Consider the following 115,343-nt stretch of genomic DNA (forward strand, 5'->3'; position numbering starts at 1 on the left):
CCATGGCGCCGGTCATTTCGGAAAAGCGGCGCGGATGCAGGATCAGGCGCGGCGCATCGCCCGCCAGTTCGGGCCATGCGGCGGGATTATTGTGAACGGCTTCGATCGCGGTGGGGTCACGATCGAAGCCGTGCACGATTGCGCCTGCATCAAGCAGGGCGCGGGTGTAACCACCGGCGCCGAAAGTGGCATCGATGATCACATCGCCGGGCCGAGGGGAGAGCGCGGCGAGAACTTCGTCCAGCAGAACGGGAATGTGGGGGGCGTTGGGATCAGCAGGGCCGGTCACTTGCGCCCCCTTCCCTTGGAAGGCTTGGCGGCATCGGCCATCATCGCCTTGCAGGCAGCCTTGGCGGCCTCCCATTCGGGGCCCATCGCCATCAGGCGTTCGGGGTTCCAGATGGTGAAGAAAGCGCCGCCGCCCTGAAAGAACAGCTGGTCGTCCAACCCGCCCAGATCGACCATGAAATCGGGCAGGATGAAGCGGCCCGAATCGTCGAAGGGCACTTCCTGAAAACCGAAAAGCTGGGCCGAGCGCGTATCGCGGTCGAATTCGCGGCCAGCCTGATAGGCACGGCCTTCCTCGCGATCCAGCTCTTCCTCAAGCCGGTCGAGGCGCGACAGGCCAAAGCCGGTCAGGCAGTCGAAACGGTCATGCTTGGCAACGCACAGCACGCGCTGGTCTTCGGAACTTTCGCGGATCACCTTGCGGAAGCTGGGCGGCAGGACGAACCGGCCCTTTTCGCCGCGAAGCGAAAAGCCCTGCCCCCTGTAGATGAATGGCCTTGAAGCCACTTGCACCACCCCTGCCTAAACCTGATCCGCCAGATCCCGAAACGCCCCCGAAAGCCCGTCATGCGCAGCCGTCCCCGCGCCGGGGCGCACGATCCCGTGGCCCGGCGCACCCCCGGCGGGTGCGACAAACGAAACATCCGATTGATGGAATCGGTCTTACATTGGGATGATCGGGGATGAAAGGGGAAATTACGGGAAATTGCGTTCACAAGCGACGAAACGGTGGAAATCCGCCATCTTGCACCGCTTGCCAAACCGTTTCGCAAAGCCCGCAAACGGCCATAAAAGCCGCAGAATCGCTAGGATTCCGGCGCTCTCCCGTCAATTCCCCGATATGGGCTTGTGGATTTCCCGTCATTTCCCCGATTTGCACCGGAACGGGCGTGTTTCCCTATGCGTCGGGTGCCCCGAACGCGCTGTCCAACAGCTTTTCCAGCGCCGCGCGTGCCGACTCGTCGGGATGATCCCCGTCCTCTACCAAGGCGGCATCGGCCAGCAGTAGCGCCGTTCCCGCACCGATCTGACAATGCGCCACCAGTGCATTTTCGCTGAGTTTACAGCGGCTTTCATGGCCGCCGCCGGTCAACCGCCAGCGTCCCGCCATCCTGACCGGAATGGCAAGCGGCCCGTCCGAAACGCCATCATTCGGGGACGACGCGGGATCGAAGGTCAGTTCCAAACCCCAGCGCGCCAATATCGGGGACAATAGCGCGACCGGCTGCGGCGCGCGCGCATCGCCAAGCCCGTATTCGCTATGCGCCGTCAGCATCGGATCGGCGAGGAGCAGCACATGACCGCCGCCGCGCACCCAATCGTCGAGCGCCACATTCTCGTCCCCCGCAAGCGCGCGCGGCTGCGCCAGCAGCAGAAAGCCCCGATCCCCGATCTGCGTCAGCCGGTCGACCGGCACGGGGCGGAAACGCGCCTCCAGCGCCTGTTTCACCCAATGTCCCGCATGATCCCCGGACAACATGGCGCCCACATCGCCCTCGGCCCAGAAAATCGGCAGGCTGGTCATCACCGCCAGTTCCGGACGATCGGCGGGCGCGGGCGCGGCCTGCTGCGCATCGCAGCCCGCCAGCGCGAGCGCGACACCGGCGCAAGCGCCAATCAACCTATTGATCGATCGCCTCGGCATCGGCGGGCGTGTTCGCGGGGGGATTTTCGGACACCATCTGTTCGGCGGGAAGATCGGGAACGATGATCTGTTCCGAAGGCAATTCGGGCACCACACCGGCATCGACCAGCGGATCGCCGGTTTTCGATTGCGGCTCCGCCGCCGCCTCGGGCTTGGCCGGATCGTCGGCCTGCCGCGCCTGTTGCATGATCGTGCTGGCCAGCCCGACCACCAGCACCATGGCCGCCAGCCCGCCGATCCCCACTTGCAGTCGCTGCATCGCCTGCGTGCGCGTGCCGCGCAGATCGGGCGGTGTCATCTCGGTCAGCGGGGACTTGGTATCAGCCATGGAACGGTATCAGTCTTCCAGCCACGGAAACACGGGCAGACCCTTTTCGCGCAGCCACGCCGCATTATACAGCGTGGAGAGATAGCGGAAACCCGTATCGCACAGGATCGTCGCCACCCGCGCCGGACGGCCCAGCCTTGCGGTCAGTTCCTGCCCCAGCCGTACGGCGCCCGCGACATTGATGCCCGACGACAGGCCCAGCGCCAGCCCTTCCTCTGCCAGCAGGCGGCGAACCCATTCCAGCCCTTCCTCGTCCGAAATGCGATATTGCAGGTCGACCGGCGCATCTTCCAGATTGGCGGTAATCCGCCCCTGCCCGATGCCTTCGGCCACCGAATTACCTTCGGCTTTCAGCTCGCCATGGGCGTAATATTCATACAGCGCCGCGCCATGCGGGTCCGACAGGGCGATGGCGACATTCTCGTCAAACGCCTTTAGCCCCATGCCGACGCCAGCCAGCGTGCCGCCGGTGCCGACCGCGCAGGTAAAACCGTCGATCTTGCCGCCCATCTGTTCCCAGATTTCAGGCGCGGTGCTTTCGATATGGGCGCGGCGGTTGGCGATATTGTCGAACTGGTTGGCCCAGACCGCGCCCGGCGTTTCCCCTGCCAGGCGGCGCGAGGTGTGGACGAAATGGGCCGGATTGGCGAATTTCGTGGGCGGCACGGTGACGAGTTCCGCCCCCAACGCCCGCAGCGTCGCCATTTTCTCCTGGCTCTGGTTGTCGGGCATGACGATGATCGTCTTGTACCCGCGCGCATTGGCGACCAGCGCGATGCCGATGCCGGTATTGCCCGCCGTCCCCTCCACAACGGTGCCGCCCGGCTTCAGCTCGCCGCGTTCTTCCGCGTCGCGAATGATGCCAAGCGCCGCGCGGTCCTTGACCGAGGCGCCCGGGTTCGCGAATTCGCATTTGCCAAAGATGTCGCAGCCAGCCGCTTCGCTGGGGCCCTTCAGGCGGACGAGCGGCGTGTTGCCGATAAGAGAGACGGTGTCAGGGATCGTGTTCATTATGCGTCTTCAGGTAAGGTCGCACCGTCGCAAGGGCAAACAAGAATTGCTTTCACGCCGCCCAAGCCACGCGTTTCGCCGCTATTCCCGCGCGGCACGGATCGCGGCGCCCGCGGCAAAGGGCGCGATGGCCAGCAGCACAAGGCTGACCGCGCCCGCCAGCGCGATGCCGCCCGCGCCCTGTTCCTGCAATCCGCCCGCGCCGAAGATCAGCACCGGCACCGCAAGCGGCAACAGCAACAATCCTGCCAGAGCGGCCCCGCCGCGCAATCCCGCCGTGATCGCGGCGATCATCACGCCCAGCGCCGCCAGCCCCGGCGTACCCGCCAGAAGGCCCAGTTCCACGCGCCACAACTGATCGCCCGGCAGGTTGAACAATGCAGCGGCAGGCAGGGCCGCCAGCATCAGCAGCGGCGCAAAGGTCAGCCAGTGTGCCGCAATCCGCGCGGCCATGGTCCATTCCTCGGCCATGCCGCGCAGCGCCCATTGGTCGAAGAATCCCTGATCCAGATCGGGTTCGACCAGCCGGTCGAGCGGCAATATGCTGGCCAGCAATGCCGCGACCCAGATGATGCCCCCGCCCGTCCGCGCCAGCATCGCGGCATCGGGGCCGATGGCAAAAGGCAGCAGGATCGCTACCGACAGGAAGAACAGCACCGGCAGCATCGCCCCGCCGCGGCGCCCTCCGCCCGTCAGCAACAGTGCCAGATCGCGGCGCAATATCGCCAGCCACATGCGCATCATGCCGCGAAATCCGCGACATTCAGCACGCGCCCGCCCGGCAGGGCGATCGGCTGGTGCGAGGCGGCAATGCAGATACCGCCCGATGCGCAATGGCGGGCGGCCAATGCTTCGACCATGGCCACCGAAGCATTGTCGAGACCGTTCAGCGGCTCGTCCAGCAGCCACACCGGCGCCTGGCCTGCGATCGTGCGCGCAAGGGCGGCGCGCTTGCGCTGACCGGTGGACAGGAAACGCACCGGCACATCGAGCAGTCCGGTAATCGCAGTGGCCTGCGCCACTTCGTCAAGCCGCGATGCCGGCACGCCGTCGCAACGCGCCCAGAATTGCAGCGCGCGGCCCAGCGGCAGATGCGCGTCGAGAGCAGGCCGTTCGTCGAGCAGAGCGATCGATCCCTTGCCGGTCACCGTGCCCGCAAAGGGCCGCAAGAGCCCTGCCAATATGCGCATCAGGCTGGATTTGCCGCTGCCGTTCGGACCGGTCAGGTGCAGCGCCCCGCCCGCCGTGACATCCAGCGAAAGGCCGGCGAACAGCATCCGGTCGCCGCGCACGCAGGCAAGGCCGGTGGCAGCGATCGAACAAAGATCCGTCGGCAGGTCTGTCGGGGCGGCGGCTTCCATCGCTTCGGCCTCTATGCCACAGCACCGGTTTCGCCAAGCATGTTGGAGTTTGCACTATGGTCGCCCGTCTGACCGAGACCGAAATCGCCGCCGCCCTTGACGATCTGACCGGCTGGACCCTGCGCGGGGACGGGCTGGCGATCACCCGCACGCTGACATTCAAGGATTTCGCCGAAGCGTTCGGTTTCATGAGCCATATCGCCATACTGGCCGAAAAGGCGGACCATCACCCCGAATGGTTCAATGTCTATAACCGCGTCGACATTACGCTAACCACGCATGATGCCGGCGGCCTGTCGGCCCGCGATGTCGCATTGGCGCGCCAGATCGACGCCGCCGCCTGACCGGATCAAAGCGTGGCGCTGTTATAGGTGTGCCATGCGAAAATCGCTGCCGCGCCGCGATGGGGGCGAAACGCCTCTCCCATCGCGCGGGTCTGCTTTTCGCTTGGCCGCTCGTCCATATCGGCCAGCCGCCCCACCGCGATCTGCACCGCCAGATCGCCCGCGGGCCAGATATCCGGCCGCCCCTCGGCAAACAGCAGATAGATTTCGGCCGACCATCGCCCGATGCCCTTGATCCGCACCAGCTGCGCGATCGCGTCCTCGTCGTCATCGGGCAGCGAGTTCAGGTCGAGCTCGCCGCTTTCCACCAGCTCGCACAGGGAACGCGCATAACCCTGTTTCTGGCGCGACAAGCCGCAGGCGCGCAAATCGTCGAAACTGGCCTGCAACAGTGCGGCAGGCGCGATGTCCTCTCCCAGATGGCCGGTCAGCTTGCGCCACACCGAATCGGCTGCCGCCACCGACACCTGCTGCCCGACAATGGTGCGCAGCAATGTGCGATAGCCGGTGGGCCGGATTCGTTCCTCAGGGTATCCGTGCTGCGCCAGCGCCGCGGCCCAGCGCGGGTCGCGCGCCGCAATCGCGTCCAGCCCCGTGCGGATATTGGCGCTTTTCAAGCCCATCGGCGGTTCCGATCCTGTTTCGCGATGCTGCGTATCACCGGCGCAAAAAACGAGCACCCTTGCCTTTTCATGCGGCAGCCTTTAGCGAGCCGCGACGAAAACTTGCCCGTCCCTAACCGGCGGCGCATCAATCGAACAGGGAATTCCGCTTTATATGCCCAGCATCATCGTAGTGAACCGCGAAGGTGAAGAACGTAGCGTAGAGGCGGATGTCGGCCTGAGCGTTATGGAAGTCATCCGCGACAATGGCTTCGACGAATTGCTGGCCCTGTGCGGCGGCTGCTGCTCTTGCGCGACTTGCCACGTCTATGTCGACGAAGGGTTCAAGGCCAAGCTGCCCGCCGTGTCCGAGGACGAGGACGACCTGCTCGACAGTTCGGACCACCGCAACGATAATTCGCGCCTGTCCTGCCAGATCCCCGTGACGGCAGAGCTGGACGGCATGCGCGTAGAAATCGCACCGGAAGACTGATCCGGCATTTCATTCGGCCCGACGGCGCTTGCGGTCGCGGCCCTCCGTCTGGAGAGGAAGCCCCGGCACATTTCAAATGTGTCGGGGCGGATTTTTGGTTGAGTGTCGCCTGCGATTGCGCGCGATATCAGTCGCGATAGGGCGGCGCGTCCAGACCTTGGGGGCTGAGCGTAAATATCTCGCACCCGTCCTCGGTAATGCCGATCGAATGTTCGAACTGCGCCGACAGGGACCGGTCGCGCGTCACCGCCGTCCACCCGTCGTCCAGCAGCTTGACCGCAGGCTTGCCCAGATTGATCATCGGCTCGATCGTGAAGAACATGCCGGGTTTCAGCTCGGGGCCGGTATTGGGGCGGCCCGCGTGCACCACTTCGGGTGCGTCATGAAACAGGCGGCCCAGACCATGGCCGCAGAAATCGCGCACCACGCCATAACGCTGGCGTTCGGCATGGCGCTGGATCGCCGCGCCAATGTCGCCCAGCCGCGCGCCCGGCTTGGCAAGGTCGATGCCGATCTGCAGGCATTCATAGGTAACCTGCACCAGCTTTTTCGCCTTCAGCGAAACGTCGCCCGCCAGATACATGCGGCTGGTATCGCCGTGCCAGCCGTCGAGCAGCGGGGTCACGTCGATGTTCAGAATATCGCCGTCCTTGACCTGCCGGTCGCCGGGAATGCCGTGGCACACGACGTGATTGATCGAAATGCAGCAGCTGTGCGTATAGCCGCGATAGCCAAGCGTCGCCGGAACCGCGCCGCCATCCAGCGTCATTTCGCGAACCTTGCGGTCGATTTCCGCCGTGGTCACACCGGGCTGCACCAGATCGACCATGGCATCCAGTATCTGCGCGGCCAGCCGTCCGGCCTTGCGCATGCCTTCAAAGCCTGCGGGGCCGTGCAGCTTGATCGTGCCGTCACGCGGCAGCATGTCGGTTTCGTCAACAGTCATATATTCGGTCATGCGGGCCTATGTAACGATCCCGCCCCGGTTTTGCGAGGGCTGTTATTGCGGTGAAGTCTGCTCCGCCCGGCCGCGAATCAGCCGCCGGGGGTAAAGAAGCGCTGGTATTCCGGTTTGACCGCATCGATCAGCGCGGCATCCACCGCCAGCGTCACTTCGTAACTCCCCTCGGCATAAGGGCCCGCATTATAGGGCGGAACCAGAAAGCCGACGCGGTCGAAGCCCTGCCCCGATGCCGACCCCAGAATGACCGTGCTGTTCGCCACCGGAGCGATGCAGTCGGAAAAGCTGTCGTCGCTGCGCTTCACCGGTGCGCCGCGTTTCTTCGCGCGCTGACGGTCGAGTTCGGCGCAGAAACGCGTCTGGACCGCGCGGTCGAGCGACCCTTCGGACAGGAACATGTCCACCGGCTTGATCGCCGCGGCCGCCTGCCGGTCCCAGACCAGCGCATCGGAATAGCTCATCCCGTGGGCCCCGCCGCTATAGGTGTAAATGCCTGCCGACAGCGACAGGAATCGCGGCAGATCGGTCACCACCTCCCATTCCTTGGAAAACGCATAGGGCGGCGCATTGAACCCTTCCTGCGCCGCCTGTTTCTGCCAGTCCTCGGCCTCTTGCTTCAATTCGGCGCGCTGCTTGTTACGCTCTTGCGCCAGCCGTTCGGCCAGCGGCGCGATCGCGCCCGCAGGGGCGGGCCAGCTATAGGCAAATTCATAGGCGTCGGTCTTTTCCTCGACCGCCTCCGCCTCGCCCGCAACCGGTTCGGGCACTTCGGGGGGCGCGGGCGGCTGTGTCGTATCGGCGGCATTTTCGACTGCCCCCGGCGCTTCGTCGGGTTGACATGCGGCCAGCAAGGCAGTGGGCACAAGCATCATAAGGGTCGCTGCGGTTCCGGACCAAAGGCGCATTCGATCTCCTCTCGCCATGATCGGCACTTTGTTCTCGCCATGCATGCAGGGCACGCGCTACAGGGCCTAGCATGACCGAAAAGACTGCGCTGATCCAGCCCGATCGCGGACAGGACGCGATCCCCATCCATCTTGTGAACAAGGACGGTTTCGACGACTGGGCCAAGACCCTGTCGGGACCGCAACGCGCCGCGCTGAAGGCGCAGGGTTTTAGCGGCAAGGGGTATGAAACCGCCATCGTGCCCGACAGCTCTGACGCGGGCTGGTTCGCGGTAGGCGGCGTGGCCGACCCCGATGCGCTGTCAAGCTGGTGCATGGCCAAGCTGGCCGAGAAACTGCCCGCGGGCACCTATCGCCGCGCGGGCGGTGAGCCGGGTCCGGCCCTATACGGCTGGCAGACCGCGCAATACAGCTTTACCCGATACCGCGAGGACAAGGACGCCGAAGGGCCGCGCATATTGCTGACGGGCGAAGTCGCGCTGATCGACGAAGCCATGGCCGAGGCCGCGGCCGCCAGCCTTGTGCGCGATATGGTGAACACCCCTGCCGAGGATATGGGCCCCGAAGCGATCGAAGCCGAGGTCGCGCAGATCGCCAAGGCATTCGATGCCGATATCACCGTTACCCGCGGCGACGCGCTGGAAAGCGGATATCCGATGGTCCACGCCGTGGGCCGCGCCGCCGCCCGTGCCCATGCCCCCCGCCTGATCGAGATGGAATGGGGCCCGAAAGACGCACCCCGCATCGCGATCGTGGGCAAGGGCGTCAGCTTTGATTCGGGCGGGCTGGACGTGAAGAGCAGCGCAGGCATGCTGCTGATGAAAAAGGACATGGGCGGTTCGGCCCATGCGCTGGCGCTGGCGAAGCTGGTGATGGAACGCGGGCTGAAGGTGCGGCTGCATCTGATCATTCCGACCGTCGAAAACGCCATTTCGGGCAATGCGTTTCGCCCGGGCGACGTGCTGAAATCGCGCAAGGGCCTGACTGTCGAGATTACCAATACCGACGCCGAGGGTCGCCTGATACTGGGCGACGCGCTGACCCGCGCAAGCGAGGAAGCGCCCGAGCTGATCGTCGATTTCGCCACGCTGACCGGCGCGGCGCGTGTGGCGCTGGGGCCGGACCTGCCGGGCCTGTTCACCCGCCGCGACGAAACGGCGGATGAAATGCTGGCCGCAGGTAAGGCGCATGACGACGCGGTCTGGCGCCTGCCACTGGAGGAAACCTATCGCGACATGCTGAAAAGCGGCATCGCCGATATCGCCAATTCGGCCAGTGGCGGTTTCGCGGGCGCGACCACGGCGGCGCTGTTCCTTGACCGCTTTGTCGGCAAGGACATCGACTGGGTGCATTTAGATACATTCGCATGGCGCCCCGCGGCCAAGCCCGGCAGGCCCAAGGGCGGCGCGGCACTGGGATTGCGCGCAGCGTGGCACATGTTGAAGGCGCGCTACGGGCGGCCCTGAATGACGGGTCGCCAAGACGCGTTACCAACAGGGGGCGCCGACGGGTCCGATCGGCCACAGTTCTGGCCCGACATGTGACGGGCGGGGCGCGAAACTTGCCCTTGCGCCCCTGCCGGTCTAAGCGCGCAGCCATAATCCGTTCCGCCCAAAACCGTTCAGCAAGAACCCAAGAACAGAACCACGCCCTTGACCGACCATGCCGCCAGCACACTAGCCGGACAATCGTTCGCGCTTTCGGGGATCAGCACCCGTTTCGATCCGGCCCATACGCCGGTACGCGGCGATCTTGCGCATGTGGCATTGGCGGGCAAGGTGTTCGTGCCGCATTATGCCGTGCCCATGCCGCACAGCGCCATACAGGCGACGCCCGTCTTTCTGAAGCCATCGAAAGAGGCCGATCCGGTCGGCGCCCTGACCGAAGGCGGCGTTTTCGACGTGCTGGATATGGCGGGCGGCTGGGCGTGGGGTGTGATCTCGGGCGGCGATAATGGCGATCCGCTCGAATTCGGGCCGGTGGGCTATGTGCCGCTTTCCCTGCTGAAGGCCTGCGCGTGACCAGCGTTTTCATCGACGGGGCGGCGGGAACGACTGGCCTTGAGATCGCCGAGCGGCTGGCGGGTCGCAGCGAATTGTCGCTGGTGATCCTGTCCGACGACAAACGCAAGGACGATGCCGCAAGGGCCGAGGCGCTGAACGATTGCGACATTGCCGTGCTGTGCCTGCCCGACGATGCGGCGCGCGCGGCGGTGGCGATGATCCGGAACGATACCACCCGCGTGATCGATGCCTCTACCGCGCATCGCGTGGCGGCGGGCTGGACATACGGCTTTCCCGAACTGGTCGGGCGCGACGCGGTTGCCAGTGCGCGCTTCGTCGCCAATCCGGGATGCTATCCGACCGGCTTTCTCGCTCTGGTCGCGCCGCTGGTGCGCGCCGGTCTGCTGCCTGCCGACTGGCCTTATACGATCAACGCTGTGTCGGGCTATTCGGGCGGCGGCAAGGCGCTGATCGACCATTTCGAAAGCGCGAAATCGCAGGGCAAGGGTATCGCCTTTCGCGCCTATGGCCTCGCCATGGGGCACAAGCACGTGCCCGAAATGAAGACGCTGGCCGGAGTCTCGCACGATCCGCTGTTCGCGCCTGCCGTGGTCGATGCCTATCGCGGCATGGTGGTCGAAGTGCCGCTGCCGCTGTCGGCGATGAAGGGCGCGGCGTCGCCCGATGCGATGCGCGATGCCCTGGCCGAATTCTATGCGGATAGCCCGCTCGTCAGCGTTTCGCGCGAAGCGCACAGCGAGCTTTTACTGCACAGCGACACGCCCGCCAGCGACTGTCTTGAGCTCTTCGTTTTTGGAGCAGCCGACGGGTCGCAGGCGCGTCTGGCTGCGCGGCTCGACAATCTGGGCAAAGGCGCGGGCGGTGCTGCGGTGCAAAATCTCAATCTGATGTCCGGCCTGCCCGAAACTCAGGGGCTGCGCATCGCGCCGTTGGGGTAAAACCCCGCTTAAACCGAAAGCACTGCCCGTTTTTTAGGCAGAGGTTGCACAAGCGTTAAACACGCACTCACCCCTCTCGCAACGATGTTGCGTGTGCAGGCGCAAAAACCCGCACGAATCGTTAATCGGCCCCTTTCGCGCCTCTTTTTCAGCGCCTAGTCTCCGCTTTCGACTTCGGCGCGATTCTTGTGGCGCCGATCTGAAAGAGACGAACATGCGGGGGCTCAGGCACAAAGCGTGAAAAAGGTTGAGGCGATCATCAAGCCGTTCAAGCTGGACGAGGTGAAGGAAGCACTGCACGAGGTCGGTGTCTCGGGCATTACCGTGACCGAGGCGAAAGGCTTCGGACGGCAGAAGGGCCACACCGAACTGTATCGCGGCGCCGAATATGTCGTCGATTTCCTTCCCAAGGTAAAACTGGAAGTGGTCGTCCCCAGCGAAACGGTGGACCGCGTGATCGAGGCGATCGTGGGCGCTGCGCAGACGGGGCGTATCGGTGACGGCAAGATCTTCGTCTCGCCCATTGAAACCGCGATCCGCATCCGCACCGGCGAACTGAACGCCGACGCGATCTGATTTCCCCTGCCTCCGCGATCCGCCACAGCGGTGAAACGGCGGCATCCCATAACGCAAATACCCCGGTGAGAGACACCGGGCACCATGAAAGGGATCAAAATGGCCTCTGCAAAGGACATCCTGAAAAGGATCAAGGACGAAGAGATCGAGTGGGTCGATCTGCGCTTCACCGACCCAAAGGGCAAGTGGCAGCACCTGCAGATGCTGGCCGCCCCGCTGGGCGAGGACGAGCTTGAGCAGGGCCTGATGTTCGACGGTTCGTCGATCGAAGGCTGGAAGGCCATCAACGAATCGGACATGATCCTCAAGCCCGATCTGGATGCCGCCTATATCGATCCGTTCTCGGCGACGCCGATGATGGTGCTGTTCTGCGACATCGTCGAACCGTCGACCGGCGAGCTTTACGCCCGCGACCCGCGTTCGACCGCCAAGCGCGCCGAAGCTTTTCTCAAGACCACCGGTCTTGGCGACACGGTCTATGTCGGCCCCGAACCAGAATTCTTCATGTTCGACGATGTGAAGTTCTATGACGGCTATGACGGTTCGGGCTATAAGATCGACGATATCGAACTGCCGACCAATACCGGCAAGGATTACGAAGCCGGCAACCTCGGCCACCGTCCGCGCGCCAAGGGCGGTTACTTCCCCGTGCCGCCGGTCGACAGCTGCATGGACATCCGCGCCGAAATGGTCTCGACCATGGTGGAAATGGGCCTGCCCATGGACAAGCACCACCACGAAGTGGCCTCGGCACAGCACGAGCTGGGCATCACTTTCGGCACGCTGACCACCACGGCCGACCGCGTGCAGATCTATAAGTATGTCGTGCAGATGGTTGCGCAGGCCTATGGCAAGACCGCGACCTTCATGCCTAAGCCGATCAAGGAAGATAACGGCAGCGGCATGCACACCCACATGTCGATCTGGGACGGCGGCAAGCCGACCTTCGCGGGCAATGGCTATGCCGGCCTGTCGGACAACTGCCTGTATTTCATCGGCGGCGTGATCAAGCATGCCAAGGCGCTGAATGCCTTCACCAACCCGACCACCAACAGCTACAAGCGTCTGGTGCCGGGCTTCGAAGCACCTGTGCTGCTCGCCTATTCGGCGCGCAACCGTTCGGCTTCGTGCCGTATTCCCTATGGTGCGGGCGAAAAAGCAAAGCGTGTCGAGTTCCGCTTCCCCGACCCGCTGGCGAACCCCTATCTGTCGTTCGCGGCCCTGCTGATGGCCGGTATCGACGGGATCAAGAACAAGATCCACCCGGGCGACGCCATGGACAAGAACCTCTATGACCTGCCCCCGGCAGAGCTGGCCGAGGTTCCGACCGTGTGCGGTTCGCTGCGCGAAGCACTGACCTCGCTGGAAGCCGACCATGAATTCCTGCTGGAAGGCGGCGTGTTCACCAAGGACCAGATCGACGCCTATGCCGAGCTGAAGTGGGAAGACGTGCTGCGCTTCGAGACCACGCCGAGCCCGGTCGAATACGACATGTATTACAGCTCGTAATCACGGGACCGATGGCCGGTGCGAACCGGCCAAAGGGGCGCGGAAGGCTTTGGCTTTCCGCGCCCCTTTTCGTTGCGCACAAAGCTATGACTTGCCCTGTCCCGTCCTGCGACAGGGCGGGCGCGAGGGCCGACCGGCCGAGACAAGATGCGACGACCAGTGGAACGCCTTTTGCGGCAGGGCGTTCGTGCGGAAAGGAGTGTAAAGGTCCGATATCGATGCCCCATTTCCCAAAGCCAGTATCCCCCGCCCTCCCGATAGCAGCACGAGCAATGGTCGCCGGCATCGCTGCCATGGCCCTCTGCGCGGGCAGCGCGCTGGCTCAGCCGAACGGCAACGGAAAGGGACAGGGTAACGGGAATGGCGGGGGGCACGGCCAGTCGGCCGCACAATCCAAAGGCGGAGGCAATGGCAACGGACCGAAAGCGGATCGCGGCAATGGCAATAATAGCAAAGCTGTCCAGCCTGCGAAGGGCAATGGCAATGGAAACAAGCCCGCGCAGGCCAAGTACGATGCCCGCGACCTGCAGCGCCAGCCCGCCAAGGCGCACGCCAATGCCGCCAAACCGCGTAACAACGGGAATGGCAACGGTAATGCAAAGTTCTACAAAGACGCGCGTAGCAATGGACGGGGCAATGGGCAGGGCAATGGACAAGGCGACACCACCCTGCGCGATATTCAGCGCGCCACCGCAATTTACGCCGGAAACGACCGGCTTATCCGCGAGCGGGGCCTGCTGAACGGCTGTCCGCCGGGTCTTGCCAAAAAGCACAATGGTTGCACCCCGCCCGGCCTCGACCGGCGGGATTACCGCTACGACCGAGCCGGATGGTGGGGCTTGCCGGGGCTAAACGACGGGCAATACCGTTATTACGGAGGCAATCTGGTGCGCCTGTCCGATGCGGGGTCGATCCTTGGCTATTACCCGCTGTTGGGCGGCGCGCTGTCGGTCGGCAATGTCTGGCCCAGCTGGTACGATGCGCAGCCGCTGCCCCGCTATACGCAGGATTATTACAGCCTCGGCCCCAGCTATCGCTATGCCGACAATGTCGTCTATCGCACCGATCCCGACACGTCCGCCATCACTTCCATCGCGGCCCTGCTAACAGGGAGCGATTTCCAGATCGGGCAGCCGATGCCTTCGGGCTATGACATCTATAATGTCCCCTATGGCTATCGCGACCGGTATCGCGACGGGCCCGACGCGCGCTATCGCTATAGCGACGGCTATATCTACGAAGTCGATCCGACGACCCAGCTGATCACGGCAGCGATCGAACTGCTGGCTTAGGGAGAGAGACATGACGAAGACGCTGGCACTGACTTGCGCATTGGCCATCGGTCTGGGCAGCACGCTGACTGCCTGTTCGAACGATGGCGGCGATGCGCGCGAACCCTCGGTCGGGAACGAAACGCTGGCCGCCGCGCTGGCCGATGGCGATTCCGTGCGCGAGATGAGCGACGCGCTTAAAGATACCGGTCTAGCACAAGTGTTCGACGGCAGTGCGGCCTATACCGTTCTGGCCCCCAGTAACGAGGCTTTGTCTGCGCTGGAGGATCAGAACGATCTGTCCACCGACGAAGGACGCGCGGTGCTGGCCGCCGTATTGCGCGAACATGTGTTGCCCGGCGCGCTGACACCTGACGACATCGAAAATGCGATCGCCGTCCAGAAGGGCTCGGTATGGATCCGCACCATGGGCGAAGGCACGATGCGTTTTGCGATGGACGGCAGCATGCTGACCGTCACCGACGAGAGCGGCAAGACTGCTCAGGTAAGCGGAGATGCGATCCTTGCCAGCAATGGCGTGGTCATCCCCATCGACGGCGTATTGAAACAGCCCTGATATTACCTCCGGCGTTTTAATGCCCGGCGATCAGTAATCCTTGCTGATCTCTGCCGATACGGCGTTATAGCCCAGCGACGACACCGTTCCCAACAGCGACAGCCAGCTTGTCACGCGGAATTCCAGCTCGGTCGCGCTGTACCCCTTGCCGTCGGTCACCAGCTCAACATAGAAATCGCGTCCGATATATTCGCCCACCGCGACGCTGGTGCCGCGGCCCAATGCCTCGTCCGCGCCGATCACGCGCAGCCGGTCAACCCCGATGGCGCTGCGCAATTCGTTGATCGGGTCCATGCCCCCGCCTCCGCTTTGGAACGCGGCCAGCGCGGCGCCCAGTTGCAGTGCTTCGGGTGCCGAAATATTGGCGACCGAATCCCCGAACAACAGGCGCGACAAAACTTCCTCTTCCGGCAGGGCGGGCACAGAGGAAAAGCTGATTTCGGGTGCATAGGCCGTGCCCTGAATCAGGATGGTGGCATTGATGTCGTTGATATCGGCCTCTGCCTCTACATCAAGGCGCGGATCGGGCGGATTCTCGCCCGAGAAGCTGATCCGTCCGCGCGTCAGGTCGAACCTCTTGCCCGCGAACTGGTAACCGCCGCGCACAAGATCGGCTTGTCCGAAAATCACCGGCGCATCGGTATTGCCGCGCAGCCGCACATCGACGCCCCATTCGCTGTCCAGCCCCATGCCGGTGACGGTAAAGCGATTATTGGCCTGCACATCGATCAGATATCTCCACGGCGCGCTCGACGCCTTGCGGGTCTGGCGGTCGGCCGGCAGGTTGATCTCGCGGCGCGGAATGCTGGGCAGGTTTTCGACCGCCGTCGTATTGCCCAGCTTCCAGCGGCCCGAAATCATCTCAAGCCGTCCCGCCACCGTGCCGACATTATCGGTTGCCACCACGCGGATCGGCCCGCTGACCACGGCGGCCATGTCGTCGCGGTTCAACAGGCGCGCATTTTTGGCCGCAAGCCGCAGGTCCATGCTGACGCCATCGGTAAACAGGCGCGACAGGTCGACCGATCCGCTGCCCGAAACCGTGCCATTGCCTGATACGCCGCTGAAACGCGGCAGGCGCAGCACCGAACCGTCGAAAGTGCCAAGGATCGCGATATCTGTGACATCAGTGCCCGTCAGCGTGCTTTGCAGGCGCAGCCCTTCCCCGCGCAGGGTGCCGCGTATCCGGGGCTGGTCGAAACTGCCGCGAATATCGCCCGCGATCCGCACATCGCCGGTCACATCGAACAGTTCCACCGCCGCCAGCCGCCACAGCGCATCGGCAGGCCCGCCATAGCGCAATTGCGCGAACAATGTTCCGGCGCGCAGCCGTTCGATCAGCGTCCCGTCGGCAGGCAGGTTCGACAGGCGCATCTGCAGACGGCCATGGCGGGTCGCATCCTCGCGGATAATGGTGCGCGTTTCGAAATCGTCCGCCGTCAGCTCGGCCACCATGGCCAGATCGACGGGGCGCGAAGTCAACACCAGACCCGAACGCGTCAGATCGTCGAACAACAGCCGCGCACGCACCGTGGGCGCAGCGCCTGCCGTCCGCCGGTAATCGACCACGCCCGATGCCTTACCGCCGATGTCCAGATCATCGACGAACAGGTTCGCGACATCCAGCGGCATGTCGACCACGCGCACGCTTGCCGCGGTCTCTTCGCCAAAGCGCCCTTCGGCCTGTATGGTCCCGCCCGCGAAATCGATCTGGCTGCGCTGCAGGTTCCAGCCGCTTTCATCGCGCAGCACGACCAGCGCGCGGGGCATGGAAATGCGCCGTCCGGCATAGCGTCCGCGCGCTGCCACCTCGACCCGATCGTTTGACACTTCGCCCGCCATGCGGAGGAAAAAGCGGCTGCCGCGCCGGCCCGCGACCATGGCATTGAATGTGCCTTCGCCGTCTTCCAGCCTGCCTTCTGCCGCGAAACGGCCCAGGAACAAATCGCCGCGCCCGATACCCTGTGCATTGATCGCCGCGTCCAGTGTGGTCGCATCGCCCAGCACGCCATTGGCCTTGATATGCGCCAGTCGCACGGTGATCGGCGGTTGACCCTGAAAACTGGCGTCGCGCAGGATGATATCGGCGTCGATCCCCTGCCCTTCCGATTGCGGGGCCAACGCGACAGAGCCCTCCACCCCGCCACCCGTCAGCACAAGATTGCCCGCGACGCCGCCTTCCTCGACCGTCAGATCGCCCGACATGGTCGTATCGCTCAAGGTGAGGCGGTTGACTGCGATGCGCACCGGCTCGTCAGCGGCAGAGACGATGCCGATATTGCCCGTGAACGGCCCCAACATCGACTGCCCCTCGGCGTCGATCAGAAAGCCGTCCTCGTCGGGTGCCAGCGCGATGCGGACATCTTTAACTCCGGCCGCGGGCAATGGCTCGGCAAAGACCAGTTCGGCGTGCGGTCCCTCGCCATCCATCGTGCCATCGACGGTAAAGGGTCCGAAATCCGCATGCCGCCCTTCACCTGCCAGCCGCACCGTGCCGTCCACCGCGCGCTCGCCCGATAAAGAGAGGTCGAGCCTGGGCGCGTCCAGCCGTGCGCTGCGGATCAGTATCGGGGCATTGGCTGCCATCGACACATCGGCATTGAACGCGACCGGCGCGCCGACATAGTTCTCCAGCGTGGCATTGGTCACGCGGCTCATCCGCCCGTCGACTTTCGCCGCCAGCGTCCAGCCTGCATTCCCGCCCAGCACCGCGTCGATCTGCGCCCGCGCATTGGCGCTGCCCAGCCCCTCCAGCACGACGCCATTGGCGATCACCGGTCCCGTCAGGCGATATCGCCCCTGCGCCACATCGCCGTCGAGCGCCAGCCGCGCACCAAGGCCCGAGGAATCGAACACGATATCGGGGGCGACCAGCCGGTCCCCGCTATAGGTAATGGTCGCGTCCAGCTTTGCACCGCGCAGCCGCGGATCGACCATGGCACTGCCCGTGGCGATGCTGTCCGCCGTGGCGGCAAGCGGCAGTTGCAGTCGCGACCCGTTCCAATTGCCATTGCCCGTCGCCACGACACGCGTGGCATGGGCATCGCCCGCGCCGATGCGCGCCGCCTCCACCGTATAGGCGATGGCCAGATCCTCGCGGAAATTGCCGTCCAGACCCAGCCGTGCCTGCAAGCCATCGGCGCGTAGGTCGGGACCCGCCAGTGCCGGATCGGTCACCCGCGCCAGCACGCCAAACCGGGCAAGGCGGTTGGCGTTCAGGTCCACGCCGCCGCGCGCCAGCACCTCGACCCCTGCGCCTACCAGCACATAACGCCCGTCGATCACGCTATCCTTGAAAGTGCCTTGGGCATTGATGCTGACCACTTCGCCCACGGCTTCGGCGGCTATGCCCGACAAATAGCCGTCGGACCGTATCTGGCCGAGCAGCCCGTAAATCTCGCCCTGCTTGGTCAGGGTCATCGCGGCCAGATTGCCATTCCCCTGCCGCACGCGGGCATAGCCTTTCCAAGCGGTCCACTTGCCCTTGCCGCCCATGGCGATCTGCAAGTCCTCGCTCGCCCCTGCCATGCCTGCCAGCAAGCCGCCAGCGGGCGCGTTATAATCGACCAGAAGATCGATCACATCGCCGCTCTGGTCCGCATCCAGGCGCGCCAGCAGCCGGTCCTCGCCGCCCAGATCGCCCAGCATTTCTATCCTGGCGCGCCCGTCGGTGATGTCCGCCGTGGCCCAGAAATCCACGGTGCGTTCCATACCCGCGATGGCCTTGTCGACGCGCAGATCCTCGATCGCCAGCCGGTCGATCCGTATGTCGAAATCGGGCAGGATCGGCGCGTCGGGATCGCCGGGGTTCAGTTCGGGCATGCGCATAAGATGCCCGCGCCGCGCGACCAGCCTGCGCACGTCGAGCCCGCGCGTGAACCAGTGCAACGGTCGCCAGTCCAGCTCTACCTCGGGCACCCGCAGGAATTCGCCCTTGGGGTCGGACAGCACGACATCGGTCAGTTCCGCCTCGCCCAATATCGAACCCTCGATCCGGCCGATCTTGACCCGCAGGCCCGATGCGGGGGCATAGCTGGCAAGGCTGTTGGCGATAAAGCGATGGCCGATAGGGCTGTCGATCAACACCGCGCCCAGCCCGATCACACCGAGCAGAGCGATAAGCCCCGCCAGCAACCGCGTGCGCCAGTAACGGCCCCAGTCGCGTCCCTGTTTCACGGACTGCGCCGGTGCGGGCGTGCCGTCAGGCGGCAGATCGCCGGTCTCGCCCGCCATCAGAACGCCTGCCCCAAAGAGATATAGACCGCGATATTGCTGTCACCCGGCCGCGGGTTCAGCGGCGTTGCCAGATCGACGCGCAGCGGACCGAAATTGGTGTGATAGCGAACGCCGATCCCGGCACCATATTGCATGTCGGACAGGCCCGGCGTGCTGTCGTTTTCCACCGTGCCCGCATCGATAAAGGGCACCACCGAGATAGCGCCGCCAAGCAAGCCGGTGCGATAGCGCGCCTCCAGCGAAAACTCGCTGAGCGAAAGGCCGCCGGTCGGATCGCCCAGACTATCCTGCGGTCCGATCTCCTGATAGCCATAGCCGCGCACCGAACCGCCGCCGCCCGCGAACAGCCTGCGCGATGGAGCGATATTTTCGATATCGGTGCCGGTGATCGTGCCGAATTTCGCGCGCCCCGCGACGACCAGCTTTTCGTTGACCGGCTGGTAATAGCGACCCTCCAGCCAGCTTCGCAGATAGGTCGACCGCGAACCGCCCGTGTGCGAGATTTCGGGCGATGCGAACAGCGATATGCGCCAGCCCCGTGTCGGATCGAGCAGATCGTCGCTCTTGTCGTAAATCACCTCGCCCGGAAGCGCGGCCACGAAATAGGTTTCGCGCGGGCCGATAGCCTTGCCGCCCAGCGTGCCTTCGCGCTCTTGCGTGGCGACCAGTTCGAGGCCGACCGACCACGACAGCACCTTTTGGTACAGCAGCGTCGACACGCGTTCGAACTTGGCCACGCCCGAAATCGTGCGCGCCTCGTAAGCGTCGCGGTCGATGGTGTTGGCGAATACGTCCAGCGTCAGCACGCGGTCGCGCCCGTGCCAGTTGTTGCGGCGGAAAGTCGCGCCGACCAGCTGTTCCTGCGTGCCCGCGATCGCATGCAATTGCAGCATGCCTTCGGGCGGGAAGAGGTTGCGATGCTCCCAGTTCACCTCGGTCCGAATGCCGCGGCCCGTGTCATAGCCGATGGCCCCTGCAATGGTGCGCAGGGGCGCCTGCTCGAATGCAACATCGACATCGACGACGCCCGGTTCGCCATCGGCAGGCGCGACCACTTCGCGCGGTTTGACGGCCAGAGACGAAACGAGGCCGGTGCCCAGCATCGCCTTGCGCAAATCCTCGACCTCGCTCGCCTTGTAGATATCGCCCGTGTCGAATTGCGAGATTTCAAGAAGGTGCCTGTCCGACAGGAATGCCGGATCGCTGCTGTGCACTTGCCCGAAACGATATTTGCCGCCCGTGGTAACGGGCTGGGTCAGATCGCCCTCGTCGCGGGCATGGTCGATCAGCAGATCGGGCTTGCCCATTTCGACAAAGGGATAGCCGGTCTCGCCCAGAGCGACTTCGAGATCGATCCCTTCATAGACGATCCGGTCTTCCTGAATGAAATCGCCCGATGCGATCTCGAACGCGGCGCGTATCTCGGCATAGTCGTCGCCCGCCGCTTCCAGACCCGGCAGCTCGACCGCGCCATATGTGTAACGCTCACCCGGATCGATGGTGAAGATAAAGCGCGCATCGTCGGCAACCACCGTGCCGCCCTCGCCCGAACCCTCGCCTTCTGCCGGTGTTTCGACGCGCTGCCGCACATCGGCATCGTAAAAGCCATAAGCCGCCAGCATGTCGGACAGCAGCGCGGTATCTTCCTCGGCCCGATTGGCAAGTTGCGCGAAATTATCGTCCCCGTCGCGCAGGTTTTCGATATCCGAAAGTCCTTCGAAGCGGGTTTTGAAATCGTCGAACTGGCCGAATTCGGCAAAGGACGCCGGATGGCTGAGGGTAATGCGCTTGGACAGGCGCGTCTCGATCGCCTCTTCCTCTTCGCTCTCGTCCTCCCCGCCGCGCTGCGCCATGCCGGGTAGCGCCAGATCGGCGGCAGGTCGTCCATTCTCGCGGCTGAGGAGTTGCGCAAGATCGGGATCGATCGCGATGTCTTCCAGATCGACCCTGAAATCATCGTCCTCGGGCCAGGCGAGCGAGAAGCCGTCCTCTTCCATGGGCGAATCGATGTCGTCCTCGGCCGGCACCGGCGTCGCGGCGGCGTCGGTCTCCATCGCCCAGCTTTCGGCATCGTCCAGCGCGCTGTCGGGGATTAGCGCCTCAAGCTCGGCATCGGCATCGCGGCTTTGCGCGTGCGCAGGTCCGGCCATGCCCAACAGCATGCCACCGGCCAGAACCATGGCCAGCGCATGACACGCCGTTTGCGATAGGGGGATCAGGCGGGTTTCAGCCTTCGAGGATGCGGTACTGATCTTGGGCGCAGGGGATATTGTCCTTGCTGCCACCCACGCGCGCGTCTTCGCCTTCGGTGCGCGGCTGCGACACCGTTGCGGCAATAAGCGCATCCTGCCTGCCCGCATCAAAACGTTCCCAGCCTTCGCGACCCAGCCGCTCCAGTGGCCGGTAACGGATCTTGTACTGCATGCGCGAAGACCCCTCGATCCAATAGCCCAGATAAACATAGGGCAGACCGGCCTTCGCAGCGCGGTCAATGTGGTCGAGTATGATGTAATTGCCAAGTCCGGATCGGTCGGGATGATGCGGGTCATAGAACGAATAGATCATTGAAAGACCGTCGTTCTGCCGGTCGGTCAGGCACGCGCCCACCAGACGCCCCGGGCGTCCGTCCACATCCGGTTCGCGATATTCGACGACATAAGAGGTGACCGGCGTCTGCTCGATCATGTCTGCGTAATCCATCGAATCCATCGCGGACATGCCGCCACCGGGATGGCGTGCCTTCAGATAGTGTTGCAGCAGATCATATTGCTCCACCGTCGACCACGGGCGGCAGGCGGTGGCGACCAGATCGGCATTCTTCTGCATGGTGCGGGTCTGCGTGCGCGACGGCACGAATTCCTCTGCCACCACGCGCACCGAAACGCAGGCGTTACATCCCGCGCAACTGGGCCGATAGGCAACGGTCTGGCTGCGGCGGAACCCGATGCGGCCAAGCGCATCGTTGAGGGCGTCGGAATCGGGTCCGGCAAGTTCCGTGAATACCTTCCGCTCCTGACGACCCGGCAAATATGGGCACGGAGCCGGGGCAGTCACATAGAAGCGGGGGAACCTCACGGGTGCGGACACGAACTTGGGCCTGTACCTCTCAACCGTCGATCCGGTGGTCGACCGATGTTCCGGACTGCCCGGCCGGTGAAAGCCATGATGGGCACCGCGCGGCAGGCGGCGACCAGGAAAAGCCAGCCATGCCGCGCGTAGGACCTATATGCCCGCGATCGTTCAAATATTAAAGGCCGTTAACTACGATTCGAGCAAAAATGGCCATTTTGTTCGTTTTTAGCGCTACCGCTGCCCCTTTGGGGTGGCATTTCAGGCCAGTTCGACCGTGCTGACCTGATAGCCTTTGGACCGCAGATCCGCAATCAGACCGTCAATCTGCGCCCCGTCGCGCGCTTCGCATTCGATATCGGTGATCAGCCCCTTGGCAGGCAATGTGGTAAAGATGCGCTGGTGATAGATCTCGATAATGTTCACATTATGCGCATCGAACGCATGCATGACGCGGAACAAGGCGCCTGGCCGGTCCTGCAATGTGATGCGCAGACGCGCCAGACGGCCCGACCGCGCCAGATCGCGCAGCAGCACATTGGCCAGCAGCCGCGTATCGATATTGCCGCCGCACAGCACCAGGCCGATTTTCTTGCCCGCGAATTTCTCGCGATTCGTCAGCACCGCGGCCAACCCCGCCGCGCCCGCGCCTTCGACCACGGTCTTTTCGATCTGCAACAATAGAGAGACGGCGTTTTCCAGCGCGCCTTCGTCGACCAGCAATATATCGTCGACCAGCTTCGCCACGACCTTCGCGGTCAGTTCGCCCGGTGCCTTGACCGCGATCCCCTCGGCCAGAGTATCGCCGCCGCACTGGTGCTCCTCGCCCCTGATCCGCGCGAACATCGAAGGGTAAAGCGCCGATTGCACGCCCACGATCTCGATATCGGGGTTCATGTCGCGCGCGATGGTCGCGATGCCCGAAATCAGGCCGCCGCCGCCGATCGGCACAACCAGCGTGTCGAGGTCGGGCTGATCCTCCAGCATCTCGAGCCCGACCGTACCTTGCCCCGCCGCGACGAAAGGATCGTCGAACGGATGCACGAAGGTCAGCCCCAGCTCTTTCTCAAGCTTGCGGGCGTGAGCCGATGCATCGTCGAAAGTCTCGCCTTCCAGCACGACTTTGCCACCGACGCTTTCGGTCTGCATGATCTTTACCGTCGGCGTGGTGCGCGGCATCACAATGGTGACGGGCACGCCAAGGCGGGTGCCGTGATAGGACAGACCCTGCGAATGGTTCCCCGCGCTGGCCGCGATCACCCCGCGTTCGCGCTGCTCCTGCGTCAGTTGCAACAGCGCGTTCAGCGCGCCGCGTTCCTTATAGGCAGCGGTGAATTGCTGGTTTTCGAACTTCAGCCAGATTTCCGCGCCCGAAATCTGCGACAGGGTCAGCGATTTCAGCATGGGCGTGCGCACGACCTGTCCGGCAATGCGGCGGGCGGCGGCCCGGACATCGTCGGCATTGAACGGCAGTGCGGCTTGCGCCGTGTTGGCGGTATCGGTCTGAAGATCGGACATAGGGCAAAGCCCCTATCGGATATGGCGCGACTTGCAAATGCGGTTTAGACCCCGTCGCCATGACTGCACCCGCTATGTCCGCGAAACGCCTGTTCGCAACCGTCACCGCCCTTATTACCGCCACCCTGCCCGCCGCCGCGCTGGCCGATACTCTGATCGAGAATGTGGACGGCATCCGTGTCGAGCGTGACGGCACGGTCGAACGCTTTACCGCCATGCTGATCGACGACGACGGCAGGGTCGCGAAGCTTTATCAACGGCGCGACAAGCTGCCCAAGGAAGTCGATTACAAGCTCGACGGCGACGGGCGGGTCCTGATTCCGTCTTTTATCGATTCGCACCTGCACCTGACCGATACGGGGCTGGCGGCGATGATTCTCGACCTGTCAGACACCGCATCTTTGGCCGAGGCGCAGGAGAAAATCGCAGATTATGCCGCCCGCTATCCCAATCGCGGCTGGATCATCGGGCGCGGCTGGAATCAGGAGAAATGGGGACTTGGCCGCTTTCCCACGGCCAGCGATCTGGACGCGGCCGTCAGCGACCGGCCCGTCTGGCTGATGCGCGCCGACGGCCATGCGGGCTGGGCGAACAGCGCGGCCATGGCAGCGGCAGGGGTCACCGCAAAGACTGTCGATCCCGAAGGCGGGCGGATCATCCGCGATGCCGCCAAGGCACCATCGGGCGTGTTCGTCGATAATGCAATGGGCGCGATCGCCGCACTCGTCCCCGAACCGCGCCCCGAAGAGCGCGACATTGCGCTGGACAAGGCACAGCAATTGCTGCTCGCCCACGGGATTACCGCTGTGGCGGACATGGGAACCACGATCGACGACTGGCAGGCCTTGCGCCGGTCGGGCGATGCGGGGCGGCTGCGCATCCGCGTGATGGGCTATGCCGGCGGGATTGAGCAGATGGTGACGATCGCGGGCGCCGAACCGACGCCGTGGCTCTATGGCGACCGGCTCTTTCTGGGCGGGGTGAAGCTTTACCTCGACGGCGCATTGGGATCGCGCGGCGCATGGCTGCTGGCCGATTATGCCGATGCGCCGGGCGAACGCGGGCTGCCGCTGAAAAACGGCACCCAATTGCGCAATATGATGAGCCGCGCTGCCATGGCCGGTTTCCAGCCCGCCGTGCATGCCATCGGCGATGCGGCGAATCGCGAAGTGCTCGATTCGATCCTCGAACTCAACGAAACCTATACCGGCGACCGGCGCTGGCGGGTCGAACATGCGCAGATCGTCGATCCGATTGACCTGCCCCGATTCGCGCAGCTGGGCGCAGTGGCATCGGTACAGCCGGTGCACCAGACATCGGACCGCCAGATGGCGGAGGCGCGGCTGGGGCCAGACAGGCTGCAAGGTGCCTATGCGTGGCGAACGCTGATCGACAGCGGCGGCGCCGTGGCATTCGGCTCCGATTCGCCGGTCGAGCCGGTTGATGTCTGGGCCGGAATCGCCGCTGCGGTTACGCGGCAGGACGCAGATAGCCAACCGTTCGGCGGATGGATGCCGCAGGAACGGATCAGCCGCGAACAGGCATTGGCGGGTTTCACATCGGGCGCGGCATGGGCTGGCAAGGCCGACGGCCGCTTCGGTTCTCTGGCCCCCGGCGAATGGGCCGATTTCCTGTTTATCAGCGCCGATCCGCTGCTGGCGGCAGAGGGTGAATTACGCACCATCGCGGTCGAGGAAACATGGATCGCCGGCCGCCGGGCCTATCGCCGGGACTGACGGAAACACTATCAAAGGTTGTTGCGCAAATGCGGCAATCGTGTGCTGCAGAGCAAAAAAATGATGCTTCACATGCGTTTGAACCGATTAATGGCGTTGACACAGAGGGCTTTAAACGTATTTTCGGGCTCGAAATCCGGAAGGTTCGCCATGTCAGCGCATTAGCGTTTGGTTTGCCGTGCTGGAGGGTGTCATGAATTCGTCGCTTGGGGGACATAGCTACGAATCGTGATTGAAGATTCGGTCCGGGGCAGGTTTACGCCCGCTCGGATTCGAAATGAATTGAGCGAACAAGGAGATAAACTTATGATCCTCCGTAAGATGGCCACTGCCGCAACTGCGCTGGCTCTCGTATCGGCACCGATCGCTGCTTCGGCTGCGCAAGGTGAACAGCGCGCTGCTGCTCCGGCTGAAGAAGCCAGCGAAATGGGCGGCTCGCCGATCCTGGCCGTGCTGGCTGCCGTTCTCGTCGGGGTCGGCATCTACATCGCCGTCGATGGCGATGATGACGATCCGATCAGCCTCTGATCTCTCGTCAGAGGCAAGATACAAAAGGGCGGGGCTTCGGCTCCGCCCTTTTCGTTTGTGCGTTTCAATTGTTCGGGCACGCTTGGCAAATCGGGAAAAAACTGGCGGATCGCCGGTTAGCTTGAAGGCCTGAACAGACCGGCCTGCGATCAGGCCTCGGCGCTCTCGCCTTTCGGCGCATCCGCTGCCTTGGCCGCCTCGCGCGCCTGACGGCGTTCGGTGATTCGCATCAGGAACAGCGACCCTTCGAACAGCAGATAGAGCGGCAGTGCCAGCACCAGCTGCGACCCTGGATCGGGCGGAGTGATGATCGCGGCCAGCGCCACAATGCCGACAATCACATAGCGCCGCGCCTTGGCCAGCGAAGCACGGCTGACGATACCCGCACGATTGAGCAGCATCAGCAGCACGGGCAGCAAAAAGCTGATCCCGAAGGCCAGAATGAACTGCATCACCAGCGCCAGATAATCGCCCGTGCCTGGCAAAGCCTCTATCTGCAGGCCGCCCGCATCGCCCTGAAAGCCGATAAACCAGCGGAAGGCATTGGGCATGACCACGAAATAGGCGAGCGCGGCTCCGGCGGAAAACAGGATCGGCGTGGCGAACAGAAAGGGCAGGAACGCCTTTTTCTCTTTCGCATAAAGCCCCGGTGCGACGAATTGCCACAGCTGGTTGGCGATGATCGGAAACGACAGGAAAAAGGCCGCGAAGACCGCCACTTTCAGCTCGACGAAAAACGCTTCGTAAAGCTTGGTATAGATCAGCCGGCCCTGCCCGTCGGGAAACGCCTGCGTCAGCGGGCGGACGAGGATGGCGAAAATATCGTCGGCAAAGGGCAGGCAAATCGCAAAAGCCACCACCAGCGTCAAAAGACAGCGCAGCAGCCGGTTGCGCAATTCGATCAGATGATCGAGCAGCGGCGATTCGGTTTCGTCCAGATCGGAAATGCGAAACACGGGCTTCACCGGTCAGCCCCGTTGTTGGCGGGCTTGGCGGCCTCTGCGCCGGAGATGGTTCCATCGACCGGCGCAGCAGGTTCCGCCACCGGTTCCATCTGCGGATCGGCGGGCGCTTGCTCCGCTCCCTCTACCTCCGGTTCGGGCAGAGCGGGTGCTTCTCCGTCATGCGCGGGGCGCACCGCCTCGGGGTGCTTGGCCATGATCTCGGCGTTGCGCTTGTTCCATTCGGCCTGCATATCCTCCAGCTCGGCCTCGCGCACCATGGCGTCGATACCGGAACGGAAATGAGCGGAAACCTTGCGGATCTTCCCGATCCACCGGCCCGCCGAGCGCATGGCCATGGGCATATCTTTCGGACCGATGACGACCACCGCGACAATCACGATGATCAGCAACTCGATCGCGCCGATGTCGAACATGAAGAAAGCGTCCTAACGCAGCGCCGCAATGGCGGTTCAGCTGCTCTTTTCGGAATCGCCGGTCGCGGCCGGCGTCTCGACGGGTTCTGCCTTTTTCTCGCTGGCTGTCGGCGCGGGCGACTGGTGGTCGATCCGGTCGGGGGCGCGCGCTTCCTCGTTCATGCCCTGCTTGAAACTTTTGATGCCCTTGCCAAAGTCACCCATCATTTCCGAGATGCGCCCGCGCCCGAACAGCACGAGGATCACGATGGCGACGATCAGCAATTGCCAGGGTCCAACATTCATTTGAAATTCTCACAAACACGGGGGTTACCAAACCTGTTTAGGCCGATTCATCGCCTTTATCCAGTAAGGCGTGTGCATCATGTCCTTCAGGCGGATTCTCTCGAGGTTCTTCCCCCGAACGCTCGGTCATCTCGCGCTCCAGCGCTTCCTCGACCGGTTCCAGCAGGCCCGCGGCCCGCAATTCGGCAAGGCCGGGCAGGTCGCGGCGGGTGGCAAGGCCGAAATGGGTGAGGAAATCGGGCGTGGTGGCATAGATCACGGGCCGCCCCGGCACTTCGCGCCGACCGGCGGCGCGGACCCAGCCCGCTTCCATCAAAACGTCCAGCGTGCCCTTGGCCGTCTGCACGCCGCGGATCGATTCGATCTCGGCACGGCTGACAGGTTCGTGATAGGCGATGATCGCAAGGCATTCGGTCGCCGCGCGCGACAGACGCTTCACGTCCTCCCGCTCGCGCCTCAACAAATGGGCAAGGTCAGGCGCGGTCTGCAAGTGCCAGCGGGGTCCGCGCTTGACCAGTTCCACTCCGCGCCCGTCGTAATGGCCGGCAAGCTCGGCCAAAGCCTCGCGCACATCGGCGCCGCCGAGATGATCGCCGATCTCCACCGCCGTCATTGGCTCTTGTGCGGCGAACAGCACGGCCTCTACCGCGCGGACCAGATCATCGGGATTCCGGTCGGGCGCATCCCCGCTCATTCGCTGTCAGCCCCGCCGCGCCCCGCCAGGGCGCGCAGCCGCAACGGACCGAACACTTCGTCCTGCGCGATTTCGGCCCTGCCCTGCTTCGCCAGTTCCAGCGCCGCGACAAAGCTGCTGGCCAGCGCCGATTTGCGCAGGCGCGGATCGGCATGGGGCGGCAGGAACTGGCGCAGTTCCATCCAGTCCAGCGATACGCCCAGCATCGAGGACACGCGCGACAGCGCGCTTTCCAGCGTCATCACCGCACGATCGCGGACCATGTGTACGACGGGCGCGGTGCGGGCCTTTACCTGCCCATAGGCCTGCACCAGATCGAACCATTCGCAATGCCACGCCCGTTTTTTCAGCACCCGCAATCCTTCCGGCGCGCCGCGGGCAAAGGTGTCGCGCCCCAACCGGTCGCGCGCCATCAGCCGCGCCGCCACATCGCGCATCGCCGCCAGCCGCTCCAGCCGCAATTGCAGGCGCAGGGCCAGTTCCTCGGGACTGGGGTCTTCCTGCTCTTCCTTGGGGAGCAGCAGCGCGGATTTCAGATAGGCAAGCCATGCCGCCATCACGAGGTAATCGGCTGCCAGTTCCAGCCGCATTTCACCCGCGCGGTCGATAAAGGCGAGATATTGGTCGGTCAGCTCAAGGATCGAGATCCGCCGCAAATCGACCTTTTGCCTCCGCGCCAGATCGAGCAGCAGGTCGAGCGGCCCTTCCCAGCCGCCGAGTTCGACGTAAAGCCGCTCGCCCTCTTCGCTGGTGGTCGCAGCATCCTCTACCCAGCCGTCGGCCCCTTCGCCCCACAACAGGCCGGGTTCGGAGCCGTCGTCGATCATGCCTCGACGCCCGCCGCCATTAACAGCGCATCCCGCTTGGCGATGCATTCGGCGCGCCGTTCCGCGCCGCCGAACGGGCCGACATCCTTGCCGGCCATCGCCGCATCGAGACGGCGACGCGCATCGGGCGCGATTTCGCCGCAAGCCTCGACCGTGGCGATCATATCGGGCATTTTCGCCCAGCAATTCAGCACCAGATCGCATCCGGCCTGCAAAGCCCTGACCGAACGGTCCGCGATGGAGCCCGACAATGCCTCCATGTCGATATCGTCGCTCATCAACAGTCCGTCGAAACCGATCCGCCCGCGGATGATATCGCCGATTATTCTGGCCGATTGCGTCGCCGGATTTTCGGCATCCCACGCGGTATATTTGACATGCGCGCTCATCCCCATGGCCGCATCGCGCAAGGCATGGAACGGCGCGATATCCTGCTCCAGTTCTGCCTCGGTTGCGGTAACGACGGGCATTTCCTTGTGACTGTCGGCACAGGCGCGGCCATGGCCGGGGATATGCTTGACGATGCCCGCGACCCCTGCCGCGTCCAGCCCTTCCAGCACGGCGCGGCCCAGCGCAGCGACGCGCATCGGATCATGGCCGAGCGCGCGGTCCCCGATCACGTCATGGGCGCCCGCGCAGCGCACATCCAGCAAGGGCAACGCATCGCAATTGAGCCCTGCCTCGGCCAGATCGAGGCCGATCGCCTCGGCATTCACCTGCGCCGCCTCTATCGCAGAGATCGGCGCGATATCGTAGAGCCGGTCGAACACGCCCTGCGGCGGGTATTTCGGCCATATCGGCGGCTTCATCCGCGCGACGCGCCCGCCTTCCTGATCCACGGTGATAAGCAGGTTGGCCCGTCCCGCGATGGCGCGCAATTCATCGGTCAGCGCGCGCATCTGCGCCGCATTGTCGCAATTGCGGGCGAACAATATATAACCCGCCGGATCGGCATCGCGGAAAAAGGCGCGCTCGTCGCCGGTCAGCACGGTGCCGGAAAGGCCGAAAATCGCAGGCGTCATAAGGGCGCCAGATTCGCGGAAATCGCGCAAATGCGCAAGTTTCGGGGGCGGGGCCGCGCCCCTTATCCCCAAATCAGCGCTTTACCTGACACTCGATGCCATTGGCCTTCAGCTCGGAACACAGGGCATTGGCGGACGACGCATCGCCCGTCACCGCCTGCAGCCGGAACACGGTGCCGATATCGGCCCGCCCCTCGACGATTCGCCGGTTGAAATCGCCCAGCCGCTGGTAACGCTGGGTCAGCGTCTGCCACCCTTTTTGCGCCGCCGCCTCGGTCGAATAGGCGCCGACCTGCACCCCCACGCCCGATATTTGCGGCGCGGGCGCAGTCGCCGGCTTTGGCGCTGCTTCGGCCGTCTTGGCCGCTGGCGACGCGACGGGCACAGGATCGGGCTTTTTCTGGGCGATCCGCGCCTCGCGCTCGATCCCCTCGCCCACCTTGTAACTGGTGTCGCCGGTGCCGGCGAAAGTCTTGCCGCCCGGATTTTCGGGCCGCACCTTATACGGAGTGTCGGGGGCGGCAATCACCGAACCGTCGCCTTCGGGCGGGGCCAGTTGCCAGTCGCGCAGCAACCAGATCGCCAGTACCGACAGCAGGACGAAACCGGCCACGCCGCCCGCGAACTTGCCGATGCGGGGCCAGTCCAGCCCTTCGTCGCCATCCTCGTCCGCCGGTTCCAGCCAGGGCAGCCGCAGGTCGGTCTCGTCGAGCGCAAGCTGCGCCTCGCCGTCACCGCCATGGCTGACCTGTGGTATCATCTCTTAAAGCCGCTCCGCTGCCTCAACCCCCAGAATCGAGAGGCCGTTGCGGATAACCTGCCCGATTTGCGCCGCAAGATACAGGCGCACGCCCGTGTTTACCATATCGTCTTCCACGATAAAGCGACGAGCCGGATCGTCATTGCCCTGATTCCACAGCGCATGGAACGCAGCCGCCAGATCCATCAGGAAAAACGCGATGCGATGCGGTTCGCGCGCGCGGGCCGCCTGTTCGACCACGCGCGGGAATTGCGCGGCCTGTTTCATCAGCACCTGTTCGTCGGTGTGCAGGATGCCCTCATTGCCCCAACTCTGGATACGCGCCGCTTCCGCCTTGTCGGCCAGCCCCGCTTCTGCCGCCTTGCGCAGCACCGATGCGATGCGGGCATGGGCATACTGGACATAGAATACAGGATTATCCTTCGACGCTTCGACCACCTTGGCAAAGTCGAAGTCCATTTGCGCTTCGGGCTTGCGGGTCAGCATGGTGAAACGCACCACGCCCTTGCCCACTTCCTCGACCATGTCGGCAATGGTGATGAAATTGCCCGAACGCTTGGACATCTTCACCGGCTCGCCATCGCGCAGCAGTTGCACCATCTGCACCAGCTTTACGTCGAAAGGCTTCGGCTCCCCGTATTCAGCCCCGGTCAGTGCCGCGACGGCGGCCTTGATCCGCTTGACCGTGCCCGCATGGTCCGCGCCCCAGATGTCGATCAGCGCATCCGCGCCCTGCGCCTTTTGGAAGTGATAGGCCATGTCGGCCCCGAAATAGGTCCATGTGCCGTCGGACTTTTTGATCGGCCGATCCTGATCGTCGCCAAATTGGGTCGAACGGAACAGCGGCAGTTCCACCGGCTCCCAGTCTTCGGGCGTCTTGCCCTTGGGCGCTTCGAGCAGGCCGTCATAAACGAGGCCCTTTTCGCGCAGGAACGCTTCGGCAGCCTCCGGCTTGCCCTCCGCCTGCAATTTCGCTTCCGACGAAAACAGGTCGTGATGGATGCCCAACATGGCAAGATCGGCACGGATCATGTCCATCATCGCATCGACCGCACGGGTGCGGAACAGGTCGAGCCATTCGCTTTCGGGCGCGTCCTTGTATTGCGCGCCGAATTCCTCGGCCAGCTTTGCACCGATGGGCTTCAGATAGTCGCCCGGATAGAACCCTTCGGGAATCTCGCCGATGTCTTCACCCAGCGCTTCGCGGTAACGCAGATGCGCCGACCGGCCCAATGTCTGCACCTGCGATCCGGCATCATTGACGTAATATTCGCGGATCACGGCAAAACCGGCGAATTCCAGCAGGTCGGACAGCGAATCGCCGACCACCGCGCCGCGGCAATGGCCCATATGCATCGGTCCGGTGGGATTGGCCGAAACATATTCGACATTCACCGTCTGCCCCGCCCCCATCGCGCTGCGGCCATAGGCATCGCCCAGCGCGGCAATCGCATCCAGCTCGGCTTCCCATGCGCTGGGCGCGATCCGCAGGTTGATAAAGCCCGGCCCCGCGATTTCGGCGGCGGCGATATTGGCTTCCTTCGACAATTCGGCGGCCAGCCCCTCGGCCAGGCCGCGCGGATTGGTCCTGGCAGGTTTGGCCAGCACCATGGCGGCATTGGTCGCCAGATCGCCATGCGCGGGATCGCGCGGCGGCTCTACCGTCACATTGCCGCGATCGAGACCGGCCGGCAGGCTGCCCGCCGCCTCCAATGCATCGAGGGCCTTGTCCACCGCGGCGGAAATGGCGGCGTGGATGGTGAGGGTCTTGTCAGTCGTCTGCGTGCTCATGGCCGCGCGACTAGCGGGGAATCGAACGAGTGGGAAGGAGAGTCTTTTGGCGACTATCCGGCATTGCTACGCAACGCCTGCGTCCGGCACCAGCCCACTCCCCCACCCGACCACCCATAGGGTAGGATCGTTGGGTGGTCGGGTGGGGGAGTGGGCTGGTGCCGCCTGCCGGACGCCTGGCTATCGTAAAGCGTCAAGCCAACGTAGGTCCGGCAAAAATCAACGCGTCGCGTTATACGCCAGCTGCGCCTCGGTCAGCTGGAAGCCGACCAGCACTTCGAATGTCGAACGGGCAACGGCGGCCTTCACCTCAGGGTCGGCCAGCGGGTCCAGCGCCGCATCGGGGTCGCCCGGACGGCGCTTGCGGGTGATGCGTTCGCGGATATCCTCAGGCAGGGTCGCGGCGGCGGCGTCGATGAACGCACCGCCCTTGCCGGTCACTTGCGCACGGTCCTGTCCGGCGGCGAAATTCACCGTCACCGTCCCGACGCGCTTCGACTGCACCGTATTGCCGCCCTGCAGCACGGTCACGAAAAACGGCAGCTCCAAGCTGCGCGCGGTGCTGGTGTCGCGGCGGGTGGCCAGCACGTCGAAGCTGGCTTCGGAATAGATTTTCGCGCCCGAATCGTCGCAGGTCGCGCGCAGATTGGTCATCGTCGCGGCGACATCCATTGACGCCAGCGATGTATCGTTCGCCTGCGCGAATGTCGTGATGTCGCCAGTATAGGCGGGGATGCCCACTGCCGGACAGCGCGAACGCACGGCGGTCACGCCCACGCCTTCCTGAATGACCAGATCGCCCTCGCCCGAACAGGCGGACAGCGCGGCGGCACCCCCGACCAGCAAGGCGAAACGGGCAGAACGGCGGGACACAATGTTCATCGGCGGCGAAACCTTTTGCCTTGAATTCGGGCGGCCATGGCGGGCCGCCCTTGCAATAATCCTGCCTGCCCTAGCCGCAGCCATGCCCAAGGGCAACGCCGCGCGCAGGTTAGACCCCGAACTCTCTGGCGATGGCAACCTTTACCGCGGCTTTACGCGCGGCCCATCGGGGCGCTAAAGGCCTGTGTCATGGACACCCCGCATATCGACACGGCCCATGCCGTGAACGCCGACGCACCCGATACCGATGCGCGCCCTCCCCTGCTGGTGCTGCTGGCCGCGCCGCGCGGCTTTTGCGCAGGCGTGGACCGCGCGATCGAGATTGTGGAGCGCAGCCTCGAGAAATATGGCGCGCCCGTCTATGTCCGGCACGAGATCGTGCATAACCGCTATGTCGTCGACAGCCTGAAGGCCAAGGGTGCGATCTTCGTCGAAGAGCTGGACGAGGTTCCCGACGGCGTGCCCGTGGTGTTTTCCGCCCATGGCGTGCCGAAATCGGTCCCCGCCCATGCCGAACAGCGCGGCCTCGACTACCTCGACGCGACCTGCCCGCTGGTCAGCAAGGTGCACCGGCAGGCCGAGCGGCAGGTCGAGGCGGGCCGCCATATCGTCTTCGTCGGCCATGCGGGCCATCCCGAGGTGATCGGCACATTCGGACAGGTTCCCGAAGGCGACATGACCTTGGTGGAAACGGTCGAGGATGTGGCAAAGCTGGAATTCGCCCCCGGTGCAGAGCTTGCCTTTCTGACGCAGACCACTTTGTCGGTGGACGATACGCACGCCATTCTGGAGGCGCTGAAGGCGCGTTTCCCCCAGATCGTCGGGCCGAAGGCCGAAGATATCTGCTATGCCACGTCGAACCGCCAGTCGGCGGTCAAGGTACTGGCCCCGCAGGTCGATCTGGTTCTGGTCATCGGCGGTGCCAATTCGTCCAACTCGCTCCGACTGGTAGAGGTTGCCGAACGCCTTGGCACCACTGCCCGCCTGATCCAGCGGGGCGAGGATATCGAGGAAGGATGGCTCCACGGTGTCGGCGCCATCGGCCTGACCGCAGGTGCCAGTGCGCCCGAAGTGCTGGTGCGCGAAGTGATCGGGCGCCTGTCGCAATTCCGCAATGTGGAAGAGCAGGTGGTGACCACGGCGGAGGAAAACATGATCTTCAAGCTGCCCCGCCAGCTGACCGACTGACGCGTTCATGGCAGTCTATACCCGCATCAACAGCGAGGACATGGCCGCGCTGGTCGCAGAATTCGGCGTGGGCGAGCTGGTATCCGCCAAAGGCATTGCCGAGGGCGTGTCGAACAGCAACTGGCTGGTGGAAACGCGCGGCACGCCCGATGCGGGGCGATTCATCCTGACCGTTTACGAAGAACGCACCGACACGCGCGACCTGCCCTTTTTCCTGAACCTGATGGATCATCTCGCATCGGCGGACTGCCCCGTGCCGCGCACGATCCACGACACCAGTGGCGCGGCATGGCGCACGATCGACACCCCGCAGGGCGAAAAAATGCTGGCGCTGATCGAATTCCTGCCTGGCGTCAGCGCCGACGATCCCAGCCCGGCACAGGCCCATGCGGTGGGCGCGGCACTGGCGCAGGTGCATCTGGCGGGGCACAATTTCGCGCAGACCCGTGCCGATGGCATGGGGCCCAACGCGTGGCGCGGCTTTGTCCGCGATTGCGCGGGCCGGTGGGGAGAGATCGATCCCGCGCTGGAGCAAGTGCCCGAACTGGTCGATGCCGCCATCGCCCGCTGGCCCGATACGCTTCCCGTTTCGACCATCCATGCCGATCTGTTTCCCGATAACGTGCTGCTGGTCGGCAATGACGTATCGGGCATGATCGACTTCTATTTCGCCTGCACCGGCCCGATGGCCTATGACATCGCAGTCACCCATGCGGCATGGAGCTTCGCGCCCGATGGCCGCAGCTTCGACCGTTCGGTCGGCGATGCACTACTGGCGGGCTATCGTTCGGTCCGCGTCCCCAGTGAAGCCGAACGCGCTGCCCTGCCCGCGCTGGCACAGGCGGGCTGCCTGCGTTTTCTGCTGACCCGCGCCTATGACTGGCTGAACACGCCTGCCGACGCGCTGGTCACGCGCAAGGACCCGCTCGCCTTCCTGCGCCGCCATGATTTCTATCGCAGGCAGGGCGCAACCATCTTTGATGCGCTGGGCTGATCATGGCTGAAGTGCAGATTTTCACCGATGGCGCGTGCAAGGGCAATCCCGGCCCCGGTGGCTGGGGCGCGATCCTGCGCAAGGGATCGACCGAACGGGAAATGTCGGGCTCCGAAGCCGATACGACGAACAACCGGATGGAGCTGACTGCGGTGATCCGCGCCCTGTCGGCGCTGAAGCGGCCCTGCCATGTCGAGCTGTATACCGACAGCAAATATGTGATCGACGGCATCACCAAATGGGTGTTCGGCTGGCAGAAAAAGGGCTGGAAAACCGCCGCGAAGAAACCCGTTCTGAACGAGGATCTGTGGCGCGAACTGCTGGATGCCACACGCCCGCACCGGATCGACTGGCATTGGGTCAAAGGGCACGACGGCCACCCAGAGAACGAGCGCGCCGACCAGCTGGCCAGCAATGCGGCGCTGGCAGTCAGGGCCTGATTTTCAAGAGGGTTGGGGCCGGAACGGAACGGTCACGCTCCGGCCTCCATAAGCCGGTCGGCTCAGGTCGTGGTGTCGACCACTTCGGCACCGGGGCCGTTCTTCAAAATGGATTCAATCGCATTCTTGGCACTGGCTTTCGAAGTATAGCCTTCGGTCCAGAACATGGTTTCGGAGTTATAGCAGAAATAGGCGACATACTCACCCTTCTTGTTCTGCCGGATTTCGAAGCGATGCGCCATTACGTACTCCCGTCATTGGCCTTCAGGAAATCTGCTTCTCCTTGATAGCAGTGCGATTCGCGGGTGCAACCCCGCTCAGCCGCCCCTATCGGAAACGGTCGATGCGATAGGGTGCCGGGTCGATTCCCGTGGCCGGGCCCGTCGCATCGCGCCCCAGCAGCATGGCGGCGGCCATGTCGGCGGCAGCAGGCGAAGTCTGAATGCCGAAACCGCCCTGCCCCGCGCACCAGAAAAAGCCCGCGACCTCGGGATCGAAGCCGTAAACGGGCGCGCGATCGGGAGAAAAGCTGCGCAGCCCCGCCCATTTGCGCTCCACCGCCTCTACCTTCCAGTCGACCGCATGTTCCAGCCGGTCGATAGCGACGGCGACATCCAGTTCCTCGGGCGCGGCATCGCACGGGGGCGTGGGCGTTTCGTCATGCGGGCTAAGCCACAGGCGCCCGCTTTCGGGCTTGAAGTAAAAGCTTTCCTGAATGTCGAGCACCAGTGGCAGCGCAGCGGGAGCGGCAGGCTGGCAGCGCAATTGCACCACTGTGCGGCGCAGCGGCGTGATGCCAACGGGCCGCGCACCGGCGATGCCGGCAATCTCGTCCGCCCATGCGCCCGCGGCATTGACCAGAATACCTGCCCGCACCGTGTCGCCATGCCCGAAACCCAGCGTCCAGCCATCGGCTCCGCGCTCCGCCGATTTCAGCCGCGCACCGGTTTTCAGCATCGCGCCCTGCGCCCTGGCGCGCGACAGGAAATGCGCATGCAGCGCCGCCACGTCGATATCGGCGCAGCCCTCGCTCCATGTGCCGTGCACCCATTCGGGTTTCAGACCCGGCACGATCTCCACCAGACGATCGCGGCCCAGCTTGGCGATGTCCGCGCCCAATGCCTGAAACCGGGCCATAAAGGCGTCGATCGCGCCCTCGTCCCCTGCGCGGCCAATATGCAGCACGCCCCGCCGGGTAAGAAGTCCGCCTTCGCGCAGATAGGGGCCGCTCCCCACCGTCAGCGGGAAAATCTCCGGCCCGCCATAGGTTTCTTCCCAGAACGCGGCCGAACGTCCGGTGCTGTGATAGCCAGGCGCATCCTCCGCCTCGATCATGATCACCGATGCCTCGCCCGCAAGGCTGGCGGCAAGGCTGGCACCCGCCATGCCCGCGCCGATGATCGCAATATCGTAAGTCCCGCTCATGCCCCGCCTTCTACAGACAGTTGCGCGGCAAGAAACCCGTCGATCTCGGCAAGGGCGCGGTTGCGAACCGGATCGCTCTCGCGAAGAATCTCATGCGCGGCCTCTGCCCCGAATTCCACCAGACGGGCATCGGGCAGCAGGCGCGCGGCGCGGCGGATGGCCCGTGCACTGACCAGCCGGTCGGCGCTGGTGCCAAGGATCAGCACCGGCAATGTCACCCGCGCCAGCACATCGGCGCGCGCAGTGCGACGCATCGATTCGGCGGCACGTTCGACCCAGCCCCAGCTGGGCGCGCCCAGCCGCAATTGCGGGCGTTCGTTGCGCCAGAACAGCTCGTCCTCGTACCGGCTGACATCATGGGTCAGGATCGACTGGCGCATCGCGGCGGGCTGGCCGGGTTTCTCGCCCGCCTTCCACGCGGGCCTGCTCGCCGCGCCCAGCGACGCCATCAGATGCGCTGCGGCGTGCCACATCCATGGCGGCAGCGGCGGCCCAGCAAAACCCAGCATCGGCGCGACCAGCACCAGAGCATCGGGACGGGCCGCCCCCTCTGCCACGCCGCGCAAGGCCAGCTGCCCACCCATCGAATGGCCGATCAAGGCACAGGGCGTATCGGGCGATTCGGCGCGCCAGTCCCGCCAGAACCCGCGCAGATCGTCGATCCAATGGGCGAAATCGCCGATATGGCCGGTCGCGTCGTCATCGCCCAGCCGCCCCGATCCGCCTTGCCCGCGCCAGTCGATCGCGGTCACGCGCCACCCTTCGCCAAACCAGTATTCCAGCGTCTCCAGATATTTCTCATACGCGTCGCCGCGCCCGCCCAGAAACAGCAGCGCGCCACGCGAATCCGCCGGTTCGGGCCAGTCGATCCGGCGGATCGCGTGCCCGTCGGCCGCATGCCATACCGATTCGCACGCATAGGCGGGAATAGCGCGGCGCGCGGCGGCAGGATCGGCGGAAAAGCGGGTCAAGGCAGCGGGTTCACTTGGGTAACGACATCTTCGCGGGCATGGTTACTGTTTGGTAAGTCCTGCCCTTTAAACCGGCCCTCAATCAGGGGGTTCCGGTTGGACATGAACACGCAACTTATCGCTTACGGATTGCTCGCAGCCTTGGCAATCGCGGTGCTTTACGCAGGTATTACCGACCTGCGGCATCGCAAGATCACCAACCGGCTGACGGGCGCCATCGCCATCGCCGCGCCTTTGTTCTGGATCGCCAGCGGCCTGCAGCTGTGGCCCGGCATCGCGATCCAGCTGGCGCTGGCCGTGGGCTGGTTCGTCTTTGGCGCGGTGCTGTTCAGGATCGGCCAGATGGGCGGCGGCGACGTAAAGCTGTTCACCGCGCTCGCCCTATGGCTCGAACCCTCGCTTTTTATGATGGTCGTGCTGTTGACCATGATCGTCAACGGCGTGGCCACGCTGATCGTGTGGCGCGGCGTGCGCCGCGCGCGACGCGAAGGGCGCAAGGTGGAAGCGCGCTCTACGCCATACGGCGTTTCGGCCGCGCTGGTGATGCTGGTGATGTTCGCGATCCGTTACGGACCCGCCGTTCACACCGCATTTTCCGGTTCTTCGACGAATTTTGCCTGATGTGCGGGTCGTTTTGACCTGATTTTAACCATTGCCGGTGAGTCTGGCAGCACGGACGGGGGCGAAACCCCCATTGGATTGACGAAGGGGCTTTAAGGCCATGGACAAGAAGAAGCTGATCCTGCTGGCAGTCGCGCTGGTCGTCGCGGTGGGTACCGCGCTGATGGCGCGCAGCATGTTCGCCGGGGGCTCCGCCCCGCAGGCAGAGGCCGCCGTGGCCGAACCCGAAGGTCCGCGTGTGCTGGTCGCCCAGCGCGCCCTGCCCGTCGGCACGATCATCACGGCCGATGCACTGCAATTCAAGATGTGGCCCAAGGAAATGGTGCAGGACGCCTATTTCGTCGAGGGCGAGGCCGATATGCAAAAGCTGCTCGGCACTGTCGCGCGCTTCCCCGTTACCGCTGGCCAGCCGCTGACCAAGGGCACGCTGGTGCAGCCGGGCGATCGCGGCTTTCTGGCTGCGGCTCTTGGGCCGGGCATGCGCGCCGTGACCGTGACCGTGTCGGAAAAAACCGGTGTTGCGGGCTTTGTCTTCCCGGGTGACCGCGTCGACCTGCTGCTGACGCAGGCGATCGGCGGCGGCCGCGACGAGCCCGGCTTCAACGCCACCGAAACCGTGCTGCGCAACCTGCGCGTTCTGGCAACCGACCAGTCGACCGAAACGCAGCAGGTGGACGGCAAGACCGTCGTGACCAAGTTCCGCACCGTCACGATCGAGGCCACCCCGCGCATTGCCGAGAAAATCTATGTCGCACAGGAAGTCGGCACGCTGTCGCTGGCCCTGCGCTCGATCGCGGACAACCGCGCCGAACTCGACCGCGCCATCGCATCGGGCGAGCTGGTCGTGCCCGAAGGCGCCTCGCCCGAGGAAGAAGAGGAAATCCTGCAACTGGCAATGAACCGCCCGCAGGAAGGCCGCACCACTTTCCAGACCGGCGGCGACGTATCGCGCTTCCAGTCGCGTTATATGCCGACGGCCAAGAGCAGTGGCGGCGACACGGGCGTCGCGACCGCAGCCGCACCCGCCGCTGCCCGTCCGACCGGACCTGTCGTTCGCGTCAGCCGCGGCAACAACACCGTTATCGTGCCGGCTGGCAAGTGAACGACCTGGACGGGAGCGCGCAAGCCGTGATCAAGAACCGTAACAATGTGTCCAAGGGGGGACATAAGATGAAACGCCGCCTGCTTTCGGGCCTCGTGCTCACTGCCACCGCCCTGGCGCCGATCGGCCCCGCGGGCATCGCGACCACCGCGACCGCGCAGACCATGCCGACGCCTGCCGACCAGATCGTGCTGTCGATCGGTCGCGGCCAGCTGGTCAATGTGGGCGGCCGGATGGCCGACATCTTCATCGCCGACGAAAACGTCGCCGACGTTCAGGTCAAATCGACCAACCAGATCTATCTGTTCGGCAAGTCGGGCGGCGAAACCACCGTCTATGCCAGCGACGCGAACGGCGCGATCATCTGGTCGGCGAATGTGCGCGTGGGCACGAATATTGACAGCATCGATCAGATGCTGGGCCTCGCCATGCCCGAAGCCAAGATATCGACAGCGACCATGAACAACACGGTCCTGCTGACCGGCACCGTCGCGGCCCCCGAAGACGCGGCCGAGGCGGAACGCCTTGTCGCCGCTTTCGTCGGTGACGGCGTCAACGTCATCAGCCGCCTGAAACTGGCAACGCCGCTACAGGTCAGCCTGCATGTGCGCTTTGCCGAGGTAAGCCGCACGCTGGTCCGCGCGATGGGCGTGAATCTGGCAACCTATGACGGCACCAGCGGGTTCAAATTCGGGTTGGCGCAAGGGCGCGACGGCTTCCTGCCGCAATGGAGCGTGGGTGGCGGCGTCTTTACCGGCGGCACTGCTGCTTCGGACGGATCCAGCCTTGTCGCCGGCAATGGCGGCGGCAGCACGATCGCGGGCTTTGGCAAGTTCCTCGGCCTCGACATTGCGGGCGCGCTGGATCTTGGCGAACAGGACGGTCTGGTCACCACACTTGCCCAGCCCAACCTGACCGCGCTGTCGGGCGAAACCGCAGAATTCCTCGCGGGCGGCGAATTTCCGATCCCGATGAGCCAGGGCCTTGGCACCGTGGCCATCGAATATAAGAAATACGGCGTCAGCCTTGCCTATACGCCGACCGTACTGGCCAATGGCCGCATCTCGATCCGCGTCCGTCCCGAAGTGTCGGAACTGTCGAGCGCGGGTTCGGTCACGCTGGAAGGGTTCGAAGTGCCTGCCCTGACAACCCGCCGCGCCGAAACGACGGTAGAGCTGGGTTCGGGCCAGAGCTTCATGATCGGCGGCCTGCTGTCGAATTATTCGAACAGCACTATCGACAAGACCCCGGGCGTGGGCGATCTGCCGATCCTGGGCAATCTGTTCCGCTCGACCAGCTTCCGCCGCGGCGAATCCGAACTGGTGATCGTGGTCACGCCCTATCTGGTGAAGCCCGTCGATGCCAAGGACATCGCCCTGCCGACCGACGGCTACAAGAACCCAACGATGCTGGGCCATTTGATGGGCATGCAGTCCGACGGTGAAACCGGCGGCGCGCGCCGTCCGATGCCCAGCGCCAGCGAAGCGGCCCCGACCGGCCCCGTCGTCGGCATGAATTCCATCCCGCAGCAAGCCGCCCCGGTTCGCAGCGCCGATGCCGGCGATGCCAAGCCCGGCTTCAACTTCTGATCGCAGGAGCAGCAAGGTGACCAAGATGATCAAGACCATCACTGCGCGCAAATCGGCAACTGCCGCGCTTCTGCTCGGTGCATCGGCCGCCCTGGCGGGCTGCGTCGGCGGAACGGCCTCGAACCGCTCGCTGAATTCGGTGCATCAACCGGTCGTGTCGCGCACCAATTACGTGTTCGACGTCATGACCAGCTCGTCGGGCGTTCCGATTGGCGAACAGAGCCGCCTTGCCGGTTGGTGGGAAGCGATGGACCTGTCCTATGGCGACAAGGTTTCGGTCGACACCACCAATATTGGTCCTGCGGCCAAGGCAGACCTGATGTCGCTGGCCGACCGGCAGGGCATCATCCTGTCGGAAGCGCCGCCCGTGACTGAAGGACAGGCCGGCCCCGGCGTCGCCCGCGTCGTCGTGACGCGTTCGACTGCGGCGGTCGAAAACTGCCCGCGCTGGACGGATAAGAGCGATTTCAACCCGAATAACGCGACCAGCGACGGTTTCGGTTGTTCGGTGAACGCCAATCTCGCCGCGATGATCGCCAACCCCGAAGACTTGCTGACAGGCCAGAAGGGCACGGGCGAGACCGTGGTGATGAGCTCGACCAAGGCCATCGACAGCTATCGCCAGCAAGCGCCCACGGGCGAAGGCGGCCTGCCCACCGTATCGACCAACCAAGGCGGCGGCGGCGGCGGCGGCGGCAACTAACGGAATCGCGAAGGAGAAGCTTTGATGAACCAGATGTCATCCGGAATGGGCGAACGCGATTCGTTTGCCGCCTTCGTCAGCGACGAAGCGACCATGGAAGTGGTCCGCACCACCGTCTCGAACCTCAACATGCCGCATGAAAAATGCAACATGGGCGGGCTTCGCAATGCAGTGCAGACCCTGTCGGTTTCCGCCAGCCCGCAGATCCTGCTGGTCGACCTGTCGGAATGCGGCGACCCGCTGTCCGACATCAACGCGCTGGCAGAGGTTTGCGAACCCGGCACGGTGGTGATCGCAGTCGGCCAGATCAATGACGTGCGCCTCTATCGCGACCTTACCGCCAGCGGGCTGCAGGACTATCTGCTGAAGCCGCTGAGCGAGGAAGCGCTGCGCGATTCGCTGCTGCAGGCACAAAGTGTGTTGAGCGCGCCGCGGCAGTCGGCCGACGCCTCGGTCACGCGCAACCATATCATCAGCGCCATTGTCGGCACTCGCGGCGGGGTCGGCGCATCGACCATCGCCACGTCGCTCGCATGGCTGTTCAGCGCCGAACACAAGCTGCCCACCGCGCTGCTCGACCTCGACGTGCATTTCGGCACGGGCGCGCTGACGATGGATCTGGAACCGGGCCGCGGCCTGTCGGACGCGATCGAAAATCCGTCGCGTATCGACGGACTGTTCATCGAGCGCGCGATGGTGCGGGCAAACGACAATCTCTCGGTCCTCTCCTCCGAAGCGCCGATCCATTCGCCGCTGATGACCGATGGCAGCGCCTTTGTGCAGCTTGAGGAGGAATTCCGTCAGGCCTTCGACATGACTGTCGTCGATCTGCCGCGCAACATGCTGATTAATTTCCCGCATGTGCTGGCCGATGCCGATGTGTTCGTGCTGGCGACCGAACTGACCCTGTCGGGTGCGCGCGATGCGATCCGCATTCTTTCGTGGGTGGCGACCAATGCCTCGCACATGAAGCCGATCGTCGTTGCCAACCGCGTCACCAGCGGCGCGGGCGAAATCAGCAAGGCCGATTTCGAAGCCTCAATCGAGCGCAAGATCGACTTCATCATGCCGATGGACGTCAAGACCGCAACGCAGGCAGCCAAGGTCGGGCAGGTCTTCGTCGAAGCCAACCGCGCCAGCAAGGCATCGGCCGTGCTGCGCGATCTGGCACGCACCATCATGGCGGCCAATGGCGACGAAAAGGCAACCGCCGGTGGCGGCGGCGCGTCGAACAGCGGATCGCTGATGGAAAAATTCGGTCTGGGCGGAATGAAGGCCAAGACCAAGCAGAAAGCCTGATGCGCAAATCCCCCGTCCCGTTCGCGGGCGGGGGACGCGATCGGATTGACTAGAGTACCGGAGGTTCACGGGCGATGCAGTTTGCACAGATATTCATAGTCGTTGTCGGCATGATGCTGGTGGTCGGCGTTGCCTTCTACGCGCTCTATGGCTCGGCCTCCTCGCGCCAGCAGGCCAAGCGCCTGCAACAGATCCGCTATCGCCACTCGCAAAGCGCGGAATCGCGCGTCGAAGCCCAGCTGAAAAAGGCGATCTCGGCCCGCAAGCCGCGCGCGCGCCATGCTGCCGGTTCGGACTCGCGCATCGCCGCTCTGGCACTGCGCCTGCATCGGACGGGCAGAAACTGGACCGTGCCAACCTATTTCTATGTATCGGGCGGCCTGTTTGTCGGCATCGGTGTGTTGATACTGATCACGACCGGCGCGCCGTTGATGGCACTGGCAGGCGGTGCGGTCGCGGGCCTTGGGCTGCCGCATTTCATTGTCGGCCGCCAGATCAAGAAGCGGCTTGCCAATTTCAACGCCCGCTTTCCCGACGGCATCGAACTGCTGGTTCGGGGCCTGCGCTCGGGCCTGCCGGTTACCGAAACGCTTGCGGTTGTCTCAAGCGAAATCCCCGGTCCCGTGGGCGAAGAATTCAAGGCGATCACCGACCGCGTAAAGGTGGGCAAGTCGCTCGACGATTCGCTGCAGGAAACGGCGGACCGTCTGGACATTCCCGAATTCAAGTTCTTCTGCATCTCGCTTGCCATCCAGCGCGAGACGGGCGGTAACCTGGCCGAAACGCTGGCGAATTTGGCCGATGTGCTGCGCAAGCGTATCCAGATGCGGCTGAAGATCCGCGCCATGAGCTCGGAAGCCAAGGCATCGGCCTATATCGTCGGCGCTCTGCCCTTTCTGGTGTTCACCATCGTCTACATGCTGAACCCCGATTACCTCGGCGGCTTTTTCACCGACGACCGGCTGATCGTCGCGGGCCTGTTCGGCATTTGCTGGATGAGCATCGGCGGCTTCGTCATGTTCAAAATGGTCAACTTCGAGATCTGAGCGGGGAAAGGCGCGAGAATTATCATGCAAACAACCGGCCCTACCCTTCTTGGCGTTGACGTCATCCTTGTCGGATCGATTCTGGCAGGCATCGCAGCGCTTGCCACAATGATGGCGATCTACGCCGCGCTGACCGTGCGCGATCCGATGGCCAAGCGCGTCAAATCGCTGAATGCGCGACGCGAAGAGCTGAAACTCGGCCTGATGAGCGAGGCGCAGGTCAAGCGCCGCACGCTGCGCCGCAAGACCGATCTGACCGACAAGGTCCGCGATTACCTGTCCAAGTTTTCGATGCTGCAGGACAGCCAGATCAAGGAGATCGAGCAGAAGCTGGCGCAGGCCGGTATCCGCCGCAAGGAACTGGCCTATGTGGTGGTCGCCGCGCGCGTCGTGCTGCCCATCCTGTTCGGCTTTATCGCTGCTGTGCTGGTTTACTGGACCGACACCTATCCCGAATGGGGACCGATGAAGCGTCTGGCCGTCTTCGCTGGCAGCCTTGCCGCCGGTTATTACGGGCCGGGGACTTATTTGAAAAATATCATCGGCAAACGCACCGATGCCATCCGCACGGGGCTGCCCGACGCGCTGGATCTGCTGGTGATCTGCGCAGAGGCCGGCCTCACCGTCGACTCCGCTTTCAACCGCGTCGCCAAGGAGCTAGGCCGCGCCTATCCCGAGCTGGCCGACGAATTCGCGCTGACCTCGATCGAACTGTCTTTCCTGACCGAACGACGCATGGCGTTTGAAAATCTGACCTATCGCGTCGATCTGGAAGCGATGAAGGGCGTGACGACGACCATGGTGCAGACCGAACGCTACGGAACGCCGCTGGCATCTGCATTGCGCGTGCTGTCAGCAGAATTCCGCAACGAACGCATGATGCGCGCCGAGGAAAAGGCCGCGCGCCTGCCCGCGATCATGACCGTGCCGCTGATCCTGTTCATCCTGCCGGTGCTGTTCATCGTCATCCTCGGCCCCGCGGCCTGCTCGATCTCCGACGCCATGCTTTAGGGGATCGCCGTTCTGCGGGTTCAGCCCGAACCGCCAAAGGAAAAGGGCGGCGCCGGAAACCGGTGCCGCCCTTTTCGATTTAGCTGCCGCCGGTCTGTCGCGGCAGTTGGCATATGTGCGATTACTCCTCGGGGTCGATGTCGCGGACCTGTGCGAACAGCTTGTCCAGCGTCTTGCTGAACTCGCGCTGTTCCTTTGCGGTCAGGCAATTCAGGATTTCCTGCTCCATCTTCAGGGCCAGCGGCATCACCTGTGCATGAATCTCGCGCCCTTCCGCGGTCAACTCAAGCAGATGCGAGCGACCGTCGAGCGTATTGGGATGGCGGCGGACACGGTTGTCTTCGACCAGCACCTTGCACGCGCGGTTCACGGCCACCTTGTCCATGAATGTCGCGCCCACCAGCTGGCGCTGGGTCAGCGGACCGACATCGCCCAGCACGGCCATCACGCGCCATTCGGGCACTTTCAGATCGAACTGCGCGCGATACTCCACCGCAATCCGCTGGCTTATCGCGTTCGATGTGATGGACAGGCGATAGGGAAGAAAGCGCGAAAGGCTGAGCGACGGGTTCATGACACCCGACATCCGGCAAGACAGCAATTCAGAATTCTAGCAGCTCTTGTTTCCACTGGCCCGTTCTCCGCCCAAACCCGACCCCCGATTGCGGCCGCCCGATGCGACCTGTTGCCATCCCGACCCCGCACCGCCTAACGACAGTGCAGCACGCGAATGAAAGGTCGCCCAAACGTGCCCAAGGAATTGTTCAGGCTTAACCCTTCGCTGGATCGCGAGGCATTTGCGGATCGTTACAGATGTAACGGCCGTGTGCAAGTGCGTAACGTATTAACCGAAGCGACAGCGGCCGAAATTCGCAAGATTCTTGCGGCCCATACGCCGTGGGGTATCGCAGGACAAGCCGGTACCCATGCACCTCCCGACGCGGTCGAAGCGCGCCAGATGCGCACGCCCGACGGCCAGGCCAAGGCACGCAGCATTATCGAGGCCGCGCACAAGGCCGCGGCAGGTGGCGACTACGCCTGCCGGTTCGGCCGCTATCCGATCCTCGAGGCCTATCAACAGCAATGGTCGCCCGATTCCCCGCATGACCTGTTGCTGGAATATCTGAACGCCCCTGATTTCCTGGGACTGGTCCGCGACATCACCGGCATCGACAATCTGGTAAAGGCCGATGCGCAGGCTACCATGTTCGGCCCTGGCCATTTCCTTGGCCGCCATATCGACAGCCATGTGGCCGAAGGGTGGCGCGTCGCCTATGTGCTGAACATGGCAGGGGACGATTGGCATCCCGACTGGGGCGGCTATCTCAATTTCCTCGACGAGGATGGCGACATTGTCGAAGGCTGGCGGCCGCGGTTCAATACGCTGAACCTGTTTTCGGTGCCGCAGGCCCATTCGGTCGGCTATGTTCCGCCCTTCGCGCCCGCACAGCGCTTCGCCATTACCGGTTGGGTGCGCGACCGGTGAATGCAGCTGCCCTTCCCCCGCAGCAATGGCACCAGCGCGCAATTGCGGCAGAGCGCGGGGGCGATCCGACCGGCGCGGCGGCCATCTATCGTGCGGCGCTGGAACAGCATCCCGACCATGCCGACCTGCTGAATTCGGCAGGTAACCTGCATATGCGGCTGGGCGATCCGGCCACGGCGGCCGAATTGTTCGGCAAGGCGCTGGCCGCGCGGCCGGGCACTTTGGCCATGGCGGTCAATCGCGCGCTGGCGCTGACACAGGCTGACCGCGCGGAGGAAGCGGCGGAACTGCTGGCCGGATTTGCGCAGCAGGGGGCGAACGATGCGCGTTTTCATTCGACCCGTGCCAATGCGCTGCGCTCTGCCGACCGGCTGGATGAAGCGGCGGCAGCCTATGATCGCGCGCTGGCGATCGATCCCGCGCGGGCGATTGCGCTGCACGGCAGGGCGCGGATTGCGCTCGAACGTGCCGAAAGTGACGCCGCCGCGCGCTTCGACCGCGCATTACAGGCGCATAATGCCGACCCGAATGCGTGGCTGGGCAAGGCCCAGGCAATGGAAGCGGCTGGAGATGCCGCTGGGGCGCGGGCAATTGCCGAGCAACTGGTGGTACAGGCCCCCGCATGGCACGACGGGCTGCGATTTCTGGCGCAATTGCGGCTGGCCGCTGGCGAAACGGATTTCACCAGCCATCTGGCCGATGCCGAACGCCGCCTGCCTCAAGATGCCAGCATCGCATTCCTGCACGGCGAGTTGCTGGCGGGGATCGACCGTAACGCCGAAGCGGCAGAAGTCGTTCACACCGCCCGCCAGCGCCTGCCCGATGCCCCGCGCCTCACTTTGCTGGAAGCGATCTATGCGGGGGCCGCCGGTGACGACGACCGCGCCGAAACCCTGTTTGCCACGCTTTCGACCGACAGTTTCGAACACCGTCTGCACGAGGCACGCCATCGCATCCGGCGCGGCGAATATGACCGGGCGGACGATCTGCTGGCCAGTGCGCTGGACGCCCAACCGTGGGATATCGGCGCATGGGCGCTGCGCGGGATCGTGTGGCGGCTGACGGGCGATACCCGCGCGAAGTGGTTGCACGAGCAAGCGGGATTATTTGCCCTGCGCCCGCTGGAAGGCGATCCGCAAGTGCTGGCCGATGCTGCGCGCGTGCTGCATGGGTTGCACGACCGGTCGGTCTTTCCGCTGGGCCAATCGCTGCGCGGCGGCACACAGACGCGCGGGCGGCTGTTCCACCGGATGGAGCCCGAACTGCGCCGCCTGTCCGATGCGATCCGCGCCACGCTGGACGTGCATCGAACCGGCCTGCCCCCACAGGACGATACCCATCCGCTCCTGCGCTGGCGCAATGCGCGATGGAGGATCGAGGGATCGTGGTCGGTCCGCCTGCATGGCGGGGGCGATCACCACACGGGTCATATCCACCCGCAAGGCATTCTGTCGTCAGCGCTCTATATAGATTTGCCCGATGTTGCAGGCGATGGGGAAGAGGCGCTGCTGGAACTGGGCCGCCCGCCTGCCGATCTGCGGCTCGATCTGGAACCGCTGGCAGTTTTCCGGCCAAAAGCGGGGCATCTCGCCCTGTTTCCCAGCACCCTGTATCACGGCACCACGCCCTTTGCGGCGGGCCGCCGGATGACCGTGGCGTTCGACGTTACCAGTCACTGATGGCCGTCTGACCGTCCACTATCATCACAGTCGCAACCAAAAGAAAAAGGCGGCGACCGTTTCCGGTCACCGCCCCTTCCTTGTTCATGCGATCTTCGATCAGAAGCTCATGCTTGCTGCGATGAAGAAGTCGCGACCGATGACGTCATAGGTACCGGGCCAGGTGTTGGTCTGCTCCTGGTTGTCACCCATCGTCGGCGGCTTCTTGTCGAACAGATTGTTCACACCTGCGGTCAGGTTGAACGATTCCGTCACGTCGAAGCCGAAGGTCAGGTCGAACAGGTCATACGCGCCGATCTTCTCGACAGCGTAATCGGTGCTGTCATCGTCATCCTTGACCGAACCCACATGACGCCAGCGGAAGCTGGTGGTCAGCGGACCGTCGATGAACGAAAGACGCGACGACCACTTCCACTCGGGGATCGGCTCGCCACAGGTCAGCACGCCGAACTTGCCAGCACACTGGAACACCTCGTCCGGAAGCTCAGCCACCGGCGTGTAGAGGTAATCCATGGTGTAGGTGCCCATGAAGCCGAACGAGATCCGCGATTCTTCGCTCATCAGACCGAAGTCGAGGTCGGTGCCATAGTTCAGTTCGAAGTCGATACCTTCGACTTCGAGAGCACCGGTGTTGGCGTTCAGAATGGCAGGTGCGTTCACACCGTCAAGCTGACCCAGCGCGTTACGCGTGCCGACAAAGGCCTGACAGTACTGGCTGTCGATGTCCTGAATGACGTTGTAGCACAGGTTCAGCGTGTTAGCGAGACCGCCACCAAGGGTGTCGATCGCGCCGTCAACGGTGATGTTGTACCAGTCGACAGTCGCGCTGAAGCCGGGCAGGAAGGTCGGACGCAGCACGACACCAGCCGTCCACGTATCCGAAGTTTCTTCCTGCAGGTCGGGGTTACCGCCGAACAGACCCTGAATCTGGGTGTTCAGCTGGATATTGTTGCCCCAGACCGCGCCCGAAGGAACGCCGGTTGCGATACACAGGTCGCGGACTGCATCGGTCTGCAGAGCGTCGGCCTGGTTGGCACCGCACGGGTCGGTCGCACCGGGGAAGCCCTGTGCGTTGCCGCCGAACAGTTCCTGCACGTTGGGTGCACGAACCGCGCGCTGATACTGACCACGCAGCATGACATCCGCGATGGGAGCATACTTGACGCCGCCGCCATAGGCCCAGACGCCGCCGACTGCTTCAAGCGAATAGTCGGAATAACGCGCAGCGGCGTTCAGTTCGAGGCGGTGGATGCCGGGCATGTACGCCGCGACCGGGATCAGAAGCTCGCCGAAGACTTCCTTGGCGTCATAGCTGCCCGCGGTCGGTTCACCGGCATTGAAGCCGATGACATCGCCCGACGACAGTGCCGTGTCAGGAATATATTCGGAAGTCATCTTGCGGTATTCGACGCCGAACGCGAAGCCGGCATCTTCGGCACCCATGCCAAGGTTGAACAGCGAGCCGTTGATCGACGCGTTGGCCACCTGCAGCGACGAGGTATCGCCGTTCTGCGCCAGGATCGAGATCTGGTCGACCATGTCGGGGGTCAGCGTGTTCGGGCCGAAGATGTTGATCGCCGGAGCCGAACCGTCGAGGCCAGCCTGGAACGCCGAGCGCGAGATGTTACCCGCCTGAACGTTCGAGTTGCGGGTGCGCGAATACAGGTAATAGGCGTCATAACCGATGGTGTCGGTCAGTTCGCCGCGAACGCCAGCCAGAATGCGGAACGAGTTACGCTCGTCCAGCGAGTTACGGCTGCCGCTTTCGGTAACGCGGCGCTGCACGGCCAGCGGCACTACGCCGTCGCCGTCGGTGTCGACCGCATTCAGAGCCGCAACGTCATCGGCCGAGATGAAATCGGCGACCGACGCGATGTCGACATTGAACGTGCCGGTCACCGGCGTTGCAGCCAGTTCGTTGGCGACGCGGTTGTTGACGAAAGAAACTTCGGTGTAGGCCGTGTGGCCGTCAGCGAATTCGTAGTCGGCATAGCCGCCCATCAGGTAACGCTCTTGCGGGACCATCAGGTAGTTGACCGGACCGTAGTTATACAGGTCGGCACCGGTACGCGGCGAGCTTACGCCGGGATCGCGGTAAACCGCACCGGGCGAGCAGAATACGTTACCGGCAGGGCACAGCGTTGCCGTGGGATCGTCCGATTCGACCGGCAGGGTCGAGGTGAAACGGCCATAGGGAACGGTCGACGAACCGCCGGGCACGATGCCGCCTTCATAGTCGTCCCAGTTGACATTGCGCGAGAAATCGCGGCCCTGCGCGAAGATCGCGCCGCGCTTGTAATATTCACCATAGACGGTGGCATGGCCACGGCCGTCGGCGAATTCCGAACCCAGCGCGATATGCGCCTGGTAACGCTTGCCGTCGCCTTCGCCGGTGATGCCGTACTGGCCACCAACTTCGATGCCCTGCACGTCCTTCAGACGGAAGTTCACGACGCCTGCAAGAGCGTCCGAACCGTAAATTGCCGACGCACCGCCGGTCACGACGTCAACATTGTCGATGAGGAAGGTCGGAACGGTGTTCAGGTCGACAACCTGGTTGGTATCGTAGAACATCCAGCGACGGCCGTTGACCAGCACCATGCTACGCTCTTCGCCCAGACCGCGAAGGTCGAGCGTCGAGACGCCGCCACCGGGGTTGTTCGAGAACGAGGTCGTGCCGGGAATGACCTGCGGAAGGGTGTTGATGACCGATTCAACGTTCACCGCACCCGAAAGCTTGAATTCTTCGTCAGAGACGATTGCGAGAGGGGCCGAACCCTCAAGGTCGCGGCGCTGAATGCGCGAACCGGTAACGACGATGGCTTCACCAGCCGTTTCGTCGGCGGCTGCGACCGTCGCGGTATCTTCGGTGCTTTGCGCAAGTGCGGGGGCACTTACAAAGGCACCGACCATGATGGTGCCTGCAAGCAGCGACGCCTTGGTCAGACGATTGGACATGAATTTCCCCTGAGTGAAACGGCGCGTTATGCGCCTGCTCTATGGTTATTCCGGATCGAGTCCGTGGCGGGTTGGTAAGTGCGCACTGGTTCCAACTGCAACGATAATCACAAATCTGCAACGAATCCCCTCGTTACTGTTGCAACTAGGTTACACGCACCGTTCGGGTGGACTTTCGGCAATTTTATGCCATGACCAATGACACTTAGGCATGTTTCATGCCGCATGCAGTGGAAGAGGCACCGTGCAGATTTTCTCCGCGAAGTCGTTGATTGGCCTGAAATCCTTGGCCGGCATGTCGCTGTCCGCAGTGGCGGTGGTCGCGACGCCAGCCAGCGCGCAAGACGCGCCCGCCGCCGATAGCGCCCATGTCGACAAAATGCGCGAATGCAGCGGAATCGCGGACGATGGCGCGCGCCTTGCCTGTTATGACGCGGCCAGCGCATCGCTGCTGGCGGACTTCGACGACGGCAGCGTGCGCCTTGTCCGGACCGAAGAGATCGAGCAGACGCGGCGCAGCGTATTCGGGTTCTCGCTGCCCACCATCACCCTGTTCGGCGGCAAGGACGACAATGGCGAGGATGTCGAACCGCTCGACACGCTGACCTCTACCATTACCCGCGTGTCGCGCATCGGCGAGGATAGCTATCGCTTTACCATCGAGGAAGGTGACGCGGTCTGGGAAGTGCGCGATGCCCCCGCCCGCTTCCGCATGCCCAAGGTTGGCGACAGCGTCGAATTCGAACGCGCGTCTCTGGGCTCATATTGGGTACGCGTAAACGGAGCCATGGGTGCGAAAGGCAAGCGGGTTCAGTGATCTTTAACCTCGTTCGGTAATCTTAAAGCGACGAATGGTTCTGGATCGCCCGTTCACGGATGATTCATGTGACAATTGCGCAACATTTTGCGCCAAATCGTTCCATTTGACACCAGTTGCCCCTTTGTTTTGAACGCCCATTCGGGTGAAGTCCCCTCAATCGCGCCTGCCAAGCGCGGGGTACACAAGGGGGGCCCGTATAACGGGTTGCCAGGCACAAGGGACTGAATCATGAATAAACTCGTGTTGAACGGGCGGCACAGGCTGTTTGCCACCAGCTCGCTCGCCGGCATTGCCGTTCTGGCCGCTGCCGTTCCGAATATCGCAATCGCTCAAACCGCCGATCCCGAAACGATCGAGGAAGAGGTTTCGCGGAGCCAGGCCGATAGCGGCGAAGGCGCTATCGTCGTCACCGGCTCGCGCATCCGCCGCGACGAATTCTCGGCTGCCGAACCGATTACCGTTATCACCTCCAAGGAAATGACGCAGGCCGGCTTCAACTCGACCGCCGACGCGCTGCAGAGCAATTCGGTCACCGCGGGTGCCAGCCAGATCAACAACTATTACGGCGGCTTCGTCACCGACGGCGGCGTCGGTGCGAACACTCTGGGCCTGCGCGGCCTGGGACCCAACCGTACGCTCGTCCTGCTGAACGGTCGCCGCCTGGCACCGGGCGGTACGCGCGGTTCGGTGCTCGCAGCCGACCTTAACGTCCTGCCCAACGCCATTGTCGACCGTATCGAAGTGCTCGAAGCGGGCGCATCATCGGTCTACGGTTCGGACGCCGTGGCCGGCGTTGTCAACATCATCACCGATAACAACCTGCGCGGCCTGCAATTCGAAGCTTCGGGCACGCTTCCCGAAGTGGGCGCGGGTTCCAGCTATCGCCTCGCCGGCTCTTTCGGTTTCGAAGCCGACCGTCTGTCCGTCATCGGCTCGCTTGAATATTTCAAGCGCAACCCGATTTCGCGCAATGACGTCGACTTCTTCAACTGCCCCATCGGCGGTTTCTTGAGCGGCGAAGGCACCGCATTCGGCTCGGGCGACTATATCGATCCCGCGACCGGCGAGCCTGCCTGTTTCTCGCTCGACAATGGCGGCGTGACGATCAACACCATCGGTGTTTCAACCCGTACCTCGCCCGATCGCCTGACCGGCGTACTGGGCTCGTACAACCGTCTGGTGCCCGATGCCTCGAACACCGGCCCGTTCACCCCGGGCTATACGGGCGTCGACTACTACACGCGCGACACCTATGATCCCGAGCAGGAAGAAGAATACCTCGTCACTCCTGCCGAGATTCTGACCGGCTATCTTAGCGCGAATTACGAACTGGACGCTCTCGGCAACGCCGAAGCCTATGTCGAAGTTCTCGCCACGCGCCGCAAATCGAGCTATTATCTCTATCGTCAGCTCGCGCTCGACTATCCGATCTATCTGAACCCGGATTTCACGCCCACCGGTCGTGACAACCCGCTGGTTCCCGACCAGTTCAAGAACTCGGTCATTGCCTTCCCGAACGAGACGACCGGCGACGGTTACCTCGGCGTTCGCGCGTTCATCGGCTATGGCCTGACCGAAGGTCGCCAGCAGGTCGATTATGTCCGCGCAGGCGGCGGTCTTCGCGGCGACTTCTTCCTTCCCGACTGGCGGTATGATTTCTATGCCGGCAAGTCGTGGAACGACGGTACGTACGAGCTGGAATCGTTCCTGATCGACCGTATCGCCGCGTCGCTCGACGTAGTGGAAAACACCGACGGTTCGATCAGCTGCGCCTCGGCCGCGATCAACGCGAACTGCGTTGCCGCACCGCCGCTGAACGCAGACACGGTCGGCGGCAACCTGCCGCAGGAATACAAGGACTGGATCCTTGTGAACACCGTGGGCCAGACCCGCTTCCGCGAAACGACCTTCGCGTTCAACGTCGACGGTCCGATCTTCGCCCTGCCGGGCGGCGATGCGGCGCTCGCAGTGGGCCTTGAATATCGCAAGCAGTCGATCAACGACACGCCCGATGCGAACTCGATCAACGGCAACCTGTTGGGTCTGACCGCGGCAACGCCGACGATCGGCTCGGACAATGTGAAGGAAATCTACGGCGAACTCTATCTGCCGCTTCTGGCCGATATGCCCTTCGCTTACGAACTCTCGATCAACGGTTCGGCCCGTTACACGGACTACGACTCCTACGGCAGCGACACGACCTACAAGATCGGTGGTCTCTGGTCGCCGTTCCGCGGTGTCAGCTTCCGCGGCAGCTATGGCACGTCCTATCGTGCTCCGGCTCTGGCAGAGCAGTTCCTGGGCTCGACCAGCGGCTTCATCAGCGCGGGTTCCGACCCTTGCGATTCGGATGGCTTCCCCGCCGATCCGGCCGACTACAACACCAACCAGCAGATCATCGCGGCAAACTGCGCGGCGGTCGGTATCGACGTGGCGACCTTCACGCAGAACAGCGGTATCACCGTCCTGCGTCGTGGTGGTGCGGAAACCGGTCTGTCGGCGGAAACCTCGACGAACTGGAGCGTTGGCGCCGTGGTCCAGCCGCCCCTGCCGTCTTCGGTGGGCTCGCTGTCGCTGTCGCTCGATTACTTCGACATCAAGGTTAAGAACGGCGTGGCCGATCTTGCTGGCGGAACGATCCTCAATCGCTGCTACAGCGAGACGAACTTCGATCCGAACAGCGGCTTCTGCTCGTTCGTCGACCGCGATGCGAACGACATCCTGACGGTGACCAGCAGCTATGTGAACCTTGCCACGGATATCGTGAAGGGCTTTGAATTCAACGGCCGTTATGCCCGCGACATCGGTTCGGGCCAGCTGACGCTGAACGCTAAGGTCACGAAGTACACCGAGCAGTCGAGCAAGCTGTTCCCCGAGGAATATCTGACCGACGCCAACGGTGCCTATTTCGCACCTGACTGGGTCGGCAGCTTCGATGCTCTCTATGCCATTGGCAAGGTTACCCTGCGCTATGGCCTGGACTGGATCGACGGGGACAAGGACGCGACCTACGAATATTACGCGTTTGACGAGACGACCGGCATGGTCGACGAAGCTCTCGAGCAGTCGTATCGCGACAACTACAAGTTCGACGTGAAGGATTATTTCACCCACACGATTTCGGGTGCGGTTGCCATCAACGAAGATCTTGAGCTGACCGTCGGTGTGCGTAACCTGACCGACAAGATGCCGCCCAAGGTGACCGCGGCCGTTACCACCATCGGTAACGCCCCGCTGTACTCGGGCTACGACTATGTCGGCCGGACGTTCTTCGCGAACATCACTGCCGGCTTCTGATCGAAGCGACAGCACAAAAGGAAGGGGCCCCGGCGCAAACCGGGGCCCCTTTTTTGTGCCCGTAATCGCGAACTAAGGGCCGGTCAGGCGACGGAAATGTTCAGCGCCCCGTCCCCCTCGTCGATATTGACCGTTGACCCGTCGGGAATATCACCCGCCAGCAACATCTCGGCCAGCGGGTCCTGAAGATAACGCTGCACCGCGCGCTTCAACGGACGCGCGCCATAGACCGGATCGTAACCGACCCGCCCCAGCCAGCGCTTGGCCGCATCGGTCAGCTCCAGCACGATCTTGCGATCCTTCAAAAGCTTTTGCACCCGCTTCACCTGAATCTCGACGATCGGGGCCATGTGTTCGGCGGCAAGGCGGTGGAACAGGATAATCTCGTCCAAACGGTTCAGGAACTCGGGCCGGAAATGTCCGCGCACCACGTCCATCACCTGCGGTTCGACATCCTCGACCTTCTGGCCGTCTTCCATATTGGCCAGATACTGGCTGCCAAGGTTCGACGTCAGGATGATCAGCGTGTTCGAAAAATCGACCACGCGGCCCTGCCCGTCGGTCAGGCGGCCATCGTCCAGCACCTGCAGCAGCACATTGAACACATCGCTGTGCGCCTTTTCGACCTCGTCGAACAGCACGACCTGATAAGGCCTGCGCCGCACCGCTTCGGTCAACACGCCGCCTTCTTCATAACCGACATAGCCCGGAGGCGCGCCGATCAGGCGGGCGACCGCGTGCTTTTCCATGAATTCCGACATGTCGATACGCACCATTGCGCTGTCGTCGTCGAACAGGAATTCGGCCAGCGCCTTGGTCAGCTCGGTCTTGCCGACACCCGTGGGGCCAAGGAACAGGAAGCTGCCCAGCGGCCGGTTCGGGTCCTGCAGTCCGGCCCGCGCACGGCGGACCGCCTTGGACACGGCGACGACCGCATCTTCCTGACCGATGACGCGCTTGCCGATCACTTCCTCCATCTTGAGGAGCTTTTCGCGCTCGCCTTCCATCATCCGGTCGACCGGCACGCCGGTCCAGCGGCTGACGACACCGGCGATATCGTCCTCGGTCACTTCTTCGCGCAGCAGCGCGTTTTCGGATTGCGCGGCGGCATCGGCCAGTTGCTTTTCCAGCGCCGGAATGCGCCCGTATGAAAGCTCGCCCGCCTTGGCGAGATCACCCGCACGCTGCGCCTGTTCCAGCTCGATCCGCGCGGCATCCAGCTCTTCCTTGATCTTGCTCTCGGCCGCGATCTTGTCACGCTCGTTCTGCCAGCGCGTGGTCAGCTCGCTCGATTGCTGCTCAAGGTTCGCCAGCTCCTCGCGCAAAGCGGTCAGCCGGTCCGCGCTGGCGGCGTCGGTTTCCTTGGAGAGGGCCGATTCCTCGATCTTGAGCTGGATAATCCGGCGGTCGAGATTCTCGATTTCCTCGGGCTTCGATTCCACTTCCATACGGATGCGCGATGCCGCCTCGTCCATCAGGTCGATGGCCTTGTCGGGCAGGAAACGGTCGGAAATATAGCGATTCGACAGGGTTGCCGCCGCTACGATCGCGCCATCGGTGATGCGCACGCCGTGGTGAAGCTCGTACTTTTCCTTCAACCCGCGCAGGATCGAAATCGTGTCTTCTACGGTTGGCTCGCCCACGAAAACGGGCTGGAACCTCCGCTGCAAGGCGGGGTCCTTCTCCACGTACTTCTGGTACTCATCCAGCGTGGTCGCGCCGATGCAGTGCAATTCGCCGCGCGCCAGAGCGGGCTTCAGCAGATTGCCAGCATCCATCGCGCCTTCGGATTTGCCCGCGCCGATCAGCGTGTGCATCTCATCGATGAACAGGATGATCTCGCCCTCGGCGCCTTTCACCTCGTCAAGCACCGACTTCAGCCGCTCTTCGAACTCGCCGCGATATTTCGCGCCCGCGATCAGGCTGCCCATGTCGAGCGCCATCAGGCGGCGATCCTTCAGGCTGTCGGGCACGTCGCCATTGGCGATGCGCAAGGCGAGCCCCTCGGCGATGGCGGTTTTGCCGACGCCGGGTTCGCCGATAAGAGCAGGATTGTTCTTGGTCCGGCGGGCGAGGATCTGCACCGTGCGGCGGATTTCCTCGTCGCGCCCGATCACGGGGTCCAGCTTGCCGTCACGCGCTGCGGCAGTCAGGTCGCGGGCATATTTCTCCAGCGCGTCATAGCTTTCCTCGGCGCTGGCGGTATCGGCCTTGCGACCGCCGCGCAATTCGGTGATCGCGGCTTCCAGAGCCTGCGGCGTCAGATTGGCGGCCTTGAGCGCCTGTCCCGCCGAGGTGGTGGTTGCCAAAGTCAGCGCCAGCAGCAGCCGTTCGACGGTGACATAGGTATCGCCCGATTTGGTCGCCAGCTGTTCTGCCTGGTCCAGCACGCGCACCGCATCGTTATCAAGGCCCGGCGTCTGCTGCGCCCCGCCGCCCGAAACCTGAGGCACTTTCGACAGCGCCTCGTCAATCTCGGCGGTGGCGAAACCGGCATTGCCGCCCGCCCGCTGGATCAAGCCCGAAGCCATGCCCTCGCCATCTTCCAGCAGCGCCTTCAAAATATGCGCCGGGCTGATCCGCTGATGGTTCATGCGGATCGCAACGGTCTGCGCCGCTTGCAGAAATCCCTTGGCGCGATCGGTGAATTTTTCCAGATTCATGGGTTTCCATGCCCCCTCATTGCCATAACAGGCCAATTACCGCCGAAGGCCCAACAGCGGCACCTTCGATCCGCCTCAAGATAGTGTTGCCATTTTGCAACACAAGCCTCTCCGGTAAAATTTTTGCGCCCCATGACGCGGCCACTTCCGGTCCGGCCCGATAGAATTTCGGAGACCGTCACCCGATTTCAAGCCCGCCGAAACCGGCGCGGATCGACAAAATGCAGATTCCCATCGACGAATGTCCTCTATTGGCTGGAAACCGCCGTTTCTTTTGATATCAATGGTTACCAATCGCGCAGGGGGGCGCATCCGCCACGGGCTGGTCGGGTTTGCTGGGCGCGTTACACCGGACTGGAGACATCATGCGTTTAAACACTCGGCTGCTGATCGCAGCATCGGCCCTTTCGATCATGGCCGCGCCTGCCGCCGCTCTCGCCAATCAGACCGCGCCCGCCGCCGAAGTCGCGCCCGCCCCGCTGTCCGAACTGATCGCGGGCGTCGACATTCCTTATGAATCGTTCAAGCTGGAAAACGGGCTGACCGTGCTGGTTCACGAAGACCGCAAGACCCCCGTGGTCGCCGTCTCGGTCTGGTATGCGGTCGGCTCCAAGAACGAGCCCAAGGGCAAGACCGGCTTTGCCCATCTGTTCGAACATCTGATGTTCAACGGATCGGAAAATGCACCGGGCGACTTCTTCGAACCGCTGCAGCAGGTCGGCGCGACCGATTTCAATGGCACCACATGGTTCGACCGCACCAATTACTTCGAAACCGTGCCAACCGGCGCGCTCGACCGTGCGCTGTTCCTTGAATCCGACCGCATGGGCCATTTGCTGGGCGCGGTGACGCAGGCCAATCTGGATAACCAGATCGGCGTTGTGCAGAACGAAAAGCGGCAGGGCGACAACCAGCCCTATGGCATGGTCGATTATGAACAGCTCGAAACGCTGTATCCGTCGGGCCACCCCTATCACCATTCCACCATCGGTTCGATGGACGATCTTTCGGGCGCGACGCTGGACGATGTGAAGGGCTGGTTCACCAGCCATTACGGCCCCAATAACGCCGTGCTGGTGCTGGCGGGCGATATCGACCTCGCCACGGCCAAGCAGAAAGTGAACAAATGGTTCGGCGCGATCCCCGCCGGCCCCGCAATCGAACCGGTGGACGCCCCCGTTCCCACGCTGGACGCGCCCGTGACCAAGGTGATTTACGATCAGGTCGCTACCCCGCGCATCTATCGTTACTGGGCGATCCCCGGTCTGAACGACAAGGATGCGGTGCCGCTGGAAATGGCGGGCCGCGTGCTGGGCGGACTGGCCTCCTCGCGCCTCGACAACGAACTCGTCCGCGGAAAGCAATTGGCCGTGGCAGTCGTCGCCAGCGCCTACAGCTTTGAACAGGCTGGCCAGTTCGAGGTTTATGCCGATCTGAAACCGGGTGTGGAACTGGCCGATCTGGAAGCCGCGCTTGACGCCGAAATCGCCAAGATGATCGCCGAAGGGCCCAGTGCCGACGAATTGCAGCGGGCCGCAACGCAATATGCCGCGGCCGAAATCCGCGGGCTCGACACGCTGGGCGGCTTCAATGGCAAGGCGCCGACGCTGGCACAGGGCCTGCTCTATTCCGACGATCCGGAATTCTACAAGAAGCGGCTCGCCCGCATCGCATCGGTCACCCCTGCCGAAGTGCAGGGCGCGGCCGCCCGCTGGCTGAACCGTCCGGTGTTCAAGCTGACCGTGATGCCCGGCACCCGCAAGGAAGGCGGCGAGAATCGCGGCGGCTATGTGATCGCGGGTGATGCGCCATCCAACGCCCCGCAATATTTCTGGAACCCCGACAGCATTGCCGGCCCCGTTTCGGCAGCTCCCGTGGTGGCCGCACCAAAGGCCGATCCAGACCGCTCCTCGCTGCCCGCAATGGGCGATCTGGCTCCGCTCGATTTCCCGAACATCCAGCGCGCCGTGCTGGATAACGGCATGCAGATCTATCTCGCCCGCCGTGAAGGTGTGCCGATGGTGACCGCGCGGCTCAGCTTCGATGCCGGTGCCGCCGCCGATCCCAAGAACGCGCTAGGCACCCAGTCGCTGATGCTGCAGGCAATGGACGCGGGCACCACCAGCCTTGACGCGACCGAGCTGGCGATTGCGCAGGAACGCCTTGGCGCATCGATCGACGGTAGCGCCAACCGCGACAATACCAGCTTCACCCTGTCGGCGCTGGAGCCGAACCTCGGCCCCAGCTTCGCCCTGCTGGCTGACTATGTGCGAAATCCCGCCTTTGACGGTGACGAGCTGGAGCGCGTGCGCAGCCAGCAGCTGAACCGCATCAATGCGGAGAACACCCAACCGCTGTCATTGGCGCAAAAGGTTCTGACGCCTGCCATTTTCGGTGCGGCCCACCCCTATGGATCGCCCCCGAGCGGCCTGGGCGAAGCAAGCGTCGTTTCCGGCCTGACCACGCAAAACCTGCGCGAATTCCACGCCACCTGGCTGCGACCCGATACGGCGCGGCTGTATGTCGTGGGCGATACGACGATGGAAGAAGTTGTCGAGCTTGCCAATCAGGCATTCGGCAACTGGGCGCGCCCCGGCACGCCCGCACCCGCCAAGAGCTTTGACGTCGCCATCCCCGCCGCAAAGCCGCGCGTCATACTGATTGACCGTCCGGCATCGCCACAATCGCTGATCCTTGCGGGCAAGGTGATCGACAAAAAGGGCACCGACGATCTGGTCACGCTGGATGCGGCAAACAGCGTGCTGGGCGGCAGCTTCCTCTCGCGCCTGAATTCGGACCTGCGCGAAACCAAGGGCTGGTCCTATGGCGTAAGAAGCATGCTGATGGCGCCCGAAGAGAACGTGGCTTTCGCCGTCTATGCACCGGTTCAGGCCGACCGCACCGGCGATTCGATCGCCGCCCTGCGCGATGGCATGAACAAGTTCCTGACCACCGACGGCGTGACGAAGGACGAGCTGGTCCGCACCGTCAATGGCGAGGTGCGCGGCCTTCCCGGCACGTTCGAAACCAGCGGCGATGTGTTGGGCGGCCTTGTAAATATTGTCGAACTGGATCGGCCCGACAATTACTACGAACTGCTTCCCGGCAAGTACGAAGCGCTGACCCCCGCGGTGCTGGATCAGGTCGCACGCGAACAGAAGCTGGACGCCGGGCTGGTCTGGGTCGTCGTGGGCGATGCAGAGAGCGTGCGTCCACAACTCGACCAGCTGGGCCTGCCGGTCGAAGTCGCGAAGCCCGCGGGCACGGGGGAGTAATTTCCCCGCGTTCGGGCGAGGCCTTCGGGCGACAGCCTGGATAAAAAAGGGGCGCCGGTCGGACATGACCGGCGCCCCTTTTATTTCGGTTGGATGAGGCGGGTTCAGCCGTCCAGCTTCGCCTTCAACACCTCGTTCACGACCTGCGGATTGCCCTTGCCCTTCATCGCCTTCATCGTCTGGCCAACGAAAAAGCCGAACAGCTTGTCCTTGCCGCCGCGATATTCGGCAACCTTGTCCGCGTTTGCGGACAGCACCTCGTCGATCACCGCTTCGATCGCGCCGGTGTCGCTGTTCTGCTTCAGCCCTTCGGTCTCGGCGATTTCATCGGGTTCGCGGCCGGTCTTCAGGACGATCTCATAGATCTCCTTTGCCTGCCCGCCCGACACGGTATTGGCCGCCGCCAGCGCAAGGATCGCCGCATTGGCCGCCGTCGTATCATGCGCATCGTCCGCGCCTTCGGTAGCGTTCTTGACGCCCGGCGCGACCGAAAGCACCCAGTTCGCGACCTGCGTCGCGACATCCTTTTCGGGCTTGCCGGTCTTGTCCGCCGTCGCGCCCAGCACATCCTCGAACCGCTGGTACACATCGACATCCGCGGTGAGCTGGCCGGCGTTATAGGCGCTCAGCCCCAGCTCGTTCTCATACCGGTGCCGCTTGGCATCGGGCAGTTCGGGCAGGCTTTCGCGGCAGTCGTGCAGGAACGCATCGTCCAGCTCCAGCGGCAGCAGGTCGGGATCGGGGAAATAGCGATAGTCATGCGCGTCCTCTTTTGACCGCATGGTCCGTGTCGTTCCGGTATCGGGGTCGAACAGGCGGGTTTCCTGATCCACCGTGCCGCCCGATTCCAGCACATCGACCTGACGGTTCGCTTCATATTCGATGACCTGCATCACGAAGCGCACGGAATTGACGTTCTTGGTCTCGGTCCGCGTGCCGAATTCCTCGCCCGCCTTCCGTACCGAAACATTGACGTCGGCCCGCATCGAGCCTTCTTCCATATTCCCGTCGCACGAACCGACATAGCGCAGGATCGACCGCAGCTTGCGCACATAGGCACCGGCCTCTGCGGGCGAACGCATATCGGGCTTCGACACGATCTCCATCAGCGCGACGCCGCTGCGGTTCAAATCGACATAGGACATGGTCGGGTGCTGATCGTGCATCAGCTTGCCCGCGTCCTGCTCGACATGGATCCGCTCGATCCCGATACGCTTGGTGCTTTCGGGGTTCTTGTCGTCCAGCGCAATATCCAGATGCCCCTCGCCCACCAGCGGGTGATAGAGCTGGCTGATCTGGTAGCCCTGCGGCAGATCGGCATAGAAATAGTTCTTGCGGTCGAACCGGCTCCACTTGTTGATCTGCGCGTCGATCGCCATGCCGGTGCGCACCGCCTGCCGGATGCATTCGCGGTTGGGCACGGGCAGCATGCCGGGCATCGCGGCATCGATCAGCGAAACCTGCGTATTGGGTTCGGCCCCGAAGGCGGTGGCAGCCGATGAGAACAGCTTCGCCTGCGAAGTGACCTGCGCATGAACTTCAAGGCCGATCACGACCTCCCACTCGCCGGTTGCGCCGTGGATTCTATACTCGCTCATCACTTCCACCACTTCTCGGGCGTCGCCACGAAGCCCGCCGCCTTCTCGATCGCAAGCCCCGCATTCAGCACGCCCTGCTCGTCGAAAGCCTTGCCGATGATCTGCAGGCCCAGCGGCAGACCTTCGCGGTTAAGCCCCGCCGGAACGCTCATCGCCGGAAGCCCTGCCAGCGAGGCGGGGACGGCAAACACGTCGTTCAGATACATCGCCAGCGGATCGCTCGTCTTGTCACCCAGCGCGAAGGCTGCGGTGGGGCACGTCGGGGCTAGGATCACGTCGCACTGTTCGAACGCCTTGGCAAAATCCTGCGCGATCAAAGTGCGGATCTTCTGCGCCTGATTGTAATAGGCGTCATAGAAACCGGCGCTCAGCACATAGGTGCCGATCATGATGCGGCGCTTTACCTCGGGCCCGAAACCGTCGGCGCGGGTGGCGGCATACATGTCCTGCAAGCCTGCACCGTCGGGCAGGTCGCGCAATCCGTAACGCACGCCGTCATAACGGGCGAGGTTCGACGAAGCCTCTGCCGGGGCAATGATGTAATAGGCTGGCAGCGCGTATTTGGTGTGCGGCAGGCTGATATCGACGATCTCGGCCCCCGCGTCCTTCATCCACGCAATGCCGTCGCCCCAGCTTTTGGCGACATCCTCGTCCATCCCGTCCATGCGATATTCGCGCGGGATGCCGATTTTCTTGCCCTTCATGTCGGGGTTCAGGCCCGCTTCCCATTCGGGGACCGGCATGTTCAGGCTGGTCGCGTCCTTCGGGTCGAAGCCCGCCATTGCCTCAAGCATGATCGCACAGTCGCGCGTATCGCGCGCCATCGGCCCCGCCTGATCGAGCGAGGACGCAAACGCCACCACGCCCCAGCGAGAGCAGCGGCCATAGGTCGGCTTGATGCCGGTGATACCGGTGAAAGCCGCAGGCTGGCGGATCGATCCGCCCGTATCGGTGCCGGTCGCAGCCGGTGCAAGCCGCGCCGCAACCGCCGCAGACGAACCGCCCGACGAACCACCGGGGGCCAGAGCCGCGTTTCCGCCGTCTTTCCCCCGCCACGGGCTGATCACATTGCCGAAATAGCTCGTCTCGTTCGACGAACCCATGGCGAACTGGTCAAGGTTCAGCTTGCCCAGCATGCCCGCACCCGCGTCCCACAATTTCTGCGAAACGGTCGATTCGTATTGCGGCTTGAACCCTTCGAGGATGTGGCTGGCCGCCGTGGTCTGCACGCCATGCGTGGCAAACAGATCCTTCATGCCGATCGGCACGCCGCCCATCTTGCCCAGCGCCTCTCCCTTGGCGCGCTTCGCGTCCACCGCTTTCGCCGCCTCGACCGCCGCATCGGGGGTCGCCACGATAAAGGCGTTGAGGTCGCTTGCCGCCGCGACATTGGCGTTGAACGCCTCCGCCACCTCGACAGCGGTGAAATCGCCGCCCGCAACGCCGTCGCGGATCGCCGCGACGCCCAGCTCCGTCAGAGCGCTATTGTTGGTATCTGGCATTATTCGATCACCTTGGGCACGCCGAAAAATCCGTGCTCGGCAGCGGGCGCATTGGCCAGCACCGCGTCACGGCGATTCCCGCCCGTCAACGGGTCGGCATCGACCACGTCGTCGCGCAGGCGCAGCGTGTTGGGGATCACCGCGGTCATCGGCTCGACGCCGGTCACATCGACCTCGCCAAGCTGTTCGACCCAGTCGAGGATCTGGTTGAGTTCGGGAACGAAGGCCTCTGCCTCGCCATCGCGCAGCGCGATGCGAGCCAGCGAGGCGATCTTTTCGACCGTTGCTTTATCGACAGACATGGCCGCGCGATTAGCCAACCATCGCGCGTCTGCCAAGCGTCTGTTGCAAGCCCCGGGCGCTTATTCCCCGGCGGGAGGGGCGCCAGCGGGCCCGCCCATGCCGCCCAGACCCATCTGCTGCATCTGCTGCTGGATCGCGCGCAGTTCGGCCTCCGAACGGAAATCGATCAGTTCGACCGTGAAAGTCAGGTCGGCATTGGGAGGAATGCGATCGCCCGCACCCTGCGCGCCATAGGCCTGATCGGAGGGAATGAACACTTCGTACCGGCCGCCGCGCTGCATCTGCTGAAGCGCCGTGCCAAAGCCCGGCACCACGCCCGAAACGGGGAAGACCGCACCATCGGCCGAATCGAAAACCGTTCCGTCGGCCAGCCTGCCTTCGTAATTGACGTTCACAATGTCATCCATTGTGGGCGAACCGCCGGTCCCGGCAGACAATGTGGTGACTTCCAGCCCCTGATAGCGGGTCGCCCATGCGGCGCCGGCAGCCAGCAGCAGCGCGATCACGATGCCGATCCAAAGCTTGGAGAGGATACCCTTGCCAATCGGCTGCAGCGGGACGCGGGTGATTTCGGCCATGATGTGATGCGCTTTCCGGATTAGATGCAAAAAAGGCGCGGGAAGAAATATCCCGCGCCCCTTTGGCGTATGCGGCGATCAGGTTCAAGCGGCTTGCGTAATCAGGCCGCCCGAAAACCCCGAACCTTAACGAACGCCGTCGCGTTCCATCCGCTTGCGCTCCAGCTTGCGGGCGCGGCGGACGGCAGCGGCCTTTTCGCGGGCGCGCTTTTCGCTGGGCTTTTCGAAGTGACGACGCAGCTTCATTTCGCGATAAACGCCCTCGCGCTGCAGCTTCTTCTTAAGCGCGCGGAGAGCCTGGTCGACATTGTTATCGCGAACGATGATTTGCATAAAACGCTGCTACCTCGGTTTCTGTCAGGGCACCTGCAGGAAGCGAATCGCCCGCGAGCACCGATTGAACTGATTTAAATAATGTGTGGGCCGAATCCCCACGGGACCAGCCTGAACCGGCGGAGCCGCTACCAGCACAGTCCCCGTAAAGCAAGCACGCTTATGTCGAGAATCAGCCGGAGGCACCCACCAACTGTTGCGTTACTACCACAAAACGGCCATCGGGCGCAAATTCACTGCATCATCCGCTGCATCGAATGCGGCGGACCGGGAACGGCGCGTGCCTCTTTCGCAAGGCGCTTCGGCCCGTTAAACGCAAGGGTTCCATGGCAACGCCGCTTTCATCGCTGTCCGCATCCCTGCTTGTCGCGCTTGGCGGCGGGACAGGGGCCGTGCTGCGCTTTCATCTGGGGCGGCTGATCGCCCATCTCGCGCCCGCGCAGGCCATGGCCTTTCCATGGGCGACGCTGGCCGCCAATGCGCTGGGCAGCGCCGCGATGGGCATGCTGGTCGCGTGGCTGGCCCGCCACGACTCGGGCGCCGGTATATTGGGTGGCGGCGTGATCGGGCCCCCCGAAAACTGGCGCCTGCTGATCGGCGTGGGCCTTTTGGGCGGATTCACCACTTTCTCCAGCTTTTCGATGGAAACGGTGCTGCTGTGGCAACGGGGAGAGGCAGGGCTGGCACTGGCCTATATCGCTGCATCGCTGGTGCTGGGCATCGCAGGCCTGATCGCGGGCATCACTTTTGTAAGAGGCACGCTGTAATGGCCGATGGACCTTTGGCTCCCGAAGATACGATCCGCCGCTTTACCGTCGGCCATGACGACGATGGCGCGCGTCTGGACCGCTGGTTCAAACGGCATCTGCCGCAAATCGGGTTTAACACCATCTCGCGATGGGCGCGCACCGGCCAGATCCGCGTCGACGGCAAACGTGCCCGCCCAGAGGATCGCATCAGCGCGGGTCAGGAAATCCGCGTCCCCCCCGGCGGCGAAAGCGCCAGTGGCGGCGCACCGAAACGTCAGCGCATCCAACTGACCGAGGATGAGCTGGCCGAAGCGGACGCCATGGTGCTGCACCGCGACCGCGCGGCCATCGTGCTGAACAAGCCGCCAGGCCTTGCCACGCAAGGCGGCACCGGCACCAAGCATCATGTCGACCGGCTGCTCGAAGCCTTCGTGCCCGAAGAGGATTCGAAAGTGCCCCGCCCCCGCCTCGTCCACCGGCTGGACAAGGATACCAGCGGCGTGCTGCTGACGGCGGCAACTCCGGGCAGCGCGGCGTTTTTCTCGAAACGCTTTTCGGGCCGAAGCGCCAAGAAGATCTATTGGGCGCTGGTAACGGGCGTGCCCGATATCGCGGCCGGCACGATCGATCTGGCGCTGGCGAAACAGCCCGGCACCGGCGGCGAAAAAATGATGCCCGACGAGGAGGGACAGCCCGCGCGCACCAAATATCGCGTGGTCGACCGCGCCGGGAACAAGGCCGCCTGGGTAGAGCTGGAACCGCTGACGGGCCGCACGCACCAGCTGCGCGTGCATATGGCTGCGATCGGCCATCCCATCGTGGGCGACGGCAAATATGGCGGTCAGGCCGCGTTCCTGACGGGCAGCATCAGCCGCAAGATGCACCTTCATGCGCGCCGCCTGATCATCGATCACCCGGATGGCGTGCCGCTGGATGTCACCGCGCCGCTGCCCGATCACTTCGCCGCCAGCATGGAACAGCTGGGTTTCGACAAGACGGTGAGCGACGCCCTGCCCGAAGAAGGCCCGCCCCCGCCCACGCGCGAAGAAAAGAAGATCGCAGCGCGCCGCCATGCCAAGGATATGCGCAAGGAACGGCGCGGAGAGCGCCGCCAGCGAACCGCCGGCGCGCCGAAAACGGGCAAGCCGACCACCAAGCGCTCTGCCGCGCCCAAAAAGGGCGGCGTGAAAAAGGGCAAGGGGAGCCCCGTTTCCAAAAAGCCCGCCGGAAAGCCGCGCGGTAAATGACCCGCGTTGCCATCTTCGATTGCGATGGCACTCTGGTCGACGGGCAGGCCAATGTGTGCGAGGCGATGGAGGAAGCCTTTGCCGCATGTTCGCTGGCTGCCCCGCCTCGCACGCTGATCCGCCGCGCGGTCGGCCTTTCGCTGCCGCAGGCGATGGCGCTGATGCTGCCCGGCAGCACGGCCGAACAACAGGAACTGCTGGCCGAAAGCTATCGCATCGCGTTTCGCGAACACCGCCGCCTTGGCCGTATTAACGAGCCTTTGTTCGACGGGATCGCCCCGCTGCTGAACCGTCTGCATGCCAATGGCTGGCAACTGGCCGTCGCCACCGGCAAATCGCGGCGCGGCCTGCAGCATTGTCTGGAAACGCATGGCATCGCCCATCTTTTCGGCAGTTTGCAGACCGCAGACGACCATCCGTCGAAACCCGATCCCGCGATGATCGCCGCCGTGCTGTGGGAAACCGATCTGGAACCGGCGAATGCGGTGATGATCGGCGACACCAGTTTCGACATGGCCATGGCGGGCGCGGCAGGCGTGCGCGCCATCGGGGTCGACTGGGGCTATCACCATGCCGAGGAATTGCTGGCAACCGGCGCAGAGGCGGTTGCCGAAACGGTGGAGGAACTGGGGCTGATGCTGGAAGACGCAGATGGCTGATCCGGCGACAGGACGCTTTTTCGCGATGCAAATCGCACGCATGGGCGGGGTTGCGATGGCCGTCTATGGCCTGCTGGTCGCCGCGTCCGACGTGCCATGGCCCGATGGCCTGCCCCGCTGGCTGGGCTTTGTCCTGCTGGCCGTGGGCATGGCGGACGCGCTGCTTGTGCCGCGCATGATGGCCAGGGCATGGAACAGCGAAGCCCTGACCCGCAAAGAGAGCGCCCACAAAGAAAACGCCCGCAGGGAAATGGCAGATAAAGAGCAGGACCGGTCGCGCCCATGAAACGTTTTTACCGCGAAGTGACGGTCCAGCCACAGGGCGATGGCTGGCAAGTCGCGCTGGACGGGCGTGGCATGAAGACACAGGGCGGCGCACCGCAGATCGTGCCTACCCGCGCCATGGCCGATGCGCTGGCAGCCGAATGGGCCGCGCAAGGGGACGAAATCGATCCCAAAAGCTTGCCGCTGCGCGATATGGCCGATTACGCGATCGACCGCGTCACCCCCGACCCTGCCGCCGCGATTGCCGCCATCATGCCTTTCGCCGAAACCGACACGCTGTGCTATCGCGCGGACGACGGCGATGCACTGCGCGAGCGGCAGGAAGAAGCGTGGGAACCGCTGGTCGCCGCCGCCGAAAGGCGCTTGGGCATCGAATTCTCCCGCGTTGCGGGCATCAGCTATACGCCGCATCCCCCCGCCACCCGCGCGCGTCTGGTGGAAGAGCTGGAGGAGATGGACCCGTTTACGCTGGCTGCGGTGCAGAACCTGTCCAGCCTTGCCGCATCGCTGATCGCCGCGCTGGAATCGCTGCGCGACGAGCAGGACGCCGAAACGCTGTTCGCCACCGCCAATCTGGAAGAGGACTGGCAGGCGCAGCAATGGGGTTGGGAGCATGAGGCGCTGGCCCGCCGCGACGCGCGCGCGCGCGGTTTCGCGCTGGCATGTCAATTCGCGTTACTGGCGCGGGACTGACCCGCGCCGACTAAGAATCAGCTAAAGCCGTTCATCCATTCGGCGACCGAACCGGCCACCTCGTTCGCGGCATTGTTGAGCGCGGGTGCGACATAGGCCGCATCCGCCGAAATGCCCGGAACGGTCGAGGAAAAGCGCTGCGCATTGATCTTGCCTTCGGGATCGACCCGCACCGCATCGAAGGTGACGGTGACCGACATGGCCTGCGCGTCATATCCCATCTCGACCAGCTTGCCATACAGGCGCGTGCGGCGCGGCAGGCCGGGATCGGTGCCTTGTATCACCAAGCGCCCGCTGGTGACCCGCAAGGTTTCGGCCAGCAAGGACTGGAACAGCCGCGCCGGACGGTCGACGTAAAAGGCATTCTGCAAATAGGCGAGGCTGGACGCATCGATCTGCACCGGCACGCGCTTGACGTCCAGCCGGTCCTCTACCTCGGGCTCGAACACGAAAATCGCGCTGTCGATCGTGCCTTCGCGGGCCGAACCGGCAGGTGCCTTGGCGGCAGGGGTCAGCGTAATCAGCTGTTCGGGCGGTTCCGCGCCCGATCCGATGCTGACGCAGGAAGACAGCAGCAAGGCACCGGCGCAAAGCGGCGCGAGGGACAGGAAACGCATCTTCATCCTCACGGCTGATACTCCGGCAAAGGCTGGCTGTTCAGAAAGGCGCCCGCGCCGTCGTCGTCCAGCTTTTCGGTCACATTACGCAGGGCGCGGGTGGTGGCGCGCAGGTCGCGGATCGCCGCCTCGGTCTCGGGCAGCGTGCTGGACGAGAATTGCTGAGCGGCCGGGCGCACATCGTTCATCGTCGCTTCCAGCGTGACCATCGCGCTTTCCGCGCTTTTCAGCGTATCGCGCAGCTGGTCCGCCAGCGACTGCCCCTCGCCATTGACAAGCTGGTCGGTCGATTGGGCGACCTTCTCGAATTCGGCCAAGGTCAGCGTCGCCTGACGCAAGGTGCCCTGCAATTCGGCCATGGTCTGTTCGAAACGCGGGCTCGCCTCGGCCAGATTGCGGGTCATCCGGTCGGTGTTCTGCAGGATGCCCTCGATCGATTCCTGGTTCTTGTCCGACAGCATCATCGTCAAACGCTCGGTCAAAGTGGCCAGCCGTTCCATCAACAAGGGCGCATTGGTCAGCAATTCGCCCAGCCCGCCACGCCGCGTGGGGATAACGGGCACACCTTCGGGGCCTTTTTCGGTGATCGGCGGCGCACCGCGCACGGCCCCTTCCATCTGGATCGTCGAAACGCCGGTAAAACTGCCCTGTATCGTCGCGGTCGTGCCCTGCAGCACCGGCACTTCTTCATCGACCGACACGCGCACGCGCACGAATTCGGGGTCCTTCTTCCACAATTCGATCCGCGTTACCTTGCCCACAGGAACGCCGGCATAGGCAACCTCCGACCCGCGGGCGAGGCCGCTGACCGATTGTTTGAAAAAGATGTCGTATTCGTTCTGCGCGCCTTCGTTCAGGCGCGCGATCCAGATCACGAAAGCTGCGGCCAGCGCCAGCAGCACAAGGGTCACTGCACCCACCCAGATATGGTTTGCCCGCGTTTCCATGCCTGTCTGCCCCTATGCCCCCGCAGGGCCCTTCTTGTCCATCGCACCGGTTTCGCGCGTATAGCTCGCTTCGGCCGCGCGGCCGCGCGGTCCGTTGAAATATTCCTGAATCCACGGATGGTCGGTCGCCAGCAATTCGGGGATCGTGCCCACCGCGATCACCTTTTTATCCGCCAGCACCGCCACGCGGTCGCAAATCGCATGCAGCGTATCCAGATCGTGCGTGATCAGAAATACCGTCAGCTTCAGCGTATCGGCCAGTTCGCGCGTCAACCGGTCGAACGCGGCAGCGCCCACCGGGTCCAGTCCCGCCGTCGGCTCGTCCAGAAACAGCAGCTCGGGATCGAGCGCCAGCGCCCGCGCCAGCCCAGCACGCTTTTTCATGCCGCCCGACAACTCGGAAGGATATTTGCTGGTCGCCGTGTCGGGCAGTCCCGACAGCACGACCTTGTACCGCGAAATCTCGTGTCGCAGCTCTTCCGAAATTTCGGGATAGAACTGCTTTAACGGCACCTCGACATTTTCGGCCACGGTCAGTGTGGAAAACAGCGCCCCGCCCTGAAACAACACGCCCCAGCGCGAACGGATGCTTTCGTCGTCGCGATTGGCGGGATCGAGGATATTGCGCCCCAGCACGTCGATCCGCCCTTCGCGCGGGGTCTGCAACCCGATGATCGATCGCATCAGCACCGATTTGCCGGTGCCCGATCCGCCGACCACGCCCAGAATCTCGCCCCGCCGCACTTTCAGCGACAGGTCCTGATGCACCACGAAATCGCCGAACGCATTGGTGATGCCGTCGACCACAATGGGATAATCGCCATCGAACTGCGGCGGTTCGTGATCGGTATTGGCCGCATCATTGGCCTGTTCGATCAGATGTTCGGCGTTGTCGCTTGCCATCAGACCCACCCGATCTCGCTAAAAAATACAGCGAAGAACGCGTCCAGCACGATCACCATAAATATCGCCTGCACCACCGCCATGGTGGTGCGCAGACCCACCTCCTCGGCATTTCCGGAAACCTGCATCCCCTGATAGCAGCCCGCCAGCGCCACGATCAGCCCGAACACCGGCGCCTTGATCACGCCGACCCATACGTCGGTCAGCGGCACCACCTCGCGGATGCGCAGCAGGAAAGTGAAGAAGGGGATATCCAGCGCTACGCTGGCGATAAACGCACCGCCGATGATCGCGACAACTGACGAAAAGAAACCAAGCGGGATCATCATGAATATGGCAGCCAACATGCGTGGCATGACCAGCCGTTCCATCGGCGACACGCCGATCACGCGCATGGCATCGACCTCTTCGGTCAGCTTCATCGTGCCGATCTGCGCGGCAAAGGCGCTGCCGGAACGGCCGGCGACCATGATCGCGGTCATCAGCACGCCCAATTCACGAAAGGCGAGCCGTCCTGTCAGGTTGATCGTGTAAATTTCTGCCCCGAACTGGGCGAGTTGCGCAGCCCCCTGTTGGGCGATGACAATGCCGATCAGGAAGCTCATCAAAAGAATGATGCCCAGCGCCGATACGCCGACCAGTTCGAACTGCCGGACCAGCGCGGTCATCGGAAAGCGGCGCGGATGGCGGATCAGCGAACCCATTGCCAGCACCGTCGCGCCCAGGAAATCGACCACGCCGACCACACCGCTGGCCCAATTGAGCACGATTTTGCCCATCGATTCGGCCACGCGGTCCACCACCCCGTGCCGCGGCGGGGTGATATCGGCATCGGTCGCGCAATCGTCGACCGCGTCCATCAGGCGCTTTGCCTTGCGGCTGGCGCCGTCGATCCGCGCATCCAGTGCATGGGCGGCGCGCATCACGACCCATGCGCCGACCGTGTCGATGTCCTGCACTTGCGAGATATCGATCGCCGCCAGCGAATCGCTGGCGCGCAGGTAATCGTCCAGCGGTGCGACCGACGAAACCGTCAAAGGCCCCGTCACCACCAGCACCGGGCCGCCGTCACCCTCTTGCGTTTCGAATTCCGCCCATACGCGCATGCGACGGGTCATGGGCGAAAAAGCGCCCGCTCACAAGCGTCTGGCGACGGGCGCACACAACCCATCACCCCTTCCCCTTGGCGATTGCCGCGTTTCTAGATGCTTGCCCACGGGGCACAGCGCTGGCAAAGCGCCGCAGATGAACGATATTGCGACCCCCGCCACCCAATTGCCCAAGACTTTCGATCCGGCGGAGATCGAAGCGCGCTGGTATGCGCATTGGGAAGAAAACGGCCTGTTCCGTCCCGAACGTCCCGATGCCGAGGGTTTCACCATCGTGAACCCGCCGCCGAACGTGACCGGCAGCCTTCATATCGGCCATGCGCTGGATAACACGCTGCAGGATATCGTGATCCGTTACGAACGCCTGCGCGGCAAAGATGCGCTGTGGGTCGTGGGTACCGACCATGCGGGCATTGCGACGCAGATGGTGGTGGAACGCAATCTCAACTCGCAAGGCATCAAGCGCACCGACATGAGCCGCGAGCAATTCCTCGACCATGTGTGGGAGTGGAAGGGCCAGTCGGGCGGTACGATCACGCGCCAGCTGCGCCGCCTTGGCTGTTCGATGGACTGGAGCCGCGAACAATTCACCATGGACGAACATTTCTCCAGGGCGGTGCTGAAGGTCTTTGTCGACCTGTATAATCAGGGACTGATCTATCGCGACAAAAGGCTGGTGAACTGGGATCCGGCGCTGAAAACCGCGATCTCGGACCTAGAGGTCGAAACGCGCGAGGTTCAGGGCGGCTTCTGGCACTTCAAATACCCGCTGGCCGACGGTGTGACATTAGCCAACGGGCAGGATTTTATCGAGGTTGCGACCACGCGCCCCGAAACCATGCTGGCCGATATGGCGGTCGCCGTGCACCCGTCCGACGAACGCTATGCCGGCGTGATCGGCAAGGAGATTTTGCAGCCCATCACCGGCCGCCGGTTCAAGGTGGTCGCGGACGAACATGCCGATCCCGAACTGGGCTCGGGCGCGGTAAAGATCACGCCGGGGCACGATTTCAACGACTTCGAAGTCGGCAAGCGCGCGGGGATCGCGGCGGGGCAGATGCTCAACATGCTCGATGGCGAGGCGCGCGTGGTGCAGACTGCCGACGGGCTGGTGCCGGACGGGTTCCTCGGCCTCGACCGGTTCGATGCGCGCAGACTGGTCGTACAGCGCATGAAGGAACAGGGCTTCCTGATCCCGCATGTCACCAAAGATAAAGAAGGTAACGAAACCGAACACGACGCCGAACCGCGCACCATCGCCACGCCCTTCGGCGACCGCGGCGGGGTGGTGATCGAACCGTGGCTGACCGACCAGTGGTATGTCGATGCCGAAAAGCTGGCCGTCGGCCCGATCGAGGCGGTGAAGGACGGGCGCATCGAAATCGTGCCCAAAGCTTGGGAAAAGACCTTCTTCAACTGGATGGAGAATATCCAGCCGTGGTGCGTATCGCGCCAGCTGTGGTGGGGACACCAGATACCGGCATGGTATGCCGATGACGGCAAGGTTTACGTGGCCGAGACGGAGGAAGAGGCGCAGGCGCTGGCCGGTGACGGCGTGGCGCTGACGCGGGACAATGACGTGCTCGACACGTGGTTCTCCTCTGCGCTGTGGCCTTTCGCCACGCTCGGCTGGCCCGACGATACGGCGCTGGTGAAAAAGCATTATCCCAACTCGCTGCTCGTATCGGGCTTCGACATCCTGTTTTTCTGGGATGCGCGCATGATGATGCAGGGGATGCATTTCATGGGAGAGGTTCCGTGGCCGCGCCTCTATCTGCACGGCCTTGTCCGCGCGGCGGATGGCGCGAAAATGTCGAAGTCCAAGGGCAATGTCGTCGACCCTCTGGGGCTGATCGATCAATATGGCGCCGATGCGCTGCGCTTCTTCATGGCCGCGATGGAAAGCCAGGGCCGCGACGTGAAGATGGATGAAAAGCGGGTCGAGGGTTACCGCAATTTCGCAACCAAGCTGTGGAACGCGGCGCGTTTCTGCGAAGCGAACGGCATTACCGCATCCACCGGCATCGCAGCACCCACCGCGACCAGCGCGGTAAACCGCTGGATCATCGGCGAAACCGTCGCCACGCTCAATGCGCTGGACGAGGCGATGGCCGCGCTGCGTTTCGATGCGGCGGCGAACACGATCTATCAGTTCGTCTGGGCCAATTTCTGCGACTGGTATCTGGAACTCATTAAAGGCCAGATGGACGAAGAGACCAAGGCCGTCGCCGGCTGGGTGCTCGACCAGATCCTCGTCATGCTGCACCCGTTCATGCCCTTCATTACCGAGGAGCTGTGGTCGAAGCTGGGCGAGCGCGACGAATATCCGCTCATCACTGCCAAATGGCCCGAACCGCAAGCCGCCATCGACCCCGCCGCCAAGGCCGAGGTCGACTGGCTGATCGCGCTGACCACGGCGTTACGCGGTGCCAAGAACGAGCTAGGCCTTGCGCCGGGCGCAAAGCTGGATGCATTCCTGCCCAGCCCCAGCGAGACTGCGAAACTGGCCATTGCCGCCAATCCCGCAGCGCTCGACCGCGTGGCACGGCTGTCTTCGGTGGCATTCGGCGATGCCCCCGCGGGCGCTGCCATGCAGGTGACGGCGGGCGCGGACACCTTCATCGTCCCGCTAGAAGGCCTGATCGACATCGACGCCGAAAAGGCCCGCCTCGAAAAGGCGCTCGCCGCCTCGACCAAGGAGGCCAAGTCGCTCGAGGGCCGTCTGTCGAACGCCAATTTCGTCGACCGCGCCAAGCCCGAAGCCGTTGAGAAGGCCCGCGCCGACCATACGCATCATTCGGCAGAGGTCGAGCGGCTGACGGCGGCTCTGGCGCGGCTGGGGTAAGGTTTGCCGATCGTCCTCGCCACGACAACGCCGGGCGAGCCGGAGATATTCGCCTCGTTACAGGGCGAAGGACCGTCGATCGGGCGGCCCAGCGTGTTCGTGCGCCTGTCGCGCTGCAACCTCGCCTGCCACTGGTGCGACACGGCCTATACGTGGCGCTTTACCGGCGACAATCGCCCGCACCGCAGCGGGGAAAGTTTCGCGCGCAAGGCGAACCAGATCGCGATGGACGAACGCGACGCGGCGCAGGCCATTCTGGCACTTGGCCCCGAACGGCTTGTGATCACGGGGGGAGAGCCCCTGTTACAGGCGTCCGCCCTCACCAAACTGCTGACGCTGCTGCGCGAAATCCATCCTGACTTGCATGTGGAGATCGAAACCAACGGCACGGTAGAGGCACCGCCCGCGCTGGACGCGTTGATCGACCAGTATAATGTCAGCCCTAAGCTGGCGCACAGCGGCAACACGCCCGATCTGGCGCAGATCCCCGAACGCTTGCAGGCCTATGCCGGCGACGCGCGTGCCTTTTTCAAATTCGTCATCGCACAGCCCGGTGATCTGGACGAAGTGCTTGAACTGAAAAGCGAATATGGCATCCCCGCCACCCGCCTACAGCTGATGCCAGAGGGGACCGATTCGGCCACCCTATACGATCGGATGCATTGGCTGGCCCCGCTGGCGATGCGGCACGGGCTGCGCATGACCGACCGGATGCATATTCATATTTACGGCGACACGCGCGGCACGTAAGGGGCGCGACCCTCAACTCTCGTTCCGCGATTCCTCCCCTTTTCCGAACGTCCCCAAAATGTCTTGATCACGGCCTATTGGCCGCTGATCGCCCCTGCGTGAGCATACCCTCCATGAAAAGCTGGATATTGTACAAGGACTCGGCCGCTGCGCTGAAGCCCGAAGCCTATGAAGTGCGCCGTCTGATCGAAACCGGTGCCAGGCGTGGGCACGAGATCGAAGTGTTCAAGCCCGAACAGTTCGAACTGCTGGTAACCGCCGCCAACGAACGCAGCCTGATGGTCGATTCGGCCATCGTCGACCTGCCCGATGTGCTGCTGCCCCGCATGGGCGCGGGCACGACCTATTTCGCATTGTCTGTGATCCGCCAGTTCGAACGGCTGCGCGTGCCCACGTTCAACACCGCGCTCGCCATCGAAACCGTGCGCGACAAGCTGTTCACCCACCAGCTTCTCGCCCGCGCCAACCTGCCCATTCCCAAGACCATGCTGGCCAAGTTTCCCGTCGATGTCGGTCTGGTCGAACGCAAGCTGGGCTTTCCCATCGTCGTCAAAACGCTGAGCGGCAGTCAGGGCAGCGGCGTTTTCCTGTGCGAAGGGCGGCAGAATTTCGAGGATCTGATGGAACTGATCCGCGCCACCCAGTCGAACGCGAACCTGATATTCCAGGAATTCATCGCCGACAGCCGCGGGCGCGACGTGCGCATCCTTGTCATCGGCGGGCGCGTCGTCGCCGCGATGGAGCGGCGTTCGGTCAACGATAATTTCAAGGCCAATTTCTCTTTGGGCGGCGAAGTCGTGCCGTTCCAGCCCGACCGCAATGCCGAATGGCTGGCGCTGGAAAGCGCGCGGCTGCTCGGGCTCGATATCGCGGGCATCGATTTGCTGTTCGACGGCGACGGCTACAAGATTTGCGAGGCGAACAGCTCACCCGGGTTCGAAGGGATCGAAAGCTGCTGCGACGTCGATATCGCGGCCGAAATTCTCGACTTCATCAACTTCCGGCTTTGATGAAAGGGCATCAGCGAGGGCGCTTGTTCCGCGCCCTCACCCTGCGTTGCAGCGCCTGATAGATCGCGTCCAGATCATCGACATCGATATCCAGCACCTCGTCCCAATCGGCCAGCACCGCCTCTATATCCTCGCGCGTGTGGCGCAGGCCCGCCGCGGGCGCGGTCGGCACGACCGGGCGGTGCGGCCAATTATGGCCCGTAAGATTGTTATAGAGCCAGCCAGTCCCCGCTAGCGCAAAGACATTGAACATGATCGCCAGCATAATGGGCCAGCCCCACGCCTCCGCCCCGGACGCACCCAACGCGCATAGCAGGGCACACGCCCCTCCCGGCGGGTGGAGGCAGCGGGCGAAAGACATGGCGGCGATCGCCGCGCCCACCGCCAGCCCGCCCGCCAGCACCGGCATGCCCAGCGCATGACCCATGGCCAGCCCGATACAGGCCGACAAAAGATTACCGCCAATGACCGACCATGGCTGCGCCAGCGGACTGGCCGGAACAGCAAACACCAACACCGCCGATGCCCCCATCGGCGCATAGAGGACCGGGAATCCCGCCGCATTTGATCCCAGCAACAGCATGGTGACCAGCCCCGCGACCGCAATCGCCAGCCCGCCGCCGATTGCCCCGCGAAGCCACCCCAGATGGCCGCCCGCGCCTTGCGGCAGCAGCGATGCGGATCGCGAAATCAGAAATTCAAACATGGGGCGCCCATGGCAGCAAGCGCCGTGTATGGCCAAGCGATTATCGCCTTGCCCTAATCCCCCATTTCGGCCAGTTCGCGTGCCAGTTCGGATAGATCGGCGTCGGGGCTGACGATCCGCCATTGCCCCGGCGTGCGCGTATCGACCAGTACCACGCCCTGTTTGGGACAAATGCCCAGACACGGGACCTCGACGATGCCAAGCCGTGCCTTGCGGCCCTTTCCGGCGCCGGTTTCCTTTTTCAGTGCCTTGGCCAGACTGGTCTTTTTCCCGCCAAAGCCATGGCCGCGCTTTGCCTGCTTGCGGCTGCATTTGCGGCACACCAGAATGGCATGCGACCAGTTGGCGCGAATGTCCTGCTTCACCTTGCGCCCTCTGCCACCGGCGCGTCGAAGATCGACCAGCCCGCCCGCGCCGCCAGCCGTTCCAGCGCCAGCTTGCCAAGTTGCGAATTGCCCTTGGCGTCCAGCCCCGGCGACCAGACGGCCACGCTTGCCTTGCCCGGCGCGATGGCCAGAATGCCCCCACCCACGCCCGATTTACCGGGAAGCCCGACGCGAAAGGCAAATTCGCCCGACCCGTCATAATGCCCGCAGGTCAGCATCAACGCATTGATCCGCCGTGCCCTTTCGGCGGACACGATGTTGAAACCGGTTTCCGGGTTCACCCCGCCCCGCATCAGAAATCGCCCCGCCATCGCCAGTTGCCTGCAACTCAGCGCCAGCGAACATTGGTGGAAATACACGCCCAACGCCCGCGCCGGATCATTCTGCAAATTGCCGAACGCCTTCATGTAATTGGCCAGCGCGAAATTGCGGAAACCGGTCTGCTGTTCGGCGCGGGCGACAGCCTCGTCGATGAAAATATCCTCGTCCCCCGCCAGCGTGCGGATAAAACGCAGCATTTCCCCGATCAACTCGCGCGGTTCGTGACGGGCAAGCAGGATATCGGACACCACGATCGCGCCCGCATTGATGAACGGATTGCGCGGGATGCCATGTTCGGTTTCCAACTGGACGATCGAATTGAACGCGCTGCCCGAAGGTTCGCGGCCTACGCGAGACCAGATGCGATCCCCTTCGCGGCCCAGCGCCATGGTCAGCGCGAATACTTTGGATATTGACTGGATCGAGAATGGCATATCGGCATCGCCCGCCAGATGGCAGGTGCCATCGGCCTCTATAACCGCCATTCCGAAACGGGCAGGGTCCACACAGGCAAGCGGCGGGATATATTGCGCGGGCACGCCCCTTTCAGGGGCTGCCGCCATTTCCGCACCGATATCCGCGACAATCGCAGCAAGATCGACCATGCCGCCGCCTTAGCCCGGGCCGGGGATGCGCGCCAGCGCAACCGGCCGCTTGCAGGCTAGCGCGACTGGGCGCGCCAGCGCATGACTGTGCGTTCGACCGCGTCTTCCTCGCCGCCAGACTTCGACCACAGCTCGCTGAACAGCGGATCTTCCGATGCCGGACGCTTGCGCTCTTCCAGATCGTCGAATGTGACGCGCATCGGAATGGCCGTACCCTCGCCGCAGACAATGCATTCGCGGTTTCGCAGGGCCGGAATACTGGCCAGAAAGCCGCGCGCGCCTTCGGGCATGGCGGCCTTTACGAAATCCTGGTCGCGTTCGTTGTTGAGGCGCATCGACAGGATCGTGCCGCACTGCGACAGCACACCTTCGGCAAGGTCGGACGGGCGCTGCGTGATCAGGCCCAGCGAGATACCGTATTTACGGCCTTCCTTGGCGATGCGCGACAGGATCTTGCCGACCGAGTTGCCGTCCGAATTGCGTTCGTTGGGCACGTAACGGTGCGCTTCCTCGCAGACCAGCAGGATCGGCCGCGTCTGTTCGTCGCGGCTCCAGATCGCAAAGTCGAACACCATGCGCGACAGCATCGCGACCACCGTGCTGGTGATTTCCGAAGGCACGCCCGACACGTCGATGATGGAAATCGGCTTGCCGTTCGTGGGCATGCGAAAAATGCGCCCGATCACATCGGTCATCGTATCGGCGACCAGCATGCCCGAGAACATGAACTGGTAGCGCGGATCGGCCTTGATCTCCTCGATCTTGCCCTTCACGCGCAGATAGGGCGCCGTATTCGTCGCCTTGTCCAGCTTGCCCATGTCTTCCTGAATGGCATTGGTCAGGTCGGACAAGAGGTAGGGAATGGGCGAGTCCACAGTCAGCTTGCTCATCCCGCCCGACATCTTGTTCTTGCCGCGCGCCTTCAGCAGGCATCGGGCCAGAATGTCCATATCGGCCATGCGGTCCGATCCTTCAGAGGTGATGAACACCTCGCAGTGCTCTTCGAAATTCATCAGCCAATAGGGCATGCGAAGGTTCGACACGTCGAGCAGTTCGCCAAAGCCCCGGAACGCGGCATTATATTCGCCGTGGGGATCGATCATCACGATATGACCTTCGGGCGCAGCCTCGCAAATGCGGTGCAGGATCAGCGCGGCACTGGTCGATTTACCGGTACCGGTCGATCCCAGCAGGGCGAAATGCTTGCCCAGCATGGCATCGATATACAGGCCCGCGCGGATTTCCTTGGTCGGAAACACCTTGCCGATCTGGATATTGGCGCGCCCGTCCGACGCATAGATTTGCGCCAGATCGGGATTGGTCGCGGCATAGACCTCTGCGCCCGGGATCGGGTAGTTGGTGATGCCGCGCGTAAAATTGCGCACACGGCCGGTCAGCTTTTCTTCCTGACCCTCGCCCAGAAAGTCGATCTCGGCAATGATCTGGCCGGTGCTGCGGTCGAGCGACTGTGTGCGCACGCTGGCCAGCAGCCAGATCTGGCCCACGCGCACCTTGATCTGCGAACCGACAAGGCCGGCAAGCTGCACGGTCGGATCGCTGTCGGTCCGGCAATCGACCAGCCGGTCGCGTTGCAGCATGACGCGCGACATCGAACCCGCAATGTCGAGCACCTCGCCGATCGGCGTGGCGGCCTGGCTTGGCTTGCGCTCTGCCGGTTCGTTGGCAGCTGCAATTTCGTCGCCGATGTCATCGGCCTTGTCGAATGCTGCGGCGTCCGGTTCCGCTTCGGGCGCGGCACGCGCAGGGGCCGGGCGAGCGGGCACAGCCTGACGCACAGGTTCCGGTTCGGGTTCCTCCATCGGCGGACGGGGCGGTTCGACAGGGCGATAGATGCGGTCCCGCTCGCTCGCCTCGGCGGGAGGAAGCGGGGCACCGGTTTCCCGCATCATCTCGTCGCGATACGACGATGGTTGGGGTGGCGCGGGCGGCAATTCGGACGGAGGCGGCACCGGCACATGCGGGCGGGCCGGTTTCAGCATCTCCGGATCCGGATCGGGGGCGGCATTGCGAAAGCGGTTGAGGCGCGCCATGGCCGGAGACTGGCCTGAAGCTTGACCCGGAGATGAGGGCGCACCGGCCTGCTGGCGGCGCTCTTCGGTCGGCGCGGCGCCTTCGTCCTGCGGCGGCGTGTCGGTTGTGCGGCCAAAGGGCGAACGCCTTGGAAAATCGGGGTTGCCGCCAAAGGGACGTCCCGAAAAGCGGGAAGTATGGTCGTTCATTGCCGCGCCTCGCTAAGGGGCCGCCAAACGCGACGACCCGTGAATTACGCAAGGCAGCTTAGGGGAGCAGGGTTAATGCGGTGCTAAGACGAAGGCACTCCACGGACTTTAGCCCAGCGCGAAAATGCGCCCCGCGGCCCAGCCCATGAACACCGACAGCGCCACTGCCATCAGGCCATAGATCAGGCTGTATTCGCGGGACCAAAGCTCTACCGCGCGTTCGAAACCGCGCTTGGTCACGGTCACCTCGCTGGTGGCAGAGGCGATCACTCGCCCGCGCGAGATGGCAAAGGTTTCGGCAGTGTAATTGCCCGTCAGCACGCTGGACGGCAAAGGGATGCGCGCCTGATAGAGCACGCCTTCGCTGATGGTGACCGCGCTTTCGTCCTGAACATACAGGCCGCTGGCGACCCGTTTTGCGACCAGGCCAGCGACGAAGCGGGACACTTCTTCGGGCCGGATCGCACCGATGGGCGACAATTGCAGCGATTCAAGGCCCAGTTCGTAGATCGCGGCGGTCCGCGTATCGACGATCTCGGACAGCGGACGCGTGGACGCAACCGCGTAATAGGATGGCGCGGAACGGAACTGCGCCGAATCGGCGTTGATCCACATGCCCCAGATGCGCCGCTTCTCACGCAGGTTGATCGCCTCGGTCGGGCCCTTCAGCACGACCACGATGTCATAGGGCGTATCGCTGCCCGCCCGTCTGCCATCGGGTTGCAGGACCGCGCCGTAAAGCAGCAGATCGGCACCGGTGAACCCCTGCCGGACCACAACCTCGTGCTGGGAGATTTCGGGAATGAGGATGGGATCGCGCCCCTGCGCCATCGCCGGCATGGCCGCTATCGTGCCGCAAAAGGCAAGGATCAGCGCCAGCCATTTCATAGCGGCGACACGGTGAAAATCTCGCCCGGCCGGAAGGTCAGCGTCACTGCCATTTGCAGCGCCACCGCCAGAAAGATCGCCGCCAGCACCGCCCGCAGCAATTCGGGGCGCGCATTGAGCGCAAATTTGGCACCGATTTGCGCACCCGAAACCGAACCCAGCAGCAATAGAGCAGCCAGAACGATATCGACCGCATTGGTCGTCAACGCATGCATCATGGTGGTCGCGATGGTCGTGAACAGGATCTGGAACAGCGAGGTTCCGACGACCACCGCCGCGCTCATCCCCAAGCCATACAACATCAGCGGCACCAGCAGGAACCCGCCGCCGATCCCCATCAGCATCGTCAAAGTGCCCACCGCCATGCCCAGCAGCACAGGTGCCAATGGCGAGATATAGAGACCCGATTTGTAAAACCGCCAACGCCCCGGCAGGCTGGTCACGAACGGATGATGGCGCCTTTTACTCGGCGGGCGCTTCAGGCGTTCGAAACGGTGCGACAAAAGTTCGGGCACCGATTCCATCGCCATCTTGATGCCGACGCTGCCCAGCACGACGACGTAAAGTATGGCGATGGCGACATCGATCTGGCCGATCGATTGCAACAGGCGGAACAGCAATGCGCCAATGCCGGTGCCGACGATACCGCCGCCCACCATCATCGCGCCCATCTGGTAATCCACCCCGCCACGCTTGGCGTGAAAGATCGCGCCCGAAACGCTGGCACCCGTCACCTGGCTGGCGGCAGAGGCCGCCGCGACCGTTGGCGGGATGCCGTAAAAGATCAGCAGCGGCGTTGTCAGAAACCCGCCGCCGACGCCGAACATGCCCGACAACAGCCCTGTCAGACCGCCCAGCAGGACGATGACGAGGCCGTTGACCGACAAATTCGCAATGGGAAGATAAACGTCCATGGCGGGGTTCAGAAGGTCCGGGCGGCGAAACAGCGACTTGCTGCATCATCGCTTATGCAACATGCGCGCTTTCCTGTCTGCCCATGGCGCGGCGATATCGCAAACTTATCGGCGGGTGGCGCAAAATGGTCGCAATCAGAAACCGGCCGACAGCGTAATTACCGGACCCGACGCCGGCTGCGCATCGCCAGCCACGCGTTCGCGCCAGTCTATGCTGGCCCGCGCGAAGATTCCGCCGCCCACCGGCGCGGTGACCGAAAGGCTTGGGCCGATGTCGATACGCTCCACATCCTCTTGAGCGCCGCCCCAGACGCCCGCACCTACCTGCACGGTGGCAGGCCCGACATCGATGCTGCGCGTCACCCGCGCCTGCCCGTCGGCAAAACCCGTGGCGTTGCTGCCGCCGACATAGCCCGCCTGCGCATAGATTTCGATATCGAGGTTGAGCGGCAAGGCCTGCGGTGGCGGACCGAATACGCCGACCACGGCGGGCCGGACCAGCGTATCGCCCGAAAATCGCCCGATGCGCCCCTCTGCCAGAATTTCGAACGGCAGCTGCTTTACCGGTTGCACGCCAACACCCGCGGCCAGTTCCCTGTCGGGCGTATCCAGTGCGCCCGTCGCGCGCATATGGGCACGGGGTTGCAGCGCAGTGTCATGCGCCAGCCGATAACGCAGCACCGCCCCCGCCTGGCTCGCGCCATAGCTGAGCGCGCCCGGCACATTCGTGGCGCCCGCGCTTCCCTTGCGCCAGAGAAGCCAGCTGTCGGCCGACCAGCGACGCCCCGATGCTTCGCGCGAGGAAGGCGAAAAAGGCAGAAGCCTTGGCGCGATCGCAGGGGTCGATCCGGCTGGAACCGCCGCAGCCGGCGGGGCAGTGGGCGGTACGGCCACAGGCGTATGTGACGGGATCGCGGCGGGCGATGGAAAGAACACCGGCGGCGGGGGAAGCGTTAACGGCAAGGGGCGGATCGTGCGCGCTTCGTACGGCGCATCAATAGGTACAGGCGCGCTCGCACCTGCTTCGCCTTCTGGCCTGGCCGGAATGACCGCTTCGGCCATCACCGGCGCGGGTTCGCCCACCCGCTTTACCACATTGGGCGGCACCGGAACGTCGAGAAAATCGCCCGAAGGCACCAAAGCGCGCATGGCGACCCATCCGCCCATCAGACCGGTCAGCGCGACCAGTGGCTGCCCCCGCCGTCTTGCCGCCGATGTCACGAAATGGTGCCCGCCTCGGCAGGGTGGCGGTCATGCTCGGTCTTGTCCCAGACCTTCCCCTTACCCCGCAAATCCGCGATATAGCGCATCAGCGCCCGTCGCGCCGAAATGATCGCGATGACATTGGCAACGGGAATGCGGATGACCGCGGCGACGCCTTCTCCCCAGCCATATTCGCGGCCCACCAGCACAAATCGCATGAAGGCGCGCCACAGGAACGCAAATGTGGTGAAGATCAATATCCAGTAGATCAGCGGCGGCAGCCGCGATGGCTGATAGATGCCTGCGGCCTCGCCCAGTCGCAACACGCCCGTCAGCAGGACCAGCGCATAGGCGCATAGCAAGACCAGCGCCACCAGCGGCCCCCGCCGGTCGCGCAGGCGCATCCAGAATTCCAGCGGGTTGCGACTCCACCCCAGCTGTTCCCACCCGTCGAACGCAATGCCCTGCACCCATCGCGCCTTTTGCCTGACTGCCGCGTCCAGCCGGTGCGGGAAATAGGCGCGCGTCGCGATCAGCGATCCATCCACGGCCCGCGCGCGAATGAAGCTGCCGCCCCTGCCACGCTCGTCCTTCCGTCCGATGAGCATGCCCAGCTCGTAATCCTCGGTCAGGGCAGCAGGATCGAACGGACCCGATTGCTGGCCGCGCCGCGCGATGATCCGGTCGAGCGCGTCACGCGCAAAGGCGCAGCCGACGCCTGCAGCGGGTATTCCCGCGCCCAGTTCGGCCCGCACCACCATCTCTCGCGCATGCGCGTCGGTAAATTCGTCGCAATAATGGCCCGATATGAATTGCGAAGCCTCGTGCCGTTCGGGTCTGACGGGAATCTGTACGAACTCGGCGCGATCCAGCTCTGCATCGATCAGCGACAGGGCCTGCGGATGGACCAGATCCTCCGCATCATGCAGCAGGACGGCACGAAACCGCCTGCCCGTGCGCTGTTCATCCACGACCATCGCGGCGAAGCATCTATTCAGACAGTCGCCCTTCGTCGTCGGACCGGGCGTTTCATTGATGACGATGCGAAGCCGCGGATCGACCGATCCGTCAGTGCGGATACAGGCGTCGGCAATTGCGGCCTGCGTATCGGGATCGTTAACGTAACACCCGGCATAGATGCGCAATTCGCGGTGCGGCCAAACCGACAATGCATGGCGAAGCATCGGGCCGATCACCCGCGCCTCACGCCATGCAGGAACGAACAAAGCAATCGGGGCGGTCAGCTCGGCCGGCAGCGGCGCGGACAATTGCCGCGTTTTCGCTCGGCCGGTCAGCTTTAGCCAAAGCCATGCGCCATCGATGGCCAGTTCGTCCAGCGCCCCGATCAGGAACCAGAAACCGGCGAACAGCAGCAGTTCCAGCCGAACCGCTTCCAATATGGAAAAAAGCGGGGTTACAACCCCCGCGCCTGCGACCATCGATGCCCCCGTCCAGAGGCGCGCCGTTTCCGATTGACCACGCGCCCCAACACGGCGGGTCTAGCTTCGGTTCAGTTGTGCCGCAAGCGAGCCGAACGACTTGTTCGCCTCTGGCTGAAACAGCCTACCAGCTGCCGGTGTTTTCCATGCTGGCCCAGGGTTCGGCCGGTTCCAGATGGCCGTCCTGCAGCAATTCGATCGAAATGCCGTCGGGCGTTTTTACAAAAGCCATGTGTCCATCGCGCGGAGGGCGGTGCACGATATGACCCGCATCCATGATCCGCTGGCAAGTGGCATAGATATCGTCGACACGGAACGCCAGATGGCCGAAATTGCGCCCGCCGGCATAGGTTTCGGGTTCGGACCCGTCTTCGGCAGGCCAGTTATAGGTCAGTTCGACCTCGGCCACGTCCTCTTGTCCGGGGGCGGACATGAAGATCAGCGTGAACCGCCCCTTCTCGCTCTCCATCCGGCGCGTTTCCTCCAGCCCGATCAGGCGCAGGAAATCGATTGTGGCGTCGGGGTCCGTAACCCGGATCATGGTATGCAGGTATTTCGTCATGCCGCGAAACTAGGAAGCCCGCCCCGCCATGCCAAGGGTTCAGGCGCTGCGAACGGCAAAAACATATGCGCCATGTGAAAAGGGCCCGCGCTCCATCGGAACGCGGGCCGCAATTCTGACGATCCCTCGGGACCGCTGTCTATCGATCAGAAGCTGGCCGACAGGGTCGCGACGACCGTGTCATTCATGACCGGACCGAACCGGATATCGTCGTTCGAGGGAGCCTCAACGCCGACATAGGAAATGCCAGCCTCAAGCGGACCGAACACGGCCATCGATGCGCCGATCGACCAGTCGAATGCCGTCTGGTCATCGGTGCCGAAGTCCGAATAGGTCTCGGGCGACCAGACGCCATCGGTATAGCCGAGATGGCCGCTAATCGTCACCGGCGTGCCGGGGACGCCGAAACCGATATCGGTGTAGAGGTAGAGATTGTCCTGGTTTGCAGTCGAATCCTGTTCCCACGCATAGGCGAGGCCCGCAGTCACCTCTGCCGGGCCAAGAGCCGCGGTTACCGAAGCATAGGGTTCGTAATAGTCGGTATCACCCGAAGCGCTGGGATACATGTAATAAAGCAGGCCGACGTCGAACGAAACCGTATCGTTGATCGCGCCGCTGTAACCGCCGTAAAGATCGACTTCGGTATTGCCATAGCCGGTCGAGGTCGGCTCGAGCGACGATGCCCAGGTGCCGATGTAAAAACCGCTGGAATGGGCAATGTCGACACCGCCCTGAATGGCGAAATCACCACCCGAATAGCTGACGCCGCGGAAACGATAATCGGTCACCATTGCAACATTGGCGGAAACCGAAATCTCGCTTTCGTCCTGTGCGAATGCCGGCGCCGCAACCAGAGCCGAGCTAGCGAGCAGAGAGGCGGCAATCGCGCCGCGGAGAAGAGTTTTCATTTTATTCCCTCATCTTTGTCCAAGGACTCCTGCTCCTCCTGAACACAACCCCGCCGCACCTTGTTTATTCGGCGCGTGTCGGGACGGTGTACTATTCGCTGTGCAGATATTTGCTGCACTGCACAAGGCGATTTTTAACTTTCTGTGTCAAACAGGCCGGTTGGTGTGGATTTCTTGCAACGCAGCGCGCGTTGAGAGACCGATTATGTCATAGATGCCCTAAATGCTTATCCTTTTACCGGCACGCCTTGTCGCGCGATTCAGGGATCATTAACTAGCTTCGATCAATGGCCACGATTGCACTATGAACTTTTTTCGCGACATTCTTGATCGAAAGCGCAGCGAGCCGCTGCACGGGCCGTCTATTCCCGAGGGCGAACGCGTATATGCCGTCGGCGACATTCATGGACGCCGCGACCTCTTCGACAGCATTATTGACATGATCGACGCTGACGATGCGCAGCGGGGCGAAGCCGACACGACCGTTATTCTGTTGGGCGACCTGATCGATCGCGGGCCCGACAGCGCGGGCGTGATTGCCAGCGCACGTCAATGGGCCGCGCGTCGCAAGGTCCGCATGCTGATGGGCAATCATGAAGAGATGATGCTGCGCGCGCTCGACAGTGACGAAAATCTGCGCCATTTCCTGCGGGTAGGTGGTCGGGAAACTCTGCTCAGCTATCCGATCCCGCTAAAAACCTATCGCACCGCAACATTGTCCGATCTGGCCGAGATGGCGCGGGAAGCGGTCCCAATCGAAGACATCGAACTGATCGAATCGATGGAAAACATGATCCGCATCGGCGACTATTTGTTCGTACACGCTGGCATCAATCCGGCCATCCCGCTGGAAGAACAGGTGTCGCGCGACTTGCGTTGGATTCGCGAACCCTTCCTCAGCCACGACAGTCCGCTGGACGTATGCGTCATCCATGGCCACACGATCCGCGAGGAAGTGGAAATCGGCCCGCGCACCGACCGGCCCAATCGCATCGGTATCGATACCGGCGCATTTCGTTCGGGGCGGCTGACCGCCATCGGGCTGGAAGGCAGCCAGCGCTGGTTTATCGAGGCAAGCAAGACTCCCGATTGATCGGGTGTGCGCCGCGCATCAGAGCAAGCGCGCACCATCGGGCACCACCTTGTCGGGTGAGAACAGCGTTATACGCCCTTCCGCATCCGCAAATCCCAGCGTCAGCACCTCGGACATGATCGGGCCGATCTGGCGCGGCGGGAAGTTCACCACGCCTGCCAACTGCCGCCCTACCAGATCTTCGGGGCTGTAAAGCGCCGCGATCTGCGCGCTTGTCTTGCGCAGCCCCACGCCCGGTCCGAAATCGATATGCAGGATCAGACTGGGCTTGCGCGCCTTTTCAAAGGGTTCGGCCTTTACCACCGTGCCGATACGGATATCGACCTTCAGAAAATCGTCGAAGGCAATCGTATCGGCAGGCGGCGTAGCGGCGTTTTGGTCAATATGCATTCATTCCATTTCGAGGATGACCGCATCGACCGCAAGCGAATCTCCGGCCTTGGCATTGACCGATTTCACTACGCCCGATTTCTCGGCGCGCAGGATGTTTTCCATTTTCATCGCCTCGACCACCGCCAGCGGCTGGCCTTGTTCGACCTTGTCGCCCTCGCCCACGTTCAGCGATACGAGCAGGCCCGGCATCGGACAGACGAGGAATTTCGACATGTCGGGCGGAATCTTTTCGATCATATGTTTCTGGTAACGCGCCACATGGGCGGGTAGCACGCGCAATTTGTGGCGCGCGCCGCGCGTCGTCAGTGCGAAACCGGCCGGTATAGGTTCGACCTTCACGGTCAGCGGATCGCCGCCTTCGCCCTCTTCGTCGGCATCGAACACGGCGCTGACCAGACGCTGACCGGGCGTGTATTCCATGGCGATATCGACTGCATCGCCGTCGACCGTGACCGCATCTTGCGACAGCGTCACCTCGTGCCCGGCATCGCCCAGCTCGACCACCCAGTCGGCGGGCGGTGACAGGCGGTTACCCAGCTGCCCCTCGATCCGGCGGGCGCGGTCGGCGTGGGCAGTGGCGATAAAGGCCGCGATGGCCGACAGCTTGCGCCCCATGGCCGCATCGGCAGGCGCACCCGTGAAGCCCTCGGGGTATTCTTCGGCAATAAAGCCGGTGGTCAGCTCGCCGCTGCGGAAACGGGGATGCTGCATGATGGCCGACAGGAAATCGATATTATGGCCCAGCCCTTCGATGTCGAAGGCATCCAGCGCCGCAACCTGTAAGTCCGCTGCCTCGTCACGGGTTTCGCCCCATGTGATCAGCTTGGCGATCATCGGGTCATAGAACATGCTGACCTCGCCGCCTTCGTAAACGCCATCGTCCACGCGAATCCCGTCCACACCGCGGCGGCCATTCTCGCTACCGTCATCGGTCCAGCCATCGACCGGCGGGTCATAGCGGACAAGGCGGCCCGTGCTGGGCAGGAAACCGCGATAGGGGTCTTCGGCATAGACGCGGTTTTCGATGGCCCAGCCGTCGATCTTCACATCGTCCTGCGTCATCGCCAGCTTTTCGCCTGCGGCCACGCGGATCATCTGTTCGACCAGATCGACGCCGGTAATCGCCTCGGTAACGGGGTGTTCCACCTGCAGGCGGGTATTCATTTCAAGGAAGTAGAAGCTTTCCCCGCTGGGGTCCGCGCCCGAAACGATCAGCTCGACCGTTCCGGCCGAATAATAGCCGACGGCCCGCGACAGCGCCACGCATTGCTCGCCCATCGCCTTGCGCATCTTGGGCGTGACGAAAGGTGACGGCGCTTCCTCGACCACCTTTTGGTGGCGACGCTGGATCGAACATTCACGCTCGTTCAGATAAAGGATATTACCGTGCTTATCGCCCAGAATCTGGATTTCGATGTGGCGCGGGTTGAGGATGAATTTCTCGATAAAAACGCGGTCGTCGCCAAAGCTGTTCAGCCCTTCGCGCTTCACGCTTTCGAAACCCTCGCGCACGTCCTGTTCGGAATAGGCAAGGCGCATGCCCTTGCCCCCGCCGCCCGCGCTGGCCTTCATCATCACCGGATAGCCGATGTCGTTCGAAATCTCGACCGCGTGGTCGGTGTCGCGGATTTCGCCCACGAAACCGGGGACGACATTGACGCCCGCTTCCTTGGCCAGCTTTTTGGATTCGATCTTGTCGCCCATGGCAGCAATGGCACCCACGGGCGGGCCGATGAACTCGATCCCCTCCGCGGCCAGCGCCTCGGCAAACGACGTGCGTTCGGACAGGAAACCATAGCCCGGATGCACGGCTTCGGCACCGGTCTGCTTGCAGGCGGCGATGATCTTGTCCGCGATCAGATAGCTTTCCGACGCGGCCGAGGGGCCGATGTGAACAGCCTCATCCGCCATTTGCACGAAGGGCGCGCGCGCATCGGCATCGGAATAGACGGCAACCGTGGCAATGCCCATCCGGCGCGCGGTCTTGATCACGCGGCATGCGATTTCGCCGCGATTGGCGATGAGGATCTTCTTGAACACTAACGGCTTCCTCTCTGGATCAGTTCGTCTGCGCGAGCGCGCGCAATTGCACGGTTCGCGTTTCGGTCAGTTCGGTCATGCATCGGTTGTGGATCAGCGGCAGGATCGACCCGCCGGCATAGGGAGCAGCCACCGCCTTGCATTGCGCGTCGCGGAAGGCGATCCACGCGCGCTGCGCCGCCAGCAGGCTGTCGAATGTGTCGCGCTGCTTCGCCACTGCGCGTGCAACGGCCCATGCGGCATTCAGCGCGCCATCGGCGGCCTGATATTCCTGCATGGAACAGGCGTTCATGTCCGCCTGCGTCATCGCATTGTCGCAGGCGGCGGATTGAACGGCAGTGGCAAGAAGCAGCGCTGCGATCACTCGGCAGCCTCCGCGGGCAGTTTTGCGCAGGTCGCGCCGGTGTCGGACGCCGCCATCGCTTCCAGCCCCAGCCGGTCGAACAGCGCATCGTCGCTGTCGTCGCCCGCATTGGGCGCGGTCAGCAATTGTTCGCCGCTGAAGATGGAGTTTGCCCCCGCAAGGAAGCACAAGGCCTGTGTCGATGCGCTCATGCTCTCGCGCCCTGCCGACAGGCGGACCATGGATTCGGGCATGGTAATGCGCGCCACCGCGACGGTGCGGACGAATTCGATCTCGTCGATCTGGGCCAGCGGCGTATCGGCCAGCATGTCGCCCAGCGGCGTGCCCTTGACCGGCACCAGCGCATTGACCGGCACGCTTTCGGGGTGATCCTCCATCGTCGCCAGCACGTGGACGAAGCCCACGCGATCCTCGCGCGTTTCGCCCATGCCGACGATCCCGCCGCAGCACACGTTGATGCCCGCCGCGCGCACATGTTCCAGCGTCAGCAACCGGTCGCCCAGGCTGCGCGTAGTGGCAACGCGGTCGTAATATTCGGGGCCTGTGTCGATGTTATGGTTGTAATAATCGAGGCCCGCATCGGCCAGTTGCCGTGCCTGCGTGTCAGTCAGCATCCCCGCCGTCATGCAGGTTTCCATCCCCATCGCCTTTACCTGCCGGACCATTTCGGTCAGCGCGGGCATGTCGCGGTCCTTGGGATTGCGGAATGCCGCACCCATGCAGAAACGGGTGCTCCCCATGTCCTTGGCCTGTGCCGCCGATTGCAGCACTTGCTGCACTTCCATCAGCTTGGTCGCCTTCAGCCCGCTGTCATTATGGGCGGACTGGCTGCAATAGCCGCAGTCTTCGGGACAACCGCCGGTCTTGATCGACAGCAGGGTCGAACGCTGCACGGTGTTGGGCCGGTGATGGGCGCGATGCACTTCGGCCGCGCGGAATACCAGCTCGGTGAACGGCAGGTCGAACAGGGCGGCGATTTCCTCGCGGGTCCAGTCGTTTCGCGGTTCGGGGCGCGTTTCAGAACGCGGTGCGGGTGCGGTTTGGGGGTTGGTCATGCGGCTTTCCTCTGGCGCGCCTCTGCATAGGCGGAAAGCGCGCGTGCATAATGGGGTGCGGCGCGCCGGTCACCCTCGCCCGCACCGAAACCGTGGAGCGTTTCGGCAATCCGCGCAACGCCTGCGTCGCTCAGGCTGCCAAGCGGCGCGACATGCACGCCGATGGTAAAGACGATGGCCTGCGATTTCGGCAGCCGTCGCAACGTCTCCCGCTCGCAGCGCACGAACAGGGTTTCGCCCGCGTTTTCGGGGTTTACATGGGCAAAGCGCTGTTCGGGATCGTCGGTGGGGAGATAGCGCCACAATCCGTTGGGCACCACAAAGGCGTTGGTGCGGCCGAAAATATGCGGCGCACGCAATCCGTCGAGAAATCGATCGACGCCTGCGGAGAGTTGCTCGGCATATCCGTCGATGGGTTCATGCACCTTGGCGACGGCTTGGCCCATTTTATCGGCAAGGTGCCAATCGGTCGGAAACGCCACCGCCGCGCCGGTGAGGCGATAGGGTTGATCCGGCGCATCCTGCGTCAGAATGCAGAAATCCTCCCAATGCGCGCGGGCGGCCTGTTCGATGCCGCCCGATACGCCCAGCATTTCGCACAGTTCGGTTTCGGCAGCGCGCGCTTCGGGGAGGATCTGGACGGCATCGGGATGCGCGTCGAATGTCGCGTTCCGCGGGGCAAGATCGGGGTCGCCCGCCAGCCACTCACCTTCCGCCAGACGCACCAGCCCCATGCGCAGCGGGCCGGAGACCCGTGCGTCAAGCAGCAGCGTTTCGATGGAGAAGCCAAGTGACACCGGGTTATTACTCCGCTGCCTCGTCGAGATCGGCGGGCGGCATGTTGTGGCCCAGCAGACGCAGCACGTCCGCCGCGCATTCGACCACGTTGGAACCTGGGCCATAGATGCCCTGCACGCCCGCATTGCGCAGATATTCGTAATCGCTGGGCGGGATCACGCCGCCTGCCGTGACCTTGATGTCGCTGCGACCTGCGTCCTTCAACAGGCGGATCAGTTCGGGGATGAGCGTCTTGTGCCCAGCCGCCAGCGACGATGCGCCGATCAGGTCGACATCGGCCTCAAGCGCCATTTCCAGCGTTTCCTGCGGCGTCTGGAACAAGGGACCGGTGGTGACGTCGAAACCCATGTCGCCAAAGGCCGACGCGATCACGTTCGCGCCGCGGTCGTGGCCGTCCTGCCCCATCTTGGCGATCATCACGCGCGGCTTGCGGCCCATACGGCGGCCCACCGCTTCGACACCATCGACCACGGCCCGATAACGGCTATCATCGGCATAGGCAGCGCCGTAAATGCCCCTAACCGGCTTTGGCATAGTGTCATAGCGGCCGAAAGCAGCCTCCATCGCATCCGAAATCTCGCCAAGGCTGGCGCGTTCGCGCGCGGCATCGACAGCCAGCGCCAGCAGGTTGCCGTCGGTCTTGGCCCCTTCGCGCAGCGCGTCCAGCGCCGCCTGACACTTCTTCTCGTCACGCGTGCTGCGCATCTTTTCCAGACGCCTGATCTGCGCCTCACGCACGGCGGTATTGTCGATGTCGAGCGTCTCGATCGGGTCTTCGTCTTTCAGGCGGAACTTGTTGACGCCGACGATCACATCTTCGCCCTTGTCGACACGTGCCTGACGGGCGGCGGCTGCTTCCTCGATCATGCCCTTGGGCCAACCGGCTGCCACGGCCTTGGCCATGCCGCCCTCGGCCTCGACCTTCTCGATGATGGCCCATGCCTCGTCCACCAGCGATTTGGTCAGCGCTTCGACGTAATAGGAGCCGCCCAGCGGATCGACGACATTGGTCATGCCGGTTTCTTCCTGCAGCACGATCTGCGTGTTGCGGGCGATGCGGGCGGAGAAATCGGTGGGAAGCGCAATCGCCTCGTCCAGCGCATTGGTGTGGAGAGACTGCGTGCCGCCCAGCATCGCGGCCATCGCCTCGACCGTGGTGCGGATCACGTTGTTGTAGGGGTCCTGCTCGGTCAAAGACACGCCGCTGGTCTGGCAATGGGTGCGCAGCATCTTGGACCGCTCGGACTGCGCGCCCAGCTGCGTCATCGCGCGGTGCCACAAGGTGCGGGCCGCACGCAGCTTGGCCACTTCCATGAAGAAGTTCATGCCGATGGCGAAGAAGAAGCTCAGCCGCCCCGCGAACTTGTCGATATCAAGCCCGCTGGCCACGCCATATTTCACATATTCCATGCCGTCGGCGATGGTGAAGGCCAGCTCCTGCACCTGCGTCGCGCCGGCTTCCTGCATGTGATAGCCGGAGATCGAGATCGAGTTGAACTTCGGCATGTGGTCCGCCGTATAGGCGAAGATGTCGGAAATGATCCGCATCGAAGGTTCGGGCGGATAGATATAGGTGTTGCGGACCATGAACTCCTTCAGAATGTCGTTCTGGATGGTCCCGGTCAGCTGTTCTGGCTTAACCCCCTGCTCTTCCGCCGCGATGATATAGAAAGCAAGGCACGGGATCACCGCGCCGTTCATCGTCATCGACACGCTCATCTGGTCGAGCGGGATCTGGTCGAAGAGGATCTTCATGTCCTCGACACTGTCGATGGCCACGCCCGCCTTGCCAACATCGCCGACGACGCGCGGATGGTCGCTGTCATAGCCGCGATGGGTGGCAAGGTCGAAAGCGACCGAAAGGCCCTTTTGTCCCGCGGCAAGGTTGCGGCGATAAAAGGCGTTCGATTCCTCTGCGGTCGAGAAGCCCGCATATTGGCGGATCGTCCACGGACGGCCCGCATACATCGATGCCTTCACCCCGCGCGTGAACGGGGCAAAGCCGGGAAGGCCGGGGTCCCAGCCTTCATTGTCCGCCGCCGTGTAAAGCGGCTTGACGTCGATCCCCTCGGGCGTGTGCCAGGTCAGATCGCGGCCCTTCACTTCCTTGTCGGCGGTGGCCTGCCAGTCGGTCAGCGTCGGTTTCTTGTCACTCATGATAAACCCTCTCAGCGCCCCTTGAAGATGGGGCGGCGCTTGTGCGCAAAGGCGTCCAGCGCCTCCTTGAAATCCTCGGTCCGGCCGGCGACGGACTGGTTGATGCGCTCCTGCTGCAGCATTTCAGCGAAGGTCATATCCAGTGCATCGGTCATCTGTTTGCGGATCATGCCAATCGCTTTCGCTGGCCCCTTGGTCAGCCGATGCGCGATAGCCTGAGCCTCTTCGAGCGCCGCGCCATCGTCCACGACGCGGCTGATGAGACCCATCGCCTTGGCATCGTCAGCGCTGATCTCCTCACCCAGCAGCGCCAGCTCAAGGGCGCGGGCCCTGCCCACTGCGCGAGCCACGAACCAGCTTGCGCCCATGTCGGGAACCAGGCCGATATTGACGAAGGCGAGCAGCAGAAACGCCGAACGATCCGCGACCACAATATCACCTGCGAGTGCCAGAGACATTCCCGCACCGACCGCCGGTCCGTTCATCGCAGTGATCAGGGGAATGGGAAGATCCAGCAGCTTGGAAACAAAAGGATTATAGTGCCCATCCAGCACTTCACCAAGATCCTCGGGCAAGCCCATATAGCCTGCACCATCCGAGCGGAGATCGGCCCCTGCACAGAATGAACGACCTGCGCCCGTCAGCACCAAAGCCCGCGCCCCGCCATCGACCGCCTTGTCCATGGCATCAGCCAATTCGGAAAAGACGTTTGGCGTAAGCGCATTCAGCCGGTCGGGCCGGTTGATCGCGATGGTGACCACGCCGCCATCGCGTTCGGATGTGATGAAACGATAGGACATCAATGCGCCTCTTCGGGGGTTTCCATGATTTCGGTTAGCATGCCCATCATGTCCTTGGGATGCACGAAGAAGATCGGCGTGCCATGCGCACCGATCCGCGTCGGGCCCAGAATGCGCTTGCCGATGCCATCGAAATAGGCGCGCGCCTCTTCGATATCCGGCACTTCAAAGCAAACGTGATGCTGCCCGCCCAGCGGGTTCTTGGCGATGAAGCCCGCGACGGGCGAATTTCCGTCGAGCGGCGACAGCAGTTCGACCTGCGTGCCTGCGGTGCCGTTCCCGTCTTCTCCGTTTCCGGGCGTATGGACGAAACACACTTTCACGCCCTGCTCCGGCATGTCGAACGGCTCGGTCACAACCGATGCGCCCATCACGTCGCAGTAATGCGCGATGGCGGCATCCATGTCCGGCACGGCATAGCCGAGGTGGTTCATCCGTCCCAAGGTGAATGCGGGTTTCATGACTAAGCCCTCAAATAATCGGTTCGATGGTCATCGCGCTCTTCAGGCTATTCGCGATGATGCAGCTTTTATGCGCCTTGTGGTGAAGGTTTTCGACCTCCTCTGCATCAGGCAGTTTGTCGCCGGTAAAGGCAGCGTGCGGGCGCATTACGATGGTCGACACCCACGGATCGCCCGCCTCGTTCTTCTCGACCTCGCCCACCGGATTATCCTCGTAGGAAGAGATCGAGAAACCCGCCTTGGCCGCATAGGCAAGGAAGTAAAGCATATGACAGCTTGCCGCCGCAGCCAGCAGCGCCTCTTCGGGATCGACCGCGCTTTCGTCGATCAGCGCGGCAGGCAGATAGCCCGGCGCCGCGCTGCCCGGCACTTTCGCTCCGCCGTCGAAGCTCCACACATGGGCGCGGCTGTATTTGTTGCTCGGAAAATCTTCCCCTTCGGAAATTTCCCAGCGGACTTTGGCGGTGTAGTCAGCCATCGAAAAGCATTCCCTTAGAGCGGGATATTGTCGTGCTTTTTCCAGGGATTCTCCAGCTCCTTGTTCCGCAACTTGCGCAGGCCCAGCGCGATGCGGCGGCGGGTGGAGTGAGGCATGATAACCTCGTCGATAAAGCCCTTGGACGCGGCCACGAAGGGGTTGGCGAAGCGGTCTTCATATTCCTTGGTCTTGGCCGCGATCTTGTCCGGATCGTCGCGGTCCTGCCGGAAGATGATCTCCACCGCGCCCTTAGCGCCCATCACCGCGATTTCGGCGGTGGGCCAAGCGTAGTTGAGATCGCCGCGCAGATGCTTTGACGCCATCACGTCATAGGCCCCGCCATAGGCCTTGCGGGTGATGACGGTGATCTTGGGCACGGTCGCCTCGGCATAGGCGAACAGCAGTTTCGCGCCATGCTTGATGATGCCATTATGTTCCTGATCGGTGCCGGGAAGGAAGCCCGGAACGTCGACGAAGGTCAGGATCGGAATGCCGAATGCATCGCAGAAGCGCACGAAACGCGCGGCCTTTTTCGACGAATTGATGTCGAGCACGCCTGCCAGCACCATTGGCTGGTTGGCGACGATCCCCACGGTCCGCCCTTCGACCCGGCCGAAACCGCAGATGATGTTCGCGGCATGCTTGGGCTGCACTTCGAAAAAGTCGCCTTCGTCCACCACCTTCCGAATGACTTCGTGCATGTCATAGGGCTGGTTGGCCGATGCCGGAATGATCGTATCCAGGCTGTCTTCCAGCCGGTCCCACGGGTCGCTGGTGGGGCGTTCGGGGATTTCGTCGCGGTTCGACAGCGGCAGATAATCGATGAAATCGCGCGCCTGCAACAGCGCCACAATGTCGTTCTCGCACGCTAGATCGGCGACGCTGGTCTTGGTGGTATGGGTCGACGCACCGCCCAGCTCTTCCTGCGTCACAACCTCGTTCGTCACCGTCTTGACCACGTCGGGGCCGGTCACGAACATATACGAGCTGTCCTCTACCATGAAGATGAAATCGGTCATTGCGGGGGAATAAACCGCACCGCCCGCGCAGGGGCCCATGATCAGCGACAATTGCGGCACCACGCCCGATGCCAGCACATTGCGCTGGAACACTTCGGCATAGCCACCCAGCGAGGCGACACCTTCCTGAATACGTGCGCCGCCGCTGTCGTTCAGGCCGATGACGGGCGCGCCGACTTTCAGCGCGGCATCCATCACCTTGCAGATCTTTTGCGCGTGGCGTTCGGACAGCGAACCGCCGAAGACGGTGAAATCCTGGCTGAACACATAGACCAGCCGACCGTTGATCGTGCCCGATCCGGTGACCACGCCGTCACCGGGGATGTGACCCTCGTCCATGCCGAAATCGACGCAATTATGCTCGACATACATGTCCAGCTCTTCGAACGATCCGGCATCGAGCAGCACGTCAAGCCTCTCTCGGGCAGTAAGCTTGCCCTTGGCGTGCTGGGCATCGATGCGTTTCTGGCCACCTCCCAGATGGGCGGCGGCGCGGCGACGTTCGACTTCGGCGATATTGGCAGACATTGCGGACGAGGGCCCCTCTCCATGGTGCTTACGGGTTGCGAAGACGGCAGGCGCCGCCGTCTTGCCAGATTGCCTATTGCTGTCAGCAAATTGCAAGTCCAATGCGAATTTGCAAAATCGTGGCGGCGGGTTTTGCAAAACCGCTGTCACCGCGTTACGAAAGCGCGATGAACCGACCGCAACGCATCTTTGCCGGCAAGACCCTGCGCGCCCTGCGCGGACGGCGGACCATGCGACAGGCCGAGATGGCGGCAAGGCTGGGCATTTCGGTTTCCTATCTTTCGCAGCTGGAAAGCGACGACCGCCCGCTGACCCCGCCACTGATCGCCGCGCTGACGCGGCATTTCGATTTGCGGCTCGACGATCTGGGCGGCGACAGTTCGGACAAGCGGGCAGAGGCCCTGCGCCGCGCCGCATCCGATCCGATCTTTGCCGAGCCGCTGGGAGAGGATGCCGCCGCCCGCGCCGTGCGCCAGCAGCCGCATCTGGCCGAGCGTTTCGTCGCGCTGCATGCCGCGTACCGGCAAGCGGGCGAGCGCTTGCAAATGCTGGACGAGGCGCTGGAATCGGGCGAAACCGCGCAATCGGGTCGCTTGCCGTGGGAAGAAGTGCGCGACTGGTTCCACGGCGCAGGCAATTACATCCACACGCTGGATCGCGGGGCAGAGGATCTGGCCGCGCGCATTGCCGATGGTGCACCGCCGCTGACCGAAGCGGCCTTGCTGCGCTTTGCGGAAAGGCTGGGCCTGAATGTCACGCAGGGCGAAGGCGGGCTGCGGCATTACGATGCGGCGCGTCATGCACTCACCCTCGATCCCGCGCAGCCTGCCGAAACCCGGCGGTTTCAACTGGCGTGGCAATTGGCGGGGATCGCGCTGGCCGATGAAATCGCGCTGGTCACCCGCCAGTCGGGGCTGGCTTCGGCAGGAGCGCGGCAATTGTTGCGCATCGGGCTGGGCAATTACGCGGCCGGTGCCTTGTTGATGCCCTATGAACGGTTTCGCGCTGCGGCGCTGGCCGAACGGCACGACATCGACCGCTTGCGCCAGCGTTTCGCGGTCAGCTTCGAACAGGCCTGCCACCGGCTGTCGACGCTGCAACGCGAAGGGGCGCGGGGCATTCCGTTCTTTTTCTGCCGCGTCGACATGGCGGGCAACATCACCAAGCGCCATTCGGCGACGCCGCTGCAATTCGCGCGTTTCGGCGGGGCCTGCCCGCTGTGGATCGTGCACGAGGCGGTGGCGATCCCCGACCGCATATTGACGCAGCTGGCCGAAACGCCAGACGGAGTTCGCTATGTGTCGATGGCCAAGGGGCTGGTGAAACCTTCGGGAAGCTATGCCCGCCCGCCCCGCCGCTTTGCCGTGGCGCTTGGCTGCGAGGCGAAGGATGCCGGCGACTTCATCTATGCCGACGGTCTGGACGTCACGGCACGCGGCGCGGCGACACCCATCGGCATTTCCTGCCGTCTTTGCCCCCGCGAGAACTGCGACCAGCGCGCCTTTCCGCCGGGCGACCGCGCCATCGTCGTCGATCCGGGCGGGCGCGGCGTGGTGCCCTATCGCATCGGTTGAGGCTGCAAGCGACCGGAGAAATCGAACAACGAGAAAGGGCCGCCTGCGCTGCATGGCAGCGAACAGGCCTGCCTAGATCGCGGTCAGCACCACATAGGCCCCGATGGCGATCACCAGCACGGCAAAGCCGCGCTCCAACAATCCCTTGCGGCTTGCCAGCACGCGGCCCAGCGCGATCCCGCCGACCGTGCCGATGGCCCCGCCCGCGATCAGCCAGAAGGTGACGGCCCAGTCCACAAGGCCAGACGCCGCATAGCTTGCCGCCGTGGTCGCCCCCAGCGCGGTGATGACCACCAGGGACGTGCCGATGGCATAAGCAATCGGCATGGCGGTCGCCGCGATCAGCCCCGGCACGATCAGGAAACCGCCGCCAATCCCGAAAAAGCCCGCCGCCAGCCCCGTGCCCAGACCGATGGGGACAAGGCGCGGCAACAGCGCGGCCGCACTCTCGCGCGTCAGCCTTACGTCGGGCCGGTCCGCGCCCTTGCGTCCGCGCAGCATGGCCAGGCCCACGCCCAGCATCAAAAGGCCGAACAGCGCCAGCAGGCGATCGGCATCGACGGCCTTGCCCAGTTCGGCCCCCAGCGCCGCGCCCGCCGTGCCCGCCAGCGCGAACACGCCCGCACAGCGCCATTTCACCCGGCCCGCGCGCGCATGGCCAATCAGGCTGGCCAGCGCATTGGCCGATACCGCCACCGCCGCCGTGCCGATGGCGGCATGGGTCGATCCCACACCCACCACATAGACCAGCAGCGGCACGGCAAGGATCGATCCGCCCCCGCCCACCAGGCCAAGGATCAGCCCGATGGCCCCGCCCGATGACAGTGCGGCGATGATGGTGATCCAGGCCATGGCGGATCAAGCTGCGGCGCGGCGGTTCCACGGCATCACGGCCAGCAAATGCGCCATGCCGCACCATCCGGTCACGCCCGCCATCACCAGCCCCGCGCCGACGAAACCCGCAATGCCGAAGAATGCAGGAGCGACCAGAAGCCCCAGCAAAACGCCCAGCAGCACCAGCGAACCGGCGGCGATCTGCACCTGCCGGATGAGTTCGATAGGCTGCGACCGATCCGCTTCAACCGGCAGGCCCGCCTTGCGCCATGCGTCGATCCCGCCTTCGAGCAGGAACGCCTCGCAACCGCGCGTCTGGGCGGACAGTTGCGATGCATTGGCGGCGGTGCGCATTCCCGAACGGCAATGGAAGATCACCGGCCCGCCATCCGTGGGCAGTTCGCCCAGCCGGTCCAGCGGCACATGGACCGCGCCCGGAATATGTTCGCGGGCAAATTCGTCGGCCCCGCGAATATCGACAAGGCAGGCGCCCGCGGCGATGGCCGCGCGCGCATCGGCGGGAGAGAGAGTCGTCAGTTTCGTCATCGCATCAATCCTCGCAATATAAGGCATGGAGCGTGCCGAGCAGCGTTTCGACACGCGGATCGGCGATGCGATACCAAAGCGTCTGGCTCTCGCGCCGGAAGGCCACCAGCCCCTCGTCGCGCATTTTGGCCAGATGCTGCGAACAGGCCGAAGAAGACAGGCCAACCGCCTGCGCCAGATCGCCCACGTTCATCTCGCCCCGCTCGACCAGCCTGCACAGCAGCATCAGCCGCCGGACATTGCCGATAGCCTTCAAAATTTCGGCCACATCGCCCGCTTTCGCTTCGAAACTGACAAGATCCATCGGGGTCTTGAGCATTGCGTTACTCCATTAGGTATTGCTAATTTAGTATATAATAATATATAGTCAAGCGAAGAACGGAGCGACCATATGACCCAGCCTATTATCGAGGCGTTTTTCGACGAACCGACCAATACGATCAGCTATCTGCTGGGCGACCCCGCCACACGAACGGCTGCCGTGATCGATCCGGTACTGGATTTCGATCTGGCCAGCGGCGAGGCAGACTTCGCCTCGGCCGAGCGCATCCTACAATTTGCGCAGGACCATGACTGGCGCATCGAAATGGTGCTGGAAACCCACGCCCATGCCGATCATCTGTCGGCCGCCCCGTTCTTTAAAACGAAGACCGACGCATGGATCGGGATCGGCGCGCATATACGCGATGTGCAGCGAATTTTCCGGCCCATTTTCGCCATGACCGATCTGCAGACCGACGGTTCCGACTTCGACCGATTGTTCGACGACGGCGAGCGTTTCGCGGTGGGCGAGCTGACCGTGACAGCCATGCACGTACCGGGCCATACGCCTGCCGACATGGCCTATCTGGTGGACGACACGGCGTTCGTGGGCGACACCCTGTTCATGCCCGATTACGGCACTGCCCGCGCCGATTTTCCCGGCGGCGACGCGCGCACTCTCTATCGCTCGATCCGCAGGCTGCTGACCCTGCCCGATGATACACGCCTGTTCCTGTGCCACGATTACAAGGCGCCGGGGCGCGAGGATTATCGCTGGGAAACGACCATCGGCGAACAGCGGCGGTCAAGCGTCCATGTGCATGACGGTGTAAGCGAGGACGAATTCGTCGCCATGCGCGAAGCGCGCGACGCGGGGCTGGCGGTGCCGCGCCTGCTGTTGCCGTCGATCCAGGTCAATATCCGCGCAGGCCGCTTTGCCGAGGCCGAAGCGAATGGCGTGCAGTATTTGCGGATACCGGTGAAATGGAAGGGAGCGCGGCTCTGACCCGCTATTTCAACAGGACCAGCTCTTCCGCCATGGTCGGATGGATGGCGACGGTGGCGTCGAAATCCTCTTTGGTCAGCCCTGCCTTTACCGCGACGGCGGCGGCCTGCATGATCTCCGCCACGTCGGGGCCGATCATGTGGATGCCCACGATCTTGCCCGAATTACCCTCGCAGATCATCTTGTACAGCGCCCGCTCATTCCTTCCCGCCAGCACGTTTTTCATCGGGCGGAAATCGGACAGATAGACCTTCACGTCGCCCAGCTTGTTGCGCGCCTCACCCTCGGTCATGCCGACGGCGGCGATGGGCGGGTGGCTGAACACCGCGCTGGGGATACAGTCATAGGATACGCTGCTCGGCTTGCCGCCGAACACGCTGTCGGCAAAGGCCTGCCCTTCGCGGATGGCGACGGGGGTCAGCTGCACGCGGTCGGTCACATCGCCGACGGCATAGATATTGTCGACGCTGGTTTTCGAGAAGCGGTCGACCTTGATCTCGCCCCGCTCGCCCAGTTCGACGCCCGCATTCTCAAGGCCCAACCCCTCGACATTGGGCACGCGGCCCGTGGCGAACAGCACGCAATCGACTTCCATATCCTCGTGCTTGGTCATCGACACTTTAAGACACCCGTTGTCCAGCTTTTCGATCCCGCGGAATTCGGCGTTGAAGCGGAAATCGATGCCCTTCATGGTCGAGATTTGCAGCAGCCGGTCGCGCAGGCTCTCGTCATAGCCGCGCAGCAGCTTGTCAGACCGGTTGATGATCGTGACCTTGCTGCCGAATTCGTTGAAAATGCCGGCGAATTCATTGGCGATATAGCCGCCGCCCGCGATCAGCACCCGTTTGGGCAATTCGTCGAGGTGAAAAGCCTCGTTACTGGTGATGCCGTGTTCGTGGCCGGGGCAATCGGGCACGCGGGGGCGGGCGCCGGTGGCGATCAGGATTTTGTCGGCAGTCACCGTGCGTCCGCCCGCCAGTTTCAGCGTATGTGCATCGACCAGTTCGGCGCGTTCGTCGAAAATCGTCACATCGTGATTGCCAAGGGTCTGGGTATAGAGGCCCGAAATGCGCGTCACATCGTCAAGCACCGTGTCGCGCAGTTTCTTCCAGTCGAAGCTGGCCTTTTCGACCGTCCAGCCGAATTGCTGCGCATCCTCCAGATCCTCGGCAAAATGCGCGCCATAGACCAGCATCTTCTTTGGCACGCAGCCGCGGATGACGCAGGTGCCGCCGATCCGGTGCTCTTCCGCCACAGCAACGCGCGCGCCATGGGCCGCCGCGACGCGCGATGCCCGCACCCCGCCCGAACCGGCGCCAATGACGAAAAGGTCGAAATCATATTGGCTGGCGGCTTGGTCGGTCATGAATCGCTCCTGATAGGTCGGAGGCGATATGGGCCGTGCGGGGCGGATTGCAAACCGTCCGCCCCGTCCGGCCTCACTTCAGACCGGCCGCCTCCAGCAAGGCTTCGGTGCTGGGGTCAAAGGGATCGCCCTTGCCGCTTTCGATCTGCCCGCTGATCTGATTTGCGATCTGCTTGCCCAGTTCCACGCCGAACTGGTCGAACGGGTTGATGCCCATCAGCACTGCGTTGCAGAAGGTGCGGTGTTCGTGGAATGCGATCAGCGCGCCCAGTGTCGCCGCGTCCATATCGTCGCACAGCATCGTCGCGCTGGGGCGGTTGCCGGGATAGCTGCGCGCCGGATCGTCGCTGGGCTTGCCCGCCATCAGCGCCGCGCCCTGCGCAAAACAGTTCGTCAACAGGATGCGGTGATGTTCGGGCGAAAGCTCGTCCCCCGGTGCGATGCTGGCGATGAAATCCACCGGCACCAGCACCGTGCCCTGATGCAGCAGCTGGAACACCGCATGCTGCGCATCGGTGCCCACCCCGCCCCATGTGATCGGCGCGGTCGGTCCGTCGACGGGCTGGCCGTCCATCGTCACCAGCTTGCCGTTCGATTCCATTTCAAGCTGTTGCAGATAATCGGGAAACAGCTTCAGCCTTTCGTCATAGGCAAACACCGCCCGCGTCTGGCAGCCGCGCAGCCGCGTATAAAGCTGGTCGGCAAAGGCGGCGCGAAGGCACAGATTGCCGCGCCCTTCGGTATCGCGGAAATGCACATCCACTGCCTGCGCGCCTGCCAGCATTTCCTCGAACTCGTCCCAGCCCAGCGCGATGGCGACGGGAAAGCCGATCGACGACCACAGCGAATATCGCCCGCCCACCGTCTCGCTGAACGGCAGCACGCGTGTTTCGTCGACACCCCATTCCACGGCCTTTTCGGGGCTGGCGGTCAGCGCGACGACGCGGCCATAGGGATCGGCCACTCCGCCCGTCCTGAGCCAGTCGAGCGCGCTTTCCGCATTGGTCATCGTCTCGATCGTGGTGAAGGTCTTGGACGCGACCGCGATCATCGTCGTTTTGGGATCACAGGCATGCATCGCGTCTTCCAGCGCGCAGCCGTCGATATTCGACACGACATGCACATCGATCAGCGGCGCATCCACATCGCGCGCCAGCATGGCCAGCGCACAGGCCGGGCCCAGCGCCGACCCGCCAATGCCGATATGGATCAGATGTTTGACATGGCCCAGTTCCTGCGCGCGGATCGCCTCTACCAGCAGCTTCATACGCTGGTGCAGCGCCATCGCTTCCTCGACGCTGGCGTCATTACCCACGCCGCGCTGGGCCGTGTGTTCGGCGGCACGCCCTTCGGTCGGGTTGGCGATGCCGCCGTTCAGCAGCACGTCGCGGCGACCGGCGAAATCCATCGCATCGGCCAGTTCCTCGAACGCGGTCAGGTGCGCCTCGTCCAGATGGGTTTTCGACCAGTCGAACAGGATCGAGCCTGCAAATTCCCCTTCGCCCCAGCCGATCCGGCCGGTCAGCGCCGACAGTCGCCGGGGGTCGGCAGCGAAAAGGTCCTGCAATGTCGGCGTGGGCAAAGTGTTGAGGCGGTCGCGGATCGCGGCGGCATCGGTCATGAATTCGGTCCCTCACTGGCCGTAGAATCAATGAAAGCGGCAGGTTTTCGCTTGGCCGCCGTGCGTTTCCTGCCCTATGCCGCGCTGCGATACCAGACCATCGGCAGGCGAAAACAGGTTACATGCAAATTTCCGGCTCCAGCAATAATGGCGAAAACGCGCCGCAGGGCGAACCCGTCGGTCAGGCCCCGGCAGGCGGCGATCCCTTTGCCAAGCCCGCCACCACGCAAAAGCCGAAGAAAGAGAAGAAGGAGGACAGCTTTCCCGTCTTCCTGCTGAAGCTGGCGGTGATCGTTTTCATCTTTCGCAGCTTTATCTTTTCGCCCTTCAACATTCCGTCGGAATCGATGCTGCCGCGCCTGTTGATCGGCGATTATCTGCTGGCGTCGAAATGGTCCTATGGCTTCACCCGCTATTCGCTGCCCTTTTCGATGCCGCTGATTCCGGGCCGCATTCTGGCCAGCACGCCCGAACGCGGCGATGTGGCGATCTTCAAAGCGCCGCCGAACCAGGCGAACGATTACATCAAGCGTGTGATCGGCCTGCCCGGCGACCAGATCCAGATGCGCGGCGGGCAATTGTTCATCAATGGCGATCCGGTGCCCAAAAAGCGGATCGACGATCTGTTGCTGCCCGTCAGCCAGAACATGATCGATGCATCGCGCCTGTCGGGCCGCGGTTCGGCCTGCGTCGACGCTCGGTTCGAGGAAGCGCAGCCGGACGGGTCGCTGACATGCCGCTATCCGCGCTATGTCGAGACTTTGCCCTCGGGTCGCAGCTATCAGGTGCTGGACCTGATCGACACGCCGCAGGACGATACCGGCGTGTTCACCGTACCCGAAGGCCATATCTTCGCCATGGGCGACAATCGCGACAATTCGGAAGACAGCCGTTTTCCGGCGCAGATCGGCGGCGGGATCGGCATGGTTCCGATGGAAAACCTTGTCGGCAAGGCGCAGATCATGATGTTCTCTACCGACGGTTCGGCCAGCTGGGTCAAGCCGTGGACATGGGTTTCGGCCACGCGCTGGAACCGCATTGGCGAGACTTTCTGACGGCAAAGGACATGACGGCAAAGGACAAGCACGACCGCATCGCATTCGAACAGGGGACCCGCGACTGGATCGAGACGCAGACCGGCGCGCCGCTGCGCGACGAATGCGTGTGGATCGCGGCGCTGACCCATGGCAGCACGGGCGAGGCATTCGATTACCAGCGGCTGGAATTTCTGGGCGACCGCGTGCTGGGCCTGACCATTGCGGAATGGCTGTATGAACGCACCGACGGGGCCGAGGGCAAGCTGTCCCAGCGGCTGAACGCGCTGGTCAGCCGCGCCGCCTGTGCCAAGGTGGCGCGCGCGGTCGGGCTGGCCGACCATATGCGGCTGGGCAAGCAGGCGCGCGCCGATGGCGGTCTGGACAGCGACAATATTCTTGGCGACGTGATCGAGGCGCTGATCGGCGCCTGTTTCCTGGAACACGGTTTCGAAACCGCCCGCGCCATGGTGCGCCGCTGGTGGGACGAAGCGGTCGAAGGGCGTGCGGGCCAGTCGAAACACCCCAAATCGGCCCTGCAGGAATGGGCCGCGGGCAATCGCCGCAAGATGCCGGAATACGAGCTGGTCGAACGCAGCGGCCCCGATCATGCGCTGCGCTTTACCGTGCGCGTATCGGTCAGGGGCGTGGGCGAGGAAACCGGCACGGGCATATCCAAACAGCAGGCCGAAACCGACGCGGCGGCCCGCTTTCTAGAGCGTCACGGATAGACACGATGGACGAGACAACGAACGAAACCGCCGCAACCACCCGCTGCGGCGTGGTGGCCGTGCTGGGCGCACCCAATGCGGGCAAATCGACGCTGGTCAACGCGCTGGTGGCCCAGAAGGTGGCGATTACCAGCCCCAAGGCACAAACGACGCGCGCACGCCTTTTGGGCATTGCGCTGGCCGATGGCCCCCTGAGCGATGGTGCGGGGGGCGATGGCGCGGGGACCCATGGCGCGGGTGGCGCGCCGACCCAGATCGTACTGGCCGACACGCCCGGTATTTTCGCGCCGCAACGCAGGCTGGACCGCGCGATGGTCAATGCCGCGTGGGAAGGGGCCGAGGCGGCCGATGCGATCCTGCTGGTGATCGACGCGGTGAAGCTGCGCCGGCACGAGCTGATGCCGCTGATCGAAGCGCTGGCTTCGCGCCCCGAACGCAAGCTGCTGGCGATCAACAAGGTCGATGCCGCGAAGAAGGATGCACTGCTGCTGCTGGCGCAGGAATTTGCCGAAAAGGGCAATTTCGACGAGATTTTCTTCATCTCGGCGCTGACCGGCGACGGCGTGCCCGAATTGAAGGCGCATCTGGCCGCGATGATGCCCGAAGGCCCGTGGCTCTATCCCGAAGATCAGGTGTCCGACGCGTCGCAGCGCCTGCTGGCGGCGGAGATCACCCGCGAACAGCTCTATCGCCAGCTGCGCGACGAGCTGCCCTATGACAGCGCGATCCGGCCCGAGGCCTATGTCGAACGGCCCGACGGTTCGGTCGAGATCCGGCAGCAGATCGTGCTGGGCCGCGAAAGCCAGAAACCCATCGTGCTGGGCAAGCGCGGTGCGCGGATCAAGGCAATCGGAGAAGCGGCGCGCGCCGAGCTGGCCGAATTGCTGGGCCAGAAAGTGCATCTGTTCCTGCATGTGAAAGTGCAGGAAAACTGGGCAGAAGACCGCGAGCTTTACGACGTGCTGGGCCTTGACTGGGTGAAATGATTCAGGTCCCGATCTCGGCATAGTCGGCCAGCCGCCGCTGCGCCCTGATCGTGCGATAGCGGGTGAGCGAGCATGCGCCCGCCAGCACCGAAAGTCCGATTGCAAGATAGAACGGCACCGGACCGAGCCCCAGACCCAGCCCCAGCATCAGGCCGGCCAGCGCCGCAGCATTGGCCTGTCCGAACAGGCGCGACGTCGACATCACACCCCCCGCCGCGGCCGCGCGGTCGCGGGGGGCACTGCCGATCAGAAGGCGCGAATTGGGCGGCATGAAAAACGCGAAACCGATCGCGCAGGCCACCAGCCGCCATCCCACATCGAAATAGCTGCCATCGGCGGGCAGATAGATGAAAGATACGAAACCCGCGATAAGGATCGACAGGCCGAACAGTCCCAGCTTGGTCGGTGCGATCCGGTCGGACAGCCACCCGGTGAACGGAGCGAATACAAGCATGGTCAGTGGAAAGGGCAGCAAAAGCAAGCCGACCCGATCGGGCGTATAGCCCAGCTTTTGTTCAAGGATGAAGGGCAGCGACACGGTTAGCAGGCCAGTCGCGCAAAAGGCAGCGATTGCCGCCAGTGCCGACAATCCCACCGCAGGCAGCGCCAGAATATCGACGGGCAGCACTGGCCGCGCCTGCCGCTCTTCGCGCCGGACGAGATAGAAGGCCGACCCGATACCAAAGAGAAATGCGGCGATCCCGGGCACCAGCGTCCCCTCATGTGCAGCCAGCTGCACCCCGCCGATCAGCAGCGCAACGGTCAGCGCGCTCCACACGCTGCCCGTGCCGTCCAGATCCGCGCCGGGGCGTGCATTGGGCAGGCTGCGCCCCAACACCAGCGACAGCAGCGCGAACGGCACGGCGACCACGAACACATACTGCCAGTCGAAATCGGCGATGATGTAACCGCCCAGTGTCGGCGCCAGCGCGGCAGAGGATGCGACCACCACCGAATTGACCCCCAACCCGCTGCCAAGGCTCTTTTCGGGATAGATATTGCGGATCATCGCCGATGCCACGGCCAGCGCCAGGCTGGCTCCCAGCGCCTGTAGCGCGCGCAGCACCAGCAGCATGGCAAAGCTGTCGATGAACCAGACCAATCCCGATGCCACGCAGAACAGGACCTGCCCTATCTGGTAAATGCGGCGGTGTCCGATCCGGTCGCCCAGTTTGGCAAAGGGCAGCAGCCCCATCACCATCACCAGCTGATAGACAGTAACCACCGCAGTCACCGCCCCCTCGCTCACGCCCAGTTCGCGCGACAATGTGGGCAGGGCGACATTGGCGATGCCCGAATCGAGCACGAAGAGGGCGGTGCCGAAACTGACCGCAACGATCGCCCAGATGCGGCGGGGCATCGGCAGCCCTTCGCCTTCGGCACGCTCGTAGGCGCTCTGGAGGTCGGCTTCGGATCTTGTCGTGGCTCCCGCCAAATCATCTTCCAATCGCAAATGCCGCATGTATCATGCGTGTTCCGATTACCCGCACGGGTCAAAGACGGCAGCGGCGGCAAATCGTTCCACTGCCGCTATCCGCGGCATGACCATCGGGCCGCCCGCGATCAGCCTTCGGCTTCGTCCGCCTTGGCCCCGGCATCCTTTGTCGGGGCTTTCTTTTTCGTTGCGGCCTTCTTTTTGGCAGGCGCCTTTGTCGCAGCGGTCTTTTTGGCAGCCGGCTTTTTCTTCGCGCCCTTCTTCTTGGCAGGGCCCTTGGCAGCGCGCTCGTCGATCAGGCGAATGGCGTCCTCGGCAGTGACATCCTCGGGCTTCATGTCGCGCGGGATGGTCGCATTGGTCGTGCCATCGGTGACATAGGGGCCATAGCGGCCCGCCAGCAGCTTGATCTCACCGCCGCTGGTCGGATGCTCCCCGAATGTCTTCAGCGGTTCGGCCTTGGCCCGGGCGCCGCGTCCGCCGCGGTTCTGCGCCTCGGCCAGCAGGGTGACCGCCGCATTCATGCCGGTGTCGAACACATCCGCCGTACCCGCCAGCTTCGCATATTTGCCGTCATGGCGCAGATAAGGGCCATAGCGGCCGATATTCGCCTCGATCTCCTTGCCCGTTTCGGGGTGTTCGCCCACGATGCGCGGCAGCGACAGCAACTTGACCGCCCATTCAAGGTCCAGCTCGGGAATATCCTTGGGGATCGACGCGCGCGCCGCCTCTTTCCCTTCGCCCATCTGGATATAGGGCCCGAAACGACCCGTCTTGCGCTCAATCGCAAGGCCCGTGTCGGGGTGCTTGCCAATCTCGCCGTCCGCGCCCTCGCCATCCTCTCCGGGTTGGCCGAAGCGGCGGGTATATTTGCATTCGGGATAGTTCACACAGCCGATGAACGCCCCGTTGCGCCCGCCGCGCAGGTGCAACTCGCCGCCTTCGCGCCCGTCGGCGATACATTGCGGGCAGGCACGCGGTGCCAGCCCGTCGTCGCGCGGGGGGAACAAATAATCGGCAAGGAATTCGTCCAGCGCCACGGTGATGTCGCTGGGCTTCTGCTCCATCACCTCGTCCGACTTGGGCTTGAAATCGCGCCAGAACGCTTCGAGCACGTCGTGCCAGTCGGCCCGCCCGCCCGACACATCGTCAAGCTCGTCCTCCATCCCCGCAGTGAAATCATAGGCGACATAGCGGGTGAAAAACCGTTCGAGGAAGGCCGTCAGCAATCGGCCCGAATCCTCGGCGAAAAAGCGGTTCTTCTCGGTCCGGACATAGTTGCGGTCCTTCAGAACCTGCAGCGTCGCGGCATAGGTCGACGGACGGCCGATGCCCAGTTCCTCCAGCCGCTTTACCAGGCTGGCTTCGGAATAGCGCGGCGGCGGCTGGGTGAAATGCTGCGCAGCATCGACAGACTTTTTCGCCGGTCGGTCGCCCGATTTCATCTGCGGCAACAGACCCTCGTCATCGTCGTCGCTCTTCTGGTCGAGCCCTTCCTCGTACAGGGCGAGGAAGCCGGGGAACTTCACCACCTGACCGGTCGCGCGCAGCTCGTGCTGGCCGGTGCCGTCGCGCAGGGTGACGCTGGTGCGTTCAAGGCTGGCGGCGGCCATCTGGCTGGCGAGAGCGCGCTTGTAGATCAGATCGTACAGTTTGGCCGCATCGCCTGTTCCGCCACGCGCCTTGGTAAAATCGGTGGGGCGGATCGCCTCGTGCGCTTCCTGCGCGTTCTTGGCCTTGGTCTGATACTGGCGCGGCTTTTCGGGCAGATAATGCCCGTCATAGCGATCCGAAATCGCCTTGCGCGCCTGGCTGATCGCACCGGGGTCCATCTGGACACCGTCGGTCCGCATATAGGTAATGAGGCCCTGCTCATACAGGCCCTGCGCCAGCCGCATCGTATGGCTGGCCGAATAATGCAACTTGCGCGCGGCTTCCTGTTGCAGGGTCGATGTTGTGAACGGCGGGGCGGGATTGCGGCGGACCGGCTTGGTCTCCACATCCTCGACCGTGAAGGCGCCGTTCATCACCGCCGTCTTGGCGCGGATCGCAATGCCCTCTTCGCCCAGCGACAGCTTCTCAAGCTTGTTGCCCTCGAACTTCACCAGCCTTGCATCGAAGCTGGTGCCGTCATGCTCCATCTGCGCGACGACCGACCAGTATTCCTGCGGCGTAAAACTCTCGATCTCGCGCTCGCGCTCGACGATCAGGCGCAGGGCGACCGATTGCACGCGGCCCGCCGATTTCGCGCCGGGCAGCTTGCGCCACAGTACCGGCGACAGCGTAAAGCCGAACAGATAATCCAGTGCGCGGCGGGCGAGATAGGCGTCGATCAGATCGCGGTCGAGGTCGCGCGGCTTTTTCATCGCGTCGGTCACCGCCGTCTTGGTGATCGCGTTGAACGTCACGCGCTCGACATCCTTGGGCAGGGCCTTGCGCTTTTTCAGCAGTTCCAGAACATGCCAGCTGATCGCCTCCCCCTCGCGGTCAGGGTCAGTGGCCAGGATCAGGCGGTCCGCCTCTTTCGCGGCATCGGCGATGGCGCGCACCTGTTTCTGCTTGTCGCCATACAGCTCCCAGTCCATCGCAAAGCCTTCGTCGGGCTTTACCGAACCGTCCTTGGGCGGCAGGTCGCGGACATGGCCATAGCTGGCCAGAACCTTGTAATCCGACCCCAGATATTTCTCGATCGTCTTGGCCTTGGCGGGCGATTCTACGATGACAAGTTGCATGTTACTTCAGATATTCCCGATGCGGGCAGGTGCTGTTCCTGCCCCTCTTACGCGTATACGCGCGAAAATGGGGATGGCTTGCGGTGGCCGTCAAGGCGGTTAAGACCCCTAAATCAGCGATACCCGCCCCCCTGCATGGCGCTGGATGCGCCCTGCAAGCTCCATTTCCAGCAGTGCAAGCTGAACCGCAGAAGGCGCGGCGCCGCTGGTGCGGATCAGCTCGTCCACCATGACGGGAGCGGACGAGATCAGCCCCGCGATATCGGCGGGGGCAGCGTCGGCGATCGTTTCTGCCGCTTCGTCCGGCGCCAGATGCGCGAACACCGGCGCTTCCTCGCGAAAGCGGCTGCGCGGGCTGCCGGTAAAGCTGTCGAGCAATTCGGCAATGTCCTCTGCCCCCTGCACCAGCACGGCCCCTTCGCGGATCAGATAGTTGCAGCCTCGCGCCCGTGCGTCGCGCGGATTGCCGGGAACGGCCATCACCTCGCGCCCTGCCTCTGCCGCGATGCGCGCGGTGATCAGGCTACCCGATTTGGGCGCAGCCTCCACCACCACCGTGCCTGCCGCCATGCCCGCGATGATGCGGTTGCGGCTGGGGAAATGACGCGCCTGCGGCTGGGTGCCGGCGGGTTGTTCGGCGATCAGCACGCCTTCTGCCGCGATGCGGTCCTGCAGGGCGGCGTGTTCGGGCGGATAGGCGATGTCGATGCCGCTGGCGATCACACCGGCGGTTGCCCCTTCGGCCAGCGCCCCTTCGTGCGCGGCGGCATCGATCCCGCGGGCAAGGCCCGACACGACAAGCCGCCCCTGCGCTGCAAGTTCACGCCCGAACTGCCGCGCCAGCGAGATCGCGGCGGCAGAGGCATTGCGCGCGCCGACGATGGCGACGGCGGGTTTCTGCAACAGCGCCAGATCGCCCCGCACCGTCAGGATTGGCGGGCCATTGTGCAATTCGGCCAGCAGCGCGGGGAATGCCGGATCGTCGTGGAACAGATAGCGTGCGCCTGCCGCGCGAACGGCGGCCACTTCCGCGCGCACCAAAGCTTCGGGCGCGACCTGTCCCTTCCCGCCCCCGCGCGAGGCCATCTCTGGCAAAGCCTCCAGCGCGGCGACCGCATTGCCGAAACGCGCCAGCAACTGGCGAAAGCTGACCGGCCCGACATGGGGCGATCGCAACAGGCGGATGCGGGCAAAAGCCTCTTCCTGCGAAACCGGCATGATGCTGGGTGCTGCCCTTCGCGCCTATTTTTTGCCGACGCGCGGTTCGGTGCCTGCCATTAGCCGCCCGATATTCGCGCGGTGCCGCCACAGCACGAATGCCGCCATCAGCGCCAGCGCCAGCGCATAATGGGGCCAGCCCAGACCATAGGCGGCGAGAGGGGCCGCGACGGCCGCGCTCATCCCGCCGGCGCTGGAAATGCGGGTGACCGCCAGCATGCCCAGCCACACCACCGCGAATGCCAGCCCGACCGGCCACGCCAGCCCCAGCGCCACGCCCATCAATGTCGCCACGCCCTTGCCGCCGCGAAAGCGCAGCCACACCGGCAGGCAATGGCCGATCACCGCGGCCAGCCCTGCCCAATGTTCCGTGCCCGGCCAGATCGC

General features: G+C 63.6%; 107 protein-coding genes (2 of these 107 running past the window's edge). 40 read left to right on the plus strand and 67 right to left on the minus strand.

Annotation, left to right across the window (positions count from 1 at the left end):
* From rsmH to ccmA, 7 genes are all read right to left on the minus strand, one after another.
* On the minus strand, window positions 1-289 hold the start of the coding sequence (gene rsmH / locus LOZ77_RS09245; RefSeq protein WP_230278895.1) for a 16S rRNA (cytosine(1402)-N(4))-methyltransferase RsmH. The gene continues 698 nt to the left of window position 1, outside the view; only the first 289 of its 987 coding nucleotides appear in the window; the start codon lies at window positions 287-289; its stop codon lies off the left edge, out of view.
* Window positions 286-795, minus strand: a complete 510-nt coding sequence (locus tag LOZ77_RS09250) for a division/cell wall cluster transcriptional repressor MraZ (protein ID WP_230278896.1) — start codon at window positions 793-795, stop codon at window positions 286-288. The genes rsmH and LOZ77_RS09250 overlap by 4 nt, the downstream gene beginning before the upstream one ends.
* A gap of 391 nt (window positions 796-1,186) precedes the next feature.
* Window positions 1,187-1,909: a GldG family protein gene (locus LOZ77_RS09255; protein WP_230278897.1), complete on the minus strand. Its 723-nt coding sequence runs from the start codon at window positions 1,907-1,909 to the stop codon at window positions 1,187-1,189.
* 1 nt (window position 1,910) lies between these two features.
* On the minus strand, window positions 1,911-2,261 hold the full coding sequence (locus tag LOZ77_RS09260) for a hypothetical protein (protein ID WP_230278898.1): 351 nt from the start codon (window positions 2,259-2,261) through the stop codon (window positions 1,911-1,913).
* 9 nt (window positions 2,262-2,270) lie between these two features.
* A complete protein-coding gene (locus LOZ77_RS09265) occupies window positions 2,271-3,272 on the minus strand; it encodes a cysteine synthase A (protein WP_230278899.1) in 1,002 nt (333 codons plus the stop codon).
* Between the two features lie 81 nt (window positions 3,273-3,353).
* Entirely contained in the window at window positions 3,354-4,013 is a 660-nt protein-coding gene (locus tag LOZ77_RS09270) for a heme exporter protein CcmB (protein WP_370638078.1), read from the minus strand.
* Window positions 4,013-4,633, minus strand: coding sequence for a heme ABC exporter ATP-binding protein CcmA (gene ccmA / locus LOZ77_RS09275; protein WP_230278901.1), 621 nt, complete (start codon window positions 4,631-4,633; stop codon window positions 4,013-4,015). The genes LOZ77_RS09270 and ccmA overlap by 1 nt, the downstream gene beginning before the upstream one ends.
* 56 nt (window positions 4,634-4,689) lie before the next feature.
* Between ccmA and LOZ77_RS09280 the strand changes: the two genes are divergently transcribed.
* Window positions 4,690-4,977, plus strand: coding sequence for a 4a-hydroxytetrahydrobiopterin dehydratase (locus LOZ77_RS09280; protein WP_230278902.1), 288 nt, complete (start codon window positions 4,690-4,692; stop codon window positions 4,975-4,977).
* A gap of 5 nt (window positions 4,978-4,982) precedes the next feature.
* Here LOZ77_RS09280 and LOZ77_RS09285 read toward each other — a convergent pair whose 3' ends face one another.
* Entirely contained in the window at window positions 4,983-5,600 is a 618-nt protein-coding gene (locus LOZ77_RS09285) for a DNA-3-methyladenine glycosylase (protein WP_230278903.1), read from the minus strand.
* A gap of 154 nt (window positions 5,601-5,754) precedes the next feature.
* On the opposite strand from LOZ77_RS09285, the gene LOZ77_RS09290 reads away from it, so the two are divergent.
* Entirely contained in the window at window positions 5,755-6,072 is a 318-nt protein-coding gene (locus LOZ77_RS09290; RefSeq protein ID WP_230278904.1) for a 2Fe-2S iron-sulfur cluster-binding protein, read from the plus strand.
* 127 nt (window positions 6,073-6,199) lie between these two features.
* On the opposite strand, the gene map is transcribed toward LOZ77_RS09290, so the two are convergent.
* On the minus strand, window positions 6,200-7,030 hold the full coding sequence (gene map / locus LOZ77_RS09295) for a type I methionyl aminopeptidase (RefSeq protein ID WP_230278905.1): 831 nt from the start codon (window positions 7,028-7,030) through the stop codon (window positions 6,200-6,202).
* Window positions 7,031-7,107: 77 nt separating this feature from the next.
* Window positions 7,108-7,905, minus strand: coding sequence for a DUF4163 domain-containing protein (locus LOZ77_RS09300; RefSeq protein ID WP_230278906.1), 798 nt, complete (start codon window positions 7,903-7,905; stop codon window positions 7,108-7,110).
* A gap of 104 nt (window positions 7,906-8,009) precedes the next feature.
* On the opposite strand from LOZ77_RS09300, the gene LOZ77_RS09305 reads away from it, so the two are divergent.
* The 7 genes from LOZ77_RS09305 to LOZ77_RS09335 all read left to right on the plus strand — a co-directional run bounded on the left by LOZ77_RS09305 (window position 8,010) and on the right by LOZ77_RS09335 (window position 14,833).
* On the plus strand, window positions 8,010-9,404 hold the full coding sequence (locus LOZ77_RS09305) for a M17 family metallopeptidase (protein WP_230278907.1): 1,395 nt from the start codon (window positions 8,010-8,012) through the stop codon (window positions 9,402-9,404).
* A gap of 186 nt (window positions 9,405-9,590) precedes the next feature.
* Entirely contained in the window at window positions 9,591-9,959 is a 369-nt protein-coding gene (locus tag LOZ77_RS09310; protein ID WP_230278908.1) for an SH3 domain-containing protein, read from the plus strand.
* Window positions 9,956-10,900: an N-acetyl-gamma-glutamyl-phosphate reductase gene (gene argC / locus LOZ77_RS09315; RefSeq protein WP_230278909.1), complete on the plus strand. Its 945-nt coding sequence runs from the start codon at window positions 9,956-9,958 to the stop codon at window positions 10,898-10,900. Before LOZ77_RS09310 ends, argC begins: the two co-directional genes overlap by 4 nt.
* Window positions 10,901-11,137: 237 nt before the next feature.
* Window positions 11,138-11,476, plus strand: a complete 339-nt coding sequence (locus LOZ77_RS09320; protein WP_230278910.1) for a P-II family nitrogen regulator — start codon at window positions 11,138-11,140, stop codon at window positions 11,474-11,476.
* Between the two features lie 99 nt (window positions 11,477-11,575).
* Window positions 11,576-12,985 carry a type I glutamate--ammonia ligase gene (glnA, locus tag LOZ77_RS09325; RefSeq protein ID WP_230278911.1) on the plus strand — a complete coding sequence of 470 codons (1,410 nt, stop codon included), beginning with the start codon at window positions 11,576-11,578 and terminating at the stop codon, window positions 12,983-12,985.
* Window positions 12,986-13,257: 272 nt separating this feature from the next.
* Entirely contained in the window at window positions 13,258-14,277 is a 1,020-nt protein-coding gene (locus LOZ77_RS09330) for a hypothetical protein (protein WP_230278912.1), read from the plus strand.
* Between the two features lie 10 nt (window positions 14,278-14,287).
* A complete protein-coding gene (locus LOZ77_RS09335) occupies window positions 14,288-14,833 on the plus strand; it encodes a fasciclin domain-containing protein (protein ID WP_230278913.1) in 546 nt (181 codons plus the stop codon).
* Between the two features lie 30 nt (window positions 14,834-14,863).
* Here LOZ77_RS09335 and LOZ77_RS09340 read toward each other — a convergent pair whose 3' ends face one another.
* From LOZ77_RS09340 to LOZ77_RS09355, 4 genes are all read right to left on the minus strand, one after another.
* A complete protein-coding gene (locus LOZ77_RS09340; protein ID WP_230278914.1) occupies window positions 14,864-19,066 on the minus strand; it encodes a translocation/assembly module TamB domain-containing protein in 4,203 nt (1,400 codons plus the stop codon).
* Window positions 19,066-21,219 carry an autotransporter assembly complex family protein gene (locus LOZ77_RS09345; protein ID WP_230278915.1) on the minus strand — a complete coding sequence of 718 codons (2,154 nt, stop codon included), beginning with the start codon at window positions 21,217-21,219 and terminating at the stop codon, window positions 19,066-19,068. The genes LOZ77_RS09340 and LOZ77_RS09345 overlap by 1 nt, the downstream gene beginning before the upstream one ends.
* A 76-nt stretch (window positions 21,220-21,295) precedes the next feature.
* Complete coding sequence (locus LOZ77_RS09350; RefSeq protein ID WP_230278916.1) at window positions 21,296-22,156, minus strand: arginyltransferase; 861 nt, start codon at window positions 22,154-22,156, stop codon at window positions 21,296-21,298.
* 243 nt (window positions 22,157-22,399) lie between these two features.
* Entirely contained in the window at window positions 22,400-23,656 is a 1,257-nt protein-coding gene (locus LOZ77_RS09355; RefSeq protein WP_230278917.1) for a threonine ammonia-lyase, read from the minus strand.
* Between the two features lie 59 nt (window positions 23,657-23,715).
* Between LOZ77_RS09355 and LOZ77_RS09360 the strand changes: the two genes are divergently transcribed.
* Both LOZ77_RS09360 and LOZ77_RS09365 read left to right on the plus strand, forming a co-directional pair.
* Window positions 23,716-25,392: an amidohydrolase gene (locus LOZ77_RS09360; RefSeq protein ID WP_230278918.1), complete on the plus strand. Its 1,677-nt coding sequence runs from the start codon at window positions 23,716-23,718 to the stop codon at window positions 25,390-25,392.
* 306 nt (window positions 25,393-25,698) lie between these two features.
* Window positions 25,699-25,920, plus strand: a complete 222-nt coding sequence (locus LOZ77_RS09365) for a hypothetical protein (protein ID WP_230278919.1) — start codon at window positions 25,699-25,701, stop codon at window positions 25,918-25,920.
* A gap of 149 nt (window positions 25,921-26,069) precedes the next feature.
* On the opposite strand, the gene tatC is transcribed toward LOZ77_RS09365, so the two are convergent.
* From tatC to LOZ77_RS09410, 9 genes are all read right to left on the minus strand, one after another.
* Window positions 26,070-26,885, minus strand: a complete 816-nt coding sequence (gene tatC / locus LOZ77_RS09370) for a twin-arginine translocase subunit TatC (RefSeq protein WP_230278920.1) — start codon at window positions 26,883-26,885, stop codon at window positions 26,070-26,072.
* Window positions 26,882-27,298 carry a Sec-independent protein translocase protein TatB gene (gene tatB, locus LOZ77_RS09375; RefSeq protein WP_230278921.1) on the minus strand — a complete coding sequence of 139 codons (417 nt, stop codon included), beginning with the start codon at window positions 27,296-27,298 and terminating at the stop codon, window positions 26,882-26,884. The genes tatC and tatB overlap by 4 nt, the downstream gene beginning before the upstream one ends.
* A gap of 36 nt (window positions 27,299-27,334) precedes the next feature.
* On the minus strand, window positions 27,335-27,583 hold the full coding sequence (gene tatA / locus LOZ77_RS09380; RefSeq protein WP_230278922.1) for a twin-arginine translocase TatA/TatE family subunit: 249 nt from the start codon (window positions 27,581-27,583) through the stop codon (window positions 27,335-27,337).
* 37 nt (window positions 27,584-27,620) lie between these two features.
* Window positions 27,621-28,277, minus strand: coding sequence for an SMC-Scp complex subunit ScpB (gene scpB, locus LOZ77_RS09385; RefSeq protein WP_230278923.1), 657 nt, complete (start codon window positions 28,275-28,277; stop codon window positions 27,621-27,623).
* The gene (locus LOZ77_RS09390) at window positions 28,274-29,104 is read right to left on the minus strand and encodes a ScpA family protein (protein WP_230278924.1); all 831 of its coding nucleotides are present in this window, start codon (window positions 29,102-29,104) and stop codon (window positions 28,274-28,276) included. Before LOZ77_RS09390 ends, scpB begins: the two co-directional genes overlap by 4 nt.
* A complete protein-coding gene (nagZ, locus tag LOZ77_RS09395) occupies window positions 29,101-30,126 on the minus strand; it encodes a beta-N-acetylhexosaminidase (protein ID WP_230278925.1) in 1,026 nt (341 codons plus the stop codon). Before nagZ ends, LOZ77_RS09390 begins: the two co-directional genes overlap by 4 nt.
* A gap of 73 nt (window positions 30,127-30,199) precedes the next feature.
* On the minus strand, window positions 30,200-30,886 hold the full coding sequence (locus tag LOZ77_RS09400; protein ID WP_230278926.1) for an SPOR domain-containing protein: 687 nt from the start codon (window positions 30,884-30,886) through the stop codon (window positions 30,200-30,202).
* 3 nt (window positions 30,887-30,889) lie between these two features.
* Window positions 30,890-32,677, minus strand: a complete 1,788-nt coding sequence (gene argS, locus LOZ77_RS09405; RefSeq protein ID WP_230278927.1) for an arginine--tRNA ligase — start codon at window positions 32,675-32,677, stop codon at window positions 30,890-30,892.
* 219 nt (window positions 32,678-32,896) lie between these two features.
* Window positions 32,897-33,559: a hypothetical protein gene (locus tag LOZ77_RS09410; RefSeq protein WP_230278928.1), complete on the minus strand. Its 663-nt coding sequence runs from the start codon at window positions 33,557-33,559 to the stop codon at window positions 32,897-32,899.
* Window positions 33,560-33,748: 189 nt separating this feature from the next.
* Between LOZ77_RS09410 and ispH the strand changes: the two genes are divergently transcribed.
* Genes ispH through rnhA form a run of 3 tightly spaced genes read left to right on the plus strand, consistent with a single transcriptional unit; the run spans window position 33,749 to window position 36,181 of the window.
* Entirely contained in the window at window positions 33,749-34,747 is a 999-nt protein-coding gene (gene ispH / locus LOZ77_RS09415) for a 4-hydroxy-3-methylbut-2-enyl diphosphate reductase (protein WP_230278929.1), read from the plus strand.
* A 7-nt stretch (window positions 34,748-34,754) separates the two neighbouring features.
* Window positions 34,755-35,741, plus strand: a complete 987-nt coding sequence (locus LOZ77_RS09420; protein ID WP_230278930.1) for a homoserine kinase — start codon at window positions 34,755-34,757, stop codon at window positions 35,739-35,741.
* 2 nt (window positions 35,742-35,743) lie between these two features.
* A complete protein-coding gene (gene rnhA / locus LOZ77_RS09425) occupies window positions 35,744-36,181 on the plus strand; it encodes a ribonuclease HI (protein ID WP_230278931.1) in 438 nt (145 codons plus the stop codon).
* A gap of 62 nt (window positions 36,182-36,243) precedes the next feature.
* Here rnhA and LOZ77_RS09430 read toward each other — a convergent pair whose 3' ends face one another.
* The 3 genes from LOZ77_RS09430 to LOZ77_RS09440 form a co-directional block, all read right to left on the minus strand.
* Window positions 36,244-36,423: a DUF1508 domain-containing protein gene (locus LOZ77_RS09430; protein ID WP_230278932.1), complete on the minus strand. Its 180-nt coding sequence runs from the start codon at window positions 36,421-36,423 to the stop codon at window positions 36,244-36,246.
* 85 nt (window positions 36,424-36,508) lie between these two features.
* A complete protein-coding gene (locus LOZ77_RS09435) occupies window positions 36,509-37,606 on the minus strand; it encodes an FAD-binding oxidoreductase (protein ID WP_230278933.1) in 1,098 nt (365 codons plus the stop codon).
* Entirely contained in the window at window positions 37,603-38,577 is a 975-nt protein-coding gene (locus LOZ77_RS09440; protein WP_230278934.1) for an alpha/beta fold hydrolase, read from the minus strand. The genes LOZ77_RS09435 and LOZ77_RS09440 overlap by 4 nt, the downstream gene beginning before the upstream one ends.
* Window positions 38,578-38,679: 102 nt before the next feature.
* Between LOZ77_RS09440 and LOZ77_RS09445 the strand changes: the two genes are divergently transcribed.
* The 7 genes from LOZ77_RS09445 (at window position 38,680) to LOZ77_RS09475 (ending at window position 45,948) form a co-directional block, all read left to right on the plus strand.
* Complete coding sequence (locus tag LOZ77_RS09445; RefSeq protein ID WP_230278935.1) at window positions 38,680-39,198, plus strand: prepilin peptidase; 519 nt, start codon at window positions 38,680-38,682, stop codon at window positions 39,196-39,198.
* Between the two features lie 100 nt (window positions 39,199-39,298).
* Window positions 39,299-40,300 (plus strand): Flp pilus assembly protein CpaB, encoded by a 1,002-nt coding sequence (gene cpaB / locus LOZ77_RS09450; RefSeq protein WP_230278936.1) that lies wholly within the window; start codon window positions 39,299-39,301, stop codon window positions 40,298-40,300.
* A 68-nt stretch (window positions 40,301-40,368) separates the two neighbouring features.
* Window positions 40,369-41,889 carry a type II and III secretion system protein family protein gene (locus tag LOZ77_RS09455; RefSeq protein ID WP_230278937.1) on the plus strand — a complete coding sequence of 507 codons (1,521 nt, stop codon included), beginning with the start codon at window positions 40,369-40,371 and terminating at the stop codon, window positions 41,887-41,889.
* Between the two features lie 25 nt (window positions 41,890-41,914).
* Window positions 41,915-42,592 (plus strand): CpaD family pilus assembly lipoprotein, encoded by a 678-nt coding sequence (locus LOZ77_RS09460; RefSeq protein ID WP_230281828.1) that lies wholly within the window; start codon window positions 41,915-41,917, stop codon window positions 42,590-42,592.
* Window positions 42,593-42,616: 24 nt separating this feature from the next.
* Window positions 42,617-43,891 carry a pilus assembly protein CpaE gene (locus LOZ77_RS09465; protein ID WP_230278938.1) on the plus strand — a complete coding sequence of 425 codons (1,275 nt, stop codon included), beginning with the start codon at window positions 42,617-42,619 and terminating at the stop codon, window positions 43,889-43,891.
* A gap of 74 nt (window positions 43,892-43,965) precedes the next feature.
* The gene (locus LOZ77_RS09470; protein ID WP_230278939.1) at window positions 43,966-44,937 is read left to right on the plus strand and encodes a type II secretion system F family protein; all 972 of its coding nucleotides are present in this window, start codon (window positions 43,966-43,968) and stop codon (window positions 44,935-44,937) included.
* A gap of 18 nt (window positions 44,938-44,955) precedes the next feature.
* Window positions 44,956-45,948: a type II secretion system F family protein gene (locus LOZ77_RS09475; RefSeq protein WP_230281829.1), complete on the plus strand. Its 993-nt coding sequence runs from the start codon at window positions 44,956-44,958 to the stop codon at window positions 45,946-45,948.
* A gap of 121 nt (window positions 45,949-46,069) precedes the next feature.
* Here LOZ77_RS09475 and LOZ77_RS09480 read toward each other — a convergent pair whose 3' ends face one another.
* Entirely contained in the window at window positions 46,070-46,522 is a 453-nt protein-coding gene (locus LOZ77_RS09480) for a MarR family winged helix-turn-helix transcriptional regulator (protein ID WP_230278940.1), read from the minus strand.
* A gap of 258 nt (window positions 46,523-46,780) precedes the next feature.
* Here LOZ77_RS09480 and LOZ77_RS09485 point away from each other — a divergent pair, with 258 nt between their 5' ends.
* Both LOZ77_RS09485 and LOZ77_RS09490 read left to right on the plus strand, forming a co-directional pair.
* Window positions 46,781-47,434 (plus strand): 2OG-Fe(II) oxygenase family protein, encoded by a 654-nt coding sequence (locus LOZ77_RS09485; protein WP_230278941.1) that lies wholly within the window; start codon window positions 46,781-46,783, stop codon window positions 47,432-47,434.
* Complete coding sequence (locus LOZ77_RS09490; protein WP_230278942.1) at window positions 47,431-49,113, plus strand: tetratricopeptide repeat protein; 1,683 nt, start codon at window positions 47,431-47,433, stop codon at window positions 49,111-49,113. Before LOZ77_RS09485 ends, LOZ77_RS09490 begins: the two co-directional genes overlap by 4 nt.
* 99 nt (window positions 49,114-49,212) lie before the next feature.
* Here LOZ77_RS09490 and LOZ77_RS09495 read toward each other — a convergent pair whose 3' ends face one another.
* A complete protein-coding gene (locus tag LOZ77_RS09495; RefSeq protein WP_230278943.1) occupies window positions 49,213-52,071 on the minus strand; it encodes a TonB-dependent receptor domain-containing protein in 2,859 nt (952 codons plus the stop codon).
* 295 nt (window positions 52,072-52,366) lie between these two features.
* Between LOZ77_RS09495 and LOZ77_RS09500 the strand changes: the two genes are divergently transcribed.
* Entirely contained in the window at window positions 52,367-52,888 is a 522-nt protein-coding gene (locus tag LOZ77_RS09500) for a hypothetical protein (RefSeq protein WP_230278944.1), read from the plus strand.
* A gap of 231 nt (window positions 52,889-53,119) precedes the next feature.
* On the plus strand, window positions 53,120-56,188 hold the full coding sequence (locus LOZ77_RS09505) for a TonB-dependent receptor domain-containing protein (RefSeq protein ID WP_230278945.1): 3,069 nt from the start codon (window positions 53,120-53,122) through the stop codon (window positions 56,186-56,188).
* 83 nt (window positions 56,189-56,271) lie between these two features.
* On the opposite strand, the gene clpB is transcribed toward LOZ77_RS09505, so the two are convergent.
* Window positions 56,272-58,851 (minus strand): ATP-dependent chaperone ClpB, encoded by a 2,580-nt coding sequence (gene clpB / locus LOZ77_RS09510; RefSeq protein WP_230278946.1) that lies wholly within the window; start codon window positions 58,849-58,851, stop codon window positions 56,272-56,274.
* 365 nt (window positions 58,852-59,216) lie between these two features.
* Between clpB and LOZ77_RS09515 the strand changes: the two genes are divergently transcribed.
* Window positions 59,217-62,126, plus strand: a complete 2,910-nt coding sequence (locus LOZ77_RS09515; RefSeq protein WP_230278947.1) for a pitrilysin family protein — start codon at window positions 59,217-59,219, stop codon at window positions 62,124-62,126.
* 104 nt (window positions 62,127-62,230) lie between these two features.
* On the opposite strand, the gene gatB is transcribed toward LOZ77_RS09515, so the two are convergent.
* From gatB to rpsU, 5 genes are all read right to left on the minus strand, one after another.
* Window positions 62,231-63,724, minus strand: coding sequence for an Asp-tRNA(Asn)/Glu-tRNA(Gln) amidotransferase subunit GatB (gene gatB / locus LOZ77_RS09520; protein ID WP_230278948.1), 1,494 nt, complete (start codon window positions 63,722-63,724; stop codon window positions 62,231-62,233).
* Window positions 63,724-65,226, minus strand: a complete 1,503-nt coding sequence (gene gatA / locus LOZ77_RS09525; RefSeq protein ID WP_230278949.1) for an Asp-tRNA(Asn)/Glu-tRNA(Gln) amidotransferase subunit GatA — start codon at window positions 65,224-65,226, stop codon at window positions 63,724-63,726. Before gatA ends, gatB begins: the two co-directional genes overlap by 1 nt.
* Window positions 65,226-65,528: an Asp-tRNA(Asn)/Glu-tRNA(Gln) amidotransferase subunit GatC gene (gene gatC, locus LOZ77_RS09530; protein WP_230278950.1), complete on the minus strand. Its 303-nt coding sequence runs from the start codon at window positions 65,526-65,528 to the stop codon at window positions 65,226-65,228. Before gatC ends, gatA begins: the two co-directional genes overlap by 1 nt.
* A 60-nt stretch (window positions 65,529-65,588) precedes the next feature.
* On the minus strand, window positions 65,589-66,107 hold the full coding sequence (locus tag LOZ77_RS09535) for an FKBP-type peptidyl-prolyl cis-trans isomerase (protein ID WP_230278951.1): 519 nt from the start codon (window positions 66,105-66,107) through the stop codon (window positions 65,589-65,591).
* Between the two features lie 126 nt (window positions 66,108-66,233).
* Window positions 66,234-66,440, minus strand: coding sequence for a 30S ribosomal protein S21 (gene rpsU, locus LOZ77_RS09540; RefSeq protein ID WP_066842689.1), 207 nt, complete (start codon window positions 66,438-66,440; stop codon window positions 66,234-66,236).
* Window positions 66,441-66,766: 326 nt separating this feature from the next.
* Between rpsU and crcB the strand changes: the two genes are divergently transcribed.
* The 5 genes from crcB to LOZ77_RS09565 are packed head-to-tail and all read left to right on the plus strand — an operon-like array spanning window position 66,767 to window position 70,073.
* Window positions 66,767-67,207, plus strand: coding sequence for a fluoride efflux transporter CrcB (crcB, locus tag LOZ77_RS09545; RefSeq protein WP_230278952.1), 441 nt, complete (start codon window positions 66,767-66,769; stop codon window positions 67,205-67,207).
* Window positions 67,207-68,436 (plus strand): RluA family pseudouridine synthase, encoded by a 1,230-nt coding sequence (locus LOZ77_RS09550; RefSeq protein WP_230278953.1) that lies wholly within the window; start codon window positions 67,207-67,209, stop codon window positions 68,434-68,436. The genes crcB and LOZ77_RS09550 overlap by 1 nt, the downstream gene beginning before the upstream one ends.
* Complete coding sequence (locus LOZ77_RS09555; RefSeq protein WP_230278954.1) at window positions 68,433-69,095, plus strand: HAD-IA family hydrolase; 663 nt, start codon at window positions 68,433-68,435, stop codon at window positions 69,093-69,095. Before LOZ77_RS09550 ends, LOZ77_RS09555 begins: the two co-directional genes overlap by 4 nt.
* A complete protein-coding gene (locus LOZ77_RS09560; RefSeq protein WP_230278955.1) occupies window positions 69,088-69,381 on the plus strand; it encodes a hypothetical protein in 294 nt (97 codons plus the stop codon). The genes LOZ77_RS09555 and LOZ77_RS09560 overlap by 8 nt, the downstream gene beginning before the upstream one ends.
* Window positions 69,378-70,073, plus strand: a complete 696-nt coding sequence (locus LOZ77_RS09565) for an ATP12 family chaperone protein (RefSeq protein WP_230278956.1) — start codon at window positions 69,378-69,380, stop codon at window positions 70,071-70,073. Before LOZ77_RS09560 ends, LOZ77_RS09565 begins: the two co-directional genes overlap by 4 nt.
* 17 nt (window positions 70,074-70,090) lie before the next feature.
* Here LOZ77_RS09565 and LOZ77_RS09570 read toward each other — a convergent pair whose 3' ends face one another.
* The 4 genes from LOZ77_RS09570 to LOZ77_RS09585 are packed head-to-tail and all read right to left on the minus strand — an operon-like array spanning window position 70,091 to window position 73,646.
* Window positions 70,091-70,696 (minus strand): ABC-type transport auxiliary lipoprotein family protein, encoded by a 606-nt coding sequence (locus LOZ77_RS09570; protein ID WP_230281830.1) that lies wholly within the window; start codon window positions 70,694-70,696, stop codon window positions 70,091-70,093.
* A 2-nt stretch (window positions 70,697-70,698) separates the two neighbouring features.
* A complete protein-coding gene (locus LOZ77_RS09575) occupies window positions 70,699-71,637 on the minus strand; it encodes an MlaD family protein (RefSeq protein WP_230278957.1) in 939 nt (312 codons plus the stop codon).
* Window positions 71,638-71,649: 12 nt separating this feature from the next.
* Window positions 71,650-72,540 (minus strand): ABC transporter ATP-binding protein, encoded by an 891-nt coding sequence (locus LOZ77_RS09580; protein WP_230278958.1) that lies wholly within the window; start codon window positions 72,538-72,540, stop codon window positions 71,650-71,652.
* Window positions 72,540-73,646, minus strand: coding sequence for an ABC transporter permease (locus LOZ77_RS09585; protein ID WP_230281831.1), 1,107 nt, complete (start codon window positions 73,644-73,646; stop codon window positions 72,540-72,542). The genes LOZ77_RS09580 and LOZ77_RS09585 overlap by 1 nt, the downstream gene beginning before the upstream one ends.
* 139 nt (window positions 73,647-73,785) lie before the next feature.
* On the opposite strand from LOZ77_RS09585, the gene LOZ77_RS09590 reads away from it, so the two are divergent.
* The 3 genes from LOZ77_RS09590 (at window position 73,786) to LOZ77_RS09600 (ending at window position 78,254) form a co-directional block, all read left to right on the plus strand.
* Window positions 73,786-76,494, plus strand: coding sequence for a valine--tRNA ligase (locus tag LOZ77_RS09590; protein ID WP_230278959.1), 2,709 nt, complete (start codon window positions 73,786-73,788; stop codon window positions 76,492-76,494).
* Between the two features lie 3 nt (window positions 76,495-76,497).
* On the plus strand, window positions 76,498-77,244 hold the full coding sequence (locus tag LOZ77_RS09595) for a 7-carboxy-7-deazaguanine synthase QueE (protein WP_230278960.1): 747 nt from the start codon (window positions 76,498-76,500) through the stop codon (window positions 77,242-77,244).
* 98 nt (window positions 77,245-77,342) lie between these two features.
* Window positions 77,343-78,254 (plus strand): RimK family alpha-L-glutamate ligase, encoded by a 912-nt coding sequence (locus LOZ77_RS09600; protein ID WP_230278961.1) that lies wholly within the window; start codon window positions 77,343-77,345, stop codon window positions 78,252-78,254.
* A gap of 10 nt (window positions 78,255-78,264) precedes the next feature.
* Here LOZ77_RS09600 and LOZ77_RS09605 read toward each other — a convergent pair whose 3' ends face one another.
* The 10 genes from LOZ77_RS09605 to LOZ77_RS09650 all read right to left on the minus strand — a co-directional run bounded on the left by LOZ77_RS09605 (window position 78,265) and on the right by LOZ77_RS09650 (window position 88,426).
* Window positions 78,265-78,960, minus strand: coding sequence for an HPP family protein (locus tag LOZ77_RS09605; RefSeq protein WP_230278962.1), 696 nt, complete (start codon window positions 78,958-78,960; stop codon window positions 78,265-78,267).
* A gap of 53 nt (window positions 78,961-79,013) precedes the next feature.
* Window positions 79,014-79,325, minus strand: coding sequence for a (2Fe-2S) ferredoxin domain-containing protein (locus LOZ77_RS09610; RefSeq protein WP_230278963.1), 312 nt, complete (start codon window positions 79,323-79,325; stop codon window positions 79,014-79,016).
* The gene (locus LOZ77_RS09615) at window positions 79,322-80,272 is read right to left on the minus strand and encodes a glutaminase (protein ID WP_230278964.1); all 951 of its coding nucleotides are present in this window, start codon (window positions 80,270-80,272) and stop codon (window positions 79,322-79,324) included. The genes LOZ77_RS09610 and LOZ77_RS09615 overlap by 4 nt, the downstream gene beginning before the upstream one ends.
* Before the next feature lie 56 nt (window positions 80,273-80,328).
* The gene (locus LOZ77_RS09620; protein WP_370638079.1) at window positions 80,329-81,966 is read right to left on the minus strand and encodes an ATP-binding protein; all 1,638 of its coding nucleotides are present in this window, start codon (window positions 81,964-81,966) and stop codon (window positions 80,329-80,331) included.
* Window positions 81,967-82,620: 654 nt separating this feature from the next.
* On the minus strand, window positions 82,621-83,400 hold the full coding sequence (locus LOZ77_RS09625; RefSeq protein WP_370637991.1) for a TIGR02186 family protein: 780 nt from the start codon (window positions 83,398-83,400) through the stop codon (window positions 82,621-82,623).
* Window positions 83,397-84,314: a sulfite exporter TauE/SafE family protein gene (locus tag LOZ77_RS09630; RefSeq protein ID WP_230278965.1), complete on the minus strand. Its 918-nt coding sequence runs from the start codon at window positions 84,312-84,314 to the stop codon at window positions 83,397-83,399. Before LOZ77_RS09630 ends, LOZ77_RS09625 begins: the two co-directional genes overlap by 4 nt.
* Window positions 84,315-84,449: 135 nt before the next feature.
* The gene (locus tag LOZ77_RS09635) at window positions 84,450-85,535 is read right to left on the minus strand and encodes a hypothetical protein (RefSeq protein ID WP_230278966.1); all 1,086 of its coding nucleotides are present in this window, start codon (window positions 85,533-85,535) and stop codon (window positions 84,450-84,452) included.
* Window positions 85,532-86,956, minus strand: coding sequence for a glycosyl transferase family protein (locus LOZ77_RS09640; RefSeq protein WP_230278967.1), 1,425 nt, complete (start codon window positions 86,954-86,956; stop codon window positions 85,532-85,534). Before LOZ77_RS09640 ends, LOZ77_RS09635 begins: the two co-directional genes overlap by 4 nt.
* 124 nt (window positions 86,957-87,080) lie before the next feature.
* Window positions 87,081-87,518, minus strand: coding sequence for a VOC family protein (locus LOZ77_RS09645; RefSeq protein WP_230278968.1), 438 nt, complete (start codon window positions 87,516-87,518; stop codon window positions 87,081-87,083).
* Window positions 87,519-87,664: 146 nt separating this feature from the next.
* Window positions 87,665-88,426: a TorF family putative porin gene (locus tag LOZ77_RS09650; protein ID WP_230278969.1), complete on the minus strand. Its 762-nt coding sequence runs from the start codon at window positions 88,424-88,426 to the stop codon at window positions 87,665-87,667.
* Window positions 88,427-88,730: 304 nt separating this feature from the next.
* Here LOZ77_RS09650 and LOZ77_RS09655 point away from each other — a divergent pair, with 304 nt between their 5' ends.
* A complete protein-coding gene (locus tag LOZ77_RS09655; RefSeq protein WP_230278970.1) occupies window positions 88,731-89,519 on the plus strand; it encodes a metallophosphoesterase family protein in 789 nt (262 codons plus the stop codon).
* An 18-nt stretch (window positions 89,520-89,537) separates the two neighbouring features.
* On the opposite strand, the gene LOZ77_RS09660 is transcribed toward LOZ77_RS09655, so the two are convergent.
* Genes LOZ77_RS09660 through LOZ77_RS09705 form a run of 10 tightly spaced genes read right to left on the minus strand, consistent with a single transcriptional unit; the run spans window position 89,538 to window position 99,612 of the window.
* A complete protein-coding gene (locus LOZ77_RS09660) occupies window positions 89,538-89,909 on the minus strand; it encodes a tRNA-binding protein (protein WP_230278971.1) in 372 nt (123 codons plus the stop codon).
* Complete coding sequence (locus LOZ77_RS09665) at window positions 89,910-91,952, minus strand: acetyl/propionyl/methylcrotonyl-CoA carboxylase subunit alpha (RefSeq protein WP_230278972.1); 2,043 nt, start codon at window positions 91,950-91,952, stop codon at window positions 89,910-89,912. It abuts the gene before it with no gap.
* A 19-nt stretch (window positions 91,953-91,971) separates the two neighbouring features.
* Window positions 91,972-92,316 (minus strand): lysozyme inhibitor LprI family protein, encoded by a 345-nt coding sequence (locus tag LOZ77_RS09670; RefSeq protein ID WP_230278973.1) that lies wholly within the window; start codon window positions 92,314-92,316, stop codon window positions 91,972-91,974.
* The gene (gene bioB / locus LOZ77_RS09675; RefSeq protein ID WP_230278974.1) at window positions 92,313-93,371 is read right to left on the minus strand and encodes a biotin synthase BioB; all 1,059 of its coding nucleotides are present in this window, start codon (window positions 93,369-93,371) and stop codon (window positions 92,313-92,315) included. The genes LOZ77_RS09670 and bioB overlap by 4 nt, the downstream gene beginning before the upstream one ends.
* A complete protein-coding gene (locus LOZ77_RS09680; protein WP_230278975.1) occupies window positions 93,368-94,168 on the minus strand; it encodes a heme-dependent oxidative N-demethylase subunit alpha family protein in 801 nt (266 codons plus the stop codon). Before LOZ77_RS09680 ends, bioB begins: the two co-directional genes overlap by 4 nt.
* Before the next feature lie 7 nt (window positions 94,169-94,175).
* Window positions 94,176-96,326 carry a methylmalonyl-CoA mutase gene (gene scpA / locus LOZ77_RS09685; RefSeq protein WP_230278976.1) on the minus strand — a complete coding sequence of 717 codons (2,151 nt, stop codon included), beginning with the start codon at window positions 96,324-96,326 and terminating at the stop codon, window positions 94,176-94,178.
* A gap of 11 nt (window positions 96,327-96,337) precedes the next feature.
* On the minus strand, window positions 96,338-97,126 hold the full coding sequence (locus tag LOZ77_RS09690) for an enoyl-CoA hydratase-related protein (protein WP_230278977.1): 789 nt from the start codon (window positions 97,124-97,126) through the stop codon (window positions 96,338-96,340).
* On the minus strand, window positions 97,126-97,587 hold the full coding sequence (mce, locus tag LOZ77_RS09695; protein ID WP_230278978.1) for a methylmalonyl-CoA epimerase: 462 nt from the start codon (window positions 97,585-97,587) through the stop codon (window positions 97,126-97,128). The genes LOZ77_RS09690 and mce overlap by 1 nt, the downstream gene beginning before the upstream one ends.
* A gap of 10 nt (window positions 97,588-97,597) precedes the next feature.
* A complete protein-coding gene (locus LOZ77_RS09700) occupies window positions 97,598-98,065 on the minus strand; it encodes an OsmC family protein (RefSeq protein ID WP_230278979.1) in 468 nt (155 codons plus the stop codon).
* Window positions 98,066-98,079: 14 nt separating this feature from the next.
* The gene (locus LOZ77_RS09705; RefSeq protein ID WP_230278980.1) at window positions 98,080-99,612 is read right to left on the minus strand and encodes an acyl-CoA carboxylase subunit beta; all 1,533 of its coding nucleotides are present in this window, start codon (window positions 99,610-99,612) and stop codon (window positions 98,080-98,082) included.
* A gap of 167 nt (window positions 99,613-99,779) precedes the next feature.
* On the opposite strand from LOZ77_RS09705, the gene LOZ77_RS09710 reads away from it, so the two are divergent.
* The gene (locus LOZ77_RS09710; RefSeq protein ID WP_230278981.1) at window positions 99,780-101,186 is read left to right on the plus strand and encodes a short-chain fatty acyl-CoA regulator family protein; all 1,407 of its coding nucleotides are present in this window, start codon (window positions 99,780-99,782) and stop codon (window positions 101,184-101,186) included.
* A gap of 72 nt (window positions 101,187-101,258) precedes the next feature.
* On the opposite strand, the gene LOZ77_RS09715 is transcribed toward LOZ77_RS09710, so the two are convergent.
* From LOZ77_RS09715 to LOZ77_RS09725, 3 genes are read right to left on the minus strand one after another with little or no spacing between them, the layout of a single operon-like run.
* Window positions 101,259-102,038: a sulfite exporter TauE/SafE family protein gene (locus LOZ77_RS09715; RefSeq protein ID WP_230278982.1), complete on the minus strand. Its 780-nt coding sequence runs from the start codon at window positions 102,036-102,038 to the stop codon at window positions 101,259-101,261.
* A 6-nt stretch (window positions 102,039-102,044) separates the two neighbouring features.
* Entirely contained in the window at window positions 102,045-102,566 is a 522-nt protein-coding gene (locus tag LOZ77_RS09720; RefSeq protein ID WP_230278983.1) for a rhodanese family protein, read from the minus strand.
* A 4-nt stretch (window positions 102,567-102,570) separates the two neighbouring features.
* Complete coding sequence (locus LOZ77_RS09725; protein WP_230278984.1) at window positions 102,571-102,885, minus strand: helix-turn-helix transcriptional regulator; 315 nt, start codon at window positions 102,883-102,885, stop codon at window positions 102,571-102,573.
* A gap of 72 nt (window positions 102,886-102,957) precedes the next feature.
* On the opposite strand from LOZ77_RS09725, the gene LOZ77_RS09730 reads away from it, so the two are divergent.
* On the plus strand, window positions 102,958-103,833 hold the full coding sequence (locus tag LOZ77_RS09730) for an MBL fold metallo-hydrolase (protein ID WP_230278985.1): 876 nt from the start codon (window positions 102,958-102,960) through the stop codon (window positions 103,831-103,833).
* Window positions 103,834-103,837: 4 nt separating this feature from the next.
* Here LOZ77_RS09730 and gor read toward each other — a convergent pair whose 3' ends face one another.
* Both gor and pgi read right to left on the minus strand, forming a co-directional pair.
* Complete coding sequence (gene gor, locus LOZ77_RS09735) at window positions 103,838-105,199, minus strand: glutathione-disulfide reductase (RefSeq protein WP_230278986.1); 1,362 nt, start codon at window positions 105,197-105,199, stop codon at window positions 103,838-103,840.
* Between the two features lie 73 nt (window positions 105,200-105,272).
* On the minus strand, window positions 105,273-106,820 hold the full coding sequence (gene pgi / locus LOZ77_RS09740) for a glucose-6-phosphate isomerase (protein ID WP_230278987.1): 1,548 nt from the start codon (window positions 106,818-106,820) through the stop codon (window positions 105,273-105,275).
* 122 nt (window positions 106,821-106,942) lie between these two features.
* On the opposite strand from pgi, the gene lepB reads away from it, so the two are divergent.
* The 3 genes from lepB to era are packed head-to-tail and all read left to right on the plus strand — an operon-like array spanning window position 106,943 to window position 109,571.
* Window positions 106,943-107,875, plus strand: coding sequence for a signal peptidase I (gene lepB, locus LOZ77_RS09745; RefSeq protein ID WP_230278988.1), 933 nt, complete (start codon window positions 106,943-106,945; stop codon window positions 107,873-107,875).
* 11 nt (window positions 107,876-107,886) lie between these two features.
* Window positions 107,887-108,585, plus strand: a complete 699-nt coding sequence (gene rnc, locus LOZ77_RS09750; RefSeq protein WP_370638080.1) for a ribonuclease III — start codon at window positions 107,887-107,889, stop codon at window positions 108,583-108,585.
* 5 nt (window positions 108,586-108,590) lie between these two features.
* A complete protein-coding gene (gene era, locus LOZ77_RS09755) occupies window positions 108,591-109,571 on the plus strand; it encodes a GTPase Era (protein WP_230278990.1) in 981 nt (326 codons plus the stop codon).
* A gap of 1 nt (window position 109,572) precedes the next feature.
* On the opposite strand, the gene LOZ77_RS09760 is transcribed toward era, so the two are convergent.
* The 4 genes from LOZ77_RS09760 to plsY form a co-directional block, all read right to left on the minus strand.
* Complete coding sequence (locus tag LOZ77_RS09760; RefSeq protein ID WP_230278991.1) at window positions 109,573-111,006, minus strand: MFS transporter; 1,434 nt, start codon at window positions 111,004-111,006, stop codon at window positions 109,573-109,575.
* A gap of 128 nt (window positions 111,007-111,134) precedes the next feature.
* A complete protein-coding gene (gene topA / locus LOZ77_RS09765) occupies window positions 111,135-113,738 on the minus strand; it encodes a type I DNA topoisomerase (protein WP_230278992.1) in 2,604 nt (867 codons plus the stop codon).
* A gap of 108 nt (window positions 113,739-113,846) precedes the next feature.
* Window positions 113,847-114,956, minus strand: a complete 1,110-nt coding sequence (gene dprA / locus LOZ77_RS09770) for a DNA-processing protein DprA (RefSeq protein WP_230278993.1) — start codon at window positions 114,954-114,956, stop codon at window positions 113,847-113,849.
* A gap of 24 nt (window positions 114,957-114,980) precedes the next feature.
* On the minus strand, window positions 114,981-115,343 hold the 3' portion of the coding sequence (gene plsY, locus LOZ77_RS09775) for a glycerol-3-phosphate 1-O-acyltransferase PlsY (RefSeq protein WP_230281834.1). It continues 219 nt past the right edge of the window; 363 of the gene's 582 nt are visible here — the last part of the coding sequence; its start codon lies off the right edge, out of view; it ends in the stop codon at window positions 114,981-114,983.

Source organism: Croceicoccus sp. Ery15 (assembly GCF_020985305.1).
Lineage (GTDB): Bacteria > Pseudomonadota > Alphaproteobacteria > Sphingomonadales > Sphingomonadaceae > Croceicoccus.

Bases quoted from the DNA above. Each gene is read 5' to 3' on its own strand.
- LOZ77_RS09650 (WP_230278969.1), bottom strand. From the start codon at position 88,426: ATGAAAACTCTTCTCCGCGGCGCGATTGCCGCCTCTCTGCTCGCTAGC.
- LOZ77_RS09480 (WP_230278940.1), bottom strand. From the start codon at position 46,522: ATGAACCCGTCGCTCAGCCTTTCGCGCTTTCTTCCCTATCGCCTGTCC.
- nagZ (WP_230278925.1), bottom strand. From the start codon at position 30,126: ATGACGCCTGCGATTTTCGGCCTTTCCGGCACCGTGCTGACCGGCGAC.
- LOZ77_RS09465 (WP_230278938.1), top strand. From the start codon at position 42,617: ATGAACCAGATGTCATCCGGAATGGGCGAACGCGATTCGTTTGCCGCC.
- rnhA (WP_230278931.1), top strand. From the start codon at position 35,744: ATGGCTGAAGTGCAGATTTTCACCGATGGCGCGTGCAAGGGCAATCCC.
- LOZ77_RS09340 (WP_230278914.1), bottom strand. From the start codon at position 19,066: ATGGCGGGCGAGACCGGCGATCTGCCGCCTGACGGCACGCCCGCACCG.
- lepB (WP_230278988.1), top strand. From the start codon at position 106,943: ATGCAAATTTCCGGCTCCAGCAATAATGGCGAAAACGCGCCGCAGGGC.
- LOZ77_RS09430 (WP_230278932.1), bottom strand. From the start codon at position 36,423: ATGGCGCATCGCTTCGAAATCCGGCAGAACAAGAAGGGTGAGTATGTC.
- LOZ77_RS09305 (WP_230278907.1), top strand. From the start codon at position 8,010: ATGACCGAAAAGACTGCGCTGATCCAGCCCGATCGCGGACAGGACGCG.
- dprA (WP_230278993.1), bottom strand. From the start codon at position 114,956: ATGCCGGTTTCGCAGGAAGAGGCTTTTGCCCGCATCCGCCTGTTGCGA.
- LOZ77_RS09500 (WP_230278944.1), top strand. From the start codon at position 52,367: ATGTCGCTGTCCGCAGTGGCGGTGGTCGCGACGCCAGCCAGCGCGCAA.
- LOZ77_RS09505 (WP_230278945.1), top strand. From the start codon at position 53,120: ATGAATAAACTCGTGTTGAACGGGCGGCACAGGCTGTTTGCCACCAGC.
- LOZ77_RS09705 (WP_230278980.1), bottom strand. From the start codon at position 99,612: ATGTCTGCCAATATCGCCGAAGTCGAACGTCGCCGCGCCGCCGCCCAT.
- LOZ77_RS09290 (WP_230278904.1), top strand. From the start codon at position 5,755: ATGCCCAGCATCATCGTAGTGAACCGCGAAGGTGAAGAACGTAGCGTA.
- LOZ77_RS09280 (WP_230278902.1), top strand. From the start codon at position 4,690: ATGGTCGCCCGTCTGACCGAGACCGAAATCGCCGCCGCCCTTGACGAT.
- ispH (WP_230278929.1), top strand. From the start codon at position 33,749: ATGGACACCCCGCATATCGACACGGCCCATGCCGTGAACGCCGACGCA.
- LOZ77_RS09265 (WP_230278899.1), bottom strand. From the start codon at position 3,272: ATGAACACGATCCCTGACACCGTCTCTCTTATCGGCAACACGCCGCTC.
- rpsU (WP_066842689.1), bottom strand. From the start codon at position 66,440: ATGCAAATCATCGTTCGCGATAACAATGTCGACCAGGCTCTCCGCGCG.
- LOZ77_RS09630 (WP_230278965.1), bottom strand. From the start codon at position 84,314: ATGGACGTTTATCTTCCCATTGCGAATTTGTCGGTCAACGGCCTCGTC.
- LOZ77_RS09710 (WP_230278981.1), top strand. From the start codon at position 99,780: ATGAACCGACCGCAACGCATCTTTGCCGGCAAGACCCTGCGCGCCCTG.
- argS (WP_230278927.1), bottom strand. From the start codon at position 32,677: ATGAGCACGCAGACGACTGACAAGACCCTCACCATCCACGCCGCCATT.
- LOZ77_RS09660 (WP_230278971.1), bottom strand. From the start codon at position 89,909: ATGCATATTGACCAAAACGCCGCTACGCCGCCTGCCGATACGATTGCC.
- LOZ77_RS09575 (WP_230278957.1), bottom strand. From the start codon at position 71,637: ATGGAAACGCGGGCAAACCATATCTGGGTGGGTGCAGTGACCCTTGTG.
- LOZ77_RS09470 (WP_230278939.1), top strand. From the start codon at position 43,966: ATGCAGTTTGCACAGATATTCATAGTCGTTGTCGGCATGATGCTGGTG.
- LOZ77_RS09725 (WP_230278984.1), bottom strand. From the start codon at position 102,885: ATGCTCAAGACCCCGATGGATCTTGTCAGTTTCGAAGCGAAAGCGGGC.
- LOZ77_RS09460 (WP_230281828.1), top strand. From the start codon at position 41,915: ATGATCAAGACCATCACTGCGCGCAAATCGGCAACTGCCGCGCTTCTG.
- LOZ77_RS09420 (WP_230278930.1), top strand. From the start codon at position 34,755: ATGGCAGTCTATACCCGCATCAACAGCGAGGACATGGCCGCGCTGGTC.
- pgi (WP_230278987.1), bottom strand. From the start codon at position 106,820: ATGACCGATGCCGCCGCGATCCGCGACCGCCTCAACACTTTGCCCACG.
- era (WP_230278990.1), top strand. From the start codon at position 108,591: ATGGACGAGACAACGAACGAAACCGCCGCAACCACCCGCTGCGGCGTG.
- LOZ77_RS09730 (WP_230278985.1), top strand. From the start codon at position 102,958: ATGACCCAGCCTATTATCGAGGCGTTTTTCGACGAACCGACCAATACG.
- cpaB (WP_230278936.1), top strand. From the start codon at position 39,299: ATGGACAAGAAGAAGCTGATCCTGCTGGCAGTCGCGCTGGTCGTCGCG.
- LOZ77_RS09560 (WP_230278955.1), top strand. From the start codon at position 69,088: ATGGCTGATCCGGCGACAGGACGCTTTTTCGCGATGCAAATCGCACGC.
- gor (WP_230278986.1), bottom strand. From the start codon at position 105,199: ATGACCGACCAAGCCGCCAGCCAATATGATTTCGACCTTTTCGTCATT.
- LOZ77_RS09365 (WP_230278919.1), top strand. From the start codon at position 25,699: ATGATCCTCCGTAAGATGGCCACTGCCGCAACTGCGCTGGCTCTCGTA.
- rnc (WP_370638080.1), top strand. From the start codon at position 107,887: ATGACGGCAAAGGACAAGCACGACCGCATCGCATTCGAACAGGGGACC.
- LOZ77_RS09355 (WP_230278917.1), bottom strand. From the start codon at position 23,656: ATGTCCGATCTTCAGACCGATACCGCCAACACGGCGCAAGCCGCACTG.
- LOZ77_RS09270 (WP_370638078.1), bottom strand. From the start codon at position 4,013: ATGCGCATGTGGCTGGCGATATTGCGCCGCGATCTGGCACTGTTGCTG.
- LOZ77_RS09330 (WP_230278912.1), top strand. From the start codon at position 13,258: ATGGTCGCCGGCATCGCTGCCATGGCCCTCTGCGCGGGCAGCGCGCTG.
- LOZ77_RS09515 (WP_230278947.1), top strand. From the start codon at position 59,217: ATGCGTTTAAACACTCGGCTGCTGATCGCAGCATCGGCCCTTTCGATC.
- LOZ77_RS09390 (WP_230278924.1), bottom strand. From the start codon at position 29,104: ATGATCGACGACGGCTCCGAACCCGGCCTGTTGTGGGGCGAAGGGGCC.
- LOZ77_RS09360 (WP_230278918.1), top strand. From the start codon at position 23,716: ATGACTGCACCCGCTATGTCCGCGAAACGCCTGTTCGCAACCGTCACC.
- LOZ77_RS09640 (WP_230278967.1), bottom strand. From the start codon at position 86,956: ATGGTCGCAGGCGCGGGGGTTGTAACCCCGCTTTTTTCCATATTGGAA.
- LOZ77_RS09335 (WP_230278913.1), top strand. From the start codon at position 14,288: ATGACGAAGACGCTGGCACTGACTTGCGCATTGGCCATCGGTCTGGGC.
- LOZ77_RS09300 (WP_230278906.1), bottom strand. From the start codon at position 7,905: ATGATGCTTGTGCCCACTGCCTTGCTGGCCGCATGTCAACCCGACGAA.
- gatA (WP_230278949.1), bottom strand. From the start codon at position 65,226: ATGCCAGATACCAACAATAGCGCTCTGACGGAGCTGGGCGTCGCGGCG.
- LOZ77_RS09435 (WP_230278933.1), bottom strand. From the start codon at position 37,606: ATGAGCGGGACTTACGATATTGCGATCATCGGCGCGGGCATGGCGGGT.
- scpB (WP_230278923.1), bottom strand. From the start codon at position 28,277: ATGAGCGGGGATGCGCCCGACCGGAATCCCGATGATCTGGTCCGCGCG.
- gatC (WP_230278950.1), bottom strand. From the start codon at position 65,528: ATGTCTGTCGATAAAGCAACGGTCGAAAAGATCGCCTCGCTGGCTCGC.
- LOZ77_RS09625 (WP_370637991.1), bottom strand. From the start codon at position 83,400: ATGAAATGGCTGGCGCTGATCCTTGCCTTTTGCGGCACGATAGCGGCC.
- LOZ77_RS09655 (WP_230278970.1), top strand. From the start codon at position 88,731: ATGAACTTTTTTCGCGACATTCTTGATCGAAAGCGCAGCGAGCCGCTG.
- LOZ77_RS09535 (WP_230278951.1), bottom strand. From the start codon at position 66,107: ATGGCCGAAATCACCCGCGTCCCGCTGCAGCCGATTGGCAAGGGTATC.
- LOZ77_RS09455 (WP_230278937.1), top strand. From the start codon at position 40,369: ATGAAACGCCGCCTGCTTTCGGGCCTCGTGCTCACTGCCACCGCCCTG.
- ccmA (WP_230278901.1), bottom strand. From the start codon at position 4,633: ATGGAAGCCGCCGCCCCGACAGACCTGCCGACGGATCTTTGTTCGATC.
- LOZ77_RS09690 (WP_230278977.1), bottom strand. From the start codon at position 97,126: ATGTCCTATCGTTTCATCACATCCGAACGCGATGGCGGCGTGGTCACC.
- LOZ77_RS09260 (WP_230278898.1), bottom strand. From the start codon at position 2,261: ATGGCTGATACCAAGTCCCCGCTGACCGAGATGACACCGCCCGATCTG.
- LOZ77_RS09590 (WP_230278959.1), top strand. From the start codon at position 73,786: ATGAACGATATTGCGACCCCCGCCACCCAATTGCCCAAGACTTTCGAT.
- tatB (WP_230278921.1), bottom strand. From the start codon at position 27,298: ATGTTCGACATCGGCGCGATCGAGTTGCTGATCATCGTGATTGTCGCG.
- clpB (WP_230278946.1), bottom strand. From the start codon at position 58,851: ATGAATCTGGAAAAATTCACCGATCGCGCCAAGGGATTTCTGCAAGCG.
- LOZ77_RS09550 (WP_230278953.1), top strand. From the start codon at position 67,207: ATGGCCGATGGACCTTTGGCTCCCGAAGATACGATCCGCCGCTTTACC.
- LOZ77_RS09715 (WP_230278982.1), bottom strand. From the start codon at position 102,038: ATGGCCTGGATCACCATCATCGCCGCACTGTCATCGGGCGGGGCCATC.
- map (WP_230278905.1), bottom strand. From the start codon at position 7,030: ATGACCGAATATATGACTGTTGACGAAACCGACATGCTGCCGCGTGAC.
- LOZ77_RS09445 (WP_230278935.1), top strand. From the start codon at position 38,680: ATGAACACGCAACTTATCGCTTACGGATTGCTCGCAGCCTTGGCAATC.
- LOZ77_RS09585 (WP_230281831.1), bottom strand. From the start codon at position 73,646: ATGCGCGTATGGGCGGAATTCGAAACGCAAGAGGGTGACGGCGGCCCG.
- LOZ77_RS09615 (WP_230278964.1), bottom strand. From the start codon at position 80,272: ATGGTCGATCTTGCTGCGATTGTCGCGGATATCGGTGCGGAAATGGCG.
- LOZ77_RS09345 (WP_230278915.1), bottom strand. From the start codon at position 21,219: ATGGCCGGACCTGCGCACGCGCAAAGCCGCGATGCCGATGCCGAGCTT.
- LOZ77_RS09645 (WP_230278968.1), bottom strand. From the start codon at position 87,518: ATGACGAAATACCTGCATACCATGATCCGGGTTACGGACCCCGACGCC.
- tatA (WP_230278922.1), bottom strand. From the start codon at position 27,583: ATGAATGTTGGACCCTGGCAATTGCTGATCGTCGCCATCGTGATCCTC.
- LOZ77_RS09580 (WP_230278958.1), bottom strand. From the start codon at position 72,540: ATGGCAAGCGACAACGCCGAACATCTGATCGAACAGGCCAATGATGCG.
- LOZ77_RS09410 (WP_230278928.1), bottom strand. From the start codon at position 33,559: ATGAACATTGTGTCCCGCCGTTCTGCCCGTTTCGCCTTGCTGGTCGGG.
- topA (WP_230278992.1), bottom strand. From the start codon at position 113,738: ATGCAACTTGTCATCGTAGAATCGCCCGCCAAGGCCAAGACGATCGAG.
- LOZ77_RS09720 (WP_230278983.1), bottom strand. From the start codon at position 102,566: ATGACGAAACTGACGACTCTCTCTCCCGCCGATGCGCGCGCGGCCATC.
- glnA (WP_230278911.1), top strand. From the start codon at position 11,576: ATGGCCTCTGCAAAGGACATCCTGAAAAGGATCAAGGACGAAGAGATC.
- mce (WP_230278978.1), bottom strand. From the start codon at position 97,587: ATGAAACCCGCATTCACCTTGGGACGGATGAACCACCTCGGCTATGCC.
- LOZ77_RS09565 (WP_230278956.1), top strand. From the start codon at position 69,378: ATGAAACGTTTTTACCGCGAAGTGACGGTCCAGCCACAGGGCGATGGC.
- gatB (WP_230278948.1), bottom strand. From the start codon at position 63,724: ATGAGCGAGTATAGAATCCACGGCGCAACCGGCGAGTGGGAGGTCGTG.
- LOZ77_RS09495 (WP_230278943.1), bottom strand. From the start codon at position 52,071: ATGTCCAATCGTCTGACCAAGGCGTCGCTGCTTGCAGGCACCATCATG.
- LOZ77_RS09605 (WP_230278962.1), bottom strand. From the start codon at position 78,960: ATGTTTGAATTTCTGATTTCGCGATCCGCATCGCTGCTGCCGCAAGGC.
- LOZ77_RS09285 (WP_230278903.1), bottom strand. From the start codon at position 5,600: ATGGGCTTGAAAAGCGCCAATATCCGCACGGGGCTGGACGCGATTGCG.
- bioB (WP_230278974.1), bottom strand. From the start codon at position 93,371: ATGACCAACCCCCAAACCGCACCCGCACCGCGTTCTGAAACGCGCCCC.
- LOZ77_RS09570 (WP_230281830.1), bottom strand. From the start codon at position 70,696: ATGAAGATGCGTTTCCTGTCCCTCGCGCCGCTTTGCGCCGGTGCCTTG.
- LOZ77_RS09700 (WP_230278979.1), bottom strand. From the start codon at position 98,065: ATGGCTGACTACACCGCCAAAGTCCGCTGGGAAATTTCCGAAGGGGAA.
- scpA (WP_230278976.1), bottom strand. From the start codon at position 96,326: ATGAGTGACAAGAAACCGACGCTGACCGACTGGCAGGCCACCGCCGAC.
- LOZ77_RS09555 (WP_230278954.1), top strand. From the start codon at position 68,433: ATGACCCGCGTTGCCATCTTCGATTGCGATGGCACTCTGGTCGACGGG.
- crcB (WP_230278952.1), top strand. From the start codon at position 66,767: ATGGCAACGCCGCTTTCATCGCTGTCCGCATCCCTGCTTGTCGCGCTT.
- LOZ77_RS09400 (WP_230278926.1), bottom strand. From the start codon at position 30,886: ATGATACCACAGGTCAGCCATGGCGGTGACGGCGAGGCGCAGCTTGCG.